We start from the raw sequence: 89,277 nt of genomic DNA on the forward strand, positions 1-89,277 counted from the left end.
CTTTCCCCCATGAAAAAACGGTGGAGATTATTCAAAAAGATACCGGTACGCATTTTGATCCTGATGTGGCGGAAGCGTTTATGGCGTTGGAAAAAGAGTTTGCCAGAATACGTGACGAGTTAGATGGTTGAAATAAGTGTTTATTCGACCGGACTTTCCCCCATCTTGTTCTCTCCCCGAACTTAAGAAAGGTTAGTAACCGGGATACTTAGTCAAAGCTCTAATCACGGAAACGGTTTGAAATAGTTAAAATATGCTTTAATTGATAAATTATAATTCAAGTTTCGCACTTCGTTTTGTCATTGCGAAGCCCTGTGGAAACAGGGTTGTGGCAATCTCAAAACAAGAAAAGTAGAGAGATTGCTTCGTCGTTTTCACTCCTCGCAAAGACGTGTAATAAGTGTAAGTGCGAAACTTGAGTTATAATTTATTGTATAACAGTGCCAACTAAAAAACAAAATATTGCAAAAAATATAGTTTCCTGTAAATTATAACTAAGAATTTTTAGGAGAATTAAATATATGAAAGAGTTGATTTTTCAAATTGAAGATGATCCAGAAGGTGGCTTTACTGCCAGAGGTTTAGGAGAAAGCATTTTTACCGATGGAAACAGTTGGAAAGAATTAAAAACAAATATAAAAGATGCCGTAAAATGCCATTTTGACGAAAGTGAAATTCCAAAAGTGATAAGGCTTCATTATGTTAAAGACGAGATAATGGAAGTTGCTTCGTAAAAATGTCAATGCATCAGATTTGATTACATTCCTGCAACAATACGGATATAGAGAAGTGAGGCAAACCGGAAGTCATATAAGGTTAGTTTCAGAATACAAACAACATAAACATAAAATAACAATTCCAAACCATAAACCAATAAAAATAGGTACTTTGAATAGCATTGTTAATAACGTAGCAGAATATGTGGGTAAAGAAAAACATGTTATTATCAATGAACTAAACGAGAGTCTTTAGTAAGAATGGATAATCTATAATTCATGAAAATCATTTTAATGTTTGCTGGACCTGACAGGTAATACCAAGTTGCATTTGTTAAAGTAACAAAGGATGCACGGTGTTAGCTTGCCAAAGCAGTTTTTGCAAAACTATCATTGTAGTCATGGCGGGGCTCAGCCCGCTGTCTGACACGTGAAGCCCCACTTCCAAAACCTTTTTAGGCTTGAGACTTTTGAATAATTGCCTTATTGTCACCCTGAACTTGGTTCAGGGTCTCATAAATTGTTGATAATCATAGATCCCGAAACAAGTTCGGGATGACCTTTTATAGTTATTCAAAGCTCTCGGCTTATTATTCTTTTGACAACAACTTGTAAGCCAGTAGGAGAGACCATTTCCTCCCCCAAGCACATAAGAATTTATGTACTCGGTTAGGCGGGGTACTTATTCAAAGTTCTAATCACGGAAACGGTTTGAAATAGTCAAAATAATCGATATTATCGCTGTAAAAGTATTTAATGCGGTTATAATAGTTGTTGTCTTCCATTGAACAGACGATTGAGATGAGATAATTGCCGTTTTCTGTTACAAAATCTCCGGTTTCGCAGTTTACATCGTAATAGCCTGAATTTCTTAAATCATTTTCTTTTGAGGAAACCAGCCCGCTCATATCTTCATAATTTATTTCACAAGGCCAGCCGTAGGGAAAGAGGGAATCACCGTTTACAGTTTCACTGTATGAATATTCGTCGCAAAAACCATTTTCGCAGATTTCTTTTTCCACCTGGAGTATATAGCTGTTGTTGAAGGTTTGGCATGAGCCTGGATTAAAAGTTATATCCACAATATTTATATCGGTTGTACGTTTGTCGATATAAACTGTGTGGTCAAAGTCCTCTTTATCTATTTTTTGTATACGGGTCAGGTAATCCATGTATCCCCTGAAATTTATTTCTGTATTTTCTATATCAAAATCACTTCCGAAAAAAATATACCATTGAAGCTGCGAATCGGCATCCGAAGAACTGTAATAAGTGCTGAAACCTATGTTGCAAGCGGCTAAAAGAAAAATTGCAGGAATGATTAACAGTAACTTTTTCATGATAATAAGCAAGATCCCCCGTAAAATTTAAATATTAATATTATATTGATTAAAATATATAAAATTGCAATGTTTTATAACTGCTATGCTCCTATTTATTAACGAGCCACAGCTATAGCGGGACGCTGTTATAGTGAAATGGTGGATTAGTGAGGTAGAGGTAAAGGTAAAGGTTGAGGTTGAAAAAGTTGATTAGGTTGAGATGGTTGAGTGGGCTTTCAATATTGAACGTTGAATCCGCCCAAGGCGGACAAAGCATTGAACCTTTAATACCCCTAATACCGGCTGGCGCCTCTACTATTTCAAAGCATATCGGTTGACAATTTAAAAGAAAAGCTGATAAAATTAATATATAAAGTTTCGCACTTCTTTTTGTCATTGCGAAACCCTGTGTAAACAGGGTTGTGGCAATCTCAAAACAAGAAAAGTAGAGAGATTGCTTCGTCGTTTTCACTCCTCGCAAAGACGTGAAAACAGTGTAAGTGCGAAACTTGAATTAATATATTAACAAAGGAGGGTGGATGTATGCATATGGCTGATGCTCTGCTTTCAGTGCCGGTGGGTGTTACTTTTTGGGGGATATCAGGTGCTGCTGCCTGTTATGCTTCTTCAAAAATGAAAAAAGACCTTGATGAGGAAAAAACCATTCCCCTTATGGGGGTTGCGGGTGCATTTGTATTCGCCTTGCAGATGGTGAATTTTGCTATACCGGGAACCGGCTCAAGTGGGCATTTTGCCGGAGGCTTCCTTCTGGCACTCCTGCTGGGGCGTCACGCATCATTTCTTGTAATGTCATCGGTTTTGTTGGTTCAGGCACTGTTTTTTGCAGACGGAGGGCTGCTTGCACTTGGATGCAATATTTTTAATCTTGCATTTATTCCCTCATACATAGTTTATCCGTTGTTTAAAAACATAATTGATAAAAATGAAAGCAAAACAGCCATATGGAGCGGTGCGTTTTTATCCCTTTGTCTTGGTGCAGTTATGGTCTCGATGCAGACGGGGATCTCAGGTATTGCCGAGCTGCCGTTTTCAAAGATGCTGCTGCTGATGCTGGGAATTCATCTGCTTATTGCGGTATTTGAAGGGGCCATAACAGTAGGGTCATATATGTTCATAAAACGTTATTCATTACAGACAGAGCTTAAAAGTGAGAAGGGAAAGCTTAAACCGTATTTTAGTATACTTTCTGTTTCTTTAATAATTGCAGCGGTCGTTTCTCTGTTTGCATCATCAAAACCGGACGGTTTGGAATGGTCTGTATACAATATAATGGGCAGGGCATCCGAACCTCATTCCATGACAGGGCAATTTCATAACTTTTTAGGGAGTTTGCAGGAGAAAATCGCATTTCTACCGGATTATGCATTTGCCGGAAGTTCCAGTCAGTGGGGCACATCGGTTTCAGGAATTGCCGGAGCTGTTATTGTTATTATTCTGGCCTCCTCACTTGGATATATAATCAGAAAAGCCAATAAAAATTGAAAACCGCTCAGGACAGGTTGCAGCATCTAACTGCATTTGAGGAACTTGCCGAAAGTGACTTTCCTTTAAACATAGTGAGTCCTGCAGTAAAAATCATTGTTGCTGCAGTATTCATTATATTGACTATCAGCGTTAATAAATACGATGTTATTCATTCCCTTCTCCTGACATCATTTACATGTTTTCTCATAGCAATAGCTCCTTTGAAAGTGACAAGTGTATTAAAGATGCTTTTATATCTCAGTCCCTTTGTCCTGCTGCTTGTTATTTTTAATCCGGTTTATGATAAATCCGTTATTACAATTGCGGGTTACCAGGTATACGGCGGGTATGTGTCAGCTTTTACCACTGTGTTGAAATTTATAAACACTACCACTGTTTCTGTGCTGATAGTTTCCAGTACCAAATTTAATCATATAGCATCTTCATTGAGATTTTTCAGAGTGCCGAAATTTCTTGTTATACAGTTTATGGTGATGTACAGGTTTATTTTTATTTTTCTTTACGATATCATTCAGTCGCTGCAGGCGGTTAATTCAAGAGGTTTGCAAAGTGCTGGGTTTTCCTGGCGCAATATGAAAGCGATAATTTCCGCTTTTTTTGTAAAATCGGTATTGCGGGGTGAAGAAGTTTATAATGCTATGCTTTCCAGAGGGTTTGAAATAAAAAATTTTAAATTTGATAATAAAATAAATATCACCGATATTTTCTTCGGTTTTTGTTCATTATTGTACGTTATTATTGTGAGGTTTGTGTAAAATGAGTCATCACTTTATAGAAATTAATGGGCTGGGATATATATATCCGGACGGGACAAAAGCTGTGGATGATGTGAATCTTTATATTTCACACGGAGAATCCGTTGCCATTCTCGGTTCCAACGGAGCGGGTAAGTCCACACTGATTAAACATTTGAACGGGACTATCCTGCCTGTGAAGGGTTCTGTGAATATCGGCGGCACGCCTGTTACAAAAAAAACACTGAAAACTATCAGGTCTACAGTAGGACTTGTGTTTCAGAATACGGACAATCAATTGTTTATGCCGAGTGTATTTGAGAATGTTGCATTCAGCCCCCGTAATATAGGGATCACCGGAGATGAACTGAAGAAAGTGGTGGAGGAGTCGCTTGAAAAAGTTGATGCACTCGGGCTGATTGATAAACATCCGTTTAAGCTTTCCGGCGGTGAAAAAAGAAAAGTCTGTATTGCTTCTGTAATTGCTTCCAATCCTGAAATCCTGGTTTTGGATGAGCCGACTGCGGAAATTGATCCTAAGGGAATCGGAGGTTTGGTTTCAATTTTAAGACAGTTCAGCCATACTAAAATCATTTCCTCTCACAATCTGAAGTTTTCAAGGGCGGTTTGCAGCAGAGGCGTGGTAATGCAGGAGGGCAGAATAGTATTCGACGGTGAACTGGATGAAATTTTCAGCAACGATAAACTCTTGGAAGCAGCCGGTCTGAAAGAAAATTATTGAAGTTTATCAACCAATTCTTCCAGATTTGCTACCGTAATTGTGGGTTCAATCTCCCATGGATCGAAAACGGCACTTTCACTTCTTTTTACCCATGCGGATTTTATCCCGGCTGAGACGGCACCGATTACGTCAAAAGGATTGCTTGATATAAGCCATACTTCGTTGTTGTATGCTCCGGCCGATCTTAAAAAATGAGCATAGACGGCAGGGCTGGGTTTAAAAGTTTTAAGATCATCCACACTGATCAGGTTGATGAAATAGTTTCGTATATTTGCATTTGTTAAGAGGGTTTCCAGTGCATCTTTGCTGCCGTTTGAAAATGCAAAAAGTCGGAAATTCATATCAAAAGCCTTTTTCAGCCCTTTTAAAGTGTCATTAAAAGGCGGCAGTTTTGAGTACAAATTCATAAGATTGTCTTTTTCTTTTGCTTCAATATTTATATCTAATGCACGGCAGGTGTATTCCAAAGCATCTTTTGTGCATTCGGCAAAGGTCTTATAATTTTGCATCAAACCTCTTCTGAAAGAGTATTCCAGCTGTTTGTTCCTCCACATTTCGGAAAATTCCCCAGCTTTTTCAGCGGCATATTTCTCCAGCTCAACCTTAAGGCCGTGGGTATCGATAAGTGTCCCGTAAACATCAAAAGCCAATGTAATGTTGTTTTTGCTCATAAATCCCCCTTGTCTTTGGAAGCGGGACTTCAGTCCCGCATGTTTGACAATAAGCACACTTGCATATTAGTTTGCTATATCTTTTCTTGTTTTGCGATTTCTCCACTCCACCGAGCACATAAATGCTTATGTGCTCGCTTCCGGTCGAAATGACACGAATAGGTAGTTGTCATTCCGAGCGAAGCCCAGAGATTTCTATCTATATGCCAACAATTTCTGCGTATCTGTTTAACAATTTCGCTCTTTCTAATTTATTTGCTACAAAGTAATATGTCAATGTGTGGTTTAAAGACCGTGATGGGTAATGGGTAATGCGTGATGCGTAATGTGTTATGGGTGATGGGTTATGGGTTATGGGTTATGGGTTATGGGTTATGGGTTATGGGTGAGAAACTCATCTGTAAAAATAATATAAAATTATTGGGAGAATGAAGAGCCATATTGGTATGAGAATCCAGATTCTTCCTTTGAACAGATTATAATCGTTCAGCAGTTTGGAAAACGGTATTTTTGCAACAAAATGACCGAATAAAAATTCGAAAGTTATTGTTAAAACAGCCCACATTAGACCGATGCTTACAGCAGGAAGAAGGGATAAAACAGGAGCAAAATATCCTAAAGCCAATGTGTAAACAGCGAAGATTATAATCAGCAAAATGGTTGACAATTGGTGTGATTTTAATTCACCGCTAAACCGTCCAATAATTTTTTCCCTGATAATTCCATTAAAAACGGCTAAAGGAATCATTCCGAGCCAAATCAATAAATAAGTAGTAAATAATTTCATTTGCCTAACCTTATGTTTGTGTATTTTATTTGATGCATCTTGACCTTTGTGTTACTCTCAATATATGTTTGTTATTATTCAAATATTTTTAACACATTGTCAAGGAGTTTAAAATGAGTGAAATTAATATGAACTTTTCAGATTTAAATGCGGTATTTCTTAACTGTACCCTTAAGAAAACACCTGAACTGTCACACACTGAAGGGCTCATGAAGATTTCCAAAGCTATCATGGAAAAAAATGGAGTATCTGTGGAAATGCTCAGACCGGTGGATTATAATATAGCTTATGGTGTTTATCCGGACATGAAAGAGTATGGATGGGCTGAGGATGAATGGCCGGGTATTTATGAAAAAGTAAAAAAGGCAGATATTATTGTCATAGGAACTCCAATCTGGCTGGGGGATAAGTCGTCAGTATGCACAAAGGTTATAGAAAGGCTTTACTCCTCTTCAGGAGATCTTAATGAGGAAGGACAATATGCATATTACGGCAAAGTCGGAGGCTGTATTATAACGGGAAACGAAGACGGGGCAAAACACTGCGCAATGAATATTATGTATTCCCTTCAGCACTTAGGCTGTCTTATTCCTCCGCAATCTGATGCGGCATGGCTTGGAGAGGCCGGTCCGGGCCCCTCTTATCTGGATGAAGGCTCAGGCGGTCCTGAAAATGATTTTACTAACAGAAATACTACTTTTATGTCCTGGAATTTAATGCATTTGGCACGTATATTGAAAGATAAGGGCGGTATTCCTGCACATGGGAATCAGCGTTCCAAATGGGACGCCGGCTGCAGGTTTGACCATCCAAATCCGGAATACAGATAATCAGCTCAGGGAGGCTTAAATATGAAAAGGATTTTAGGGATTATTTTTATAACAATTTTTTTAGCCGGCTCCGGTTTTGCTAATGAAAAAGTGGTTGTGGGCTCCAAGATTGACACCGAAGGTTCACTCTTAGGCAATATGATTATGTTAATGCTTGAAGAAAATGATATTTCCACTGTCAACAAAATCCAGCTGGGTCCTACAAATATTGTGCGTAATGCCATAAAAACAGGACAAATCGATATTTATCCGGAATATACCGGAAACGGAGCTTTTTTCTTCGATAATTTTGAAAAGGGTGTATTTAAAGATTTCCAAAAAGGCTATGAAACAGTGAAGAGGCTTGATTATAAGAAAAATAAAATTGTGTGGCTTACTCCTGCTGATGCAAACAATACGTGGGCGATAGCCACTCGGAAAAAGTTGGCAGAGAAACATTCTTTGAAATCACTGGAAGATTTTGCCGAGTACGTTAACAACGGAGGCTATGTTAAACTGGCCTGCTCAGAAGAGTTTGCCACAAGGGAAGATGCACTTCCAGCTTTTATGGAGGCTTACGGTTTTAAGCTTAAGGATGAAAGTCTTCTGATTTTATCCGGAGGCAATACAGCCCAAACGGAAAAGGCCGCTGCCCGGAAAACAAGCGGTGTGAATTTTGCAATGGCTTACGGTACGGACGGAGCTTTGGCGGCTCTCAATCTTGTGGTACTTGAAGACACAAAAAACGTTCAGCCGGTGTACGCTCCGGCACCAATTATCAGAGAGGAAGTTCTTAACAAGTACCCTGAAATAGAGAAGATACTTAAGCCGGTTTTTGAATCGCTAAATCTGGAAAAACTCCAGAAAATGAATTCAAAGATAGCAATCGGAGGGGTTCCTGCTGAAATAGTAGCGCAAAATTATCTGAAGTCCAATGGATTTATCGACTAATAAAGTTTATGCCGGTTTGGTTTTCCGCAGATTGTTGGATAAAAATGAGATAATTTTTCTTTTGCTTTTTGCTTTGGGGCTTTTAAGCAGCAGCTTCATAGTGGAAAAACCTAACAGACTGGCCGGCGGAAGCCCCTTGGCTCTGGATAGTGTTATTTCCGGCACTTCAATAACTTTAGCAGTTGTTATCGCATTAATTGCTGTTTTACTGTCCAGAAAAAGAGCCTTTGTATTTACAAATCTTTCATTTTTGCTCCTCGGTCTGATGCTCTCTTTTTTCCTTTGGCAGGCCGGGGATTACGCCGCCGGTGTCACTTCACAGAATGATTATGCAAGAATCAGTCTTTCCTATGGTTTCTGGCTCATATTGGGAGCATTCTACTTTTTTTACATTTATAATATTAATTTTTTCAGCGGTGCTTTTTACAGATTTTTACTGTCAATTTCATTTTTTCTTCCATTAACAGTTGTTCTTTTAGCAGGTTTTGCGGATAAACTGTCTTTATTGATTGAATTTTACTACAATCAGGATCGTTTTTACGGAGAAGTTTTAAATCACTTTAAAATTGCATATGGAGCTGTTGTTTTGGCGGTAATTACAGGTTTTCCTTTGGCAGTTTTTATAACCCGAAACGAAAAGCTGAGTGAAAAAGTTTTTAATGTGCTGGGAATTCTGCAGACCATTCCCAGTATCGCTTTGTTCGGTTTTCTTATGATTCCTCTGGCGTTTATCGTAAATATGTTTCCTGTACTCGGCAAATTTGGCATTTCAGGCATAGGATGGCTTCCGGCTGTTATCGCCCTTTATCTGTACTCACTTCTGCCTGTGGTTATAAATGTTTTCACCGGAATAAAAAGTGTTTCTTCAGATGTGGTGGAAGCTGCCAGAGGGATGGGAATGGCAAGATACCAAGTGCTGTTCAGGATAAAAATTCTGTTAAGTCTGCCCGTTATTTTAAACGGAATAAGGGTTGCTCTGGTTCAGTCGGTTGGTAATACTGCCGTTGCCGCTCTTATAGGCGCAGGCGGTCTCGGTGTTTTTATCTTTCAGGGGCTTGGGCAGGCTGCTCCTGATTTGATACTGCTGGGTGCAATTCCCACAATTATAATTGCTGTGCTTACCGATTCAGTTATGCAGATATTGGCGGATTATACAAAAAAGAAGACGGCTTATGATAAAATTTGAGAATGTTTCAAAAGCTTACGAAGAGAATAATGTGGTAAAAAACCTTTCCTTTGAGGTTAAGAAAGGAGAAATCTGTGTATTGATTGGCCCTTCCGGATGCGGGAAATCAACAACACTGAAGATGATAAACAGACTTGTTGAGCCCACGGAAGGGGCTGTAAGAATAGATGGAAAAGATGTGAGAGATTTCAAACCTGAGATTCTGCGCAGAAGGATTGGTTATGTTATTCAGAATATAGGTCTTTTTCCTCATTTATCTGTTAAAGAAAATATTTCAGTTGTTCCTAAGCTGCTGAAATGGGATAAAAACAGAATTGGCCAACGAGTATCCGAACTCATGGATCTTATGGGAATGCAGGAGAGCCAGTTTCTTAAAAAACACCCTTCGGAACTTTCAGGAGGGCAGGCTCAGCGTGTCGGTGTTGCCCGCGCTTTGGCAGCAAATCCAGATATTGTACTGATGGATGAACCTTTTGGTGCTCTTGATCCTATTACAAAATCGAGTTTGCAAAATGAAATTCTGCGTTTGCAAAAGAAAGTGCAGAAGACGATTGTGTTTGTTACCCATGATATAGATGAAGCGGTAAAACTTGCAGACAGAATTGCAGTGATGAATGAAGGTAGGCTTCTGGCATACGACAGGCCGGAATCTATTCTGAACAATAAAGAGAATGAATTTATTAAAAAATTTGTCGGTTTTGACAGGGCATTGAAAAAACTTACACGTCTGTATGTTGAGGACTTTATAAAACCTTATAAAAGTGTAAAATTTTCTGATTCGTCTGAATTTATTAAAAGGAAGGTAGAAAAAGAAATTTTTGTCTGGGTTGTGGATGATGACGGTAACTTAAAGGGATGGTTGAACAATGACGACAGTATTGGTTTTACTGAGCATATTGAAAATCTTGTCGTAAAGGATATAGAAAATTTTCAGGTCTCACCGGATTGTTCACTAAAGGACGCTTTGTCGGTGATGATGAGTGAAAATGTTGTAACACTGCCGGTGGTGGATAACGGTAAATTAATCGGGGAAATCAGGCTGTCGGATATAGTGGGCAATGAAAAAAATAGCTAAACTTAAAATGTTTCAACCTTTACTTATGTTTATAGCTGTTATCTTTACTCTAACTTTAGTTTTCTATACTTACGGCAACAGGGAAGGTTTTGAGGAATTTTTGTACACCCGATCGGACGCTTTGGGGCTGACGATAGAGCATTTATATATGGTTTTCGTTTCGGCTGGATTTTCCGTGATTGCGGGGGTTTTTACCGGTGTTCTTGTGACCAGAAAATTCTGGTCTGATCTTCTGCCTGCGGTTAATTCCCTGGCTTCAGTGGGCCAAACATTTCCGCCTGTGGCAGTTCTTGCTCTGGCTGTGCCTGTGGTCGGATTCGGATTCAAACCCACAATAATAGCATTGATTCTGTACGGTTTTTTCCCTATTGTCAGAAATACTATTGCCGGAATTGAGTCGGTGCCAAAAGATGTAAAAGAAGCAGCAAAAGGGATGGGAATGACCGGCGTTCAGATATTGGCTAAAGTGGAACTTCCTCTTGCCTCGAAAATTATATTGGCCGGTATAAGAACCTCTGTTATTATAAACATCGGAACAGCCACAATAGGTGCTACAATCGGTGCAGGCGGGTTAGGGGCTCCTATAATATCCGGATTGATTAATGAGAATTTCTATTATGTTTTACAAGGAAGCTTGTGTGTAGGCCTTTTGGCAGTTGTGGCAGATAAGGCAATAGAGGATTTGGGGAGATTGTTGTTTGAGTAATTATTAGATTTGGAGTGAAAATGGGAAAAAATAAGAAAGAAGAAATAAAAAAACAGGTTATTTCGCTTATTCAAGAACTTGAACAGGAAATTGCAGAACTTAATGAGAATGATCAGACAGTAGCTCCGGATAATGCAATAGGAAGACTGAGCAGAATGGAGGCCATGCAGGCACAGAACATAAATAATGCAACCTTGAGTAATAAGCGTAAAAGACTAATCAGACTTAAAGACACATTGGGTAAGATTGATTCTCCGCATTTCGGAGAGTGTAAAGCGTGTGGTGAGGAAATAGAGATTAACAGACTAAGAGCCAGTCCAGAAGCCAACGTATGCAGTGAATGTATTCGTCAGAATCAAAAAAAGTGATGCGTAAGTGGTAGAGAAGTAGAGGCAAAGGTAAAGGCAAAGGCAAAGATAAAGGTAAAGGTTTTGATTGAACTTTTTACTTTAAAAATGATTCAAATAATGTATATTTCTTCTAAATAACTCAAGTTTCGCACTTCTCTGTGTCATTGCGAAACCCTGTGAAACAGGGTTGTGGCAATCTCAAAATAATATAAAAAGAGAGATTGCTTCGTCGTTATCACTCCTCGCAAAGACGTGTAATAAGTGCAAGTGCGAAACTTGAGTAAATAAAATAAAAAGAGGTAGTGAATGTCAGAAAAATGGGAACTCAAATGGATGGCATGGGAACTGACGGAAAAGTGCAATCTCAGCTGTGTGCATTGCAGATCAGCCTCAGAAATTGATTCATCTGAAGGTTTGTTTACTTTAGATAAAGCAAAAGCTTTTCTGGATGAAATTGCCGAATTTGCTTCACCTGTTATTGTTCTTTCCGGCGGTGAGCCGTTAATGAGAAAGGATGTTTTTGATATAGCGGAATACGGCACGGAAAAAGGTTTTCGTATGTGTATGGCCACCAACGGTGTTCTTGTGGACGATGAAGTTTGTGAAAAAATCAACTCATCAGGCATCAGAATTGTTGCTTTAAGTCTGGATGGTTCCACCAGAGAAATCCATGATGATTTCAGAGGCCAGGTTGGTGCTTTTGACGGTGTGATGAGAGCTGCCGAATATTTCAGGAAACATGACATTAAGTTTATTATAAATTCCTCTTTTACCAAGAGAAATCAGGAAGATATCCCGAATGTAAAAGATCTCGCCAAAAAAATAGGTGCAACAGCTTGGTACATGTTCCAGATTGTGCCTACTGGTCGTGGTGAAGAAATAATGAAAGAACTTATAGATAAAGAAGATTACGAAAAGATTCTTAACTGGCACTATGACATGGAGAGGGAAGAAGAGGATATCCTTGTACGCCCTACATGTGCTCCTCAGTATTACCGTATTTGGCATGAGCGCAGCAGAAAAGAGGGCAAAGACAGTACAAGAAGAAATCTCAGCTTTTCCACAGGCGGCGGCAAAGGATGTATTGCAGCACAGAAAATCTGCCTTGTAACGGCTATGGGTGATGTGTACCCGTGCTCATATTTTCCTCTGGCAGCCGGCAATGTTTTCAAAGAGTCTTTCAAGGAAATCTGGGAAAAATCAAAGCTTTTTAACGACATACGGAGCTTTAAAGATTACGAAGGTAAATGCGGCTCCTGCAGATATCTGGGGGTATGCGGCGGTTGCAGAGCCAGAGCATATGCAGTATCGGATTCCTATATGGCTGAAGAGCCTTTTTGCGACTATGTGCCTGAAAATTACAAAGAGCCTGTTGATAAAAAATAGGACATTTTAGAGAAATACCGGTACAAGTACAGGCACAAGTGAACTTAAAATAAATCCGTGAAGAAATGCGATAAACGCTGCTGAAGAACCGGCATATTTTTCAATGATTGGCAGCGTTGTGTCCATTGTAGTAGCCCCTCCCGGTGCTATACTTACATAAGGATTCACATATTTAGCCAGTACCGGAATAAGTATAATACTTATTATTTCCCTGAAAACATTTGTCAGAAATGCCACGGATCCCAAATCACTGCCTTTGGCATCAGCTATGATGACGGCAGAGAGTGAATACCAGCCGAACCCTGCTGAAACAGCCAGGGAATCTTTTATACTCATATTGATAAATAAAACGGCAAATGCTCCTCCTGCCAATGTCCCGGCTATTGTTCCAAAGGGAATGAAAAAAGCCTGCCTGTCTGCATTGATCAGTTTGCGTATTGTGTTTTTGTCTCTTCCTATATCATATCCAATAAGAAGTAAGAGCAGATAAAGCATATATCGGGTTATTTCATCGGTACCGATTATTATAAATTCGGGAAGTATCGAGAATTGAGCTGTTAATGTGCCTGCCGTCACTGCTGCCAACATCAGGATTATCATTTTTTCCCACCTATGAAACTTACAACAATCAATACCCCTATTATGCTGAAAAAAATTGTAGAAGAAGCTATTACAAGTGCCTGAAACCCGAAACCGGCAATTTTGTCAAATAATTCCGGGTCTTTGCCTATGCTTGCCCCCATAAAAAACAGCAAAAGCAAAATACTGATATTGAGAAAAATTTTCTGGGTTTTGTCTACATGTTTCCCGTTAAGAAAATATCCGAGAGCGATACCTGTCATTAAAAACAGTAAAAAAATAAGCATAATTTAACCGCCGTCATAAACTAAAAATCAAACATGGCACGGCTGAAGCCGCGCTTCCTGAAATATTCAAAGCTCTCGTTTTTTAACCAAGTATTTATAAAAAGTAAAGTATTAATAAGTTATATGTGTGATGGTAGCTAAAGGTACTATGGGTATTAGACGTATTAGAGGTTCAATGTTTAGTCCGTCTTTGACGGATTCAAAGTTCTAAACCAATGCAAGTGGACATTAAAATGAAATCTTACTGCCTAAAAGCCTCTACTATTTCACTATCTCACTATTTCACTACTTCACGATCTCACTATTTCTCCACCTCACCACTTCACCATTTCACTACCTCACCGAAATACTATACCCCGAATTTGAAATAATTTAGCAGAGTAGGGTGCCCTGCCGGGAATTTTAAAACCCTGTCAGCACCGAAATCCTTTAGTTTGCCAACAATATCCCCGTTTATATCCGAAATTTCAGAGAGGTGCTCACTGTTTTTAATTGCAACTGCAAAAGCCGAAGGAACGGCTTCGTCAAATGTATCCGATACATCATGATTGGTGTCGAAAAAAAGGACTCCGTTCTCATGAAAAATTTCAAACATTTTCTTTGTGAGTTTTACCGCAAAATCCAGCATAACCCTGTCTTTTGTCATTTCAAACATTCTCATCGTTGTATCAATAGTATAGGCGTAATCTTCCAGCGTTCTGTGATTAAAAGCAAGGTCTTTATGATACTTTATACGAAATAAGCTGCCGTCGTCATTGATCAGATAATTTTTGACTTTGTTGTATAAATTCACTGCCATCTGGAAATAATATTCATCATTGGTCATTTCTGATAATGTAAGAAGTGTGTTAACAAAAAGCATGTTCCATGAAATTATTACTTTTGTGTCAAGAACAGGCTTTTCTTTATTTATGCTGTTCTGTATTTTTTCAAAGACGGGCTCGATTTTAACGTATTTTTCATAGTCTATGTCCTGCAGGTTGAGAACATTTTCTTTAAACACAATATGGTTATGTATAAGCTGTTTTTCATTTTCACTGAAATTTGCCGGGATGTCGTTTTCAAAAATTTTATAGTAATATCCTTCCACCAGATTATTGTTTTCATCAGGTGAATCAGCATTCATGGATGCAGCCAGACCGAAATCAGTGGAGAAATATTCCAGGATAAAATCAGCCGCCTTACGTGCAATGTGCAGATAAAGCGGATCTTTTGTAACATCATAAAGTTTTGTCAAAAATTCGGCATTGAGGGCATTATCGTAAAGCATTTTCTCGAAATGCGGCGTGTTCCAGGATGAGTCCACGCAGTACCTGTAAAAACCGCCGTTGATGTGATCGAATATCCCTGATCTGCACAATTGATCAGCGGTCTTTTTTAGAAATTTCATTATGTTTTCATCATTTTCAGCAAAAGAAAGCAGATAATTCATAACGGGAATATTAGGGAACTTACTGTTCCCCTTCAATCCTCCCTGTTGCCTGTCGGCCTGATCCATAAAACTGCTTATTTCCTTTTCTTTTGTATAATTTTGGAAATCATTGAAGTCTGAATCGATTTGATTAAATCGTTTAATAAAATTTCGGTAATTTCCCCTGATCTTATCCAGTTTTGAATCGTTATTTTTGTACAACTCCGATACGGCCTTAAGTACATTTAGAAAGGCAGGAATTCCCTGTATTTCATTTTTGGGGAAATATGTTCCCCCGTAAAAGGGAGTCAAATCGGGGTCCGTAAATACAGTCAGCGGCCATCCGCCCATCTGTCTGATTATTTGCAGAAAAAACTGATACTTTTTATCAATATCCGGATATTCTTCTCGGTCAATTTTAACAGGGATAAAGTTTTCATTAATAAATTCCGCAGTTTCATTGTCACTGAATGATTCATCCGCCATTACATGGCACCAATGACATGAGGAATAGCCAATACTCAGTAATATCGGTTTGTTCTCCTTCTTGGCAGTTTCAGTAATTTGGTAGGTAAAGGGCTGCCAGGCAACAGGGTTGCCTTTATGTTCAAGCAGATAAAGGCTGTATTCATTTTTTAGTTTATTTTCAAGCATATTATGCCTCCGATGATAATGTGAAACTAATAATAAGTTAAAGTTGTTAATTGTCAAATAATAAAACCGTGATTATTAGTGCTAAGCGTTAAGTTTTAAGTGTTAAGAGATAAATGAGAATTTGTTTTGAAATTATTAAACTATTTTCAATTTGACTGAAAATATTAGTTGACTTTTAACTCATGAGTTACTATAAAAGTACTTAATTATAACAAGGTTATATAATGATGAATAAAGAAAGTTTACTTACAGTTAAGAATATCTATCTGAGCTTCGGCGGTATAATGGCCGTAGCCGGTGTGTCGTTTAATGTAAACAAAGGTGATGTCTTTTCAATAATAGGCCCCAATGGTGCCGGCAAGACAAGTATTTTAAATACAATCACAGGTATATACTTTCCGGAAAGAGGGAGCATTTTTCTAAAAGGGGCTGATATCACAAAAATGCCTGTTTATAAAAGGCCTGCAAAAGGTGTGGTCAGAACATTCCAAAATCTCGAGCTGTTCAAAGGGATGACTGTTTTGGATAATCTGATGCTTTCCCGCCACAGCCTGATGAATTACGGGATATTTTCTTCAATTTTTTATTTTGGCAAACCTTTAAAAGAGGAAGTCAGACACAGGGAAAAAGTTGAAGAGATAATTGACTTTCTGGATCTGTCAGGAATCAGGAAGAAACATGTTTTTGAACTTTCTTACGGTCTTCAGAAAAGGGTTGAGCTTGCCAGAGCTTTGGCACTGGAGCCGGAACTGCTGCTTCTGGATGAGCCTATGGCCGGCATGAACACGGAAGAAACCGAGGACATGGCAAGGTATATTATTGATATTAACGAAGAAAGAGACACTACAATAGTATTGATTGAACACGATATGAATGTCGTTATGGATATTTCTTCAAGAATACTGGCTATAGATTTCGGAGAAAAAATTTGCGAAGGTCTGCCTTCTGATGTGGCTAATGACGAGAGGGTGCTTTCCGCATATCTGGGTGAGGAAAAATGGATTTAAATACTCTCCCTGCATATCTCTATAGTAATTTTAAGAAAAATCCTGATAAAACAGCCTTCAGGGAGAAAGATCTGGGTATTTGGCAAAGTTTCACATGGTCGGATTATTTGAAAAATGTATGTGTGATTGCCGTTTTTTTTGAAGAACAGGGGCTAAAAAAAGGCGATACCATTGCAGTGGTTGGGGATAATAAACCTGAGTGGGTAGTGTGTGAGATGGCAGCACAGCTTCTCGGTGTTATACCGATCGGGATTTATCAGGATTCGGTAATTTCAGAGGTTAAATATATTCTGCAAAAAGCGGAAGTTAAAATTGTGATTGCAGAAGACCAGGAGCAGGTGGATAAAATCCTGGATATTCTGGAGGAAAGCGAAGAGGGGAATGATATTAAGTGTGTCATATATTACGATGACAAAGGAATGTATCAATATAGTGACCCATCTCTGGTGTATTACGCTGATATTTTTAACAATGGATATTTTAAAGAGGGCGGATTCGAGAAGTATTGCGAGTCAAAAATAAACGAAATAGATGAAAATGATGTGGCTGTTATGTGTACCACTTCAGGCACCACAGGCTTTCCGAAACTAGCTATGCTTACCCACAAAAATATGATTTTCATGTCCCGCAGTCTGGGTAAAGCAGACCCCAAGCAAGAAGATGACGAATTTGTTTCATTTCTCCCGCTTCCATGGATAGGTGAGCAGATGATGTGTGTTGCAAGTGCTTTAATTTTTGGATTCAAGGTAAACTTTCCTGAAAGCCATGATACAGTCCAGAATGATATGAAAGAGATAGGCCCGAACCTGATATTTTCTCCGCCAAGGGTGTGGGAAAACCTTGCTTCAAATGTTCAGGTTAAAATAATGGATACAAGCAGGTTTAAACGTTTTGTGTACAATAAATGCCTTCCAGTAGGCTATAAATACGCCGAGTGTAGATTTGACAGGGTGGAGCCACCGGTTTGGTTAAAAATCAAATACAGGCTTGCTTACCTGGCTGTTTTCAGAAAATTGAAGGAGCGGATGGGTTTTTCTTTTTTAAGAAGCGCAATAACAGGCGGGGCTGCATTGGGGCCGGATACGTTCAAATTTTTTCATGCACTTGGGATTAACCTGAAGCAGATTTACGGTCAGACTGAAATTTCAGGTATTTCGTGCATACACAGACAGGATGATGTTGATTTTACCTCTGTTGGCAAACCTATAGAAGGAACGGAAATAAAAATCCTGGAAGACGGTGAGATTATATCAAGAAGTGATGCAGTCTTTGCAGGGTATTACAAGGATCAAAAAGCCACCGATGAGACACTTAAAGACGGATGGCTTTATTCCGGGGATGCAGGGTATTTTGATGAGAACGGCAAGCTTGTGGTTCTGGACAGAAAAAAAGATATAATGCACCTGAATGACGGAACGATGTTTTCTCCTCAGTTTCTGGAAAATAAAATAAAATTCAGCCCTTATGTAAAGGAAGCCGTGACTTTCGGCAACAACCGCGACTTTATAGCAATGATTATAAATATTGACATGGATATAGTCAGTAAATGGGCTGAGGAAAATAAAATTTCATATACGACCTATACTGATCTCTCCTCGAAAAATGAGGTTTACGAACTTATTGCGAAAGAAGTGGCGGAGGTGAACCGCCAGTTGAAAGATAATATGAAAATAAAACGCTTTGTCCTTCTTTACAAAGAGCTGGATGCCGACGACGGGGAGCTGACAAGAACGAGAAAGGTCAGAAGGGGGTTTGTGGAGGAGAGATACAGGGAAATCGTGGAAGCCTTATACGGTGAAAAGAATGAAATTACCATTGATGCCGTGATCAGGCTTCAGGACGAAAGGGAAAAGCGTATACATACCACGATGAAAATTTACAATATGGTGAAATGATGGATTTTTTTCTTCAACTTGTAATTACTGGAATTGTGATAGGCAGTATATATTCACTTCTTGCCCTCGGTTTTACCTTAATCTATAAAGCCACCGGTGTTGTCAATTTTGCTCAGGGGGAATTACTGCTGGTGGGGGCGTATATCTGCCTTCAATTTACCGTTGGCTATAAAGTTCCTTTTATTTTTTCTTTTTTATTAACCCTTATTTTTATGTTTTTTTTCGGATTTCTGATAGAAAAAATATTTTTAAGAAAAATGATAGGCGAACCAATTATATCAATCATTATGCTTACAATAGGTTTATCATCAGTATTGAAATCAGTGGTTCAGCTTTTTTGGGGAACAAGTACCCGGACATTTCCACAGATTTTTCCGGAAGAGCCCATAGCTGTGATGGATTTACAAATAAGTTATGTATATCTGGCTTCAATTGTTGCTGTAGCGGTTTTTCTCCTTTTGTTTACAGTTTTTTTTAAAAAAACAAGGGTTGGAGTGGCCATGAGAGCTGTTGCAAGTGATCAGCAGGCTGCACTTTCCATGGGCATAAATGTGAAAAGGATTTTTGCTCTTTCCTGGGCGATTGCAGCAATTGTTTCCACTGTAGGCGGTGTTTTTCTCGGTAATATTAACGGGATTAACACAAGTCTGTCACATTTCGGACTTATGGTATTCCCCGTTGTTATTTTGGGCGGGCTGGACAGCATAGGCGGCGCAATTATTGCCGGGCTCATAATCGGAGTGCTGGAAAATCTTGCGGGTGGTTATATAGATCCGTTGATAGGCGGCGGTGCGAAGGACGTTTTTCCTTTTGTGGTGATGATTCTCGTGATGATGATCAGACCTTACGGTTTATTTGGTACGGCTGACGTGGAGAAAGTATGAATTATACAAATTGTGGGAATTTTAAAACCAGCTATATAAAAGATGCGGCAATCTTTCAAACGAAATTTTCGCTGATTATGATTTATTCTTTTATAGTGCTGACTTTTATTTTTCCTTTTTTTGCAAATACCTATTACCTTTATCTTTGTAATACCATTTTTATTGCCATTATAGGCGCAGCCGGCCTCAACATACTAACGGGTTTTACCGGTCTTATATCCCTTGGTCACGGTGCTTTCATCGGAGTGGGTGCTTATGCAGCTGCGTATATTTTTAACAATACTGATTTGAATTTTCTGATTGTAATACCTCTTGCAGGACTTGTTACTGCAGCTGTGGGAATGTTTTTCGGTATTCCTTCTTTGAGGCTGAAAGGTTTGTATCTTTCAATAGCGACACTGGCAGCCCAATTTATCCTCCAGTTTTTCTTTGTGAGGGCGGAATTTATAACCGGTGGGGTTTCAGGAGCTTTTGTGAATTTTCCTTCAGTTTTCGGAGTAAGTATAAACAGTGATTTCAGTTTTTATTTTGTGGGGTTGATCTTTACAATAATAATGCTTTTGGCCGCTAAGAACCTTATCAGAACAAAAACGGGAAGGATTTTTCTCAGTATCAGAGATAATTATATCGCTGCGGAAGCCATGGGAGTAAATGTTTTTAAATACAAAATCATTTCTTTTGGAATCAGCTCCTTTTATGCAGGGGTTGCAGGGGCATTGTGGCTTTTTTATCTTACGATAATTACTCCCGAGCATTTTACCATAGGGGTTTCAATCCAGTATCTTTCAATGGTTATTATAGGTGGACTGGGAAGTTTGCTGGGCAGTATTTTCGGAGCGGTTTTTATAACCTTACTTCCTGAATTTTTAAGATTTGCAGCCGATAATCTGTCTCAAATCTATCCGGCGGTAACCAGTGCTTTTGCAGCAATCAGGGAGGGTGCATTTGGTATCGTGATAATACTGTTTCTGCTTCTGGAGCCGGAAGGGCTGGCAAAAAGATGGAATCTGATAAAGGCTTACTGGAAACTATGGCCTTATTCCCATTAAGACTGGGTTTGCAGGACTGCTCCTGCAGGTTATATAAATAAAAAGTAATATGGAGGATGCAAAATGAAAAGATTGTTACTGGTAATTGTAATGTTAGCTATTTTCAGCGGAGCTGTATTTGCTGAACCGATTAAAATTGGTGCACTTTTTGATTTAACCGGAGGAACTGCTGATGTAGGGAAGCCTTACGCTGAAGGTGTCAGAGACTGTGTGCGATGGTTCAATGAGGAGAAAAACGGGATCGATGGAAGGCAGATTGAGCTTTTAGGTGTGGATTATGCCTATAAAATACCGCAGGCGATAGCGGCTTATAAGAATTTTATGAGGCAGGACGTTGTAGCTGTGCACGGCTGGGGAACGGGTGACACCGAAGCTTTGACTAAATTTGTCAGCAGGGATAAAATACCCTATTTTTCAGCTTCCTATTCTGAACATTTGACAGATCCTGATAAAGCACCTTACAATTTTCTCGTGGGTGCCACATATTCAGATCAGGCCAGAATTGCTCTGAAATATATAAAGGAAAACAGCGAGGAAGACACTGCTGCTTTTATCTATAATGACTCAGGTTTCGGCCGATCACCATTTTTTCCGGATGCAGAAAATTATGCAAAAAAGATAGGCGTGGATGTTGTTGATACGGAAATTGTAGGCCTGAAGGCTCTGGATGCCACAAGTCAGCTTTTGAATATGCAGAAGAAAAATCCGGCTTATGCTTTGATTCAGGAAACATATATGGCTACCTCAACCATATTAAAGGATGCTCAGAAGCTGGATCTCGATACAAAATTTATAGGACTTAACTGGACTTTCGGAAAAACACTTATCGAACTGGCAGGAGAGGCAGCCAATGGCTTTTATGGAACAAACTCTTTTGCAATGTGGAATCAGACAGATGTGGAAGGTATAAAATTTCTTCATGAGCTTAATGCCAAATATCACCCGGATGTTAAATACAGAGCTGTGAATTATGTTCAGGGTTTTTCCTCAATGTATGTTCTTCTTTCTGCACTTGAGAAGACAGAAGGGGAGTTAACAGGAGAAAATATAAAGGCTGCACTTGAATCAATGAAGAATTTTTCAACCATGGGGCTGACAGCGCCTGTCAGTTTCAGTAAAGACAGCCATAAGGGTGTCACCGCCCTTAAGCTTTATCAGATTCAAAATGGCGAAATTAAATCGGTTTCAGACTACATATCGGCGGATTGATGTTAAACGTTAATAATATCGAAGTAGTCTACAATGATGTAATACTTGTTTTAAAAGGGCTCTCCCTGAATGTGAGGGAGGGCTCTGTTGTTTGTCTGTTGGGCTCTAACGGTGCCGGCAAGACTACAACACTTAAGGCTGTGTCCGGTCTTCTCGATTCAGAGGATGGAAGAGTAACTGACGGTGAAATTGTTTTCATGGGGGACAGGATTGACAACAAGGACGCCGCCGAGATTGTTAAAAAAGGGATTTTTCAAATAATGGAGGGGCGCAGGGTTTTTAAAGATCTTAATGTGGAGGAAAACCTCATTGCCGGAGCTTACACGAGCCCTTCAGCCAAAGTAAAAGATTATATTGATAAGGTATATACATATTTCCCGAGATTAAAAGAGAGAAGAACACAGTTAGCCGGTTATATGAGCGGCGGTGAACAGCAGATGCTTGCCATAGGCAGAGCGCTCATGGCTGAGCCTAAGCTGATATTAATGGATGAGCCTTCACTCGGTTTGAGTCCGCTGCTTGTTAAAGAGATTTTCAACATTATTAAAACATTACGTGAAAAGGAGAATGCTTCCATACTTCTGGTGGAGCAAAATGCAAATATGGCTTTAGCCGTATCCGACTATGGTTATATTATGGAGAACGGTAAAATAGTTCTTGAAGGTACATCGGAAGAACTTGTCAAAAATGAAGATGTAAAAGAATTTTATCTTGGCTCCGGAGCCGGAAGAAAGCGTTTCAGAGATGTAAAACACTACAGGAGACGTAAAAGATGGCTTTCTTAGGAAATTTGAGAAAATTATTGTCTTTTCTGAATGACGGCATTGAAAACCCTGAAATAATAAAGTTTTTGAAGAAAAGAGGGTTGAAGGACGGCCCTATTAGCTCATATGAGGATTTTTGCAGTATAAAACCTCTCACCAAATTCGAGTTATCACATATGCAGCAGCAAAATCCTCCTTTTGCCGGATTAGTGGACATGGAAATCGTTAGTAAGATATATCTCTCACCGGGACCGATTTTTAATTCTAAAGTTGCTGAATTTAGTCATTACAGATTTTATAAGGCTCTCTCAAAAGCTGATTTTAATAAAAACGATATCGTTTTTAATGCATTTTCCTATAATATGTCACCGGCCGGGGATATGTTTGACGAAGCGGCCAGGTATCTAGGTGCGGCCGTTATCCCTGCAGGCCCTTCAGAATCTCAAAAAGCTGCGGAAATAATTGAGAAAACCGGTGCAACCGCTTTTACCGGTACGAGAACATTTTTGTTTAATATATTAAAACACCTTGGAAATAAGAGCCGGCTGAAGAAAGCCTATCTGATTGCAGAAAAAATGACTGAAAAAGACAGGGAGCTCTTTGCATCAAAATACGGAGTGCAGGCATATCAGGGTTACGGAACTGCTGAAGTTGGGTTGATTGCAACTGAATGCTCAGAAAAACATATGCATCCGGATATAGATATTTTTTTGGAAGTTTTAGAGCCCGGGAATTTTCAACCTGTTGACTTAGGGGAAACGGGGGAAGCTGTAATTACTTTTATGAATGGCAAGCTCCCTTTTGTCAGATTAGCCACGGGTGATTTGACAATTGCAGAAAATCAGGAGTGTGGCTGCGGCAGTGATGAGGGATTTATAAAAGGAATTTTCGGCAGAAGCGACAGCTCGGTAAAAGTTAAGGGTATCTTTGTGCATTACTGGCAGTTTCAGAATTTTTTGGAAGAAAACGGTATTAATGGAAAACTTGTTGTTGAAACTACAGGGAATAAGGATGTTCTCAGAATGATATCAAACATCGAAAGCGAAGGTGATTTGAAACAAGATTTTCATAAAAAATTCGGTTTAAAACTGGAAAGTATAGAGATGGATAAAAATTTAGAAGAAAATGGTATAATTGATAATAGAGACAGGTTAAAGCAGAGCTGAGGTGATTTATGTTTGTAAAAGACTGGATGCAGACGAATTTAATTACAGTTAACGAAGATGATACGATTCTGGATGCCGTTCACCTGATGAGGGAAAACAGAATCAGAAGGCTGCCCGTACTTAAAAAGGGGAAACTTACAGGTATTATCACTGAAAAGGATATAAAAGAATTCTCACCTTCCAGAGCCAGTACACTTGATATCTATGAAATGCACAATATTTTGGCTAAGTCAGTGGTAAAAGATGCCATGACCAGTGATGTGATCAGCGTTAGTCCTGAAAATCCCATTGAAAGAGCCGCTCTGATATTACGCGATAAACGTTTTGGCGGATTACCCGTTGTGGATAGTGATGGCGAGCTGTGCGGTATAATCACCTCTGTTGATGTGTTTGATGTTTTTGTTGAGGCTATGGGGATGAGAAAGGCGGGTGCCCGAATTACGATTTTTGTTGAGGACCAGCCGGGGGCAATTGCTGAGATAGCAAAAACAATCAAGAAACACAATCTTAATATTATCAGCCTGGCAACATTTTACTTTAAAAACAAACCGGAAGGTTTCAGGGACATTGTAATAAGGCTGAGCGGGAATGAAAATGAAGTTCAGTCAGCTTCTGATGAGCTTCACGAAAACGGTTTTGAGGTGACAAGTCTTTTATTTCTGGATGCTGCAAATATCGTGAAGTAAAGAGCTTTCTATCCGGGAAGCATTGTCTTTAAATCCTGAAATGTTTTACACCCGGGTGAGATATCGTCCATTCTGCCTTTTTTATCAAAAACAGCGGTTATGGGAACCATCCTGATATTCATTTTTTCTTTAAGGCTGTCTGTTATAAGATAGGTTTTGAAAGGGAATTTATTTTTTTCAGTAAAAACTCTGACAGTCTCTTCTGATTTATCGATTGCAATGCCGATAATCTTAACTCCGTTGTCAGTAAAGTACTTGTAATTGTTTTTGACGGCTGTAAGTTCTTTGAGGCAGTATGGGCAGTAGGTCGCCCAAAAAATGACAACAGTTTTTCCATTATGGCCGGCTACTTCTTTTTTAAGTTTTTTATACGTAATATTTGATACTTCTGCATTTACTAAACCGGCTGCCAATAAAATTATAAATAAAAAAATAGATTTTTTCATCTCTTCACCTGTTTTTTAGAGGGATAATACATTTAATTATAAAAAAATAAATACTAAATATTTTTGCCTCCCTCCCACTTTTTTAATAGCATGCCAAATTCAGTAGTTTACAGGGTCTCAAGTATTCAACCATTTCAACTACCTCTAACTACCTCTAACTACCTCCCTCTACTTATCACGCGCCAAGGATTACGTATATAAATGCGAAAATTTTGGAAGATTCGTATATATCATGTTAAATATTTAATTCTGAGTGTACAGGGTTAGTTTCACTTAAATAAATTAAAAATTAATAAAATTCTTTTTTGTTTTTAAGTATTTTTTTCTAAATATTGACAATAAAGAAAATAATAGTATAGTGGGGTTATTGAAAATTTAACAAAGGAGTTGCTTATGAAAGTATTAAGAAATCTGTTCGTTATTATCTTTTTGTTTGCCGTGTTTATCCCCTTTGGCAATGCTGAGGAAAAAAGGGTAAGGTGGAAACTTGCAATGACATGGGGTCCGACGCTTCATCCGTTTGTTGATACTGTGGAAAATATGGCCGATATGGTCGAAACAATGAGCGGCGGCAATTTTGTCATACGAATCGATGCTTCAAACATCCATAAGTCACCGTTTGGAGTATTCGATATGGTAAAACTCGACCAGTATGAAATGGGGCACACCGCTTCATACTACTGGAAAGGAAAAGATATGTCATTCCTTCCTTTGACAACAATGCCTTTTGGGATGACAACTCCTGAGCAGTATGCCTGGTTTTATTATGGCGATGGTATGGAACTTATGCAAAAAGCTTATGAAAAAAACGGTATGCTCTCTTTTCCCGGCGGTAATACCGGAAATCAGATGGGGGGTTGGTTCCGCAAAGAAATCAATTCTCTGGATGATTTAAAGGGGCTAAAAATGCGTATTCCGGGGTTTGCCGGTCAGGTTTTGGCAAAGCTGGGCGTTACTGTTACCAATATTCCTCCCGGTGAGCTTTATACTTCTCTGGAGAGGGGAACTATTGATGCTCTTGAATGGGTTGGCCCCGGTATGGATATAAATATGGGATTTCATAAAATTGCACCATATTATTATACGGGCTGGCATGAGCCTGCAACTGAGCTGCAGTTTCTTGTAAATAAGAAAGCTTATGATAAGCTGCCTGAGAAATATAAAGAAATATTAAAAGTGGCAATGAAAACGGCAGCTTACGATATGTACATTCAGAATTACCATATGAGTGCAAATGCCTGGTCTACAATGAAGGAAAAATATCCGAATATCAAAGTAAAAACGTTTCCTGATGAAGTACTAAATGCAATGAAAGCTTCATACAATGAGCTGCTAAGCAAATATAAAAAAGAGAATGCTCTTTTTAAGGAGATTATGGAGTCCAAGGAAGCTTATCTGAAAAAAGCACGTGACTGGACTTATATCTCCGATTATCTCTATTTGAAATCCATGTCTGACACAGAATAAGTTTATATTGTTACAATTCAAAAAGGGGCTGTAAAAAAGCCCCTTTTTTACTTTAAAAAATACTGCTTTTAGTATATTACTTTTATGAATCCAAACTAAGGTGTATTAATATGCTTATAAAAATTGAATCTTTCTTTAACATGATTTCCAAATTTCTGGGTTATCTGACAGCTTTTGCGACAGTCTTAATGGTTATAAATGTTTTTGTTGATGCAATGGGGAGATATCTCTTTGACTGGGGGTCGGTGGGGCTGCAGGAGATGGAATGGCATTTGCTCTCTGTTGTTATACTTTTGGGCATACCTTATGCTCTGATGGAAGAGGGTCATGTTAGGGTTGATGTTATTTATGACAGGCTGGGGCATAGAAAGCGGGCGGTTATAAATATCATTGGAACGATTATTTTTATAATGACTTTTTCACTTCTTATTGCCTCGGGCTCCATAAGTTTTGTAGTCGAAGCTTTTGTATCCGGTGAAACAAGCAATGATCCTGGAGGTCTGCCATACAGGTGGATAGTAAAGAGTCTGATACCTTTTTCTTTCTTTTTATTAGCTTTTATGAGTATCGGGTATATTGTTAAAAATATTAACCTTTTCCGATATGGTGACGGTTTTCAAAAAACACAAAAAGATGATATCCAGGAGAACTTATAATGGTTGGTATTGTTATGTTTTTCGCAGCACTGCTGCTGCTTTTATTCGGGTTTCCCGTTGCATTTACATTTGGCGGTGTTTCTGTAATTTTTGCAGTAATACATGGTCTTGTTGAGGTTATACCTTTCGGAGGCACGATTTGGGAAGGGGTACAGGAAGGGATGAGTATGTTTTCTTTTATGCCCTTTCGTTTGTATGCAATAATGACAAATAAGCTGCTGATGGCTGTCCCTCTTTTTATCTTTATGGGACTTATACTGCAAAAATCCAACTTGGCTGAAAGGCTGCTGGAGTCTATGGGCTCACTTTTTGGAAATATGCGGGGCGGTATGGCTATCAGTACGGTCTTAGTGGGTGCACTGCTTGCAGCTTCCACCGGAGTTGTCGGTGCCAGTGTTGTTGCAATGGGAATAATTTCCCTTCCTGTAATGCTTAAGTACAATTATAATAAAGAACTTTCTACGGGTACAATATGTGCTGCCGGCACATTGGGCCAAATTATTCCGCCTTCAATAGTTCTGATTATTCTCGGAGATGTTTTCCAGCTTCCTGTGGGAGATGTGTTTAAAGCTGCTTTCATCCCCGGATTATGGCTGGTGGGATCTTATCTTGTTTACATAATTGTTATCTCTTTTTTTAAAAAAGAGGTGGCACCTCCCATTGTTCTTGAAAACAGAGGCAACAAAATTCAGCAGATTATTAAAGCGCTCATTGATATTCTTCCGCCGTTGATACTCATCGTCCTTGTTTTAGGCTCTATCTTTGCAGGCATTGCAACTCCGACTGAATCTGCAGCGGTGGGTTGTTTCGGAGCAGTCATACTGGCATTGCTTTACAGACAGTTTTCTTACGGAATGGTTAAGCAGACAGCTCTTGAAACGGTTAAAATTACAGTAATGGTCTATACAATCCTTATCGGCGCTACTGCATTTTCAATGGTTTTTGTCTATACGGGCGGAGATGCTATTGTCAGGGATGTGCTGCTTCAGCTTCCCGGTGAGAAATACGGGTTCATTATTTTTTCAATGATAGCTATATTAATTCTCGGCTTTTTCATCGATTTCATTGAAATTTCATATATTATTGTTCCAATTCTTCTTCCTGTGGCTGATCATATCGGATTGAATCCGTTATGGTTTGCAATATTGATTGCAATGAATCTTCAGACGTCGTTTTTGACACCTCCTTTTGGATTCAGCCTGTTCTACCTGAAAGGGGTTTCTCCGCCTTCTGTCAGAACCGTTCATATATACAGAGGGGTGGTACCGTTTATTACAATCCAGGTTATTGTACTGCTGATTTTGGCATTTTATCCTCAACTGTTTTTTCTGAGCTCCGGATAGACGTTGCTGATGTAAAGAGTGAAATAGTGAAATGGGGAAATGGAGAAGTGGGGAGATAGAGAGATAGAAAGTAGTGCTTTGTTGAGTGGTATATTCGTATATTGGTTAATTGGGCATTGAACATTGAACCTTAACCTTGAATTTTTCACATCACGGCTTTTTAAATTTTGAGAGTTTGGCAAGACTTTTTGTTTGAAAAATATAATAATTATAATATAGTAATAAAAATGTTTTTGGAGGATTTTATGGGAATGATGAAAAAATTGTTGTACTCTATGCTTATTATCTTGCTTGTTGCTTCTGCAGGGTTTACAGCGGAGAAAAAAGTTCGATGGAAACTGGCAATGACCTGGGGACCAACACTGCATCCGCTTTCTGATACTGCGGAGCATATGGCGGAAATTGTTAAGGAACTCAGTGACGGTAATTTTGTAATTAATATTGATGCTTCCAATGTGCATAAAGCCCCTTTCGGTATTTTTGATATGGTAAAACTCGGTCAGTATGAAATGGGGCACACCGCTTCATATTATTATAAGGGCAAAAATATTGCTTTTCTGCCCCTTACTACCATGCCTTTCGGTATGACTGCTCCGGAACAGTATGCATGGTTTTATTACGGAGGCGGAGTTGAGCTTATGCAGGAAGCTTACGCTAAGCATGGAATGCTGGCTTTCCCCGGTGGTAACACGGGAAATCAGATGGGCGGATGGTTTACCAAGAAAATCAATTCTCTGAAGGATCTACAGGGGCTGAAAATGCGTATTCCCGGATTTGCCGGTCAGATTATGTCCAAACTTGGTGTTACGGTTACCAATATACCTCCAGGTGAGCTTTACACAGCACTTGAAAGGGGCACAGTTGATGCTGTTGAATGGACAGGCCCCGGTATGGACATAAACATGGGTTTTCATAAAATTGCCAAATATTATTATACAGGCTGGCATGAGCCGGGTTCTGAAGTGGAATTTCTCATAAATGAAAAGGAATACAATAAATTGCCTGAAAAATATAAAAAGATACTCAAAATAGCTATGAAAACAGCGGCGTACGATATGTATATTCAAAGCTATGAAATGAACGCCGAAGCGTGGCAGCAGATGAAAGAAAAGTATCCTGATATTAAGGTGAAAGTATTTCCCGAAGAAGTGCTTAAAGAAATGAAGACTGCTTATGACAGTTTGGTTGCCAGTTATGAGAAAGAATCTCCGATGTTCAAAAAAATTATGAAGTCTAAAAGGGCTTATCTGGATAAAGTGCGTGACTGGACTCATATATCCGACTACTTATACCTGAAGTCAACATCAGAATCCAACCTAAAGTAATAGAAGTAGTTGAGGTAATTTAGAGGTTGTTAGCAGGGTGAGCTTGAGAGTTTGTGAATATAAAACATGTTTGCATAACTATTTTTAATATCTTATGCCACATGTAAGAAATCTCTCCGCTCACCTGCTCATACTAAACAGATACGCAGATATATTTGATCTAATTAAAAAAATACCCCCTCTCAACCGAGTACTTAGCACATCAGTTTTTATATGCTCGGTGCTTGAATAGGATGGGGTACATAAAAATATTGTTTATCAAAAAGATCTCTCGGCTTATATACTAATAAATTATGCGTATCTGCTTACCTCAATATAGAAATTAAACTTATTTAAATGAAAAATGATCATTGATCAAAAATTTTCATGGGCACAGCAACAACTTTTTATAAATACATACAGCATCAGTAATATGCACCACTTAAAATACCTCAGCTACCTCAAATACCTCTAAATACCTTTAAATACCTCAACTACTTTTTAATATTATTAACAATCCCTTGCATATATATAAGGCTTTTGATTATAATGCCATAAATACAGCAGGAGGAAATAGTGGATATTTTACTGGATCCTAATATTTGGGCAAGTCTTCTTACGTTAACGGTTCTGGAACTTGTGTTGGGAGTTGATAATGTAGTGGTAATAAGTATTTTTTCATCAAAATTGCCGGTACACGAGCAAAAAAAAGCACTAAAACTCGGTATAACCATAGCACTATTAACCAGAATTCTTATGTTATTGAGCCTTTTTGCTCTCAGTAAAATCACTCAGCCTTTATTTTCCCTTTTCGGTAATACGTTTTCTGCAAGAGAGATTGTCCTGTTAGGAGGCGGGCTGTTTTTGCTGTTCAAGGGTACCAAGGAAATACATGCTTTGGTGGAGGAAGACACTGAGGTAAAAGAGGAAAAGGTCCTGGCGACCATGGGAAAAGTTGTCGCACAAATCGTTCTTATGGATCTTGTTTTTTCTCTGGATTCTGTAATTACCGCAATCGGTATATCAGATAATGTTATTATAATGATAATTGCTATAAGTATAGCCATGGTTTTGATGTTAGTTGCTGCAGAATCAATTGCGGGTTTCATAGAAAAACATCTTTCTATAAAAATGCTTGCTCTTAGTTTCTTGCTCTTAGTGGGAGTCAGTTTGGTGGCAGAGGGATTTCATTTTGAAATTCCCAAAGGGTATTTGTATTTCGGCATGGGTTTTTCCGGTTTTGTGGAAATAATGTCTTTAGTAGCTAAAAAGAAAAAGAAAGAATACGCGCATTAATCGGGGTAGGCAATGATTAAAAAAGGCTTGATAGACAAGATATTTGATGCAGCAAACATCAAAAGATGGAATGACCACGTTACCCCCATGGATTTAACCGAACTCGACAAACAGGCTCATAAATTTATAATAGCTTATCTTCTGGCTAAAAATGAAGAGCATGAGAGGAATGTCAGAATAGACTGGATTGCATTGATTGAAGGGGGAATTCATGAGTTCCTTCACAGGGTTCTTCTTACAGATATTAAGCCTCCCGTTTTCCATAAAATGATGAAAGAAAAAGGGGATGAGCTGAACCGCTGGGTAATAGATAATCTACGGGAGGATTTGATTGCAACTGATGAAAATTATTTTGACAGATTTGTAACTTATCTCAGCCAGAAAAAGGATGCCACCAGAGAGAAAAAAATACTCAATGCAGCCCACTATCTTGCGACCAATTGGGAATTCAGAATTGTTTATAATTCCAGCCCTTTTATCTACGGTATTGAAGGGACGAAAAGTGATATAGAAAATCAGATTGAGGATTATTACGATTTGATCGGGGTTCAGAAAATTTCACTAAGAAGGAAGTCTTTTGGCTTTGTTGACTTGTGCGGTCAGTTGCGTTTTCAGAAACGCTGGGCTCAGGTTCCCAGAATTCCTGAAACCTCGGTGTTGGGACATATGCTTCTGGTTGCTGTTTTTTCTTATTTCGGCTGTCTGAAATTAAAAGCTTGCCCTAAAAGGATATACAATAACTTTTATACATCATTATTTCATGATTTGCCGGAAGTGCTGACAAGAGATATTGTCTCACCTATTAAGCAGTCTGTTGCCGGACTGGAAAAAACAATAAAGGAATATGAGGAAATCCAGATCGAACAGCGTATATTGCCGCTTTTGCCCGAATATATGCATGATGAAATCAAATTCTTTATAACGAAAGAGTTTTCAAATAAAGTAAGATTAAACGGCAAGATAGTGTACGATATCGATCAGCAGACTCTTCATGAAAGCTATAATGAAGACGGTTTTGATCCGGTGGACGGGGAACTCCTTAAAACATTCGATATTCTGGCGGCATATCTGGAAGCGTGCAAGTCCATACAATACGGTGTCAGCCCGAGTCAACTGACCGATGCCAGGGAGAAAATTGAAAAATCCCTGAAAGGCAATGAAGTCCTTGGCCTGGATTTAACAGAATTTTTTGAATGATGATGGTCTGAATATATGGAAAATGCTTCAATAGCAGAAATACTTGAAGAGTATGCTAAATATCTTGAGATTAACAATGAAGATTTTTTCAGGGTGAGGGCTTATAATTCAGCAGCTCGTTCTTTACTGGGTCTTGATTTCAATATTGCTGAAATATTAAAAAGCGGTGAAGAACTCCCGAAAATCAAGGGTGTCGGTAAAAACATTCAGGGTCATATAGAAGAAATAGTCAATTCCGGAACTTTCCATGAGCTGGAAGAAATCAAGTCCAATACTCCTCAAATTTTGATTCTTATGAACAAAATTCCTGGAGTGGGGGCAAAAAAAGCTTTTAAGATACATAAGGAGCTGGGGGTAAATTCTCTTGGTGAATTGGAGTATGCCTGTATTGAAAACCGTCTGGCGATGCTGGATGGGTTCGGAGAAAAATCGCAAAATAAAATACTGAAAAATATTGAATATGTAAAATTAAGTATGCAGAGGCGTCTTCTGGCAGATGCCGAGGAAACAGCAGAAAAAATACGCAGTTTTTTTGAGAGCATTGGATATGTTGAAAAATATGAAATAGCAGGAAGTTACAGAAGAAAGCTCGAAACCGTTAAAGATTTGGATTTGGTTATAGTTGCCCAGGGTGAAAGTAATGTTCTTGATAAGATAGCAAAAGAGGGTTTCTTTGATGAGATCAGGGAGGGAGGAGAAAAAAAGATTTCAGCTGCTTTGGACGGGCTGCCTGTGGATTTAAGGTGCTTTGAAAAGGATGATTTTTACACAGCTCTACATCATTTCACAGGCAGTAAAGCCCATCATGAAAGATTGAGAGGGATCGCAAAAACAAAGAATTTTAAAATTAATGAATATGGTATTTTTCAGGGAGATAAAAAGTTAAAAGTAAGCAGTGAAGAAGATATATATGAGATTTTGGGGTTACATTATGTCCCTCCGGAGCTGAGAGAGGGGATTTTCGAATTTCGGGAGGATATGGACTTTGAAAACCTGGTTACAGAAGAGGACATAAAAGGCATTTTTCATATTCACACAAATTACTCAGACGGTGCAATGGCGTTACAGGATATTGTTGATTACTGCAGGAGCAGAAATTTTAAATACGCAGGTATCAGCGATCACAGCCGCAGTGCTTTTTATGCCGGGGGACTAAAAGATCAAGAGCTTTTTGATCAAATTGAGAAAATAGACGCTGTAAATGCTAAAAACAACGATTTTTTTGTTTTTAAGGGGATAGAATCAGATATTTTGCCTGACGGCAGTTTGGACTATTCAAAGGATGTCCTTCAAAAACTTGATTTTGTAATAGCCAGTGTTCACTCGCATTTTAATATGAGTATGTCTGAAATGACAGACCGGATTATAAAGGCGGTAAACAATCCGTGCACGAAAATCCTCGGTCATCCTACTGGCAGACTGCTTTTGTCAAGGGATGGATATCAGGTGGATATGTATGAGGTGATAAAAGAGTGCTGCAGAAATAATGTTATTATAGAGCTGAACTGTAATCCTTACAGGCTTGATATTGACTGGAGATATTTGCAGACTTTGATTAAGGAAGGCGGTCGGGTCATTTTATGTCCGGATGCTCATTCGAAAAACGGGTTTGAACATATGAAATACGGGGTTTTTGCTGCAAGAAAAGGCGGGTTAACCCCTGCTCACGTTCTGAATACTTTGGACACAGATGGAATTGCTGGAATTTTAAAAAACAAATGTTAATGCTATTCTTTCTTATATAATTAGGCGCATTATGATATATTGCCTGATAAAATAATATATTTACTCTTGATTGTATTTATTAAATAGTTTATGTTTTATTCTGTCAGTTTCGTTTTCAGATACTGATTTTGTATGTTATATTTTAGAAGAAGAACGATCCGGAGGTTTATTTTGAAAAGAATTCTGCCTGTATATGTTAATAAATTAAGCCCCTGTTATTCAAAAGATCATATGGGAAATACCGGCTGTCCCGCCGGTAATGATATACCACGTTTCTTAAGGCTTATTGCCTTAAGACGTTTTGAAGAAGCATTTTATGTTTTAAAAGAAACAAATCCTTTTTCAGCCGGTTGCGGCAGATTTTGCGATCATCCGTGTGAGACGGCCTGCAACCGGGCTAAATTTGATCAGCCTGTGGATATCAAAGCTTTGGAAAGGTTTATAGCCGACTGGGGATATGCAAACAATCTGCAGCCTAAAGATATTAAAAATGACAAAGATAAAAGTATTGCAGTTGTAGGCTCAGGTCCTGCAGGGCTGACTGCGGCTTATTTTTTGTCTAAAGAAGGTTATAATGTGACCGTTTATGAAAAACATTCCAAAGCCGGAGGTTTACTTTCGCAGGGCATTCCTGAATACAGATACCCTGATGAGATTCTTGAGAAAGAGCTGGAATATATTTATAAAACAGGTGTCAAAGTTAAGCTTAATTACGAAATCAATAAAAACAGGTTTATTGATCTTGCGGAAGAATTTGATGCTGTAATCGTTGCCACGGGAGCTCAAAGTCCGGGTGTCCTCAATATTGAGGGAGAAGATGACCCTGCTGTGGAGAATGGTATAAAATTCTTGACGGATATAAATTTAAATAATCTCGAAAAAGTTAATGTGGGCAAAAATGAAAAGATAGGCATCATCGGCGGGGGATATACCGCTTTTGATGTTGCAAGGTGTTCAGCCAGGCTTGGTGCAGATCCGCATATTATTTACAGAAGAACGGTTAATGAAATGACGGCACACCCCGGTGAAGTAAAAGACAGTGAAGAAGAGGGCGTTACTTTTCATTTTCTCAGACAGCCTGTGAGAATAAAACGCAACGGCGATAAACTTAAACTTGTTTGTTCTGTGATGAAACTGGGGCCCGTTGATGAAAGCGGGAGAGCTAAGCCTGTCCAGATGAAAGATGCATATGAAGAGTTTGAGCTTGACAGGATTGTTATGGCAGTAGGAGATAAACCTGATCTCTTTTTTGTGGGGGAAAGATTTATTAATGAGTATCCTAACCTTAACTGCCCTGATCTGCCCGATGAACTCAAAGATAAAATATTTATAGCCGGTGACTCAAGTATGGGTAATTCTGAGCTTGTTGGCATGGTCGTTAGGGCAGTCGGATCCGCTCAGATTACTGTGGAAAAAGTCAGAAAATTTTTGGGAGAAAAAATAGAGCCTTCGGAGAACAAGGAGATTTCTTTTTATAATACTATAAATACGAAATATTTTCAGGAAACCACCAGACTTGTTGAAAAGAGGATAGAGCTGGAGCAGAGGAAAAACACTTTTGAAGAGATAAATAAGACTATAGATGAGGATACGGCAGTGGTTTTTTCCGAGAGGTGTTTTTTCTGCGGCATATGCATTCAGTGTGACTGGTGTTATTATTACAGCGAGGGATCTCTGCTGAAACTGGGAAAGGAATGGTCACCGGCAATAGATGAGAGTTTTTATAAATATGTCCTTGATAAAATATCCGAAGCTTCTTTCAAAAGTGTTGAGGCCTGCCCAAGGTCTGCTTTGAGTATTACAGATGAAGATTCAAAGCTGATGGAAGTTTGTGATTATCAGTTTGTAAACTTTGACGAAATAAAAGGTAAATAGCCGGAGGATTTGACTATGGAAAGCTATGAAAATACAGGATTATATCCACAAAAAGAAATCAGTGTCAGGGAATTTTCCGGCGGCTCTGAAGGTATACCTTCAGGTGCATGCGGTCTGCTGGCTGCAGTTGGTGATTTCAAACTCAGTGCCCTTTTAAAGAGTGCTCTCTGCCTTCAATACAGAGGGAGAACCGGTGCCGGTGTTACACTTAAAGGGATTTACAAAGACCATAATTTCTATGTTTTTCATGTCATGTACAGAAACCAGCATAAAGTCAAGGAATTGGAGAATTTTATAGAAAGCTGGGGGGTTCATATTGTGGAATCTCAGGAGATGGTCCCCAGAAGACTTTATTATGAGTACGATATTCCTATAATTAAAAAGTATTATGTTGCTCCGCCGACGTTGGATGAAATCAGATACAGGGAGACCATAGATGATGAATATTTTTATATTTTAAAGCAGGTTACCAAATTTAATAAGATGTTTATTAAGGATGCCCGGATATTTTCCAGCTCCAAAGAAAACGGTACATTTCTGACTGCTTTTGAGCTTTTGGATACAATGAGAATATACGATTTGGAGCAATTTGAGGATGCCGATTACGAAGCCTGTCTTATACATTTGAGGTGGCCTACAAGCTCCGGAAGAGGGCTTTGGTGGGGACCTCAGCCTATTTCAGTGGGTGAAATAGCAGGAATTCATAACGGTCATCTTTCCAGCGACAAAGCTAATGCTATAGCTCTTGAGCAGCTGGGGATACACCTTCATGTGGGTACCGATTCTGAGGCTATTTTTCTTGAAGTTGATTACCTGTTGCGTAACGGCTATTCGATACAGGATATAGAGTGGATAATCAGCAGAAAGTTTCCATGTGAACTGGACAATATGAACGAAAATGAACGGCAGCGTTTCAATGAACTTGTTTCCGATCCTTATCTGAAAAAGATGAAAATGAGCGGACCGGCCACTTCAATTGTAATGTCTGAAGATGAAATTATAGGATTTACCGACAGGGATCATTTAAGATCTTTCAGTATAGGCTATAATGATAAAACGGCCTTTTTGGCCAGCGAACAGAGGGCAATAATTTCTGCGGCTTATTTCCTGCAGGAGGAACTTGACACTATTTATGATCCGGATGCAGGTAAAGTTGAGGGGTTTTCTGTTAAAAATAAAAAAATTGAGAAACTAAATTATGGGTGGAAAAGAGATGTACAGGTTTAATAGTAACGAAATTACAGTTAAAAGATCTATAAAATATGTAGAACCGGATAGTACCGGGATTTACGCTCAGGGAGCAAAGTATTGGGTTAAAGTTACTGATGATAAAGAGGAGCCTGGCAGAGGGTGCATACATTGTGCCACATGTGTTGAAGCTTGCACTCACAATTTGAAAAACCCGGACAGTGAAACCGGAGTTTTTGATATGGAAACCGTTTACTATGATGAGAAAGGAAACCGTGTCCAGCCTGACAATGACAGTATTAATTTTATCGAAAAAATATTGTGGATAAACCCTGATGAATGCTGCAACTGTAAAAGATGTGTAAAGATGTGTCCTCAGAGGGCAATAAAAGTAACGGATAACCCTGATTATAATGATATGGGGGTAAATCTGTCCAATGCTGAAATCATCAACAACTGTCTTTCCAGAGCAGACGGTAAATCAACTGTCAGCAGTGCACATCTGGGAAGATTTTCGTCCAAATTAAGTGAAGACTGGCTTATAGATGCTGCAGAAATACTCAGCCCCCAAAGGGATCATCTGCATGAGTATGCAGGAAGAATGGACAATATGTATCTGGGCAAAAGAAATGCTCGTTTTCATTGCAAAACGCCTATATTTGATGTTCATATGAGCTACGGCTCAAACAGCCACGAGGCTTTTCTTTCAAGAATCATGGCCAGTATAAAACTTGGCAGACCTTTTTTTACCGGAGAAGGATATATTCATCCTGATATGATGCCTGCAGCAAAGCACTGCATCCTGCAATTTGGCTCTGGCGGGTACGGCCCCTGGGTGGAGCTTGATAAATTTGCAGGAATTTCCATGAAATACGGACAGGATGCCAAAAAGGGAAAAGGCGGCAGACTCCAGGCCAAAAAGAATGATATTGAAATTGCTCTGTTAAGGTGTGTTGAAGCGTTAAGAAATCTTACGGCACCGAATCCCCAGCATTTGCAGTATTCGATAGAAGAACTCCCCATGCGGGTGGAGTCTTTGAGAGCACTGCTTGGTGAGGATAAATTAATAGGCGCCGATGTTTACGGTACAGCATGGAATTTTCAGGAAATAGTGGTGGCCCTTGCCAAAGCCGGCTTTGACTACATAACCGTAAAAGCCGGAGATGGTTCCACGGGCGCTGCACACTTAGTTGATATGCAGAACAGAGGGCTCAATGTCGTTTATCTTACTCACATAGCCGATCTTGCTTTAAGAAAAGAAGGTCTGAGGGAACAGATTTCAGTTATTGCTGAAGGCGGAGTATTGGATAGTTTTCATGCTTTTCTGGTTCTCCTGACTGGTGCTGATTTTGTTGGTATGGGAATGAGAACTTTACACCCCCTTGGATGTACTCTTTGCAGAAGATGTCATACAGGACAGTGTGCATGGGGCATTACCTCAAGACCTTATGGTACCAGAATTGACCCTGGTATGGGAAGCGAAAGAATAGTAAAAATGGTTGAGAGCTTTGTGGAAGATATGGAAGGTTTGGCCGCAGGCTTGGGGATGAGCAGTCATACCGATGTGGTCGGAGCAAGACGATTCAGGTACCATGGAAGCGATCCGCTTTTGTATGAAACATTCGGCAGAGGAGAAGCTGAGAAGCAGGTTGAAGAAGTGGCCATAAAAGAGCGTTATCACAAGATATTCAAGACAAAAAAGGAATTGAGAATACAATTTAAAGACTTTTTCCAGAATTCATTAGAAAATATTAAAGATGATACCATTACTATAGATGTGGGAGTTGATCAGGTGGACAGCAGAAGCCTGAATGTTTTAATGAAGGACGCAACTGAGAGAGGGGTGAAGAAGTTTGTTCTGGAAAATGTTGTGGGTCAGCGGATAATAGGTACCGGTGTAAAGGCTGATGAGATAACTGTAAAAGGATTGGTGGGCAACCATTCCTTTGCGTTTGTGCGGAATGTTAAAATAAATGTTGTTCCGACATCTGTGGGTGGTTTTAAAGTGCCCGGCAATACACAGGTGGGAGTGGCAAACACTTCCAATCCCCACGAAATTAATATCGCAGGGCATGTAAGTGACTTGTTTGCCGCATACGCTGTAAGCGGAACATTCCGCGTGGCAAAAAGCGGAGGAGTAAGAAACCTGCTTCTAATGAAAGCCGGAATTCCCGAGGAATGGAATAAAATAGATTTAAACAAATATGAAAATTATTCTGATGAAAAGATACTTGAGGATTTACTTTTGAACTACCAGGAGCGGAAGGCCAGACTGAGAAAAATGGGGTGGAATAAATTTATCCGCTCCCAGGAAGATAAAATTAATGACCGTAAGCCACCTGTGGCGGTTTTTGGTGTAGGTATAGAAAGGGGTATGGGTGATTATTTTATGGAATACGCCCAAGGCGGAATCGGTATTGTATTAAACGTTGTTAATAAAGATAATCCAATCGGATACTATATTTGCAGCGGAATGACAGCCGGTGCTGCATATATTCGTGGTAACATTTCCGATTCACAGCTTGGTGTTGGGGTGAAAAAAATCGAATATCTTACTGACTCTGATAAATCGATGCTCAAAAAGGAGATTGAGGACTTTCTTGATAAGTTTTTGAATATAAATATTGATGAAGAGTATGGTTCAAAACTCAGGGAATTTGCGGACAAATATAAAAGTGAACCCAGAATTGTATTGGATGAGTTTTGTAAAATTATCCCTGTTTCATCCGGCATAAGGGTTTCACGGATAAGTGAATAATTTATAATTTTTGACCGGTATGGGGCTTTATTGAATAGTTTTCAGGCATTTTAAGACCTTTGAATAACTAAAAAAAGTCACACCGAACTTGTTTCTGTATCTATAATTATTAGTAAGTTACGAGACCCTGTAGCACCAACCTGACAGGTTGGTAAATATGTGGAACACATTAAACAAATGATTACCTACGGTAAATTTATCTTCGCTATGCTCAGATGCTACAAGGTAAGAGCTTTGAATAATGTCTTTTTCTCCGTTTCAGGAAGTGGGACTTTAGTCCCGCATGCTTGATAATACTGGGTCTCGGAATAAACTTTGCACGGCTGAAGCCGAGCTTCCTGAATTATTCATAGCTCTCAGGGTGACAATAAAGCAATTATTTAAAAGCCTCGAAAAAAGTTATTAAAAGATTTTGAATTGTATCCAAAGCTGAGTATTAACATATAATTTATAAAGTTAATAAATTATAAATGCATAACCTGATTTTATTATCGAGCAATATATTCTTTGTATTAATTCAGTAGAAATAACATTTTTTTAAATGATTGTTTATAAAATTTCAGTAAAAAATTTAATATATAATATATCCTTGTTGAAAATAAGTTACAATTTTTATTTAATATAAAACTTTTTTATTTTTAATTTACAAAATAAAGTATTTGACATATATAATCCTGTTAAATAAAACATTTTTATATATAGGTTTTTATTAAATTTTGTTTGGTGTTTTATGATAAAGCATAACGAACCATTTTTTATTAAAATTAAAGGAGGTTTTATGAGTAACGGAAAATTTGCAGATGTAATTGTTGACAGAAAAGGGAAGGGTGAAGTCAAAGAAACATTTGACAAAGCTTCAAATGTAGCCGAAACAATAATTAGAGACACTTCGGCAAATCCTGCTCCACTCGGGCTTATGGGTTTTGGCATGACCACTATTTTGTTGAATATGCATAACGTTGGTTTATTCGGCCTCAGCAGTATGATTATTGCAATGGGTATTTTTTATGGTGGACTTGCACAAATTATCGCTGGTGTTATGGAGTGGAAAAAGAAAAACACTTTTGGAACTGTGGCTTTTACATCTTACGGTCTCTTCTGGATTACACTGGTGGCCATGATTTTGCTGCCGAAAGCCGGCTTGATTAGTGCTCCGGCAAGTCACGAGGTGGCTGCTTATCTGTTTTTCTGGGGAATGTTTACCCTCATTATGTTTATAGGTACATTTAAGATGAATAAAGCTTTAATGACTGTTTTCTTTTTACTGACTATACTTTTCTTTTTGCTGGGATTTGCAGATGCTACAGGTAATCCAATGCTGAAAGTGATAGCAGGATATGAAGGGATTTTATGCGGGCTTTCTGCCGTATATGCCGGTGCTGCTCAGATTTTAAATGAAGTTTACGGAAGGACTTTGCTTCCTCTCGGAGATTTGTAATCAATCAAATGTGTTCTTAAAAGATTTAAAGCCTCCTTTACGGAGGCTTTTTTATTTTGTATTATATTTTTGCCTATCTTATGCTATATTTATACAGTTTAATTATTTATATCTCAAGTTTCGCACTTCTCTGTGTCATTGCGAAACCCTGTGAAAAACAGGGTTGTGGCAATCTCAAAATGATATAAAAAGAGAGATTGCTTCGTCGTTATCACTTCCTGCCCTGTTAAATGCCACAGGCAATCAGCGAAGCTGATATTTAACAGGGTGAACAAAGACGTGCAATAAGTGCAAGTGCGAAACTTGTGTTAATATTTGGTTTTAGGAGCAGCTTTTTAATATGCACAGAGTTAAAGGGTATTTAAGAAATACTTTCTTACTTGGGATCCTGACTACTTTACCCATTATCATTACATATTTTTTTCTAAGTTTTATTTTCAAAAAAGTCACAGGCTTTCTTATTCCTTTCATTGATTTTGTAGCTTCTAAATTAGGTATAACACTTACTGTCTTTGCTAAACAGTCTCTCTCGTTAATAGTGTTAATTTTTTTACTTTTTATTATAGGGATAATCGCCAAAAATTATTTTGGTAAAAAAATCATAAGCTTTTTTGAATATCTTCTTGTAAAAATACCACTGGTCAGAGGGGTTTATTCATCAATCCGCCAAGTGGTGGAAACTTTTCAGGTTTCAGGCGGGACGAGTTTTAAGAAAGTAGTTCTTCTGGAATACCCCATGCAAAAAAAGTACAGCATTGGGTTTGTAACAAAAGAGACCTCCGGATTTTTGAATAATAAAGTTAACAATGAATCTTATAACATTTTTGTTCCAACCACTCCCAACCCGACTTCCGGATTTATACTTATAGTACCTAAATGCGAGGTTATAGAGCTTGATATAACTATTGATGAGGGTATAAGATTTGTTATTTCTGCCGGTTTGATTTCTCCGGAAGCCGCAGAAAAATTAAAATCAGGTTCAAAATAATAGTAAATTGTTCCAGGAGGTGGATATTGTTTTTTAACACCGGAATAATCGGTTTTCCCTTAAGGCATTCTTTGTCACCTTTGCTGCATAACTTTTTTATTTATCATGCTGAAGTAAACGGCGGTTATTGTTGTTTCGAGGTTTCCAAAGCTGATAATCTGCCAAAAACACTTTCCTTTTTAATAGAATCGGGGTTTGTTGGTGTTAATGTTACACTGCCTTATAAAACTGACATTATGAGATATATTGATAAAACAGATTCTGCAGCTTCAGAAATAGGCGCAGTAAACACGTTATTGTTCGGTGATAGTGGTATTTTAGGGTTAAATACCGATGTTTTCGGGATTGGAAAAACTTTTAAATATCATGGCATATCATGTTTGGGTAAAGATATACTCGTACTGGGAGCAGGTGGTTCAACAAAAGCTTTGCTGTATTATCTAAAGAGCCAGAGTTATAAATCTTTAACTATAGTAAACAGAACGCCGGTTAAGGGAGAAAAAATGCTGGCACACTTTGGCTTGAATAAGTGCAGGGTGAAAAATATTGACTCTTTGAAAAAATATAATGAATATGATATAATTATAAATACTACTTCAATGGGGCTGGATGGTGGAAGGTTTTTGGACATGTCTGATATAAAATGCAGAGAGTTTGCTTTTGATTTTCAATATTCCGTAAACTTGACACCATTCCTGAAAGAGTACTATAAACAGGATATTATTTGTTCAGATGGGCTGATGATGTTGATTTATCAGGGAGCCGAATCGTTTTCCAGGTGGGCAGAGAATATTTTTGTGAAGAAACAATTAAACATCGAAAAGGAACTTGAAATACTGAAAAAAAAATTAAGGAGAGCTGTCTGATATGCTTGCAAGAAAAATCGGTGCTATATTATTAAGTGAAAATCTTATTACCCATGAGCAGCTTGAGAAAGCCATCGAGGTTCAGAAAAAAGAAGGGGGGAGATTAGGCTCAACACTTATAAAGCTTGGCTATGTGGATGAGTCAAAAATTGCTGAATTTCTGAGTAAACAATATAATGTCCCCTATGTAAATCTCAAAGAAATTGATATTGATAACAGGATATTAAGCAGCATACCCGCAGACTTAAGCAGAAAATTTCTTGTCATACCGTTTGACAGGGAAGGTCAAACTCTGAAGGTGGCTATTGCAGATCCTTCTAATGTTTATGCAATCGAAGAACTGAGGTTTGTTACGGGGTTTAATATTAAGCCTTATGTTGCCGTTGAGTCTTCAATCAGAGAATATCTGGATATGCAGTCCGAATCTGTTGATAACACTCTGGCGGAACTGGAAGATATGGAAATTGCTGATATGGAGTATGAACAGGAGGAAGAGGAAGAAGTAAAGTTAGATGTGTTGAAAAAAGAAGTTGAGGATACTCCTACCGTTAAGCTTGTGAATCATATAATGAATGAGGCGGTTAAAAGGGGAGCTTCTGATATACATGTGGAGCCGTATGAGAAAATTTTTAGGGTAAGGTTCAGAATCGACGGCGTTATGCATGAATTTATGAGACCGCCTAAAAAGATTAGAAATGCAGTTATTTCCAGGCTGAAAATTCTGGCGGATCTGGATATAGCAGAAAGAAGGCTGCCTCAGGATGGAAGAATAAAATTAAAAGTTGGCAAACATTCTGTTGATATGAGGGTTTCAACACTTCCTGTACTGTTTGGTGAAAAAGTTGTTATGAGGATCCTTGATAAGAGCAGTCTTCAGCTTGATATGGAGAAACTCGGCTTTGAACAATCATCTCTGGATAAGTTTATAAAGGGAATTGAAAGCCCTTATGGAATGGTGCTTGTTACAGGCCCCACAGGAAGCGGTAAATCTACGACACTTTATTCAGCGTTGAGTAGACTAAATAAGGACGATGTCAATATTATGACAGCTGAAGATCCTGTTGAGTATAACCTTTTCGGGATAAACCAGGTCCAGATGAAAGAAGAGATAGGACTTAATTTTGCTTCTGCATTGAGATCATTTTTAAGACAAGACCCCGATATTATTATGGTAGGGGAAATCAGGGACTATGAAACTGCTGAGATAGCAATAAAAGCTGCTCTGACCGGCCACCTTGTTTTGTCTACACTCCATACCAATGATGCTCCCAGTACGGTAAACAGGCTGCTAAATATGGGAATTGAACCTTTTCTCGTGGCATCATCCACAGTTATTATTCTGGCTCAAAGACTGGCCAGAAAACTTTGCCCTTCGTGTTCGGAAGAAATTAAGCTCCCCAAAGAGGCTCTGTTGTCGGTAGGATTCAAAGAAGAGGAAATAGGGAAATTTAATCCAAAAAAAGGTAAAGGATGCGACAAGTGCAACGGCACAGGTTACAAAGGAAGAGTGGCTCTTTATGAAGTGATGGGAGTTACTGAAGGAATTAAGGAGCTTGTATTAAGAGGGGCTAATGCCAACGAGTTAAAAGCCAAAGCAATGGAAGAAAGTATGATTTCTCTCAGGAGAAGCGGACTGGAAAAAGTGAAAAAAGGGGTTACAACTATAGAGGAGGTAGTAAGGGTAACTTTTGAAGAATAAAATTTTTTGATAATTAGAAAAATAGTGTTATTATTAATAAAGGATGATTGAACAGTTCCCGTCCGTGGGCGGGGCGAGAAAAGGGGGAATTTATGTATTCTTTGCAGGAATTATTGCAGAAGATGATAGATATGGGCGCCACAGACCTTCATTTGACTGTGGGTTCCAGCCCTGTTTTCAGAGTAAACGGAATGCTTGTAAGAACAGAAGGTGAAGCACTCAGTGCAAATGATACAAAAAAGATGTGTTACAGCATAATGACAGAGGCTCAGAAAAAGACTTTTGAAGAGGAGCTGGAGCTGGACCTGTCCTTCGGTATAAAAGGGCTCAGCAGGTTCAGGGCAAACTTTTTTATGCAGCGGGGTGCTATGGCTGCAGCGATGCGCCGGATACCATACCAGGTTATGTCATTTGAACAGCTAGGTGTACCTAAAATTGTGGAAAGCTTGTGTGAAAAATCAAGAGGGCTTGTTCTTGTTACCGGGCCTACCGGGAGTGGTAAATCAACTACTTTGGCGTCTATGATTGATAAGATTAATCACGAAAAAAAGGTGCACATTATTACAGTTGAAGATCCTATTGAATACCTGCATAATCATGATAAAGCACTGATTAATCAAAGAGAGGTCAATTCAGATACAAAATCATTTGCAAAAGCACTCAAATACATATTGAGGCAGGATCCTGATGTTGCGCTTGTCGGTGAAATGAGAGACCTTGAAACCATTGAAGCGGCTTTGACTGTTTCAGAAACCGGACACCTTACTTTCGGTACACTTCATACGAACAGTGCTGTCCAAACGATAAACAGGATAATAGATGTTTTTCCTCCTCATCAGCAGTCTCAAATCAGAGCTCAGCTTTCTTTTGTTCTAGAGGGTGTCATATGTCAGCAGCTTCTTCAGACTTCCGATGGTAACAGCAGAGTGCTCGCTTGCGAGGTGCTTGTACCAAACTCAGGTATTAGAAATCTTATAAGAGAGGATAAGCTTCATCAGATATATTCTATGATGCAGTCAGGCCAGGCAGAACACGGTATGATTACAATGACACAGTCTTTATATGCTTTGTACAGGAAGAATTTAATTTCATATGAAGATGCTGTTAACAGAGCTGTATATCCCGATGAAGTTAGGCAGCTTATTGAAAGGGGAAATGTTGTCAGCAAAAAGAAAAGTGGACGTCTTTAAAAGCCGGACTACTCCTCCTTTGAATTCATCCTGGGGAAGTAGTCTGGTGAATATGTGGAACACATTAATGGAGGATTAAATGCCTAAGTATGTTTATAGTGGTGTTGATATGACAGGCAAGCCTGCCAGCGGACAGATCAGCGCCAAAAATAAAGCAGAGGCGGAGCAGGTACTTAAAAACCGTAAAATAAATGTCAGTCAACTCAAAATGGACTGGAAAAATATCGAATTATCATTTGGAGAGAAAATCAAAGACGAAGATTTGGTTATTGTTACCAGACAGATGGCTACTATGATCAATGCAGGTCTTTCTATCGTTAAGTGTTTGGAAATTGTAGCAAGTCAGGCACCGAAAAAGAAATTGAGGCAAATTTTTGAAGATGTGAAAAACCAGATAGAACAGGGCTCAACATTCAGCAAAGCTCTTGAAAAACATAAAAACGTTTTTGGAACATTATATATAAACATGGTTGCCGCCGGTGAGGCCGGGGGTCTCCTTGATACAATTTTGGACAGACTCTCCATCTACATGGAAAAATCCATGTCTCTAAAAAGAAAAGTTAAATCCGCAATGATGTACCCGTCGATAGTTTTAATAGTTGCAGTGCTTGTGGTATGGGGGCTGCTGGTTTTCATCATCCCCAAGTTTGAAGCCATGTACGAAGGTTTTGGTGGAACTCTGCCCGCACTTACCCAGTTTACCATAGGAATAAGCAATTTTCTCTCAAGCTGGTATGGAGGCGGCTTGCTGGCGGTGTTAATAATAGCACTGGTTGTTACTGTGGGAACAATTTATAAAAAATCCGAGCGTGGAAGGTATGCTATTGACCAGATGCTCCTGAAGGTTCCCAAAATCGGCGATCTTATTAAAAAAGTCTCGGTATCTAAATTTACAAGGACATTCGGAACGCTTTTGAGCAGTGGTGTGGCTATACTCGATGCTTTGGATATAGTTGCACGAACAAGCGGCAATAAAGTGATAGAAAAACACTTGTTGCGCAGTAAAGCTGATATCGAAGGTGGTAAAACAGTTGTTGCTCCACTGGAAAAAGCGGGAGTTTTTCCTCCGATGGTAACACAGATGATCTCAGTAGGTGAGGAAACAGGAGCACTTGATCAAATGCTCACAAAAATTGCTGACTTTTACGATGATGAAGTCGACAGAGCAGTGGATGGGTTAACAAAAATGATTGAGCCTTTGCTGATGATTTTCGTAGGAGGAGCGGTTGGATTTGTGATTATTGCGATGTATCTGCCGATCTTTAAACTTGGTTCAGTTGTGGGTGGCTAATTTTTCAGATGACTTGTTTTCAGGGATTTATCTGCTTGTTTACACTGATCGATGGTTTTTAATATTATGTCGTCTTTAAGCAATGACAGCAGTGAACCAAGTTCCGAATCTTCTGAACTTGTTTCTGAAAATGTCAACAACATACTAATACTTATCAGGTTATCCTTATACTTTTTTGTAATATTTTTTATTCTGATCCTTAATGCATTTTTTGAGACAAATATCCCCGGTATAACTGACGGGAAAGTTTTTATGCCCACTGAAAACAGCGTTTTCTTCAATATAGGACTGTTAATTGCTTTTTTTTCTCTTCTTGTTTTTTTTGCATCAAAACTGTTTTCAAAAATGCTGCTTTTTTATGTCCAGGCAATCTTTGATTTCTTTATTATAAGCTATCTTGTGATAAATACGGGTTTTACAGAAAGTCCTTTTCTTATTTTTTATGCCCTTATTGTAATTTACATAAGCTTTTTTGAGGGTGTTCGGGGTGGTATCAGTATAATTCTCGCTTTTATGATTTTTGTTGTTTATACGTTTATTTATTATGATCTTGTTAAAGATGTTAACATATCCAACTATGATTTTATACTAAGCATAAGTCAGTATTGTCTTGTGTTTTTGGTGGTTCTTTTTTTCTCATATTTCTTACATAAAAAATATGCAAAAAAGGAGCAGGAAACTGCTTTTTTCGAAAAAAAATTACGTGAGCTTGAAAATTTACACGAACTTGTAATTGAAAATATTAATATAGGAATTTTTGTTTTAAATTCTGCTGGCAGCATAATTTCATGCAACAGGTCTTCTGTGGAAATTCTTAAACTTGGCAAAAGCGCCATTATAGGTAAAAAACCGTGGCAGCTGATCCCTGGTATTAGAGGGGATATGGATATTGTTCACTTTAAAAACAAATACATTGGCTATAAATTTCAGGAATTTTCAGAAAATAAAGGCAATTTAGGCTCACTGCTGATATTTCAAGATGTTACTGAGCGTGAACATCTCAAGAAAGAACTGATAGAAAAAGAAAAACTTGCTTTCCTGGGTGAGTTTGCGGCAGTTGTTGCCCATGAAATTAAGAATCCGTTAGGTGCTATAAAAGGAAGTTTTCACCTTATAAAAAAGAGCGGGGGAACGAATAAACGGCTTATCCAGATTGTGGACAGAGAAATATCCCGCCTGGAACTGGCTTTAAATAACTTATTGTTTGTTACAAGAAACAGAAGTGTTGAAAGCGGAGAATTCTCAGTGGGCAATATCCTGGGGGGCGATAAAAGTCAGTCCAAGCCTTTCCTGGGTACAATTCTTGATGAGTTCTGCAGTTATATGGAGGATTACGAGGTTTTTGAAAAAATTACGTTTGAATACGAAGTGGAAGATGATTTTCAGATTCCCTTTACCAAGGAAGAATTTTATCAGATGTTCTGGAATCTTGTTCTGAATAGTTATGAGAACAGAAATGATAACGAAATAACCATTTCATCCAGCAAAGAGAATGGAAGAGTTACTGTAGAATACAGGGACAAAGGAACCGGCTTGAGCAGAGACATTCTGGATAAAATTTGCCAGCCGTTTTTCACCACTAAAAAATCCGGCACAGGTCTTGGGTTATATGTTATCAAATCTATTATGGATAAATATGGTTTACCATGTAGATTTTATTCCATTGATGAAGTGGAAAGTGATGGAGGCGGATTTGTTTTTCAGTTTTATATTTAGTTGAGATGTTACCAACGATTTGTTTGGATAAAAATCGTTAGCTATTGTGTTTTGCTTAATATTTTGATATAGAAATAAGAATTTTGAGCTGTTACTGTTAATCTGCAGATACTTTCCAGGAGGAAATATGCCCAAAAGAACAGACATCAAGAGTATTCTGATAATAGGCTCAGGACCTATAGTGATTGGTCAGGCATGTGAGTTTGATTATTCCGGAACCCAGGCACTTAAAGCACTTAAGGAAGAGGGGTATAAAGTCATTCTTGTTAATTCCAACCCGGCTACAATTATGACGGATCCGGAGCTTGCCGATTCCACATATATTGAACCTCTTAACTCCGAATCTTTGGAAAGTATTATATCAAAAGAAAAACCCGATGCACTGCTTCCAACCGTGGGAGGACAAACCGCGTTAAATGTTGCATTGGATTTGGACAAAAAGGGTATACTGGAAAAATATTCAGTTGAGCTGATCGGTGCAAATATAGAGGCGATAAACAAGGCAGAAGATCGTGAACTTTTTAAAGATGCCATGACAAAAATAGGCCTGGGTATGCCGAAAAGTGCATATATCAGGTCCTATCAGGCAGCCATGGATACTATTGATGAAATCGGTTTTCCCGTAATAATAAGACCTTCATTTACTTTGGGCGGCACAGGTGGAAATGTTGCATACAATATGGAAGAGTACAGGGATTATATAACGTGGGCATTGGAAGCCTCTCCTGTACATGAAGTGTTAGTGGAAGAGTCCATAATAGGGTGGAAAGAGTTTGAGCTGGAAGTGATGAGGGATTTGAACAACAATGTTGTGATTATCTGTTCCATAGAAAATTTTGATGCAATGGGTGTCCACACTGGTGACAGCATTACCGTTGCTCCGGCACAGACACTCACCGACAAAGAGTATCAGGAACTCAGAAATGCTGCAATAAATGTTATCAGGGAGATAGGGGTTGATACAGGCGGGTCAAATGTTCAGTTTGCTGTAGATCCCAAAACGGGCAGACAGGTTATTATAGAAATGAACCCCCGAGTTTCAAGGAGCTCCGCTCTTGCTTCAAAAGCCACAGGTTTTCCAATTGCAAAGATTGCAGCTAAACTTGCCGTTGGCTATACACTTGATGAGATACCCAATGATATAACCAAGGAAACACCGGCTTCTTTTGAGCCCACAATAGATTATTGTGTTGTTAAATTCCCGCGGTTTACATTTGAAAAATTTCCGGGAAGTAACGACACATTAACAACTCAGATGAAATCGGTGGGAGAAGTAATGGCCATAGGGCGTACATTCAAGGAGTCTCTGCAAAAATCGATAAATTCTCTGGAAATAGGCAAAACAGGCTTTGATGAGATTTTTGAAGAAAATATGCTGGAAGATGAAAATGTTCTGGATGAAATAGTCAACTATTTAAAGCGCCCCACAGACAAAAGAATCTGGTATATTGCAGAGGCGTTCAGAGCCGGTTTTACAGTGGATCAGATTTATCATTTTTCACACATTGATCCGTGGTTTTTGAATAATATAAAAGAGATTATTGACTTTGAATATATCCTGAAAAATAACAGCAATCCCGATTATAATGTTCTGAAAAAAGCTAAGGAGCTGGGTTTTTCCAATGCAAGATTAGCACATTTATTGGGAAAATCTGAACTGGAAATAGAAGAATTGTTGGCAAACCATTGTATTGAAACGGTTTATAAAAGAGTGGATACGTGCGGGGCTGAGTTTGAATCCTATACCCCTTATCTGTATTCCACTTTTGAAGAAGAATGTGAGGCAGATGTTACAGACCGTAAAAAAGTTGTGATTCTTGGAGGCGGACCGAACAGAATAGGGCAGGGGATAGAGTTCGATTATTGCTGTGTGCATGCTTGTTTTGCCCTTTCCTATATCGGATATGAGACGATAATGATTAACTGCAATCCCGAGACTGTAAGTACAGATTATGATACATCCGACAGGCTTTATTTTGAGCCTCTTACAAGGGAGCATGTGTTAAATATTATCAAGAAAGAAAATCCGGACGGTGTAATTGTACAATTCGGCGGCCAAACACCTCTTAAACTTGCCGGAAGCCTGGAAAATTCTGAAGCGAAGATACTGGGAACATCTCCTGACAGCATTGATATTGCTGAGGACAGGGAGCGTTTTAAGGATATGGTAAACAGGCTGGATTTAAAACAGCCGCCTAATGATATTGCCATGAACTATGAAGATGCCTTTCGTATTGCTGAAAGAATTGGTTATCCGGTGGTAGTCAGGCCGTCATATGTTTTGGGCGGAAGAGCTATGGAAATTGTTTATGATGAAGACTCTCTTGAAAATTACATGAAATATGCCGTTGAGGCGAGTGAAGAGCACCCTGTTCTTATTGATAAGTTTCTTGAAAATGCTGTTGAAATAGATGTTGATGCGCTGAGTGATGGTGAAAATACTATTGTGGCAGGCATTATGCAGCATATTGAAGAGGCCGGTATCCATTCAGGAGATTCAGCATGCTCTATACCACCCAGAAGTATTTCCAAAGAGATGGAATCAGAGATTATTAAACAGACAAAACGGATAGCCGAAGAGTTGAAAGTTATAGGACTGATGAATATTCAATATGCAATAAAAGATGGAGATATATATCTTATTGAAGTTAATCCCAGAGCTTCCCGAACAATCCCCTATGTCAGCAAATCTGTTGGTATACCACTGGCTAAAGTTGCTGCAAAGGTTATGCTCGGCTATAAACTAAAAGATATAGGCATTGAAGATGTTAAGAAGAATAAGTTTTATACAGTGAAAGAGTCTGTGTTTCCATTTATAAAATTTCCAAATACAGACCCTATCCTGGGCCCCGAAATGAAATCCACCGGTGAGGTTATGGGCATAGATACAACGTTCGGAAAAGCTTTTTACAAATCGCAGCTTGCCGCGGGTAACGTTTTGCCCAAAAAAGGTAAAGTTTTTATCAGTGTTAAGGATTCTGTCAAAGATAATATAGTAACTGTGGCGGAAAAACTGAGTAATATCGGGTTTGAAATCGTTGCCACCAGCGGTACTCACAAGTATCTGGTTGAAAACAATATTAAGGCTGAACATGTTCTGAAGGTTCAGGAGGGAAGACCCAACATTGTTGATTTGATAAAAAATGGCCAGATTGATTTTGTTATTAATGTACCTGCCGGTAAAAAATCGCGGCTGGATGCTCATTCTATAAGAAGAGCTATTTTAAGTTATAATATTCCATATGTTACCACAATTGAAGCTGCAGAGGCTTCTGTTAACGGAATAGAAGCTTATAAAGACCAGGGGCTTACAGCAAAATCGCTTCAGGAATATTATAGGCAGATGCAGACAAAATATTATTAATCCCTAAGGAGTTGCTGTGGAAGGAGTGGTAGTTGATAACAGACTGTTAAACGACAAATACGGCTTAATGTGTATTGAGTCACCTGAGTTTGTGAAGAATGCAAAACCCGGTCAGTTTCTGATGATTAAAACCCAGCTGCACAATTATCTGTATGACCCTCTTTTAAGGCGTCCTCTGGGAATATGCGATGTTAATCTGAAAAGAGGCACGTTTTCCCTGCTGTATATGATTATCGGAAAAGGAACCAAACTACTCTCAAATATAGCTAAAGAAGCAGTTATAAGCTTTTCTGAACCATTGGGAACTCCTTTTAACCTGACGGCGGACAAAAAAATAGCTGCTATTGGGGGCGGAGTGGGGATAGCTCCTATGCTATTTTTGACGAAAACACTCTACGAGAATAACAGTGTGGATGTATATTACGGAGGAGCGGAGGAAAAAGACATTTTGCTTACACATGTTTTTGAAAAATACTCGAATAATATGAAAATATCCACAAATGACGGAAGTGTGGGAAAAAAAGGTTTTGTTACGGATTTGGTTGAAAATATAGACAGTTATGACAAAGTTTATGCATGCGGTCCTAAACCTATGCTAAAAGCTGCGTTTGAACTGGTAAAAGATATAGGCGAAATAGATTTTGAAGTATCTTTGGAGGAGCGTATGGCTTGTGGAGTAGGTGCATGTCTTGGCTGTATAATATATATTAATGATGAAAGGACCGAAAAAATAAAACAGGTAAGATGCTGTGCAGAAGGGCCGGTTTTTGATGGAAAACAGATTGTATGGGATACGGTATGCAAGGAGCAGTTATGAATAATCCGCTCATAACTGAAATTTGCGGTGTTAAATTTAATAATCCACTCATAATGGCCAGTGGTACGTTTGGTTACGGTCTGGAATATTCAGAAATAATCGATTTAAATAAAATAGGCGGAATCTCGGTAAAAGGAATATCACTGAATGAGGTTCAGGGTAATCCAATGCCCAGAATAATGGAAACACACGCAGGGATGTTAAATGCCATCGGGTTGCAGAATGTGGGAGTTGAAAAATTTATAAAAGAAAAACTACCGGGAATTAAGAAATACAGCACACGGATTATAGCAAATTTCTGGGGAAAAACAGTTGATGAATATGTTAAAGTTGCAGAGGTTCTGGATAAAGAAGATGTGGACATGCTTGAAATGAATATATCATGTCCCAATATAAAAGAAGGGGGCATAGCATTCGGAACAGATCCGAAAATGACCTTTGATGTGGTCAGTGAAGTAAAAAAAGCAGTAAATAATAAACCATTAGTTGTAAAACTATCTCCAAATGTCTCGGATATAAGTATATTTGGCCGTGCAGTTGAAGATGCCGGTGCAGATGCTGTCAGCGCCATAAATACGCTATTAGGTATGTCTATCAACACAAACACACGCAAACCTTTTTTATCTAACGTTACAGGAGGGCTCAGCGGCCCGGCAATCAAGCCTGTGGCAGTAAAGATGGTTTATGACTTGTATAAAACAATCAGTATTCCGATTATCGGCATAGGCGGGATAATGAACTACAAAGATGTGATAGAATTCTATTTAGCCGGAGCAAGTGCTGTTCAGATAGGAACAGCAAACTTCGTAGACCCTGAAATTACCCTTGAGATAATCAAAGACCTGGAAAACTATTGCATTGAAAATAAAATAGCTAATATTTCCCAGCTCAGCGGTGGAATAGTTGTTTAATTAGCTGGCTTATTGGTTAATTTGTGAATCTGTAAAATAGCTATCCAATATTAAAGTTTAAACATAGGGCTAAAATAAAGGAACAAATAATGCCTATCGCAATAACGTCCGATAAGATATATTATGTTAAGTTTACACGAAAGCGTACAAATATTTTTATACCCAGCATACCTCCTTCTTTCCCGGGAGTTAATCCCTGAATTGATCCAAACTGTAGTCTTTAATTTTTTTGTGAAGATATGTTCTCTCTATTCCGAGATATTTAGCTGATTGGGATACGTTCCATTTTTTGTTTTGCAGTGTCTTTAATATGTAGTATTTTTCAAAGCGCTCTTTTGCTTTCTTCAAATTGTCATTTCTGTAAATGATTGTTTCCATTTCTTTTTCGACGTCTTTTTTGTTATTGGATGCAAAATTTTTCATTATAAATTCCGGTGCATCCTTTACTGTTAATATGTCATTTTCTGTTAGTACAACCATTCTCTCGATGATATTTTTAAGCTGTCTAACATTTCCCGGCCATGTGTACTCCATAAAAATATCCATCAGATTTTTATCAATTTTCTTTATCTGTAAACCGTTAGTTTGACAGGATTCTTTAATAAAGTAGTTTGTTAACAGTGGTATATCGTCTTTTCTTTTTCTCAACGGGGGTACATAAATGGGAATTACGTTTATCCTGTAATATAAGTCTTCTCTAAAATTGTTTCTGTCTATCTCTTTTTCCAGGTCTTTATTCGTTGCAGAAATAATTCTGAAATCGGATCGGATTACTTCATTCCCCCCTACCCGTGTAAATTCACCTGTTTCCAAAACCCTTAAGAGTTTGGCTTGTAAGTTAATGTCCATATCACCAATCTCATCGAGGAATATTGTACCTTTGTTTCCGTTTTCCAGCTTACCTATTTTTCTGCTTGCAGCTCCGGTGAATGCTCCTTTTTCATAGCCGAACATTTCACTTTCCATCAGCTCACTTGGAATTGCTGAGCAGTTTATTTCGACAAATTTGTTGTTCGATTTTTTACTGAGTAGATGTATTAACCTGGCGACATGCTCTTTGCCTGTTCCGTTTTCACCAGTTATTAAGACCCAGGCATTTGTGGGCGCAATCTTTTCTATTCTTGATTTCAGCTGCTTTACGGGTTCACTGGTTCCAATCAGTTCGTATTTTTTCAACAGATTAAATTTGTATTCTTTTAAGTCTGATTTGAGTTTAAGTTTGTCTTCCAAGTGCTTTATAATTAAGATTATTCTGTCAAGGGACAGAGGTTTTTCCAGGTAGTCGTATGCTCCGTATTTTATTGTTTCAACGGCGTTTTCAATATTCCCATGTCCGCTTATCATAATGACTTCGGTTTCTGGAAAATATTTTTTGATTTTATGTAGTCCTTCACTACCATCGTGGTCTGGCAGCCAGATATCCAAAAAAATCACATCGAAAATTTCATGTTTTAATTTTTTCATTCCGTCATTGAAGTTGAGTGCATATTCAGCTTCATAGCCTTCATCGGTTAATATGCTTTGTATAGTGGTACATATGTTTATTTCATCGTCAATTATTAGTATTTTCATTACTCACCTGTGCGTACGGTAATTTTATATTAAATGTTGTATATTTATTTTTTTCGCTGTCTATTTTAACGCTTCCGGAGTGTTCTTCAATAATTTTTTTCACAATTGCAAGGCCCAGGCCGGTTCCATCCGGTTTTTTGCTGAAATAAGGCATAAATATTTTTTCAATATCATTCTTGTCTATACCTGCACCATCGTCTTTGAATACTACCTTTACCCAATTTTTGTCTCTAAAAACATCTATAAAGATATTTCCGTTATCATTTAGTGCATGAATGGAATTATTTATTAAATTCAGAAACATCCTTTTGATTTGTTGTTTATCCGCATAAATTTCTAATGATTCATCAATATTCTTGTGGAAATTTATATTTGGATGGGACTGCTGATATATAAATACTACTGAATCTACCAACTTACTGATATTAAAATATTCTTTTTTAATTTCCGGCAGCCGTGCAAAGCTGTTGAATTCATTGACAAGGTTGTACAACTCATTTGCTTCGTTAATAACAGTTGACATGCTTTCTTCGAGCATTTGTTTCATCTCTGCATCATCAAGTTTTTTCACTTTTCTTAGCATCCGCTCTGCTGAAAGTTTTATGGGAGTAAGCGGATTTTTTATTTCGTGGGCAATTCTTGTAGCAATTTCCCTCCAAATGTTTATTCTTTGCAGCCTGACAACCTCTGAAATGTCATCCAACACTAAAACTATATTTTCTAAATTATTCCTGTCTAAAATTTTTGAGATTGTAACGGTAAAAGTGCGGTTATCTCCGTTTACAGACAGTTCTGTCTGAAAATTAGTAAAACTATCTTCGCTTTTAATAAAGTTGTTAAGAAACTTTTTGAGTTTTTCATTTGTAAACTGGTTCTCTGAATTTACAAATTTCTCCCCTATTCTGTTCACTTTAAGTATTTCAAGACTGCTGTTAAGAAGAAAAATTGATGATTTTACATTTTTAAAAATAGTGTCTATGTATTGGTTATCTTTGGAAATTTGGTTGTACATTTCCGAAAGTATTTCATTTTTCTTTTTTAATTCCTCATTATGCAGCCTTAATTTTTGTGTCATATCGTTGAATGATTCCACCAGAAAACCTACTTCGTCATTGCCTGCCTTATCAAGTACCACATCGAGGTTTCCTTCTGAAACCTGGTGAGATGCAGAGGTAAGTTTTTCCAGGGGGTCTGTAATGCTCTTTGCAAAGAGAAGGCTACCCCAAATACCGGCAAATACAACAAGTAAGGTCATCATAACTAATAAAATTTTATATGAATTTTCTATAGGTTTTGAATAAAATTTAATCTGTCTGTAGTTGTTATAGGATTCCAGAATACGGGAAACCTTTTCCGCTTGTTGTGCAGGAACGGTTTTATAAACAAAAAGCGCTCCAAGAATGATGTTATCATTAACGGTGGAGGAAATCGGCTGTCCCACCCAGTAAACCTGCTTGTTGCTGAAAAATTTATATTGTGCAACTTGGGAGCCGGATAATACTTTATTCAGCTCTTCATTTCCTATGATAATGGACAGATAAATATTCTTGTCTATGCTGATCAGCTCTGTTTTTTGGTTATTATAGATACCAATTCCCCGAATTCGGTTGTCCTTCATATAGCCTCTTACAAATTCGGCCATTTCATCATAATTTTTATGGAGGAGGAATCCTTTGGAGGTTATAAGTTTGGAAAGAATACTTGTTTGTTCGATAATATCCTGTTCTACCTGGTTTTGATATCGCTGCATCAAATCGATAGAGTTTTTTAGTGCCAATTCCACCTGGGCATTGAACCATTTGTCTATGGAATTGTTTATTATTGCATTTGAAAAGGTGAAGACAACCGCTACCGGGATCACAGTAAGTATAATGGAAAATATTACCAGTTTGCTCTGAAGTTTTGTCCCGAATACATTTTTTCGTTGATCCAGAAGCAGTTTACCCACTTTTCTGAAAATAACGATGAGAAGAACAAGCAGTAAAATGATATTGATATTTACTAAAAGAAAGATTGATATATTTGAATACCAGGGGAAATCGGAATTGACTAACTGGGAGCTGGCAATGAAATTAAGTATAACTAAAATAATGGCAAATAAAGAATACCATAAAACTTTACTTTTTTTACCAATGTATTTTATCAATCACTGCTCCGGCCTTCTGCTTTTTTTCGTTTAAATAATAAAAAATTTATAAGGCTAACAGACCCAAATCATTTACGACCTGATCAACAGTTTCTTTTTTTATAACTTTTTCTTTTATAAGATATGATTCAAACATGGCATTGTCACAAATTGTGTTTATAACTCTGGGGATGCCACCGGAAGCTTCAAAAATGGATCTGTAGGCATCATCAGCAAAAAAATTATATTTAGCGCCTGATACTTTTATCCTGTGCATAATGTAATTTTTGGTACTTTCAAAGTCAAGCTGCTTTAGTTCGCATTTTAGTGCAACCCTTTGTCGTAAAGGTTCATCTACTGAAAGGTTAGTTTCCAGCTCGGGCAGCCCAAAAAAAATAAATGTCAGCAATTTCCCAAATTCGTCCTCAAAGTTCAGAATACCTCTGATTTCTTCCATGACATCTCTGTGTTTAAGCATTTGTGCTTCATCAATCAAAATGACAGCTTTCTTCCCTTTCTCATTGAGCTCATACAGTCTTTTGTACAGAGCTGTTAGCATTCCAGGTTTATCTGTCGATATATTTTCAACGTCCATTTGGGTGCATATTTTTTTTAGTATCCATTCGGAAGTAATTTCCGAATGAACCACAATCATTAATACGGTTTCATATTGCTGAGGATCCAGCTCTTCAAAAAGTAATCGGGCAAGGGTAGTTTTCCCTGTGCCGATTTGTCCGGTTACAAGGGCAAGCCCTTTACGGTTTTCAATGATATGCCTGAGCCTGGTAAGAGTTTCCTGGTGTGGTTTTGATGAATAAAAATACTTCAAATCCGGGGCATTGTTAAAAGGCAGTTCTTTAATCTGGAAAAACTCTTTTACACTCATATTCACCTGCTGATAACAGTTTTAATAAATTTTACAAATATGATATCTTCTTTTTATCTTTCAAATCATTATCATCTGAACTATCAATATTTGTTTCAGATGAATGGGACGAACCCAAAGAATCAGGATTATCTATCTTAGCTTTAACATCTCTAAAGTTTTCATCGAGAAAGAATACTTTTTTGTAATAATTTAAGGCCACAGGAGCATTACCTCTGATTTCGTATATGTGAGCAATTTCATAAAGAGAATTTAACATCCTCTCCTTATCTGAATAATCTACAACAATAAGTTTGTGAATATTGATGGATTGATCGTAATTTCCCAATAACTTATAGCATTCTGCCATTAGATACAGGCTTTCATATCTTTTATTACTCGTTGCTGACTTTTTAAGCTCAGTTATGGCATCATCGTAAAGCTCCATTTCCATGTAAGCCATAGCCATATTATAGTGTGTTTCATAATCCCCGGGGTCTATCATTTCATTGATACTTTCACGAATAGATTTTGCAACATCCTTAAATTCGGAAGTTAAGCTGTTTATGTCCTCGCTTTTTTCTTCAGTTACTTCTTTGCTTTCACTTTCTTCACTGAAAAGAATAAGCTCTGTAGCAAGATTTTTAATTTCCTCATCATCAGGATATTGCTGTAGAAGTTCGTCCAAAGCAGAGTGAGCAGTGTCAAAGTCATTTCTGTCAATCAATTGCTTTATTTTTTCTATTTTTGTCTCTTTACTTTCTGAAGAGACCTCAATATCGGAATCCTCACTCTCCTGCTCAACCGGTGTTTCGCTGAAAATATTTCCCTCGTTCATTTCATTCAAATCAAAATCTTCCAGCTCATCAAGAGATTCTGATTCTTCATCACTTTTTTCAGTTTCGGGAGATTGTTTATCAGAATAACTTTGCTCATTGTGCTCTAATCCACTGATGTTATCTAAAGGTTCAGCTGATTCATTGTCAAATCCCGTTTCATCTTCATTACCTGAATTCCTGCCGGAGTCCAGATCATTAAGATCAAATTCCATATCCAAATCGGTATCTTCTTCCTCACTGTCTTTTTCGGTACTTTCTCCAATATCTGCATTATTTAGCTCCAAGCCGAAGATATCCTCATCTTCCATTTCTTCCTGAAGATCTACATCTATTGAATCCAGAAGGTTTTCTGATTTTTCTCCCATATCTTCAAAAGATGTCTGCTCCAAAAGGTCCCCGAAATCTTTAACATCATCGGACTGTGTCACATCTTCTTCATCTGCTTCGAAATCATTAGCATGGTTAAAGCCTGTTTTTTCAAGATCTGAAATAAACTGCTCCAGGTTGTCTGCTCTTTCATTATCTCCACGTTGATTGTATATGTCTTTAAGATGTCTGTATAAGTTTATTGTGGTATCTCTGTCTTCGCACTTTTCGGAAATTATTGCCATTGCATCCAGAATCTCTGTGTGATCTAAAGAGCTATAATATTTTTCAATAATATCCATTACTGAGTTGTCAAAATTATATTTAGGAAGATCAGCAATTTCTTCCAAAAGCTTCACTGTTTCATCATAATTTCTGTGATTTATCGTGTATTGAAGCAGATAATTGTAAATGGCTATATGATTATATTTATCTTTAATTTCCTCGAAAAATTCCGGGTCATCGTCATAATCCAGAAATTCGACAAAGTCACTGAAAAAGGACTCATCAAAATTTTCATGAAGATAGTTTATTCCATATTTACTGAAGAGCTCCTTATGCTCATCTGTATCTTTGTAATAAGGTATAATAAATTTAATACAATTTGTCAGGTCACAATCATTCTTTATGGCTGTATCTACAAGATTGCTTATTAGTTGTTCTTTATTATATTTATCTGCCAGCTCAAAGGCATGGTAAATAAATCTGTTTACTTCCTGCTGTTTGCCGTATTTGTCGAATTTTAAGATAATATTATAATAATTTTCAGCATTGCTTCTGTTGTACTCGGCTATCTCTTTTAAAATATCTACAGCTTTATCTTTTTCACCGCGCTCTTCATATATGTTACTCAATTCATAAAGCACATTAACATGCTCTGCCAGCAGACCTTTTTTGCTGTAGAGTTTCGAAATCTTACGATATAAATCCAGTTGGTCGGGAAAAAATCTTATTATTTTTCTGGTGACAGCGATAGCTCTTTCTGTGAATTTATCTTCTTCGAGTTTTTCCGCAAGATTCCTGTAAACTTCTATTGCTTTTGATTCGTTACCCATCTTGTAATGTATATCACCAAGAAGATTGTATGCTTCGAAATCATTTGGATTTTTATTTATTAAATTCTTACAGGTGCTCAGCGCTTTCTTAAAGTGACCCTTTGCATATAATGCCTTAGCCTGACTTATTGTGTCTGTCTTATGTTTACCAAATAATTTCATCTTATCTCCATAAATTTATGTGTTTGGGGGATAAAATAAGCATTTACTCCATTATCTTGCAAAAGATCAATTATATATTCCAGTTTATTATTATAACTTATATTATTCAGAGGTTGCAAGTATATTTCTTTTATTTTTGAATCCATTAAAAATTTAAGGGCAGCGCTCATTTCTATTTCAGTTATATTTTTACTTATTATAAGTTTAACATATGTTTTGCTTGTGTCAATTGATCTCAAAATTTTCTGAACCGACTGAAGATTGTTTACTCCAAAGGAACTATTAATTTTTAAATCAATACTGAAGATATCCACGATATCTTGTAATGCCAATAACTTATCAGAGTAAAAGCCGCTTGTTTCCAAAAAGATTCTGATCCCGGATATTCTTTTGACAGATTTAATAAAGTCTTTTAAAAAACCGAATTGATCCAGCGGTTCTCCGCCTGTTATGGAGATGCTGTGGAATGAATTAAGACCAAAGGCTTCTGTAATATTACCGGCTAAATCCACTGGTGAAACCGGATTTTGTATCTTTTTGTCTTTAATAATGAAAAAATCTTCCGCAGAGTAATCGGTATCACAGTTCAAGCAGTTTATGGAACAACCGGCGAATCTCACAAAGAGCTGTTTTGCTCCGACATATTTGCCTTCTCCCTGAATCGACGGAAAAATCTCTTTGATGTATCCAGAAGAATTATTCATAATACTCCGCAGCAGAATTATTGCTTTCCCATACAGTTACACTATCCATCCTATCTTTAAACCTGGACTTTAATTTCTTATAAATAAAATGTGCTATATTTTCGCTTGTGGGATTGACTCGTGAAAAATATTCATGATCGTTAAGGTATGTATGATCCAGAGTGTTAAGGATGTTTTTTACTTCTTTTTTCAACTCCCTGAAATCCACAAGCATACCCAGTTCATCAAGCTCTTCCCCCTTCAGGGAAACTTCAATCTGCCAATTGTGACCGTGAAGTTTTTCACAGTTTCCTTCATATTCCCTCAGATTGTGGGCTGATGAAAAATTATCAGTTACTTTAACTTTATACATTTGTAATCTCCATGATTTCGTTTTTTGTTAATTGCCTGAATTCACCTGGATTCAGGTCTTTTAGACCGACACACCCTATTTTTGTTCTGATTAATCTCCTGGTTTTTTTCCCGCAGTGATTAATCATATTTCTTATTTGCCTGTTTTTCCCTTCATAAAGTACAATTCTGTATTTTCTGTCAGCAAGTTTGTCGATTTTGCACGGCATATAGTTTGTTCCGTTGAATGTTATCCCCTGTTCAAGGAGTTTTATATCCGCTTCCGACAAGTTTTCATCGATATAAACTAAATATTCCTTGGGGATTTTATTATCGGGTCTTTGAAGTTTTTGTATAAAATGTCCGTCATTGCTGAACAATATGAGCCCCTCGCTGTTATAATCCAGCCTTCCCGAATAAGCCGGTTTTTTTCTGTTTAATTTATCGAAATCGGAGAGGCATCGCTTTTCCCCTTCCCGCTCATATGAGGTTAATACTGCCTTTGGCTTATAAAAAGCCCAATATTCTTTTGTTTTGGTTGCTATTAAATGGTTATCCAACATGACTTCATCGTTATCCCTGTCAACATATGTTGCCGGAGATGAAATTATTGCGCCGTTTAAACGAACACGACGTGAAAATATCGCTTCATCAGCTTTTCTCCTGGATAGAGAAGTATTGGAAGCCAAGAATTTATTTAGGCGAATTTTTGTCAGCTCTGTTTTAACTCCTGCCATTCTCTGAAAGTAGGTAATTCGGACAAAGTTTTCAAGTTAAAATACTCTAAAAAGTATTTGGTGGTACAGTACAGCATCGGTCTGCCCGGTACGTCTTTTCTCCCCATTACCCGTATGAGATTTTTATCAAGAAGCTGTCTGATTACACCTGCTGAATTTACCCCTCTTAATTCCTCAATTTCAATTTTTGTGACCGGCTGTTTATATGCTACTACTGCCACGGTTTCCATAGCAGCTTTTGATAGGTTTTCTGCCCTTTCACCAAAAAATGTGCTCAACTCATCGAATATTGCTGTGTCTGTAACCATTTGATAACCTTCTGCAACTTTCCGGATAAACAAACCTGTCTGCATATTATTGAATTCATGTGCAAACTCATCAAGTCGGTTTTCCATATTAATCGGGTCAAACATTTCTCTGAAAAATTTCAGGTTGAGAGGTTTGCCTGAAAGGAAAAGCGAGGCAAAAAACATCTGTTTTTCTTTATTCTGCATACTTTTTCACCAGTATTTCACCAAAGTTTTCTGTTTGAAGAGCAGTTATTACTTTTATCCTTACCAGTTCCAGTATTGCAAGCAACGCAACGACAACTTCCCTTTTGCTCCTGCAGACATTTAGGATTTCAGACCAGAAAATTTCATCTCTGTTTAACACAAAATCTTTCATCTGCTCAATTAAATCATCTATATCAACATTGTCATGTTCGATAACAACATTATCATCTTTTTCCTTCTCAATAAGTCTGAAAAATTCTTTGGCCAGACTCAAAGGATCTTCTTGATATGAATGCTCTTTGGGAAGATATAGTGTATCTCTGCGTGTCAGATATCTTTTGCTGAAAAATTCTTTCTGCCTGAGTGTCTCTGAAATATCCCTATAAAAAGAATATTCTATAAGTCTCTGGGTAAACTGATATTTTTCTTCTTCCGGGTCGATATCCTCTTCAAAAGTGGAAGTTTTGGGCAAAAGCATTTTTGATTTCAGATATGTCAGGTACGATGCCATATTTATAAATTCTGCAGCAACCTCCATATCCAGTCTTTCCATCTGCCTGACCGTGTCAACAAACTGATCGGCAATTGTTGAGATTGAGATGTCATATATATTCATTTCGTTTTTGTAGATTAAATGGATGAGTAAATCCAGCGGACCTTCAAAATTTGCTGTTTTTACATCGAGAAGATCTTTCATAGGTTCATTGCTTTTTTTGCTTCCTCTAATTTTATTGATGCAATTTTTTCGGCATATTCCTGGGATTCGGATAAATATTCGTATATATTGTCAATTTCTTTGTCAAGCTTATTGCGCTTTTCCTGGAGCGGCTCCAAAAATTCAAACAAATGTTTAATGAGAACTTTTTTGCAGTCTATACACCCTATGCCGGCATTTTTGCAGCCGTTTATTACCCATTCCTGCTCTTCTTTTGTGGAAAATACCTCATGATATCCAAACACGGGACAGATGAAAGGATTCCCCGGATCGGATTTTCTTTTTCTGTTTGTGTCCGTTTTCATCTGTTTTATTTTTTTCTCCACCGATTTTAAATCTTCAGAAAGCAGTATGGCATTATCGTAAGATTTGCTCATTTTTCTTCCGTCAGTACCCAGTAACTTGGAAGTTTTTGTAAGCAGCGCCTCAGGTTCAACAAAAACATCTGCGTTATAAAGATAATTAAAACGCCTGACAATTTCACGGCTTATTTCAAGATGGGGAACCTGATCCTTTCCCACGGGGACGTATTTTGCATCGTATATTATAATATCTGCAGTCTGCAGGACAGGATAGCTTAAAAAACCAATATTGGAAAGATCCTTATCGTTCAGTTCCTCTTTCATTTCTTTGTAAGTGGGGCATCTCTCCAGCCATCCAACCGGTGTTATCATATTAAGCAGCAAGTAAAGCTCAGCATGAGCAGAATTTTTGGACTGAATAAACAGAGTACTTTTTTTGGGATCAAGACCTGCTGTCAGCCAGTCCAGAAGCATTTCCCTTCTCAGTGTATGAAAATCGGGAGGCGTTTCATAGCCGGTTGTGAGTGCGTGCCAGTCAGCTATAAAATAAAAACATTCATATTTATCCTGCAAGCTTACCCAGTTTTGAAGTGCTCCGAAATAATGTCCTATGTGTAGCTTACCGGTCGGGCGCATGCCGCTTAATACTCTTGTCATTGGATGCTGACTCCTTAAGTTAATAAATTTATAAGAACATTGATAATAGGGAATACAACTCTGTCTATAACGTTTGTAAGCAGTAAAATTATTATAATAACAAAGCCGTACTGCTCTGTTTGTGAAAATTTATAAGCTGCGTTTAACGGCAGAAAAGACTGGAGTATTCTTCCTCCGTCCAGAGGAAGAATCGGGATAAGATTAAAAATACCTAAAGCTATATTGATTTGGATAGAGAAAAGAGCCATCAGTGCCAAGGGTACAATTACAGTTGAATGCAGTGACTGACTCACATTCAGATTAATGATTATGTTATATAAACCCGAAGACAATATTGCGGTGATAAAATTTGCTGTGGGTCCTGCTCCTGCAACAATAGCAGGTCCGTATTTTTTATTGTTTAGATTGGTGAAATTTACAGGTACCGGTTTTGCCCATCCGAACAACCTGGTAAGAAAAAGAACAAGCAGTCCAAGCGGATCAAGATGCTTGAGTGGATTTAAAGTTAAGCGCCCTGCTCTCTTAGCTGTATCATCTCCAAGCATATACGCTGCGTACCCGTGAGAGGCTTCATGCACGGTAATTGCCATGAGAAAAGGAACTGCTGCTATAGAAAGTTCTCTCAAAAAAGAATTAATGTCAAATTCCATGAATGGTTATTATCAGATTGTCCCTACACTGTCAATCTATTTAAATAAGTGAGATAGTGTTAAGTATTAAGTGTTAAGTTTTGAGTACCTTCTTCCATTTTGGTTATTTCACTGGACACAATATTTAATCTTTAATACTTATAAAACCCCTAATACCCCTAATACCTTCAACTACCCCTAAACACCTCTAACTACTTCTAAATGCACCTTTCAATACAGATAAAACAGAAGGCTCTGGATTGCTCCAAAAATAAAGCCGAGTATAAATCCAAGAATATTAATCCAGCGGAACTGATCTCTCATAAAAGAAAAAAGGAGATTTTCAAGTTGATTTAAATCCAATGAGTTTACTTTCTCTTCTACGATGCTGGTAAGATTAATGGCTCCAAGTACATTGATTATATGTTTATCGAGAATTTCGTTGATTTTATAAGTTAATGTTATTTTCAACTGTTCAAAAGTCGGCTCAGGAATTTTTTTGTAAATCTCCGATACCCGGATATCTTTCAGTATGGAGACAATACCGTCTGTTAGTGCGGCAGAGCTGCTTTTGCTTTCACTGAGTATCACCCTAATATCTATATTGTTTGAGAGAAGCTCATAAGGATCCACTCCTGCTGTTTTAAGAATACCACCGAATGTAAATCCGGAATATTTGTGATAATTACTGATAAAATAGGATTCCACTTTATTTATAAGTTCGTCTGATCTCAGATAGCTTTTCAGCCAGCTGTTAAAATCCATACGGATTTTATAAAATGTTTTAGGGCCTATCATTTCCACTATTTCATAAAAAGGCTTCTGCAAAGCCTGATCGATATAGTTTTCAACAGACTGCTCAAGTTTGGCAATAATTTCATCATTTTTACTTATTGCATTTATAATCTTTGGAAGCTCATCATTAACAATTTCTGTTATTGCATCTTCGTTCAGGAAAACATTAAGCATTCCCAGTTTAAGCTGATCAAAGAAGCCGCTTCCGAAGTAATTGTCTTTCAGTTCAATAAATTTTTCAATTATCACTTTTTTGGTTTTTTCATCACTCAACAGTTTTTTTAAGACTGCTATTCCTTTGTCAGTGAGTTGTTTTGAGATAGCGGTTTTCTTATTTAACAACTCTTCCGGAAGTATGTCCTGCAAAGAATTACCCGAATACACAGTATTATTTAATTTTGCAAAAATTTCATCAATGAGCAGCTCCTGCCAGTTCCCCCTGCTCATAATTTTACGAACAAAATAGCTGATTTTGTCTTCCATTCCTTCAATTTCAGAAACGGACTTCAGCAAAAAACTGTCGAGTATTTCACGTGCCACTCTTTGCAGCAGATCATTAATCACAGTTACAGCCTGATCGTTGGCTGTGGTGTTTAAAACTGTTCTGTTTATGACATCGTCGATATCAAGGCCGAAATTATCCATGATTTCATACAATGAGCCGTAATCCCTCTGAAGAAAGTTTTTCACCTCTTCGGAGACCGTGTAAGACAATAGATTCTGAAAATTTTCACTTTGGAGGGCTGATTTAATATCATCTTCTCTGATAAGTTCTTTACCCACCAGATTGGCAACTTCACCGGCAATTTTTTTTCTGTTTCTTGGTATTACACCCTGCCATCCAGCAGAAAACCAACGCCTTCTGTGCGGGCGGAAAAGCATTTTTATAGCCAGATAGTTGGTGAAATAACCGACAAAGCCTGTTACCAGTGGAGTCGTTAATAAACTAATCGTTTGCAGCTGCAATTACGATGCCCTCCCTCACTCCAAAATCACTTATTGTTACTTTATTTATACCTGCGATATCAAGAATACTAAGCATTATGATAATACCACCTATTATAAGATCTTCCCTTCCTTTCTCCAGGCCGGTCACTGATGTTCGCTTTTCAAGAGGCATTCCGGCCAACTCTTTTAATATACTTTTAATTTTTGAAATATCAATTGTGTATCCGTTAACTTTCCTGTAGTCGTAATCTTTAAGTCCCATATCGATAGCTGCAATTGTGGTAGCAGTACCCGCAGTAGCCACAGCTTTTTGAACGACTTCTTCAGAAAAGTAAAAATTACCAAGTACTTTTTTTACATGATTTTCAACTTTTTTTATTGTTTTTCCATCCACGATTCCACTGAAATCGTATAAATTGCTCAGTTTGACAACACCAAGTTCTGTGCTTTCAACAGTTTTCACTTTACCGTTTTCGACGAAAATAAGCTCGGTTGAACCACCTCCTATGTCAAAGATCAGCACGTTCTCGTCTGTGGTATCTATAGCTGCATTTACACCATTAAAAGTAAGTATCCCTTCATATTTTCCGTCTATCACACTTATATATATACCTTTTTTTGCAAGCTTATCCAAAAATTCAGAGGCGTTTTCAGCTTCTCTGACAGCACTTGTAGCTACAAATTTAAACTTATTGACACCAAACTCATTGATTATTTTTCTGAAAGAACTGAGTACTTCAACAGAATGATCTATATTTTCTTTTTTAAGTCTGCCGGTTTCGATAAGACCTTCGGCAAGTCTGGTAATTGTCCTCTCTTCGTGAACAATTTTTAACAGCTTGTCATCTTCTACATCGGCGATGATGAGTCTGAAACTGTTACTCCCGATATCTACACCGGCAGCAAGCATTACTCGCTTCCCTGAATGACCTGGGCTATATTGAAGCTGTGGTCGCCGGCTTTTTCCAGGTTGTTTAGTATATCTACGTACACAATCCCTGCGTCTACATTACATTTGCCCTCATTAAATCTTCTCATATGATTGTTCTTGAATTTTCGTTTGTATTTATCAATTAGGTCTTCATCCTGGGTATCGATATCTTTAGGCAGGTTTCCTTTATTGTATTCATCCAGAACATTACTGGAAAATCTTATAGTAACATCAAAAATTTCATTCATCTCATCAAGTGCTTCCTCGGAGAAGGATATTTTGTTGTCAATAATACTTTCTGTAAATTTGGCAATATTTTCTGCATGATCAGCAATTTTTTCAATATCATGCAGAACATGAAAAATGTTATTAATGACTTCCGAGTTTTTCTCACTTACAGACTTCTGGAAAAGTTTCACCAGAAAATCAGTGATATCTTTCTCAAGTAAATCCACAACATCTTCTTTTCGGTATATTTTATCTATAAGTTTGTGATCTCTTTGAAAGAAAGCCTCTTTGGACATTCTCAGCATATCAAGTGCTATATCCGACATGCGTTGAACCTCTTTTTGCGCCTGTGTAACAGCTAATTCCGGAGTATCGATCAGACGGTCATCGATAAATTTCAACCGCTGTTCCTGCTCATCCTCATCTTCCTTTATTAACCATTTGCATATGGAAGCCAGTGTACCTAAAATTGGGAGAAACACTATTGTATTGATTATATTAAACATCGTGTGCAGGTTGGCTATATGTCTGGCTATATAAGGGTTTTGTCCTGCAGCATTTATCATATTTGCATTACCCGGTGTTATTGAATCAATGAATCCCACGAAAGGTTTTAGAAGAATCAGCATATAGGCCACACCGACTACATTAAAAATCATGTGCCCCAGTGCAGCTCTCCTTGCGGCAGAATTGGTTCCTATTGCTGCAATGTTGGCGGTGAGCGTGGTTCCTATATTTTCACCCAGTACCAATGCGCTGGCTCCGTAAAAATCAATTAAACCGGTAGATGCCAGAGCAATGGTTATACCTATCGTGGCCGAGCTGCTTTGAACTATCATAGTCAGTATAGCACCAGCTGCCGCAGCAAGAATGGGTGTTGAAGAAAAAAGAATAAAAGCATTTCTGAACTCTTCACTGCTCCTCAAAGGGGCAAATCCGTCTTTCATAGTAGCGAGTCCCAGAAAAAGAAGACCAAAACCTATTAAAACTTCACCATAATAGTTATATTTCTTTTTCTTTGTAAAAAGCCTTAGGAATACACCGATTCCTATTGCAGGAAGTGCAAGTTTGGCAATCTTAAATGCTATCAGCTGAGCTGTAACGGTGGTGCCTATATTAGCTCCCAGTACAATGCTCAAAGACTGGGTGATGTTCATTAAACCGGCATTGACAAATCCAACTACCATAACAGTGGTTGCAGAGCTGCTTTGGATTATTGCGGTAATTCCCAGCCCGACAAAAGTGCCTATAAAGCGGTTTGTAGTCAGTTTTTCGAGAATTTTTCTCAAGCTGTTACCTGCTGATTTTTGCAGACCTTCGGACATCATTCTCATGCCGAATAAAAACAGCCCTAAACCTCCCACAAGTCCGTAAACAAGTGCTACCCAGTTAACAGAATCCATCCACTCCTCCCGGATAAATATAAATATTACTGAAAAATATATATGAAAAGTATATTAGATAAAACAATAATAATGAAGATATTAAAAAGTTATATGCAGTGTGTGATCGGAGCAAACAGGAACTGTTTGTATTTGGCAAATCAATTATCAATGTCTATCCTTTTAAAAAATTTCACACATATGTAATAAAAAATTTACAAAAATTTTACAAGTTTTTTTTATTTTTTATTCTTGCCATTTTCCAAGGTATTAGTAAAAATAATTTACTCAAGTTTCGCACTTACACTGTTTTCACGTCTTTGTTCACCCTGTTAAATATCAGCTTCGCTGATTGCCTGTGGCATTTAACAAGGCAGGGAGTGAAAACGACGAAGCAACCTCTCTGCTTTTCTTGTTTTGAGATTGCCACAACCCTGCTTCCACAGGGTTTCGCAAGGATGCCTATGGCTAGCACCAGTCTTTTAGACTGGTAAATATGTTTAACATTCTATATATTCGCTAGAAGCGAATGCTAGACAAAACGAAGTGCGAAACTTGAATAATTTATTAAAAAATAGTTTCCGGCAAATTAATACAGATGAAAAGCTCAAAAATATACGAAATATTTAATGATTATTTCCATACCCTGAAAAAAAGTTTTGGATACATATTTTATCTTTTTTACAGAGTATTGCCAAAGCCTTTGTGGATAGTTTTGTTCGTGATAGGTTTTTCTGGAAGGCTGATCGACAGGTTTATTGACAAAATATTCTGGAGACATTAACCACCAAGGAATACCGGAACAAAATTTGTTACCAGAAAAGCAAAAAAAACCAGCATAAACCCCACAACATACTCCAGTTTAGCAATTTTTGCCACAGCGTAGACTGCTAAACTCAAATACCAGCCCAGTAGTACAGCTGTATAAAAATCCAGAGTTTTTCCGGAAAGCAGCAAAGTCACTGCACCAAATATGTCCACGACTTCAAAGCCGAGAAAAACTCTCAAGTAGCCTGTGAACGTTGTCTCCTTCTTAGGTATCAGAAGATATAGAAATGAGATGAATATTAGTGACAAAAGGATATTCTCGATAAATCTGCCGGGATTGAAAAGAATAATTTTTTCTGTGGTGAAAACTTTTACTGGTATCGCAAGCATGAGTAAAAAGATAGTAATAAGATTATAGGTGAGCCTTTTGTCATGAAACAGTTCAAAAAAAGCTTTATTACTGAAAAAAATGAGTCTCAGACACAAAAGAAATGTGTATAAAAGACCGGGAGGTGTATAGTCACCAGTTTTTGTTGCCTTTTTGCCATTCATTACTCAGATTGTACCACCAGTGATAATATTTTGTACTTTTTATATTCTTGAGAATATCTTTCGCTGCAATAGTTTTCAACCTTTTTTCTGCAAACTTTAGCCAGTTTGCAGCCTGCTTATTACCTTTATCCAATGATTCTTTAATATGGAGTATTAATTCCAGTGTATCCGCATCTTTTGCCAGTTTTGCTTCAAAGCTTTCCTGAGCCTCATATTCATCGATGAATGACTTTATCGATTCACCAAAAGGCAAGCTGCCAGTAATATCCTCAAGAGCTTTTCTGTCATCAGAATTGACATATTTCTGATGAAGATAATTCAAATCACCCGTTCTGGATTCCTCAATATCATGAAACAAGCACATAAAAGTTACTTTGGAGATATCCGCACCGGTGATATTTGCCAGAGAAAAACCTATTACGGTAGTTCTGAATATATGTGATGATAGAAGCTGCTGCTCAGAACCCAGAAAAGCATCACCGCTTCTTGGGATTTTCTCGAAGATACCTGTTTCAAAAAAGAAATTGACGATACCGGCAAGTTCTTTATCGTTATTACTCATTTCTGGTGTCCACCACCCTGCTGGCTTTCCCTTCAAATCTTTCAATGGTTCTGGGTTCGACAAGTTTTATCTTAGGTTTTATACCCAGTACGGTGAACATCCTTTCCGTTAAACTGTCCAGCAGCGCTCTCTGTTTTTTCATTTCATCAAAAAACAGATGTTCTGAGATTTCAAGATTTATTTCCATTTGGTCAAGGTGACCTTTCTTCTTGACGAATATCATATAATGCGGTGTGGCATGATCAAATTCGGTTAGTACTTCCTCCACCTGAGACGGGAATACATTTACCCCGTTGACAATCAGCATATCGTCAGTTCTTCCGGAAGGTTTCTCCATTTTGACAAATGTACATCCGCACTTGCAGTTATCCCTGAAAAGACGGGTAATGTCTCTTGTCCTGTATCTGATAAGAGGCATCCCTTCTTTTGTCAAAGTTGTAAGGACGAGTTCTCCCAGTTCGCCTTCAGGAAGAGCTTCTCCCGTTTCCGGATCGATAATCTCGGCGTAAAAATGATCTTCATTTATGTGCAGGCCGTTTTTCTGAAGACATTCTCCTGATACGCCGGGGCCTATCACTTCGGATAAACCATAATTATCAGTAGCGATAACACCGAGCTTTGCCTCCACTTCTGCTCTTATCTTTTCACCCCAGGGTTCACTCCCCAGAAGGGCATATTTAAGATGGATGTCATCTGCAGTGAGCCCCTGTTTTTCCATAATTTCTGCTATATGTAAAGCGTATGAAGGGGTACATATAAGAGTGCTGCTCCAGTAATCCTGCATTATAAGCAGCTGTCTTCTGGTATTACCGCTGGAAACAGGGATAACACTTGCACCAATGTGTTCCGCTCCGTAATGAAGCCCGAAGCCGCCGGTAAAAAGGCCATAGGTAAAAGCAATATGTACAATATCATCTTTGGTAACCCCGCCTGCTGTCATTACCCTTGCCACCAAATCCTTCCAGGTCTCCAGATCCCTTTTTGTATATCCGACAACTGTAGGTTTACCGGTGGTTCCGCTGGAAGAGTGAATGCGGACAATATCTTTCAGTGGTACGGCAAAAAGTCCGTAGGGATAGTTATCCCGCAAATCCTGCTTGGTCGTAAACGGTAGTTTTGAAATGTCTTCAAGCTTTGATATTTCTTCAGGCTTTATGTTAAGTGATTTAAGCTGACTTTTGTAAAAATCAACATTCTCATAGGCTCTGTTTACTGTAGACTGTAGTCTTTCCAGTTGCAGCTGCTTTATATCATCCAAAGGCATAGTCTGTTCTTCTTTTTGCCACAGAAGCATTTGATCACCTCTCCCACTTTTCTTTGTATTCTTTTCCCAGATAGGCTCTTTTGATTTCATTGTCATCCTTCAATTCACTGCTTTTACCCTGCAAAACAATTTTGCCGTTTTCCAGTACATAGCCTCTGTCAGCATATTTTAGAGCAACTGAGGCATTCTGCTCCACCAGGAAAATTGTAAGACCGTTTTCTTTCAGCTTTGTTAATTTTTCGTATACATTTTTTATAACAAGAGGAGCCAGCCCCATTGAAGGCTCATCCATTAAAAGGAGTTTCGGATCACTCATCAGTGCCCTGCCAATGGCCAGCATCTGCTGTTCTCCGCCGGAAAGCATCCCGGCTAACTGTTTGTTTCTTTCCTTAAGAATTGGAAAAAGATCGAGGACAAATTCCATCTGCCTGTTCTTTATTTTTGATGATTTTTGATATCCGCCCATTTCAAGGTTTTCATGAACACTCATATTCGGAAATACACGTCTGCCTTCCGGGACAAGACTGATTCCCATTTTTACTTTTTTCTTGGTGGGAAGACCGGTAATTGTTTTGTCTTGAAAAACAATTTCACCGCTTTTCGGCGGAACGATATTTAAAATCCCGTTTAAAAGTGATGTTTTTCCTGCACCGTTTGAACCAATTAGTGAAACAAATTCCTTCTCTTTAACATGAATGGAAATGTTATTTAAAGCTCTTACGGCTCCATAATATATATTAAGTGAGGAAACTTTAAGCATCCGAGTCTCCCAGGTAAGCTTTTATAACTTCCTCATTACTCCTTATTTCTCCGTAGCTGCCGTTGGCAATCACTTTTCCGTAATTAAGGCATATGACATTATCAGCCAGATTAGATACGAAATTCATGTCATGTTCCACCATAAATATTGTCATATTTTTGCTTATTAAAAATTTTATAAGTTCCATTAAATTTTCTTTTTCAACATTGTTAAGCCCCGCTGCAGGCTCATCCAGCAACAATATCTTGGGCTCATTAATTATAGCTCTTGCTATCTCAAGATATTTTAGAATGCCGTAAGGCACTTCATCAGTCTTTTTATCACACCACTCTGATATTCCGGTAATTTCCATACAGTGATCGATTTTCTTTTCCACTCTTTTCCAGTATTTGCCGTTCAGTCTTAATAAACTTTTTACTGCTGAAGGGTTATCTTTACCTATTATTCCCAATAATAGGTTTTCTTTCAGGCTTACTTCTGAAATAAGATTTAAATTTTGAAAAGTTCGTGAGATTCCTTTGGCAAATACATGATAAGGCTGTGAATTTGTAATGTTCTCATTTTCAAAGAAGATTTCGCCGGTATTACTTTTAAGAAAACCGGTGATAATATTAAAAAGTGTGGTTTTACCGGCACCGTTAGGCCCGATCAGCGCGGTAATACGGCCGTATGACACATTAAAACTTACATTGTCAAGAGCCTTCACACCGCCAAAGTTAATACCCGTATTTTTAATCTGCAGCATTTTTATTAAGTATCCTCTTTATAAGTCCCGTAAGACCGCCCGGTAAAAATATTATAGTAATAGCAAGAAAACAACCGTAAAGAATCATCTCATAATCTTCAATAGAAGCCATAAATTCTGGCAAAGCGGTCAGAACAGCTGCTCCTATAATCCCGCCGGGCACTGTCCCTAATCCGCCTACAATGGCCATTGTCAAAAGTTTGATGGAATAGCTGAAATTAAAAGATACAGGACTTATAAATCCTGAGTAATATGCATAAATGCCACCATTAAATGCAGTTATGCCGGCTGCAATAGAAAAAACCAGCAATTTCGTTTTAAATATGTTAATACCGAAAGATTTTGAGGCAAACTCAGATTCTTTTATAAACTTCAGTTTGTAAGATAAATATGATTTGTCAAACATTTCAAACAATACTGTAAAAATAAAAAACATTATTGCAACAAAAATATAAAAACTGTGTTCACCATAAATGGTAATGCCAAGAAATTTAAGCTTATTGATGTCCAAAAAGCCGGAAGGTCCCCCTGTAATAAAAGCCATTTCATTCATCAGTACATAAATGATCATACCAAATCCGAGGGTGGCCATAGCCAGATAATGCCCGTGAAGTTTTAAAGTGGGGTATCCCACTATGAAAGCAGTAAGGGCACTGAATAAGCTTGCCAGAAAAATTGCAAGCACAGGATTAATACCGAAAGAAGCGGCGACAATGACGGCAAAATAGGCACCGATTCCGTAAAAAGCAGCCTGACCAAGAGAAATAATCCCCGTATATCCCAAAAGTAAGTTAAAACATGAGGCGTTTATAGCATTGAACATCCCGAAGATAACAATACTTAAATAATATTCATTTTTTATCAGCAACTTTGCAGCAATCAAAACCACCAAAATAAATATTAAAAAAGGGTAGTTTATCTTTCTCATAAACGCTCAGCCTTCTTTTTCCCGAACAAGCCTTTCGGTCTCAAAAACAAAACCGCAAGAATTACCAGAAAAGCGAATGCATCTTTATACCCTGATGGAAACACAGAGGCGAAAAAACCTTCAAAGATACCAAGCAAAAGGCCTCCGGCTACACCGCCCCAGAAGCTGCCCAGTCCGCCCAGAATGGCTGCGGCAAATCCTTTCAACCCTGTCATGATACCGTCTGTGTAAGTCACATAGGTGATAGGGGTGGTAACGATTCCAGCTATAACACCGAGAAGTGCTGCAATTGCAAAGGCAAGCATCCTTATTTTACTGACATCCACACCGCATATCCCTGCGGCAATTTTATCATCGTAGCAGGCTCTGAAAGCTTTCCCCAAAGACGACCTTTTAAAAAACAGTGAAAGACTAAAGGCCGTAATTAGTGAAACTATTATAACGAGCAGGCTGTTAGATGTAAGGGTACCTGCGGGTAACTCCAGTATTTTATAGGGCACATAAGCATCAACGCTTAATGAGTTTCTCCCCCATATAACCATTCCCAGTCCTCTTAAGATGATTGAGGCAGCTATCGTAATTGTAATCAGCTTTATTTCGTTGGGGGAACGTACACTTTTTATAAAAACACGTTCAAAAATTGCCCCCAGTATAAGTGCAGCCATTAAAGCGAGCGGAGCTGCAATTAAAAACGGGAGCCCATATATTGATAACAGTGTATATATGAGCATCCCGCCTATCATAACAAATTCGCCTTGGGCAAAATTAATAATCCCGGTGGTGTTGTAAATTATGTTAAATCCAAGCGCTACCAAAGCAAATATACTTCCGCTGGTAATTCCCGAGTAAAAGAACTGCATTTAGTTTATAAGCTCCCAGTCTCCATTGTGTATTTTTAACATAACAAAAGCTGATTTATCCAGACCGTTGTGATCGGTTGCGGTAATATTAAATTCTCCGGCGGTACCTATAAAAGGTCCCCTGTTTTCAATTGCAGAGATCATTTTATCCGCTTCTTTCCCGCCTTTTTCGATGCCGTACTTAAACATCATAAAAGCATCATATGCATGTCCGCCGAATGTGGATACTGAGGAATCATATCGTTTTTCATATGCTTCTTTATATTTCAAAAGAACACTGCGGTATTTACTGTCTTTATCAAGCCTGTCTGCAACCAGCAATCTTCCCGCAGGCAAAATAATGCCTTCTGCAGCTTCTCCTGCCAATTCAATGAATTTTTTGGAAGCCACACCGTGACTCATAATTAGCATGGACTCAAGGCCAAGCTGTCTCGCATTTTTTGCCACCAAAGCAGGCGCAGGGCCCACTCCCCAGCAGATAATTGCATCGGGATTTGTTTCGGATATTTTTGTAAGCTGCGATGTCATATCTTTGTCCGTATCCCTGAATTTTTCATCTGCCACAATTTTCATTCCATATTCCTCTGCAAGCTCTAACAGTTCTGTACGTCCCGAATCGCCGAAGCCGTTTTGTGCAGTAATAATTGCAACTTTACTCTTACCTTTTTTACGCAGGAAATTATAAATTTTCCCCACAGCATGTGTATCAGACTGTGGTGATTTGAAAACATACTTGTTCAGCGGCTGCACAATTCTTTTACTGGCTGCACAGGACAAAAGTGGAGTTTTGTACCTTTCAGCCAGTTCTTTGATTGCAAGTGTTGAGCCTGAACGGGTGGGACCAATTACAGCATCCACTTTGTCTTTTTTCACCAGCCTTATAAACTTTTTCCTCGCTTCAGTGTCCAGGCCTTTTGTGTCATAAAGGAACAACTTGACCTTTTCACCGGCAATTCCGCCTTCTTTGTTAATTTCTTCCACCAGCATCTCAAGCGTCTGTTTTTCCGGCAAACCCAAAAAAGAAGCAGGCCCCGTTACAGCAAAAAGAGCTCCCAGCCTTATCTCTGCATAGAGAGGAACGGCTAATACCAGTATTAATACAACTCCCAATAGCTTTTTCATAATATCCCCCTGTTTTATAAAAAAGCGGCTGTTGATACAACCGCTTTAAAATAGCTTGTTAATACGGTTTTTGTTTAAAATAACTATTGTATTATTGTCTTTCATCAAACAAACCAATAATCTGAATACTGAGTGCCTTGCTGATTATTTATTAAGTAGCTGCCAGTCTCCGTTTTGAATCTTAAGCATGATAAAAGCATTCATATCAAGGCCATTATGGTCATTTTTGGAAAAGTTAAACTCTCCGTATGTTCCCAGATAACCTTTTATATTCTCAATAGCTTCAGTTATTTTAATATTCTTCTCAACAGAGTTGTTGTATGCTTTTTTAAATATTTGAAATGCGTCATATGCATGCCCTCCGAATGTGGATACCGAGCTGTCAAAGCGTTTCTCGTAAGCGTTCTTATATTCTAACAGCATACTTTTGAATCTATTGCTGTCTGAAAGTTTTTCAGCAACCAGCAGTCTGCCTGCAGGAAGAATTATACCTTTAGCAGCATTACCAGCCAGCTTTATAAATTTCTTTGAAGCCACACCGTGACTCATAAACAGCGTAGCATCCAACTGGAGCTGTTTGTAATTTTTGGCAACAATTGCCGGTGCAGGTCCTACCCCCCAACATATAATCGCATCCGGATCTGCTTCGGATATTTTTGTCAGCTGCGATGTCATATCTCTGTCATTATCTCTGAATTTTTCATCAGCAACAATATTGATACCCATTTTTTTTGCTTCATTAAGAAGAGCTGTCCTGCCTGAATCGCCGTAGCCGTTCTGAGCAGTTATTATAGCAACCCTCTTCTGCCCCTTATCTTTCAAATATGAGTAAATCTTTCTAACAGCGAGTGTATCTGATGGAGCCACTTTAAAAACAAAAGGATTGATCGGTTCTATGATACGATCACTTGATGCACAAGAGATCAGAGGCATTTCAAATCTGCCTGCCAGTTCTTTGATTGCAAGTGTAGATCCGCTTCTGGTGGGACCAATTACAGCATCCACCCTGTCTTTTTTTACAAGACGAATAAATTTTTTCCTTGCTTCGGCATCGATTCCCCTGGTGTCATATAAAAACAGTTCTATCTTTTCCCCGTTAATCCCGCCGTTACTGTTGGCTTCTTCCACTAGCATTTCCAGGGTTTGTTTTTCCGGCATTCCCAGAAAGGAAGCAGGACCTGTGGTTGAGAAAAGAGCTCCCAGACGGATTTCTGCGTAACAGACTGTTGAAATTACTAAAATAAGCAAAATGAATGTTAGTTTTTTCATATATCTCCCCCTTCTTATTAAAGACCGTATATTTTTTCACCTTTAATTGTTGTAAAACCAGCATTATTAAGTGCTTCAACTGCTTTGTCGGTTTCGTCGAAACGAAAAATCATAACAGCACAGTCTCCGCTTCTCTCCACAAATGCGTACATATATTCCACGTTAACATCCGCATCCCTTAGGGCTTTTAACACACTTGCCAAACCACCGGGGACATCCGGCACTTCAACTGCAATCACATCCGTTCTGCCAACCGTAAAATCATTTTGTTTCAGGAGGTCATAGGCCTTGTCAGGGTCATTTACAATCAAGCGCAGAATTCCAAAATCTGAGGTATCAGCCAAAGACAGTGCCCTTATGTTTATGTTATTTTCTCCCAAAAGTTCCGTGACTTCATACAAACGGCCGGATATATTCTCTATAAATACGGAAATCTGTTTAATCTTCATCATTTCCTCCTTAACGTTATTTCCTTTTGTCAATTACTCTCTGAGCTTTACCCTGACTTCTTTCCAGTGTTTTTGGTTCCACAAGTTTTACTTTAGCAGTAACACCTATAATATCTTTAATGTTTCTTTCCAAAGATTTTGAAAATTGCTGGAGTACTTTTATTTCATCCGAGAAAAACTCTTCGCCAACTTCCACCCAAACTTCCAATGTATCGAGATTATTGACCCTGTCCACCACAAGCTGATAATGAGATAGAGTTCCTTTGGCTTCCATCAGTATCGATTCAATTTGTGAGGGGAACACATTTACCCCTCTTATAATCATCATATCGTCCGTACGGCCTGTTACTTTTTCCATACGTGCAAAAGTTCTTCCGCAGCGGCAGGGTTCCTTAATCAGACGGGTTATGTCTCTTGTCCTGTATCTTATAATTGGAATAGCTTCTTTGGTAATTGTTGTGAATACTATTTCCCCTTCTTCTCCGAACGGTTTAACTTCTCCGGTTTCGGGATCAATAATTTCAACAATAAAATGATCTTCGTTTATATGCATGCCTTTTTTGGCTTCCAAACATTCAAAAGCAACCCCGGGACCGATTACCTCACTCAAACCGTATATGTCCACAGCATCTATATCCCACTTATCTTCAATTTCCTTTCTCATGCTGTCTGTCCAGGGTTCTGCACCAAATACACCTACCTTTACCGGAAGATCTTTAAGATCAATACCTTCTTCCTGGGCTACTTCATAGAGACTTAAGGCATAAGATGGTGTACAGGAAATAGCGGTGGTGCCGAAATCCTTCATAATCATAATCTGTTTTTTAGAGTTTCCTCCTGAAATCGGTATCACTGATGCTCCTAAAAGTTCCGCTCCGTAATGTGCGCCAAGACCGCCTGTAAAAAGCCCGTAACCGTAAGCGTTTTGAAGCACATCACCCTTCTTGACACCGGCTGCTGAAAAAGTTCTGGCCATAAGTTCTGCCCAGTGCTCAATATCTCTTTTTGTATAACCTACAACTGTCGGTTTCCCGGTTGTTCCGCTGGATGCATGTATCCGGACAACCTGCTCCTTCGGTACAGCGAACATGCCGAAAGGGTAATTATCCCTCAAATCCTGCTTAGTGGTAAACGGAAGTTTCTGAAGATCAGACAAAGATTTTATATCATCAGGAGTTATACCGTATTCGTTAAACCTTTTCCTGTAAAAAGGAACAGTAGCGTATACTTTCTCCACAATATTTTTAAGACGTTTTAACTGCAATGCTTCCAGAGCTTCAGGCGGGAGTGTTTCGAACTCGTTATTCCAAATCATAGATAACTCCGTATTTGTAGTTTTTATTCATACCGGCTGGATGTTTGAAAACATTTCTGCCAACTTAAAACTCTATTTTAATTAAATATCAAACTTGAAAATTTAAGTCAAATATTATTTAACCTTTGAGTGTTTAGTATTAAGCATTAAGTGCTAAGAGCTAAGTTTTAATTACTTTCATCAACTTTAGTTATTTCTGGGGGCAGGTTTTTCCCAATAAATAACCACTAATAACAACAAACAACTATTTACATCCACTTTCACTAACATTAAACGTTATATCAAAAATTATTAAAATAATTCAAGTTTCGCACTTGTACTGTTTTCACGTCTTTGTTCACCCTGTTAAATATCAGCTTCGCTGATTGCCTGTGGCATTTAACAGGGCAGGGAGTGATAACGACGAAGCAATCTCTCTACTTTTCTTGTTTTGAGATTGCCACAACCCTGTTTCCACAGGGTTTCGCAAGTATGCCTATGGCTAGCACCAGTCTTTTAGACTGGTAAATATGTTTAACATTCTATATTTCGATAGAAGCGAATGATAGACATAGCGAAGTGCGAAACTTGAAAAATAGAGACTTTTGAATATTTGGGATATTGTCACCCTGAACTTGTTTAATGTGTTCCACATATTTACCAACCTGTTAGGTTGGTGCTACAGGGTCTCATAACTTATTGATAATACGAGATGCTGAAATAAATGATTGCCTATGGCAAATTTAACCGCCCATGGGCTGATGTTACAGCATGACAAATAGAGTTATTCAAAAGTCTCAAATAAATAAATCTTGCATTAAACATAGCCCTTATGACTAACAAAATATTATTCGGGCAGATATACCCAGTAAATTTTCGCCTTCTCTTCGGATTTATTGGTGACTTTGTGTTTTTTATTGGAATAAAAATAAAAATAATCGCCTTTGTTAAGAATGTATTCATGCTCATCAAGATAAAGAGAGATTTGGCCTTCCAGTACCAGTCCCTGCTCCTGTCCTTCATGGCGCAACTCCTGAGAATATCCTCCAAAGGGGAGCAGCTCAACAATATATGTTTTCATTTTAAATGTTTGATTCTGAATTAACAGATATAAATTGTATTCATTTTTCTTGGAGTGGATTATTCTGGCATCGTTATTGAATTGAAATGTTTCCTTAAAAACTTTTGAATTATTGTTAGCCTCCTCGTCAAAAAAATCAGCTATTGTGATACCGAGACATGTTGCAATATCTCTTAGCGTAGAAAGTGAAGGTACGGCTTTTGAGTTTTCTATCATGGACAGATAGCTTTTTGTCTTGCCTATTTTTTCGGCAACACTCTGCAGGCTCAGCCCCTGGGATCTTCTGTAACTTTTAATCTTGCTGCCCAAAAATTTTCTTTTCATGAGGGCAAAATAATATTTTTAAAAGGATTTGGATAGTTAAACATGATCATTGAATGGCTGTAAACAAGAAAGGCTTCCATCATATGGAAGCCTTTATAAAAACAGTTATTTCACAGAATCTTTAAAAAGTTTACCGGGAACAAATTTAGGAGCTTTTTTGGCCGGTATATTAATTTCCTGTCCGGTTTGCGGATTTCTCCCCTTTCTGGCCTTTCTTTCGGAAACAGCAAAAGTACCAAAACCTACAAGAGTAACTTTGTCACCATTTTTAAGAGTGTCAACTACTGATTCCTCAAAAGCTTTCAGTGCTTTTTCTGCTTCAGTCTTTTTAAGACCGGCTTTGTCAGCCATTTTTTCAATCAATTCTTTTTTGTTCACAGTTTCCTCCTATTCTCAATTATAGTTGTGCGCATCTGCGCTATGAACGTTAATATTTTTATAGCTTAAGAACAGGAATATTTCAAATACATTTTTTGATTTTTTTCTTTTTTTTGTAGGACTTACAAGGATTTTTGTTTTATTTTGCCACTTTGGGAAATTTTAGGATCTTTGTTATCAATAAGTTACAAAACAATACCAATACGGCCCTTTTATTGCGAAAAAATTGTTTTTAACTCAATATTGTGCAGATAGTATTTCTAACAACTTTTGCAGCTACTATACTTGATGCGCCTGTAAAGTCATAGTCAGGTGCCAGCTCCACCACATCAGCTCCGACAAAATTAAAGCCTTTAAAGGAGAAAAGGAGTTCAGATAATTCTTTAAAACTAAGCCCGCCTGGTTCCGGTGTGCCTGTTCCGGGAAGAACAGATGTGTCAAGGATGTCCAAATCAATTGTAAGGTAAACAGGATCATCCCCGATATTTTCAGTCAATTTGTCGTTTTTTATATTGAGGTTGTTGAATTTGGCAATCTCATCAAACTCTTCCCGTGTTCCGCTTCTGATACCGTAATGAAAAATGTTTTTCTGACCGATTAGTTCAGAGATATTGTTTAATACTGTAGCATGGGAAAGTTTTTCACTTATATATGTATCACGCATATCTGCATGTGCATCCATATGTATCAGTTTCAAATTACCATGTATCCTGCTGAGTTCCTCAATAATGGGCAGTGTTATAAGATGTTCCCCTCCGAGACATAATATTTTTTTATTCATATCCAAAAGATTGGCGGTACAGCTTCTTATTTCCTTAAAAACTTTATCTTTTTCACCGAAAGGAAATTCCACATTGCCTATATCGCCAACGTTTAATTCTTCGATATCCATATTGTAATCGGGGCTGTATGTTTCAAGCCCGTAAGAGGCTTCCCTTATTTTATCCGGAGCAAATCTTGAGCCGGGGCGGAAACTGCTTGTGCCGTCATATGGTGCGCCAAAAATAAGCAAATCGGATTTTTCAACAGATTTGTCACATCCTATAAAACAGTTACTTATCGTCTTCATCAAGAAGTTTCCTCGCAAAATTCGGTAAAGCAAAACAGGTACAGTAGATTTCTTTGTTAAAATACTGTAAATTATCTATTTTATCAATCATGTCAATTCGCGGCTTTGAGTACGGGTGGTATTTTTTGGAAGCGAAGGCAAAACTCCACATACCGGTGGGATAAAACGGTACATACCCTGTATACATTTTTACAACAGGAAATGCTTTGCCCATATCTGTATACATCTGCCGGATTATTTTATTATACAGATAAGGACTTTCTGACTGTGCCGACATCAGACCGTCGCTTTTCAAGCAGGCGTTTACATTTTTATAAAAATGTTCGCTGAAAAGGGGCTCAGCAGGACCGATAGGGTCTGTTGAATCAATTATTACCACATCAAAGGCGTTCTTATTATCTTCTATGTATTTAAAACCATCCTGTACCAATAGATTTAATTTAGGGTTGTCAAATGCTGAGGCTATCTGCGGGAAAAACTCCTTTGATTTTTCAATAACAAGCTCATCAATTTCCACCATTACACATTCTTTTACACAATTATGCTTCAGCACTTCTCTGGCGGTTCCCCCGTCTCCGCCTCCAATTATAAGAACTCTCTCAGGATTGGGGTGGGCTGTCATCGGGACATGCGCAATCATCTCATGATAAGAAAACTCATTGGCTTCGGTAAGCATTATTAAACCATCAAGAACCATCATTTTGCCCAGCTGTTCTGTTTGAAGGATATCAAGCTGCTGATATTTGCTTTTACCGCTGAAAAGTGTTTCCTTGATTTTTACTGTATATCCAGAGGCGTTTTCATACAGTTCTGTAAACCATAAATCCATAAATCTCTCCATTAAACAGTTTGTAATGATTAATATGTAGACTTATAATATCAATATTCACCGGAAAATCAATCCCATAGGACAACGGCGGCAAATGCGGCACCTATGCTTTCAACTATTGTTTGAACGGCTATGCTTCTTATTTCTTTTATTTTCAGGTCTCTTCTTTCCAGCCCCTTTTCGGCCATTGTTCTGACATGCTTTTCAACAATATCTTTTCTGGCAGGAGCAGAGTATTCCATAATAAGACCTGCCTGTGATTCATCTTCCGGGTAAGCAGCGGCAACTGCTGCAGAAAGAGTAACACCGGGTTCCGCCTGACATATAGAGGCATAAGCAACAGGAACAAGCGAGCCCTGGGGCAGCTTTATATGATCCACCAGTTTGCAATGAGGCGGTACAATGCTGCTCATTTTAACAAGATTCGTATTACCAATGCCGGCATCTAACAAAGCTCCGTCAAATGCATTCAGCATTGTATAGCCTTCAGATGTTCCGGAAACAAAGAAGTGTTTTGTGGGGGTTTTGAAAATCATTATTTCACCTCTGATTTAAGCGCAGGCCGGCTTGTGTCTCAGCTGTCCTTCAAAATCATTCAGTTGGCCGCGCTTCATTTCAATAGTTGATGTGTTATTTGACTCCAGAACGGATTTCAGGTAAGAAAAAGCTTTCCAGGGATCCACTGTATCTCCACAGGTAAATAAATCCACAGCAGCGTAGCCGTATTCCGGCCAGGTGTGTATAGTAAGGTGTGATTCAGCAATTACAACCACACCGCTCACTCCATAGGGGCTAAAAGTATGGAAAGTACTGTCCACAACTGTTGCTCCACTCATATCGGCAGCATTTTCAAATTCTGTCTGCAACATTTTTGTGTCTTTGAGTTTTTCCGGGTTGCAACCGTAAAACTCCACCAAAATGTGTTTTCCTAAAGCTTGCATTTTAGCCCCCTTTCAGAGGATATTTTCCAAATTTTGCAGAAAATACCAATTTTTTTTATATATCTTCAAAATCCGAAGTTATATACGTAAAAAAAAATACTATGTCAATAACTTTTTTCAAGGATTATAAATACATGAAGTTAAAAGAATATTGAATTAAAAGGATAAAATTTTTGTGGCTTTTAAAGGAAAATTTATAAAATTTTGTAATTTTGCACCAAAAAATTTGTTACATAATCCTTAATTCCCTCTTCAAGTGAGTGAAAGTCTTTGTCGTAACCTGTATTTCTGAGCTTATTCATTTTTGCTTCTGTGAAATACTGATATTTATCACGAATATCCTCAGGCATATCAATGTATTCAATTTCAGCCTTAATTTTAGCGTTTTTTATCACATTTTCAGCCAGATCATTAAAAGTGCGTGCATTGCCTGTGCCCAGGTTAAATATGCCGTTTTCAGGCCTGTTTTGATAAAAGTAATAGATTATTTCTGCAACATCCTTAACATATACAAAATCTCTTTTTTGCTCACCATGTTTACAGTCCTGTCTGTGGGACTTGAATAATTTCACTTTGCCGGTCTCGTTAATTTGGTTAAACGTATGGAAGATAACGCTGGCCATCCTGCCCTTATGATATTCATTCGGGCCGTAAACGTTGAAAAATTTAAGCCCTGCCCAGAAAGGAGGCTTATCAGTCTGCATAAGCAGCCACTGATCAAAAAGTTGCTTTGAAAACCCGTAAGGGTTAAGAGGAGTTAGCAGGGAAATATCTTCCATCTCATCGCTGTAGCCGTTTTCGCCGCCCCCATAAGTGGCAGCACTGCTGGCGTAAATAAAAGGTATGTTATTCTTAACGGAATACTCAAAAAGTATCTTGCTGTATTCATAATTATTTTTAATCAGATAATCCAGGTTGAATTCTGCTGTGTCAGTGCAGGCGCCCATGTGAATTATTGCGTCAATTCCTTTAAATTTATCCGGATTGGCAATGAAGTCGTCTTTATCACAAAAATCGGTAAATTTTTTGTTGTTTAGATTTTTCCATTTGGTTTTTTCTCCCAGCTTATCCACTGCCAAAATGTTATCGTGACCTTTATCGTTAAAAAGTTTCAGGATTACGCTTCCTATAAAGCCTGCAGCTCCCGTTATAACTATCATTGGTTACTCCTTTACACTTAGTATTTAGTACTAAGCGTTAAGTACTATCCTCTGTCCCCTACCTCACTATTTCACCATCTCACTATCTTACTATCTTACTATCTTACTACCTGCCAACCTCTCTTAACCAAAACGGCGCTGTATGTAAGGTTATTTATTTAATGAGAAGCTCTGCAATCTGGATTGCGTTGAGTGCTGCTCCTTTTCTCAACTGATCACCGCATACCCAGAAACTGAGTGCATTCTCACAGGAAATATCTTCTCTGATTCTTCCCACATAGCAGTCATCTTTTCCCGCAGCCAATAAAGGAATGGGGTACTCATTCTTTTCAGGATTGTCCATGACTTGCAGACCTTTTGCATTGCTGAAAAGCTCTTTTGCTTTTTCAACTGAAATTTTATCTTCCGTTTCAACAAAAATAGACTCAGAATGGGCAGTAAGAACAGGCACCCTTACGCAGGTGGCGCTTACCGGGACATTGTTGTCTCCTAAAATTTTCTTTGTTTCGTTGTACATTTTCATTTCTTCTTTGGTGTAGCCGTTTTCCATAAACTTATCCACATGAGGAATTACATTAAACAGCAATTGGTATTGGAAATTTTCAACTTTGAGTTTTTCGCCTTTGGCCCAGGCTTTGGCCTGCTCTTCAAGCTCATACATTCCCTGAGCTCCTGCGCCGGAAGCCGATTGATATGAGGATACAACAACACGTTTGATTTTACTGAAATCATGTAGTGGTTTAAGTGCCACCACCATTATAATAGTGGTACAGTTAGGGTTGGCAATTATCCCTTTGTGCTTAAAAGCATCATCAGGGTTTACCTCAGGCACAACCAGAGGAACCTCTTCGTCCATTCTGTATGCAGAGCTGTTATCCACTACAATCGCTCCGGCTTTAGCTGCAGAAGGAGCAAATTCAAGGCTTCTGCCTCCACCGGCTGAGAAAAGTGCAATATCCACATCTTCAAAGGAATCATGCCTCAGCTCTTCTACCTCGTACTCTTTGCCCTGATAAGTTATTTTTTTGCCTGCAGATCTGGCCGATGCGAGAGGTTTCAGCTTATTAATTGGAAAATTTCTTTCAGCAAGAATATTTAGAAAAGTTTCTCCAACTGCACCGGTGACGCCGGCAATGGCAACATTATATTTTTCTTTTTTCTCAAAAGCGCACATTTTTCCACTCCTGTATGTCAAAGTATTTTGTCATATTGATATTCCCTGCAGGCAAAAATGTCAACAGCTACTCTTTTAAATATTATCAATTATTTTAAATAAGTGTTAAATGCTTGCAAAAAATTCAGGTTAGTGATATCCCGCAATATGCTGAAAATCGAAGATGCAGACTGTCCTATATACTTGCTGGGAACTGAAGAAAAAATACCCGCTGTGAAAAATGATACCATCCTTATTAAACAGGGTGCTTTTGGCAGTGGAGAACACGAGACTACGAAAAGCTGTCTGAAAAATTTCAGACTCTTGAATTTTAAAGGTAAATCAGTTCTGGATATTGGCTGCGGAACGGGAATTCTGGGAATAGCTGCAGAAAAATCAGGTGCCTCTTTTATTTTGGGATTTGACATTTCCTATAATGCATGCCGGACAGCAAAAGAAAATTTTCTTATAAACAACAGTAATGTAAACCATGTGGTAAATTCTGATAATGACTGCATAAAAGGCAAATATGATATTATTGTTGCAAATATTTATTATGATATTATTATTTCACTTTATCAATTTATGAAAGACAATCTTGCAAAACAAGGATATCTTGTATTATCGGGTATCCCTGTCGAATATAATTTTGATGTAAGAAAAATGTTTATAGATAACGGAGCTTTTGAGTTGGTAAAAAATGAAATGCTGGAGGAGTTTTCAACTATAGTTCTTAAAAAGGGCGATTAGCTCAGGTGGATAGAGCACGGGTCTCCGGAACCCGGTGGACAGGTTCGAGTCCTGTATCGCCCGTTTTGTATTCCATAACCTTATAATACTTGACATCATAAACAAAAAATCGTATAAGCCCTTCACGTTGAACATTTTCACCATTTGCGCCCGTAGCTCAACTGGATAGAGCGTCTGACTACGGATCAGAAGGCTGGGGGTTCGAGTCCTCCCGGGCGTGTCCTACTTTTCCCGTATTTACAGTAATTTCCGGATTATCTAAAATTGTCGAAAATAGTCTAAAACAAACTACTTGAGTGCAAAAAAATGACACAAGTATGACACAGCAAATTATTGTATAAAGGGGTTTTTAAATACTCTTTTGGCACAAAAATGACACATTGATTCAAGAAGTTTATCATTAAAAAATAAACAACTCTGCGAATTTTTAACCATTTATTTTTGAGAGTTTAGCAGCGCTTTTAACATCTTTTATTAAAATAATTGTTAAACATATGTCTTAATATTATTCTTGTAACCAAACTCAGAAACTTGCTCGCAGCATTCTTCATAGAATCTGTCTTCAATATCTTTGCTTATCTTTTTTCTTCGGTAATTCCATTTGCCAAAAACAATAGTGTTAGTAAATGATACTTTAGTTAATAATTCATTTAGGCTTTGTTCAATAATATCGGGCGTTGGGTAAGGTTCTATACAGACCCAGGTATCTAAACCTTTATCAGCTAATTTTTTTAATGCATTGATGCGGCCCACAATAGGGGCCGAGTAAGGTTCAAATTTCGTGTGGAAGGAGTCATTAAGCGATACCAAAGAAATACCAGGCTTGCACTTAAATTTATTAATTTCACCAGTGGGATATTCCCCCTTAGTTAATAAAGTCATTTCAATATTATGATAATTTACAATTTCCATTAAGCCAATAGTCAGCCTTTTTGCATCCGGAAAATTATACATAAATGGATCAGTAGTTAGTGAAAAATGAACCTTGAGCACTTTTGAGTATTCCGGGTCAAATTGAGCCACCTGTCCGGAGATTGAGAGCCACCAGTCCGGCAAAATAGAGCCAGCGTTCCGGTAAAGAGAGCCATTTTCTCACAAAATCCCTTAAAATGTATA

General features: G+C 38.1%; 83 protein-coding genes and 2 tRNA genes. 44 read left to right on the top strand and 41 right to left on the bottom strand.

Annotated elements, in window-relative coordinates; translation table 11 throughout:
- The first annotated feature begins 521 nt into the window (after window positions 1-521).
- Window positions 522-734: a hypothetical protein gene (locus tag UMU13_RS08195; protein WP_328218351.1), complete on the top strand. Its 213-nt coding sequence runs from the start codon at window positions 522-524 to the stop codon at window positions 732-734.
- A 19-nt stretch (window positions 735-753) separates the two neighbouring features.
- A complete protein-coding gene (locus UMU13_RS11800) occupies window positions 754-972 on the top strand; it encodes a type II toxin-antitoxin system HicA family toxin (protein WP_442902143.1) in 219 nt (72 codons plus the stop codon).
- 442 nt (window positions 973-1,414) lie between these two features.
- Here the strand turns inward: UMU13_RS11800 and UMU13_RS08200 are convergent, their stop codons facing one another.
- Window positions 1,415-2,056 (bottom strand): hypothetical protein, encoded by a 642-nt coding sequence (locus UMU13_RS08200; RefSeq protein ID WP_328218352.1) that lies wholly within the window; start codon window positions 2,054-2,056, stop codon window positions 1,415-1,417.
- Window positions 2,057-2,587: 531 nt separating this feature from the next.
- On the opposite strand from UMU13_RS08200, the gene UMU13_RS08205 reads away from it, so the two are divergent.
- From UMU13_RS08205 to UMU13_RS08215, 3 genes are read left to right on the top strand one after another with little or no spacing between them, the layout of a single operon-like run.
- Entirely contained in the window at window positions 2,588-3,541 is a 954-nt protein-coding gene (locus tag UMU13_RS08205; RefSeq protein ID WP_328218353.1) for an energy-coupling factor ABC transporter permease, read from the top strand.
- Window positions 3,538-4,299: an energy-coupling factor transporter transmembrane component T family protein gene (locus UMU13_RS08210; protein WP_328218354.1), complete on the top strand. Its 762-nt coding sequence runs from the start codon at window positions 3,538-3,540 to the stop codon at window positions 4,297-4,299. Before UMU13_RS08205 ends, UMU13_RS08210 begins: the two co-directional genes overlap by 4 nt.
- Before the next feature lies 1 nt (window position 4,300).
- Window positions 4,301-5,020, top strand: coding sequence for an energy-coupling factor ABC transporter ATP-binding protein (locus tag UMU13_RS08215; protein WP_328218356.1), 720 nt, complete (start codon window positions 4,301-4,303; stop codon window positions 5,018-5,020).
- Here the strand turns inward: UMU13_RS08215 and UMU13_RS08220 are convergent.
- Together UMU13_RS08220 and UMU13_RS08225 are read right to left on the bottom strand one after the other, a co-directional pair.
- Window positions 5,014-5,691 (bottom strand): haloacid dehalogenase type II, encoded by a 678-nt coding sequence (locus UMU13_RS08220; protein ID WP_328218358.1) that lies wholly within the window; start codon window positions 5,689-5,691, stop codon window positions 5,014-5,016. The two genes, UMU13_RS08215 and UMU13_RS08220, sit on opposite strands and share 7 nt — an antisense overlap.
- A gap of 394 nt (window positions 5,692-6,085) precedes the next feature.
- Window positions 6,086-6,478, bottom strand: coding sequence for a hypothetical protein (locus UMU13_RS08225; RefSeq protein WP_328218359.1), 393 nt, complete (start codon window positions 6,476-6,478; stop codon window positions 6,086-6,088).
- 113 nt (window positions 6,479-6,591) lie between these two features.
- Between UMU13_RS08225 and UMU13_RS08230 the strand changes: the two genes are divergently transcribed.
- From UMU13_RS08230 to UMU13_RS08260, 7 genes are all read left to right on the top strand, one after another.
- Window positions 6,592-7,308: a flavodoxin family protein gene (locus tag UMU13_RS08230; RefSeq protein WP_328218360.1), complete on the top strand. Its 717-nt coding sequence runs from the start codon at window positions 6,592-6,594 to the stop codon at window positions 7,306-7,308.
- Window positions 7,309-7,329: 21 nt separating this feature from the next.
- Window positions 7,330-8,238, top strand: a complete 909-nt coding sequence (osmF, locus tag UMU13_RS08235; protein ID WP_328218362.1) for a glycine betaine ABC transporter substrate-binding protein OsmF — start codon at window positions 7,330-7,332, stop codon at window positions 8,236-8,238.
- Window positions 8,222-9,424, top strand: a complete 1,203-nt coding sequence (locus UMU13_RS08240) for an ABC transporter permease (protein ID WP_328218363.1) — start codon at window positions 8,222-8,224, stop codon at window positions 9,422-9,424. The genes osmF and UMU13_RS08240 overlap by 17 nt, the downstream gene beginning before the upstream one ends.
- Window positions 9,411-10,499, top strand: a complete 1,089-nt coding sequence (locus tag UMU13_RS08245; protein ID WP_328218364.1) for a betaine/proline/choline family ABC transporter ATP-binding protein — start codon at window positions 9,411-9,413, stop codon at window positions 10,497-10,499. The genes UMU13_RS08240 and UMU13_RS08245 overlap by 14 nt, the downstream gene beginning before the upstream one ends.
- A complete protein-coding gene (locus UMU13_RS08250; RefSeq protein ID WP_328218366.1) occupies window positions 10,483-11,205 on the top strand; it encodes an ABC transporter permease in 723 nt (240 codons plus the stop codon). Before UMU13_RS08245 ends, UMU13_RS08250 begins: the two co-directional genes overlap by 17 nt.
- A gap of 20 nt (window positions 11,206-11,225) precedes the next feature.
- A complete protein-coding gene (locus UMU13_RS08255; RefSeq protein ID WP_328218368.1) occupies window positions 11,226-11,573 on the top strand; it encodes a TraR/DksA family transcriptional regulator in 348 nt (115 codons plus the stop codon).
- 288 nt (window positions 11,574-11,861) lie between these two features.
- Entirely contained in the window at window positions 11,862-12,941 is a 1,080-nt protein-coding gene (locus UMU13_RS08260; RefSeq protein ID WP_328218369.1) for a radical SAM/SPASM domain-containing protein, read from the top strand.
- A 6-nt stretch (window positions 12,942-12,947) separates the two neighbouring features.
- On the opposite strand, the gene UMU13_RS08265 is transcribed toward UMU13_RS08260, so the two are convergent.
- From UMU13_RS08265 to UMU13_RS08275, 3 genes are all read right to left on the bottom strand, one after another.
- Window positions 12,948-13,541 carry a lysine exporter LysO family protein gene (locus tag UMU13_RS08265; RefSeq protein WP_328218370.1) on the bottom strand — a complete coding sequence of 198 codons (594 nt, stop codon included), beginning with the start codon at window positions 13,539-13,541 and terminating at the stop codon, window positions 12,948-12,950.
- Window positions 13,538-13,807, bottom strand: a complete 270-nt coding sequence (locus UMU13_RS08270) for a LysO family transporter (RefSeq protein WP_328218371.1) — start codon at window positions 13,805-13,807, stop codon at window positions 13,538-13,540. The genes UMU13_RS08265 and UMU13_RS08270 overlap by 4 nt, the downstream gene beginning before the upstream one ends.
- 349 nt (window positions 13,808-14,156) lie before the next feature.
- On the bottom strand, window positions 14,157-15,872 hold the full coding sequence (locus UMU13_RS08275) for a thioredoxin domain-containing protein (RefSeq protein ID WP_328218372.1): 1,716 nt from the start codon (window positions 15,870-15,872) through the stop codon (window positions 14,157-14,159).
- Between the two features lie 224 nt (window positions 15,873-16,096).
- Here UMU13_RS08275 and UMU13_RS08280 point away from each other — a divergent pair, with 224 nt between their 5' ends.
- From UMU13_RS08280 to UMU13_RS08315, 8 genes are all read left to right on the top strand, one after another.
- Window positions 16,097-16,879: an ABC transporter ATP-binding protein gene (locus UMU13_RS08280; protein WP_328218373.1), complete on the top strand. Its 783-nt coding sequence runs from the start codon at window positions 16,097-16,099 to the stop codon at window positions 16,877-16,879.
- On the top strand, window positions 16,870-18,774 hold the full coding sequence (locus tag UMU13_RS08285) for an AMP-binding protein (RefSeq protein ID WP_328218375.1): 1,905 nt from the start codon (window positions 16,870-16,872) through the stop codon (window positions 18,772-18,774). The genes UMU13_RS08280 and UMU13_RS08285 overlap by 10 nt, the downstream gene beginning before the upstream one ends.
- Window positions 18,774-19,658, top strand: coding sequence for a branched-chain amino acid ABC transporter permease (locus UMU13_RS08290; protein WP_442902144.1), 885 nt, complete (start codon window positions 18,774-18,776; stop codon window positions 19,656-19,658). The genes UMU13_RS08285 and UMU13_RS08290 overlap by 1 nt, the downstream gene beginning before the upstream one ends.
- Window positions 19,655-20,707: a branched-chain amino acid ABC transporter permease gene (locus UMU13_RS08295; RefSeq protein WP_328218379.1), complete on the top strand. Its 1,053-nt coding sequence runs from the start codon at window positions 19,655-19,657 to the stop codon at window positions 20,705-20,707. The genes UMU13_RS08290 and UMU13_RS08295 overlap by 4 nt, the downstream gene beginning before the upstream one ends.
- 63 nt (window positions 20,708-20,770) lie before the next feature.
- The gene (locus tag UMU13_RS08300; RefSeq protein ID WP_328218381.1) at window positions 20,771-21,916 is read left to right on the top strand and encodes an ABC transporter substrate-binding protein; all 1,146 of its coding nucleotides are present in this window, start codon (window positions 20,771-20,773) and stop codon (window positions 21,914-21,916) included.
- Window positions 21,916-22,701, top strand: a complete 786-nt coding sequence (locus tag UMU13_RS08305; protein ID WP_328218383.1) for an ABC transporter ATP-binding protein — start codon at window positions 21,916-21,918, stop codon at window positions 22,699-22,701. The genes UMU13_RS08300 and UMU13_RS08305 overlap by 1 nt, the downstream gene beginning before the upstream one ends.
- On the top strand, window positions 22,689-23,846 hold the full coding sequence (locus tag UMU13_RS08310) for a phenylacetate--CoA ligase family protein (protein WP_328218384.1): 1,158 nt from the start codon (window positions 22,689-22,691) through the stop codon (window positions 23,844-23,846). Before UMU13_RS08305 ends, UMU13_RS08310 begins: the two co-directional genes overlap by 13 nt.
- An 8-nt stretch (window positions 23,847-23,854) precedes the next feature.
- Complete coding sequence (locus UMU13_RS08315; RefSeq protein ID WP_328218385.1) at window positions 23,855-24,532, top strand: CBS and ACT domain-containing protein; 678 nt, start codon at window positions 23,855-23,857, stop codon at window positions 24,530-24,532.
- Window positions 24,533-24,540: 8 nt separating this feature from the next.
- On the opposite strand, the gene UMU13_RS08320 is transcribed toward UMU13_RS08315, so the two are convergent.
- Window positions 24,541-24,978, bottom strand: coding sequence for a TlpA family protein disulfide reductase (locus UMU13_RS08320; protein ID WP_328218386.1), 438 nt, complete (start codon window positions 24,976-24,978; stop codon window positions 24,541-24,543).
- Between the two features lie 393 nt (window positions 24,979-25,371).
- Between UMU13_RS08320 and UMU13_RS08325 the strand changes: the two genes are divergently transcribed.
- From UMU13_RS08325 to UMU13_RS08420, 20 genes are all read left to right on the top strand, one after another.
- Window positions 25,372-26,445 (top strand): TRAP transporter substrate-binding protein, encoded by a 1,074-nt coding sequence (locus UMU13_RS08325; protein ID WP_328218387.1) that lies wholly within the window; start codon window positions 25,372-25,374, stop codon window positions 26,443-26,445.
- Window positions 26,446-26,555: 110 nt separating this feature from the next.
- Window positions 26,556-27,101, top strand: coding sequence for a TRAP transporter small permease subunit (locus tag UMU13_RS08330; protein ID WP_328218388.1), 546 nt, complete (start codon window positions 26,556-26,558; stop codon window positions 27,099-27,101).
- Window positions 27,101-28,444: a TRAP transporter large permease gene (locus UMU13_RS08335; RefSeq protein WP_328218389.1), complete on the top strand. Its 1,344-nt coding sequence runs from the start codon at window positions 27,101-27,103 to the stop codon at window positions 28,442-28,444. Before UMU13_RS08330 ends, UMU13_RS08335 begins: the two co-directional genes overlap by 1 nt.
- Before the next feature lie 227 nt (window positions 28,445-28,671).
- On the top strand, window positions 28,672-29,769 hold the full coding sequence (locus tag UMU13_RS08340) for a TRAP transporter substrate-binding protein (RefSeq protein WP_328218390.1): 1,098 nt from the start codon (window positions 28,672-28,674) through the stop codon (window positions 29,767-29,769).
- A 555-nt stretch (window positions 29,770-30,324) separates the two neighbouring features.
- Complete coding sequence (locus UMU13_RS08345) at window positions 30,325-31,044, top strand: TerC family protein (protein ID WP_328218391.1); 720 nt, start codon at window positions 30,325-30,327, stop codon at window positions 31,042-31,044.
- 12 nt (window positions 31,045-31,056) lie between these two features.
- Entirely contained in the window at window positions 31,057-32,241 is a 1,185-nt protein-coding gene (locus UMU13_RS08350; RefSeq protein WP_303701805.1) for an HD domain-containing protein, read from the top strand.
- Window positions 32,242-32,256: 15 nt separating this feature from the next.
- Complete coding sequence (polX, locus tag UMU13_RS08355) at window positions 32,257-33,966, top strand: DNA polymerase/3'-5' exonuclease PolX (RefSeq protein ID WP_328218393.1); 1,710 nt, start codon at window positions 32,257-32,259, stop codon at window positions 33,964-33,966.
- A 171-nt stretch (window positions 33,967-34,137) separates the two neighbouring features.
- The gene (locus UMU13_RS08360; protein ID WP_328218394.1) at window positions 34,138-35,841 is read left to right on the top strand and encodes an FAD-dependent oxidoreductase; all 1,704 of its coding nucleotides are present in this window, start codon (window positions 34,138-34,140) and stop codon (window positions 35,839-35,841) included.
- A 15-nt stretch (window positions 35,842-35,856) separates the two neighbouring features.
- Window positions 35,857-37,068 carry a hypothetical protein gene (locus UMU13_RS08365; RefSeq protein ID WP_328218395.1) on the top strand — a complete coding sequence of 404 codons (1,212 nt, stop codon included), beginning with the start codon at window positions 35,857-35,859 and terminating at the stop codon, window positions 37,066-37,068.
- A complete protein-coding gene (locus UMU13_RS08370) occupies window positions 37,055-39,787 on the top strand; it encodes a glutamate synthase-related protein (RefSeq protein ID WP_328218396.1) in 2,733 nt (910 codons plus the stop codon). The genes UMU13_RS08365 and UMU13_RS08370 overlap by 14 nt, the downstream gene beginning before the upstream one ends.
- Before the next feature lie 778 nt (window positions 39,788-40,565).
- On the top strand, window positions 40,566-41,225 hold the full coding sequence (locus UMU13_RS08375) for an acetate uptake transporter (protein ID WP_328218398.1): 660 nt from the start codon (window positions 40,566-40,568) through the stop codon (window positions 41,223-41,225).
- A 340-nt stretch (window positions 41,226-41,565) separates the two neighbouring features.
- Window positions 41,566-42,213 carry a DUF502 domain-containing protein gene (locus UMU13_RS08380; RefSeq protein ID WP_328218399.1) on the top strand — a complete coding sequence of 216 codons (648 nt, stop codon included), beginning with the start codon at window positions 41,566-41,568 and terminating at the stop codon, window positions 42,211-42,213.
- 26 nt (window positions 42,214-42,239) lie between these two features.
- Window positions 42,240-43,079, top strand: a complete 840-nt coding sequence (gene aroE / locus UMU13_RS08385) for a shikimate dehydrogenase (protein ID WP_328218401.1) — start codon at window positions 42,240-42,242, stop codon at window positions 43,077-43,079.
- Window position 43,080: 1 nt separating this feature from the next.
- Window positions 43,081-44,778 carry a type IV-A pilus assembly ATPase PilB gene (gene pilB, locus UMU13_RS08390; RefSeq protein WP_328218402.1) on the top strand — a complete coding sequence of 566 codons (1,698 nt, stop codon included), beginning with the start codon at window positions 43,081-43,083 and terminating at the stop codon, window positions 44,776-44,778.
- Window positions 44,779-44,870: 92 nt separating this feature from the next.
- Window positions 44,871-45,968, top strand: coding sequence for a type IV pilus twitching motility protein PilT (locus UMU13_RS08395; protein ID WP_328218403.1), 1,098 nt, complete (start codon window positions 44,871-44,873; stop codon window positions 45,966-45,968).
- A gap of 79 nt (window positions 45,969-46,047) precedes the next feature.
- Window positions 46,048-47,259, top strand: coding sequence for a type II secretion system F family protein (locus UMU13_RS08400; protein ID WP_328218404.1), 1,212 nt, complete (start codon window positions 46,048-46,050; stop codon window positions 47,257-47,259).
- Between the two features lie 66 nt (window positions 47,260-47,325).
- Window positions 47,326-48,975 (top strand): two-component system sensor histidine kinase NtrB, encoded by a 1,650-nt coding sequence (locus UMU13_RS08405; protein WP_328218405.1) that lies wholly within the window; start codon window positions 47,326-47,328, stop codon window positions 48,973-48,975.
- A 127-nt stretch (window positions 48,976-49,102) separates the two neighbouring features.
- The gene (gene carB / locus UMU13_RS08410) at window positions 49,103-52,339 is read left to right on the top strand and encodes a carbamoyl-phosphate synthase large subunit (RefSeq protein WP_328218406.1); all 3,237 of its coding nucleotides are present in this window, start codon (window positions 49,103-49,105) and stop codon (window positions 52,337-52,339) included.
- 16 nt (window positions 52,340-52,355) lie between these two features.
- Window positions 52,356-53,156, top strand: a complete 801-nt coding sequence (locus tag UMU13_RS08415) for a dihydroorotate dehydrogenase electron transfer subunit (protein WP_328218407.1) — start codon at window positions 52,356-52,358, stop codon at window positions 53,154-53,156.
- Window positions 53,153-54,067, top strand: a complete 915-nt coding sequence (locus UMU13_RS08420) for a dihydroorotate dehydrogenase (protein ID WP_328218408.1) — start codon at window positions 53,153-53,155, stop codon at window positions 54,065-54,067. Before UMU13_RS08415 ends, UMU13_RS08420 begins: the two co-directional genes overlap by 4 nt.
- A 189-nt stretch (window positions 54,068-54,256) precedes the next feature.
- On the opposite strand, the gene UMU13_RS08425 is transcribed toward UMU13_RS08420, so the two are convergent.
- The 14 genes from UMU13_RS08425 to UMU13_RS08490 form a co-directional block, all read right to left on the bottom strand.
- Window positions 54,257-55,639 (bottom strand): sigma-54-dependent transcriptional regulator, encoded by a 1,383-nt coding sequence (locus UMU13_RS08425; protein ID WP_328218409.1) that lies wholly within the window; start codon window positions 55,637-55,639, stop codon window positions 54,257-54,259.
- The gene (locus UMU13_RS08430; protein ID WP_328218411.1) at window positions 55,620-57,785 is read right to left on the bottom strand and encodes a sensor histidine kinase; all 2,166 of its coding nucleotides are present in this window, start codon (window positions 57,783-57,785) and stop codon (window positions 55,620-55,622) included. Before UMU13_RS08430 ends, UMU13_RS08425 begins: the two co-directional genes overlap by 20 nt.
- Window positions 57,786-57,831: 46 nt before the next feature.
- Complete coding sequence (locus UMU13_RS08435; protein ID WP_328218412.1) at window positions 57,832-58,650, bottom strand: ExeA family protein; 819 nt, start codon at window positions 58,648-58,650, stop codon at window positions 57,832-57,834.
- A gap of 31 nt (window positions 58,651-58,681) precedes the next feature.
- Window positions 58,682-61,051, bottom strand: coding sequence for a tetratricopeptide repeat protein (locus UMU13_RS08440; protein ID WP_328218414.1), 2,370 nt, complete (start codon window positions 61,049-61,051; stop codon window positions 58,682-58,684).
- The gene (locus tag UMU13_RS08445; protein ID WP_328218415.1) at window positions 61,048-61,755 is read right to left on the bottom strand and encodes a 7-carboxy-7-deazaguanine synthase QueE; all 708 of its coding nucleotides are present in this window, start codon (window positions 61,753-61,755) and stop codon (window positions 61,048-61,050) included. Before UMU13_RS08445 ends, UMU13_RS08440 begins: the two co-directional genes overlap by 4 nt.
- On the bottom strand, window positions 61,748-62,107 hold the full coding sequence (queD, locus tag UMU13_RS08450; protein WP_273264846.1) for a 6-carboxytetrahydropterin synthase QueD: 360 nt from the start codon (window positions 62,105-62,107) through the stop codon (window positions 61,748-61,750). Before queD ends, UMU13_RS08445 begins: the two co-directional genes overlap by 8 nt.
- Window positions 62,100-62,822: a pseudouridine synthase gene (locus UMU13_RS08455; RefSeq protein ID WP_328218416.1), complete on the bottom strand. Its 723-nt coding sequence runs from the start codon at window positions 62,820-62,822 to the stop codon at window positions 62,100-62,102. Before UMU13_RS08455 ends, queD begins: the two co-directional genes overlap by 8 nt.
- Complete coding sequence (gene scpB, locus UMU13_RS08460) at window positions 62,798-63,316, bottom strand: SMC-Scp complex subunit ScpB (RefSeq protein WP_328218417.1); 519 nt, start codon at window positions 63,314-63,316, stop codon at window positions 62,798-62,800. Before scpB ends, UMU13_RS08455 begins: the two co-directional genes overlap by 25 nt.
- A complete protein-coding gene (locus tag UMU13_RS08465) occupies window positions 63,306-64,013 on the bottom strand; it encodes a segregation and condensation protein A (RefSeq protein WP_328218418.1) in 708 nt (235 codons plus the stop codon). The genes scpB and UMU13_RS08465 overlap by 11 nt, the downstream gene beginning before the upstream one ends.
- Window positions 64,010-64,990, bottom strand: coding sequence for a tryptophan--tRNA ligase (trpS, locus tag UMU13_RS08470; protein WP_328218420.1), 981 nt, complete (start codon window positions 64,988-64,990; stop codon window positions 64,010-64,012). The genes UMU13_RS08465 and trpS overlap by 4 nt, the downstream gene beginning before the upstream one ends.
- A gap of 14 nt (window positions 64,991-65,004) precedes the next feature.
- Entirely contained in the window at window positions 65,005-65,640 is a 636-nt protein-coding gene (locus UMU13_RS08475; RefSeq protein WP_328218422.1) for a site-2 protease family protein, read from the bottom strand.
- Window positions 65,641-65,850: 210 nt separating this feature from the next.
- Window positions 65,851-67,380 (bottom strand): DUF445 family protein, encoded by a 1,530-nt coding sequence (locus tag UMU13_RS08480; protein WP_328218424.1) that lies wholly within the window; start codon window positions 67,378-67,380, stop codon window positions 65,851-65,853.
- The gene (locus tag UMU13_RS08485) at window positions 67,361-68,272 is read right to left on the bottom strand and encodes a Ppx/GppA phosphatase family protein (protein WP_328218425.1); all 912 of its coding nucleotides are present in this window, start codon (window positions 68,270-68,272) and stop codon (window positions 67,361-67,363) included. Before UMU13_RS08485 ends, UMU13_RS08480 begins: the two co-directional genes overlap by 20 nt.
- Complete coding sequence (locus UMU13_RS08490; RefSeq protein ID WP_328218426.1) at window positions 68,272-69,924, bottom strand: Na/Pi cotransporter family protein; 1,653 nt, start codon at window positions 69,922-69,924, stop codon at window positions 68,272-68,274. Before UMU13_RS08490 ends, UMU13_RS08485 begins: the two co-directional genes overlap by 1 nt.
- Window positions 69,925-70,501: 577 nt before the next feature.
- Between UMU13_RS08490 and UMU13_RS08495 the strand changes: the two genes are divergently transcribed.
- Entirely contained in the window at window positions 70,502-70,687 is a 186-nt protein-coding gene (locus tag UMU13_RS08495) for a hypothetical protein (protein ID WP_328218427.1), read from the top strand.
- Here the strand turns inward: UMU13_RS08495 and UMU13_RS08500 are convergent.
- The 19 genes from UMU13_RS08500 to UMU13_RS08590 all read right to left on the bottom strand — a co-directional run bounded on the left by UMU13_RS08500 (window position 70,684) and on the right by UMU13_RS08590 (window position 87,432).
- Window positions 70,684-71,223: a hypothetical protein gene (locus UMU13_RS08500; protein ID WP_328218429.1), complete on the bottom strand. Its 540-nt coding sequence runs from the start codon at window positions 71,221-71,223 to the stop codon at window positions 70,684-70,686. The genes UMU13_RS08495 and UMU13_RS08500 overlap by 4 nt on opposite strands.
- The gene (locus tag UMU13_RS08505) at window positions 71,192-71,785 is read right to left on the bottom strand and encodes an HD domain-containing protein (RefSeq protein ID WP_328218430.1); all 594 of its coding nucleotides are present in this window, start codon (window positions 71,783-71,785) and stop codon (window positions 71,192-71,194) included. Before UMU13_RS08505 ends, UMU13_RS08500 begins: the two co-directional genes overlap by 32 nt.
- Window positions 71,778-73,079 (bottom strand): phenylacetate--CoA ligase family protein, encoded by a 1,302-nt coding sequence (locus tag UMU13_RS08510; protein ID WP_328218452.1) that lies wholly within the window; start codon window positions 73,077-73,079, stop codon window positions 71,778-71,780. Before UMU13_RS08510 ends, UMU13_RS08505 begins: the two co-directional genes overlap by 8 nt.
- A gap of 4 nt (window positions 73,080-73,083) precedes the next feature.
- Window positions 73,084-73,809 carry an ABC transporter ATP-binding protein gene (locus tag UMU13_RS08515; protein ID WP_328218432.1) on the bottom strand — a complete coding sequence of 242 codons (726 nt, stop codon included), beginning with the start codon at window positions 73,807-73,809 and terminating at the stop codon, window positions 73,084-73,086.
- Window positions 73,802-74,554 carry an ABC transporter ATP-binding protein gene (locus UMU13_RS08520; RefSeq protein ID WP_328218434.1) on the bottom strand — a complete coding sequence of 251 codons (753 nt, stop codon included), beginning with the start codon at window positions 74,552-74,554 and terminating at the stop codon, window positions 73,802-73,804. The genes UMU13_RS08515 and UMU13_RS08520 overlap by 8 nt, the downstream gene beginning before the upstream one ends.
- Window positions 74,541-75,482, bottom strand: coding sequence for a branched-chain amino acid ABC transporter permease (locus UMU13_RS08525; protein ID WP_328218436.1), 942 nt, complete (start codon window positions 75,480-75,482; stop codon window positions 74,541-74,543). The genes UMU13_RS08520 and UMU13_RS08525 overlap by 14 nt, the downstream gene beginning before the upstream one ends.
- Entirely contained in the window at window positions 75,479-76,342 is an 864-nt protein-coding gene (locus UMU13_RS08530) for a branched-chain amino acid ABC transporter permease (protein WP_328218438.1), read from the bottom strand. The genes UMU13_RS08525 and UMU13_RS08530 overlap by 4 nt, the downstream gene beginning before the upstream one ends.
- Window positions 76,343-77,464, bottom strand: a complete 1,122-nt coding sequence (locus UMU13_RS08535) for an ABC transporter substrate-binding protein (RefSeq protein WP_328218439.1) — start codon at window positions 77,462-77,464, stop codon at window positions 76,343-76,345. It lies immediately after the preceding gene.
- Between the two features lie 144 nt (window positions 77,465-77,608).
- Window positions 77,609-78,733 (bottom strand): ABC transporter substrate-binding protein, encoded by a 1,125-nt coding sequence (locus UMU13_RS08540; protein ID WP_328218440.1) that lies wholly within the window; start codon window positions 78,731-78,733, stop codon window positions 77,609-77,611.
- Window positions 78,734-78,750: 17 nt separating this feature from the next.
- Window positions 78,751-79,182 (bottom strand): ACT domain-containing protein, encoded by a 432-nt coding sequence (locus tag UMU13_RS08545; protein ID WP_013886333.1) that lies wholly within the window; start codon window positions 79,180-79,182, stop codon window positions 78,751-78,753.
- A gap of 16 nt (window positions 79,183-79,198) precedes the next feature.
- Window positions 79,199-80,497 (bottom strand): phenylacetate--CoA ligase family protein, encoded by a 1,299-nt coding sequence (locus UMU13_RS08550; RefSeq protein WP_328218441.1) that lies wholly within the window; start codon window positions 80,495-80,497, stop codon window positions 79,199-79,201.
- Between the two features lie 826 nt (window positions 80,498-81,323).
- Window positions 81,324-81,881: a cupin domain-containing protein gene (locus tag UMU13_RS08555; protein ID WP_328218442.1), complete on the bottom strand. Its 558-nt coding sequence runs from the start codon at window positions 81,879-81,881 to the stop codon at window positions 81,324-81,326.
- A 105-nt stretch (window positions 81,882-81,986) separates the two neighbouring features.
- Window positions 81,987-82,259, bottom strand: a complete 273-nt coding sequence (locus tag UMU13_RS08560) for an HU family DNA-binding protein (RefSeq protein WP_013886330.1) — start codon at window positions 82,257-82,259, stop codon at window positions 81,987-81,989.
- Window positions 82,260-82,491: 232 nt separating this feature from the next.
- Window positions 82,492-83,328, bottom strand: a complete 837-nt coding sequence (gene speB, locus UMU13_RS08565; RefSeq protein ID WP_328218444.1) for an agmatinase — start codon at window positions 83,326-83,328, stop codon at window positions 82,492-82,494.
- Entirely contained in the window at window positions 83,312-84,157 is an 846-nt protein-coding gene (gene speE / locus UMU13_RS08570; RefSeq protein WP_328218445.1) for a polyamine aminopropyltransferase, read from the bottom strand. The genes speB and speE overlap by 17 nt, the downstream gene beginning before the upstream one ends.
- A 68-nt stretch (window positions 84,158-84,225) precedes the next feature.
- Window positions 84,226-84,693 carry a pyruvoyl-dependent arginine decarboxylase gene (locus tag UMU13_RS08575; protein ID WP_328218447.1) on the bottom strand — a complete coding sequence of 156 codons (468 nt, stop codon included), beginning with the start codon at window positions 84,691-84,693 and terminating at the stop codon, window positions 84,226-84,228.
- Window positions 84,694-84,708: 15 nt separating this feature from the next.
- Window positions 84,709-85,098 (bottom strand): adenosylmethionine decarboxylase, encoded by a 390-nt coding sequence (speD, locus tag UMU13_RS08580; protein WP_013886326.1) that lies wholly within the window; start codon window positions 85,096-85,098, stop codon window positions 84,709-84,711.
- 194 nt (window positions 85,099-85,292) lie between these two features.
- Window positions 85,293-86,258, bottom strand: coding sequence for an ADP-glyceromanno-heptose 6-epimerase (gene rfaD / locus UMU13_RS08585; RefSeq protein ID WP_328218448.1), 966 nt, complete (start codon window positions 86,256-86,258; stop codon window positions 85,293-85,295).
- Window positions 86,259-86,412: 154 nt separating this feature from the next.
- Entirely contained in the window at window positions 86,413-87,432 is a 1,020-nt protein-coding gene (locus tag UMU13_RS08590) for an aspartate-semialdehyde dehydrogenase (protein ID WP_328218449.1), read from the bottom strand.
- 147 nt (window positions 87,433-87,579) lie between these two features.
- Here UMU13_RS08590 and UMU13_RS08595 point away from each other — a divergent pair, with 147 nt between their 5' ends.
- From UMU13_RS08595 to UMU13_RS08605, 3 genes are all read left to right on the top strand, one after another.
- Entirely contained in the window at window positions 87,580-88,161 is a 582-nt protein-coding gene (locus UMU13_RS08595) for a 50S ribosomal protein L11 methyltransferase (RefSeq protein WP_328218450.1), read from the top strand.
- Window positions 88,152-88,224 (top strand) — tRNA-Arg (locus UMU13_RS08600). The genes UMU13_RS08595 and UMU13_RS08600 overlap by 10 nt, the downstream gene beginning before the upstream one ends.
- An 83-nt stretch (window positions 88,225-88,307) precedes the next feature.
- Window positions 88,308-88,381: transfer RNA gene (locus UMU13_RS08605), tRNA-Arg, on the top strand.
- 266 nt (window positions 88,382-88,647) lie between these two features.
- Here UMU13_RS08605 and UMU13_RS08610 read toward each other — a convergent pair.
- The gene (locus tag UMU13_RS08610; RefSeq protein WP_328218451.1) at window positions 88,648-89,217 is read right to left on the bottom strand and encodes a hypothetical protein; all 570 of its coding nucleotides are present in this window, start codon (window positions 89,215-89,217) and stop codon (window positions 88,648-88,650) included.
- Window positions 89,218-89,277 lie beyond the last annotated feature (60 nt).

The sequence above is a fragment of the Flexistipes sp. genome, assembly GCF_036172515.1.
GTDB lineage: Bacteria > Chrysiogenota > Deferribacteres > Deferribacterales > Flexistipitaceae > Flexistipes.

Bases quoted from the DNA above. Each gene is read 5' to 3' on its own strand.
- UMU13_RS08195 (WP_328218351.1), top strand. From the start codon at position 522: ATGAAAGAGTTGATTTTTCAAATTGAAGATGATCCAGAAGGTGGCTTT.
- UMU13_RS08200 (WP_328218352.1), bottom strand. From the start codon at position 2,056: ATGAAAAAGTTACTGTTAATCATTCCTGCAATTTTTCTTTTAGCCGCT.
- UMU13_RS08205 (WP_328218353.1), top strand. From the start codon at position 2,588: ATGGCTGATGCTCTGCTTTCAGTGCCGGTGGGTGTTACTTTTTGGGGG.
- UMU13_RS08215 (WP_328218356.1), top strand. From the start codon at position 4,301: ATGAGTCATCACTTTATAGAAATTAATGGGCTGGGATATATATATCCG.
- UMU13_RS08220 (WP_328218358.1), bottom strand. From the start codon at position 5,691: ATGAGCAAAAACAACATTACATTGGCTTTTGATGTTTACGGGACACTT.
- UMU13_RS08225 (WP_328218359.1), bottom strand. From the start codon at position 6,478: ATGAAATTATTTACTACTTATTTATTGATTTGGCTCGGAATGATTCCT.
- UMU13_RS08230 (WP_328218360.1), top strand. From the start codon at position 6,592: ATGAGTGAAATTAATATGAACTTTTCAGATTTAAATGCGGTATTTCTT.
- osmF (WP_328218362.1), top strand. From the start codon at position 7,330: ATGAAAAGGATTTTAGGGATTATTTTTATAACAATTTTTTTAGCCGGC.
- UMU13_RS08240 (WP_328218363.1), top strand. From the start codon at position 8,222: ATGGATTTATCGACTAATAAAGTTTATGCCGGTTTGGTTTTCCGCAGA.
- UMU13_RS08245 (WP_328218364.1), top strand. From the start codon at position 9,411: ATGATAAAATTTGAGAATGTTTCAAAAGCTTACGAAGAGAATAATGTG.
- UMU13_RS08250 (WP_328218366.1), top strand. From the start codon at position 10,483: ATGAAAAAAATAGCTAAACTTAAAATGTTTCAACCTTTACTTATGTTT.
- UMU13_RS08255 (WP_328218368.1), top strand. From the start codon at position 11,226: ATGGGAAAAAATAAGAAAGAAGAAATAAAAAAACAGGTTATTTCGCTT.
- UMU13_RS08260 (WP_328218369.1), top strand. From the start codon at position 11,862: ATGTCAGAAAAATGGGAACTCAAATGGATGGCATGGGAACTGACGGAA.
- UMU13_RS08265 (WP_328218370.1), bottom strand. From the start codon at position 13,541: ATGATAATCCTGATGTTGGCAGCAGTGACGGCAGGCACATTAACAGCT.
- UMU13_RS08270 (WP_328218371.1), bottom strand. From the start codon at position 13,807: ATGCTTATTTTTTTACTGTTTTTAATGACAGGTATCGCTCTCGGATAT.
- UMU13_RS08275 (WP_328218372.1), bottom strand. From the start codon at position 15,872: ATGCTTGAAAATAAACTAAAAAATGAATACAGCCTTTATCTGCTTGAA.
- UMU13_RS08280 (WP_328218373.1), top strand. From the start codon at position 16,097: ATGATGAATAAAGAAAGTTTACTTACAGTTAAGAATATCTATCTGAGC.
- UMU13_RS08285 (WP_328218375.1), top strand. From the start codon at position 16,870: ATGGATTTAAATACTCTCCCTGCATATCTCTATAGTAATTTTAAGAAA.
- UMU13_RS08290 (WP_442902144.1), top strand. From the start codon at position 18,774: ATGGATTTTTTTCTTCAACTTGTAATTACTGGAATTGTGATAGGCAGT.
- UMU13_RS08295 (WP_328218379.1), top strand. From the start codon at position 19,655: ATGAATTATACAAATTGTGGGAATTTTAAAACCAGCTATATAAAAGAT.
- UMU13_RS08300 (WP_328218381.1), top strand. From the start codon at position 20,771: ATGAAAAGATTGTTACTGGTAATTGTAATGTTAGCTATTTTCAGCGGA.
- UMU13_RS08305 (WP_328218383.1), top strand. From the start codon at position 21,916: ATGTTAAACGTTAATAATATCGAAGTAGTCTACAATGATGTAATACTT.
- UMU13_RS08310 (WP_328218384.1), top strand. From the start codon at position 22,689: ATGGCTTTCTTAGGAAATTTGAGAAAATTATTGTCTTTTCTGAATGAC.
- UMU13_RS08315 (WP_328218385.1), top strand. From the start codon at position 23,855: ATGTTTGTAAAAGACTGGATGCAGACGAATTTAATTACAGTTAACGAA.
- UMU13_RS08320 (WP_328218386.1), bottom strand. From the start codon at position 24,978: ATGAAAAAATCTATTTTTTTATTTATAATTTTATTGGCAGCCGGTTTA.
- UMU13_RS08325 (WP_328218387.1), top strand. From the start codon at position 25,372: ATGAAAGTATTAAGAAATCTGTTCGTTATTATCTTTTTGTTTGCCGTG.
- UMU13_RS08330 (WP_328218388.1), top strand. From the start codon at position 26,556: ATGCTTATAAAAATTGAATCTTTCTTTAACATGATTTCCAAATTTCTG.
- UMU13_RS08335 (WP_328218389.1), top strand. From the start codon at position 27,101: ATGGTTGGTATTGTTATGTTTTTCGCAGCACTGCTGCTGCTTTTATTC.
- UMU13_RS08340 (WP_328218390.1), top strand. From the start codon at position 28,672: ATGTTTTTGGAGGATTTTATGGGAATGATGAAAAAATTGTTGTACTCT.
- UMU13_RS08350 (WP_303701805.1), top strand. From the start codon at position 31,057: ATGATTAAAAAAGGCTTGATAGACAAGATATTTGATGCAGCAAACATC.
- polX (WP_328218393.1), top strand. From the start codon at position 32,257: ATGGAAAATGCTTCAATAGCAGAAATACTTGAAGAGTATGCTAAATAT.
- UMU13_RS08365 (WP_328218395.1), top strand. From the start codon at position 35,857: ATGGAAAGCTATGAAAATACAGGATTATATCCACAAAAAGAAATCAGT.
- UMU13_RS08370 (WP_328218396.1), top strand. From the start codon at position 37,055: ATGTACAGGTTTAATAGTAACGAAATTACAGTTAAAAGATCTATAAAA.
- UMU13_RS08375 (WP_328218398.1), top strand. From the start codon at position 40,566: ATGAGTAACGGAAAATTTGCAGATGTAATTGTTGACAGAAAAGGGAAG.
- UMU13_RS08380 (WP_328218399.1), top strand. From the start codon at position 41,566: ATGCACAGAGTTAAAGGGTATTTAAGAAATACTTTCTTACTTGGGATC.
- pilB (WP_328218402.1), top strand. From the start codon at position 43,081: ATGCTTGCAAGAAAAATCGGTGCTATATTATTAAGTGAAAATCTTATT.
- UMU13_RS08395 (WP_328218403.1), top strand. From the start codon at position 44,871: ATGTATTCTTTGCAGGAATTATTGCAGAAGATGATAGATATGGGCGCC.
- UMU13_RS08400 (WP_328218404.1), top strand. From the start codon at position 46,048: ATGCCTAAGTATGTTTATAGTGGTGTTGATATGACAGGCAAGCCTGCC.
- UMU13_RS08405 (WP_328218405.1), top strand. From the start codon at position 47,326: ATGTCGTCTTTAAGCAATGACAGCAGTGAACCAAGTTCCGAATCTTCT.
- carB (WP_328218406.1), top strand. From the start codon at position 49,103: ATGCCCAAAAGAACAGACATCAAGAGTATTCTGATAATAGGCTCAGGA.
- UMU13_RS08420 (WP_328218408.1), top strand. From the start codon at position 53,153: ATGAATAATCCGCTCATAACTGAAATTTGCGGTGTTAAATTTAATAAT.
- UMU13_RS08425 (WP_328218409.1), bottom strand. From the start codon at position 55,639: ATGAAAATACTAATAATTGACGATGAAATAAACATATGTACCACTATA.
- UMU13_RS08435 (WP_328218412.1), bottom strand. From the start codon at position 58,650: ATGAGTGTAAAAGAGTTTTTCCAGATTAAAGAACTGCCTTTTAACAAT.
- UMU13_RS08440 (WP_328218414.1), bottom strand. From the start codon at position 61,051: ATGAAATTATTTGGTAAACATAAGACAGACACAATAAGTCAGGCTAAG.
- UMU13_RS08445 (WP_328218415.1), bottom strand. From the start codon at position 61,755: ATGAATAATTCTTCTGGATACATCAAAGAGATTTTTCCGTCGATTCAG.
- queD (WP_273264846.1), bottom strand. From the start codon at position 62,107: ATGTATAAAGTTAAAGTAACTGATAATTTTTCATCAGCCCACAATCTG.
- UMU13_RS08455 (WP_328218416.1), bottom strand. From the start codon at position 62,822: ATGGCAGGAGTTAAAACAGAGCTGACAAAAATTCGCCTAAATAAATTC.
- scpB (WP_328218417.1), bottom strand. From the start codon at position 63,316: ATGCAGAATAAAGAAAAACAGATGTTTTTTGCCTCGCTTTTCCTTTCA.
- UMU13_RS08465 (WP_328218418.1), bottom strand. From the start codon at position 64,013: ATGAAAGATCTTCTCGATGTAAAAACAGCAAATTTTGAAGGTCCGCTG.
- trpS (WP_328218420.1), bottom strand. From the start codon at position 64,990: ATGACAAGAGTATTAAGCGGCATGCGCCCGACCGGTAAGCTACACATA.
- UMU13_RS08475 (WP_328218422.1), bottom strand. From the start codon at position 65,640: ATGGAATTTGACATTAATTCTTTTTTGAGAGAACTTTCTATAGCAGCA.
- UMU13_RS08485 (WP_328218425.1), bottom strand. From the start codon at position 68,272: ATGCTTGCTGCCGGTGTAGATATCGGGAGTAACAGTTTCAGACTCATC.
- UMU13_RS08490 (WP_328218426.1), bottom strand. From the start codon at position 69,924: ATGGATTCTGTTAACTGGGTAGCACTTGTTTACGGACTTGTGGGAGGT.
- UMU13_RS08495 (WP_328218427.1), top strand. From the start codon at position 70,502: ATGAAAAGCTCAAAAATATACGAAATATTTAATGATTATTTCCATACC.
- UMU13_RS08500 (WP_328218429.1), bottom strand. From the start codon at position 71,223: ATGAATGGCAAAAAGGCAACAAAAACTGGTGACTATACACCTCCCGGT.
- UMU13_RS08505 (WP_328218430.1), bottom strand. From the start codon at position 71,785: ATGAGTAATAACGATAAAGAACTTGCCGGTATCGTCAATTTCTTTTTT.
- UMU13_RS08510 (WP_328218452.1), bottom strand. From the start codon at position 73,079: ATGCTTCTGTGGCAAAAAGAAGAACAGACTATGCCTTTGGATGATATA.
- UMU13_RS08515 (WP_328218432.1), bottom strand. From the start codon at position 73,809: ATGCTTAAAGTTTCCTCACTTAATATATATTATGGAGCCGTAAGAGCT.
- UMU13_RS08520 (WP_328218434.1), bottom strand. From the start codon at position 74,554: ATGCTGCAGATTAAAAATACGGGTATTAACTTTGGCGGTGTGAAGGCT.
- UMU13_RS08525 (WP_328218436.1), bottom strand. From the start codon at position 75,482: ATGAGAAAGATAAACTACCCTTTTTTAATATTTATTTTGGTGGTTTTG.
- UMU13_RS08530 (WP_328218438.1), bottom strand. From the start codon at position 76,342: ATGCAGTTCTTTTACTCGGGAATTACCAGCGGAAGTATATTTGCTTTG.
- UMU13_RS08535 (WP_328218439.1), bottom strand. From the start codon at position 77,464: ATGAAAAAGCTATTGGGAGTTGTATTAATACTGGTATTAGCCGTTCCT.
- UMU13_RS08540 (WP_328218440.1), bottom strand. From the start codon at position 78,733: ATGAAAAAACTAACATTCATTTTGCTTATTTTAGTAATTTCAACAGTC.
- UMU13_RS08545 (WP_013886333.1), bottom strand. From the start codon at position 79,182: ATGAAGATTAAACAGATTTCCGTATTTATAGAGAATATATCCGGCCGT.
- UMU13_RS08550 (WP_328218441.1), bottom strand. From the start codon at position 80,497: ATGATTTGGAATAACGAGTTCGAAACACTCCCGCCTGAAGCTCTGGAA.
- UMU13_RS08555 (WP_328218442.1), bottom strand. From the start codon at position 81,881: ATGAAAAGAAAATTTTTGGGCAGCAAGATTAAAAGTTACAGAAGATCC.
- speB (WP_328218444.1), bottom strand. From the start codon at position 83,328: ATGAAGACGATAAGTAACTGTTTTATAGGATGTGACAAATCTGTTGAA.
- speE (WP_328218445.1), bottom strand. From the start codon at position 84,157: ATGGATTTATGGTTTACAGAACTGTATGAAAACGCCTCTGGATATACA.
- UMU13_RS08575 (WP_328218447.1), bottom strand. From the start codon at position 84,693: ATGATTTTCAAAACCCCCACAAAACACTTCTTTGTTTCCGGAACATCT.
- speD (WP_013886326.1), bottom strand. From the start codon at position 85,098: ATGCAAGCTTTAGGAAAACACATTTTGGTGGAGTTTTACGGTTGCAAC.
- rfaD (WP_328218448.1), bottom strand. From the start codon at position 86,258: ATGATAGTTATAACGGGAGCTGCAGGCTTTATAGGAAGCGTAATCCTG.
- UMU13_RS08590 (WP_328218449.1), bottom strand. From the start codon at position 87,432: ATGTGCGCTTTTGAGAAAAAAGAAAAATATAATGTTGCCATTGCCGGC.
- UMU13_RS08595 (WP_328218450.1), top strand. From the start codon at position 87,580: ATGCTGAAAATCGAAGATGCAGACTGTCCTATATACTTGCTGGGAACT.